At 33.0% G+C, this 115,343-nt stretch carries 132 protein-coding genes (2 of these 132 cut by a window edge); 26 read left to right on the forward strand and 106 right to left on the reverse strand.

Translation table 11 applies throughout. The features are described from left to right. Positions 1 to 939, forward strand: partial view of a YhgE/Pip domain-containing protein gene (locus LQ686_RS00295; protein ID WP_103360734.1) — the 3' portion only. 498 nt of this gene lie to the left of the window's left edge; the window shows 939 of its 1,437 coding nt (coding positions 499-1,437); its start codon lies off the left edge, out of view; it ends in the stop codon at positions 937 to 939. Positions 940 to 1,101: 162 nt separating this feature from the next. Here LQ686_RS00295 and LQ686_RS00300 read toward each other — a convergent pair whose 3' ends face one another. Genes LQ686_RS00300 through LQ686_RS00310 form a run of 3 tightly spaced genes read right to left on the reverse strand, consistent with a single transcriptional unit; the run spans position 1,102 to position 2,788 of the window. Further along, positions 1,102 to 2,106 (reverse strand): zinc-binding alcohol dehydrogenase family protein, encoded by a 1,005-nt coding sequence (locus LQ686_RS00300; RefSeq protein ID WP_107590379.1) that lies wholly within the window; start codon positions 2,104 to 2,106, stop codon positions 1,102 to 1,104. A gap of 18 nt (positions 2,107 to 2,124) precedes the next feature. Next, complete coding sequence (locus LQ686_RS00305) at positions 2,125 to 2,565, reverse strand: GNAT family N-acetyltransferase (RefSeq protein WP_037589001.1); 441 nt, start codon at positions 2,563 to 2,565, stop codon at positions 2,125 to 2,127. Positions 2,566 to 2,584: 19 nt separating this feature from the next. Next, positions 2,585 to 2,788, reverse strand: coding sequence for a DUF1272 domain-containing protein (locus tag LQ686_RS00310; protein WP_037589002.1), 204 nt, complete (start codon positions 2,786 to 2,788; stop codon positions 2,585 to 2,587). Positions 2,789 to 2,875: 87 nt separating this feature from the next. On the opposite strand from LQ686_RS00310, the gene LQ686_RS00315 reads away from it, so the two are divergent. Beyond that, entirely contained in the window at positions 2,876 to 3,019 is a 144-nt protein-coding gene (locus tag LQ686_RS00315) for a hypothetical protein (protein WP_164960952.1), read from the forward strand. A gap of 23 nt (positions 3,020 to 3,042) precedes the next feature. On the opposite strand, the gene LQ686_RS00320 is transcribed toward LQ686_RS00315, so the two are convergent. The 4 genes from LQ686_RS00320 to LQ686_RS00335 form a co-directional block, all read right to left on the reverse strand. Further along, complete coding sequence (locus tag LQ686_RS00320) at positions 3,043 to 3,504, reverse strand: DinB family protein (RefSeq protein ID WP_037589003.1); 462 nt, start codon at positions 3,502 to 3,504, stop codon at positions 3,043 to 3,045. A 17-nt stretch (positions 3,505 to 3,521) separates the two neighbouring features. Continuing rightward, complete coding sequence (locus LQ686_RS00325) at positions 3,522 to 3,893, reverse strand: VOC family protein (RefSeq protein ID WP_239733112.1); 372 nt, start codon at positions 3,891 to 3,893, stop codon at positions 3,522 to 3,524. Positions 3,894 to 3,973: 80 nt separating this feature from the next. Next, complete coding sequence (locus LQ686_RS00330; protein ID WP_119494735.1) at positions 3,974 to 4,183, reverse strand: helix-turn-helix domain-containing protein; 210 nt, start codon at positions 4,181 to 4,183, stop codon at positions 3,974 to 3,976. Between the two features lie 10 nt (positions 4,184 to 4,193). Beyond that, positions 4,194 to 4,673 (reverse strand): ATP synthase subunit B family protein, encoded by a 480-nt coding sequence (locus LQ686_RS00335; RefSeq protein WP_103360701.1) that lies wholly within the window; start codon positions 4,671 to 4,673, stop codon positions 4,194 to 4,196. Positions 4,674 to 4,985: 312 nt separating this feature from the next. Here LQ686_RS00335 and LQ686_RS14255 point away from each other — a divergent pair, with 312 nt between their 5' ends. Continuing rightward, entirely contained in the window at positions 4,986 to 6,710 is a 1,725-nt protein-coding gene (locus LQ686_RS14255; RefSeq protein ID WP_210136024.1) for an ABC transporter ATP-binding protein, read from the forward strand. A 38-nt stretch (positions 6,711 to 6,748) separates the two neighbouring features. Here the strand turns inward: LQ686_RS14255 and LQ686_RS00345 are convergent, their stop codons facing one another. The 36 genes from LQ686_RS00345 to rpsJ all read right to left on the reverse strand — a co-directional run bounded on the left by LQ686_RS00345 (position 6,749) and on the right by rpsJ (position 26,293). Next, positions 6,749 to 7,426 (reverse strand): YjjG family noncanonical pyrimidine nucleotidase, encoded by a 678-nt coding sequence (locus LQ686_RS00345; protein WP_119494617.1) that lies wholly within the window; start codon positions 7,424 to 7,426, stop codon positions 6,749 to 6,751. 113 nt (positions 7,427 to 7,539) lie between these two features. Next, positions 7,540 to 7,932, reverse strand: a complete 393-nt coding sequence (gene rpsI / locus LQ686_RS00350; RefSeq protein ID WP_025906473.1) for a 30S ribosomal protein S9 — start codon at positions 7,930 to 7,932, stop codon at positions 7,540 to 7,542. A 19-nt stretch (positions 7,933 to 7,951) separates the two neighbouring features. After that, positions 7,952 to 8,389, reverse strand: coding sequence for a 50S ribosomal protein L13 (gene rplM / locus LQ686_RS00355; protein ID WP_025906474.1), 438 nt, complete (start codon positions 8,387 to 8,389; stop codon positions 7,952 to 7,954). A gap of 209 nt (positions 8,390 to 8,598) precedes the next feature. Beyond that, positions 8,599 to 9,402 (reverse strand): tRNA pseudouridine(38-40) synthase TruA, encoded by an 804-nt coding sequence (truA, locus tag LQ686_RS00360; RefSeq protein WP_103360704.1) that lies wholly within the window; start codon positions 9,400 to 9,402, stop codon positions 8,599 to 8,601. A gap of 10 nt (positions 9,403 to 9,412) precedes the next feature. Beyond that, a complete protein-coding gene (locus LQ686_RS00365) occupies positions 9,413 to 10,210 on the reverse strand; it encodes an energy-coupling factor transporter transmembrane component T family protein (RefSeq protein WP_025906477.1) in 798 nt (265 codons plus the stop codon). Next, complete coding sequence (locus LQ686_RS00370) at positions 10,203 to 11,066, reverse strand: energy-coupling factor transporter ATPase (RefSeq protein ID WP_119494615.1); 864 nt, start codon at positions 11,064 to 11,066, stop codon at positions 10,203 to 10,205. Before LQ686_RS00370 ends, LQ686_RS00365 begins: the two co-directional genes overlap by 8 nt. After that, entirely contained in the window at positions 11,063 to 11,869 is an 807-nt protein-coding gene (locus LQ686_RS00375) for an energy-coupling factor transporter ATPase (RefSeq protein ID WP_025906480.1), read from the reverse strand. The genes LQ686_RS00370 and LQ686_RS00375 overlap by 4 nt, the downstream gene beginning before the upstream one ends. A 329-nt stretch (positions 11,870 to 12,198) precedes the next feature. After that, positions 12,199 to 12,564: a 50S ribosomal protein L17 gene (rplQ, locus tag LQ686_RS00380; RefSeq protein ID WP_025906481.1), complete on the reverse strand. Its 366-nt coding sequence runs from the start codon at positions 12,562 to 12,564 to the stop codon at positions 12,199 to 12,201. 16 nt (positions 12,565 to 12,580) lie between these two features. Next, a complete protein-coding gene (locus LQ686_RS00385; RefSeq protein WP_025906483.1) occupies positions 12,581 to 13,525 on the reverse strand; it encodes a DNA-directed RNA polymerase subunit alpha in 945 nt (314 codons plus the stop codon). A gap of 82 nt (positions 13,526 to 13,607) precedes the next feature. Then, complete coding sequence (gene rpsK / locus LQ686_RS00390) at positions 13,608 to 13,997, reverse strand: 30S ribosomal protein S11 (RefSeq protein WP_025906484.1); 390 nt, start codon at positions 13,995 to 13,997, stop codon at positions 13,608 to 13,610. A gap of 22 nt (positions 13,998 to 14,019) precedes the next feature. Next, positions 14,020 to 14,385, reverse strand: coding sequence for a 30S ribosomal protein S13 (gene rpsM / locus LQ686_RS00395; protein WP_048541062.1), 366 nt, complete (start codon positions 14,383 to 14,385; stop codon positions 14,020 to 14,022). A 20-nt stretch (positions 14,386 to 14,405) separates the two neighbouring features. After that, positions 14,406 to 14,519, reverse strand: a complete 114-nt coding sequence (gene rpmJ, locus LQ686_RS00400; protein ID WP_003156543.1) for a 50S ribosomal protein L36 — start codon at positions 14,517 to 14,519, stop codon at positions 14,406 to 14,408. Between the two features lie 32 nt (positions 14,520 to 14,551). Beyond that, on the reverse strand, positions 14,552 to 14,770 hold the full coding sequence (infA, locus tag LQ686_RS00405; RefSeq protein ID WP_001118443.1) for a translation initiation factor IF-1: 219 nt from the start codon (positions 14,768 to 14,770) through the stop codon (positions 14,552 to 14,554). 307 nt (positions 14,771 to 15,077) lie between these two features. Beyond that, positions 15,078 to 15,725: an adenylate kinase gene (locus tag LQ686_RS00410; RefSeq protein ID WP_025906780.1), complete on the reverse strand. Its 648-nt coding sequence runs from the start codon at positions 15,723 to 15,725 to the stop codon at positions 15,078 to 15,080. An 18-nt stretch (positions 15,726 to 15,743) separates the two neighbouring features. Further along, entirely contained in the window at positions 15,744 to 17,045 is a 1,302-nt protein-coding gene (gene secY, locus LQ686_RS00415; protein ID WP_103360706.1) for a preprotein translocase subunit SecY, read from the reverse strand. After that, on the reverse strand, positions 17,045 to 17,485 hold the full coding sequence (gene rplO / locus LQ686_RS00420; RefSeq protein ID WP_049320032.1) for a 50S ribosomal protein L15: 441 nt from the start codon (positions 17,483 to 17,485) through the stop codon (positions 17,045 to 17,047). Before rplO ends, secY begins: the two co-directional genes overlap by 1 nt. 30 nt (positions 17,486 to 17,515) lie before the next feature. After that, positions 17,516 to 17,695, reverse strand: a complete 180-nt coding sequence (gene rpmD, locus LQ686_RS00425; RefSeq protein WP_037589015.1) for a 50S ribosomal protein L30 — start codon at positions 17,693 to 17,695, stop codon at positions 17,516 to 17,518. A 16-nt stretch (positions 17,696 to 17,711) separates the two neighbouring features. Further along, positions 17,712 to 18,212: a 30S ribosomal protein S5 gene (gene rpsE, locus LQ686_RS00430; protein ID WP_025906784.1), complete on the reverse strand. Its 501-nt coding sequence runs from the start codon at positions 18,210 to 18,212 to the stop codon at positions 17,712 to 17,714. An 18-nt stretch (positions 18,213 to 18,230) separates the two neighbouring features. Next, positions 18,231 to 18,593 (reverse strand): 50S ribosomal protein L18, encoded by a 363-nt coding sequence (gene rplR, locus LQ686_RS00435; protein WP_037589017.1) that lies wholly within the window; start codon positions 18,591 to 18,593, stop codon positions 18,231 to 18,233. 27 nt (positions 18,594 to 18,620) lie between these two features. After that, the gene (rplF, locus tag LQ686_RS00440; protein WP_025906786.1) at positions 18,621 to 19,157 is read right to left on the reverse strand and encodes a 50S ribosomal protein L6; all 537 of its coding nucleotides are present in this window, start codon (positions 19,155 to 19,157) and stop codon (positions 18,621 to 18,623) included. 29 nt (positions 19,158 to 19,186) lie between these two features. Beyond that, positions 19,187 to 19,585: a 30S ribosomal protein S8 gene (gene rpsH, locus LQ686_RS00445; protein ID WP_025906787.1), complete on the reverse strand. Its 399-nt coding sequence runs from the start codon at positions 19,583 to 19,585 to the stop codon at positions 19,187 to 19,189. A gap of 29 nt (positions 19,586 to 19,614) precedes the next feature. After that, positions 19,615 to 19,800, reverse strand: a complete 186-nt coding sequence (locus LQ686_RS00450) for a type Z 30S ribosomal protein S14 (RefSeq protein ID WP_016998812.1) — start codon at positions 19,798 to 19,800, stop codon at positions 19,615 to 19,617. Positions 19,801 to 19,827: 27 nt separating this feature from the next. Then, complete coding sequence (rplE, locus tag LQ686_RS00455) at positions 19,828 to 20,367, reverse strand: 50S ribosomal protein L5 (protein ID WP_025906788.1); 540 nt, start codon at positions 20,365 to 20,367, stop codon at positions 19,828 to 19,830. A gap of 25 nt (positions 20,368 to 20,392) precedes the next feature. Further along, entirely contained in the window at positions 20,393 to 20,713 is a 321-nt protein-coding gene (gene rplX, locus LQ686_RS00460) for a 50S ribosomal protein L24 (RefSeq protein ID WP_025906789.1), read from the reverse strand. A 43-nt stretch (positions 20,714 to 20,756) separates the two neighbouring features. Continuing rightward, a complete protein-coding gene (rplN, locus tag LQ686_RS00465; protein ID WP_016911102.1) occupies positions 20,757 to 21,125 on the reverse strand; it encodes a 50S ribosomal protein L14 in 369 nt (122 codons plus the stop codon). Positions 21,126 to 21,158: 33 nt separating this feature from the next. Next, on the reverse strand, positions 21,159 to 21,422 hold the full coding sequence (gene rpsQ, locus LQ686_RS00470; RefSeq protein WP_016911101.1) for a 30S ribosomal protein S17: 264 nt from the start codon (positions 21,420 to 21,422) through the stop codon (positions 21,159 to 21,161). Between the two features lie 23 nt (positions 21,423 to 21,445). Beyond that, entirely contained in the window at positions 21,446 to 21,661 is a 216-nt protein-coding gene (gene rpmC / locus LQ686_RS00475) for a 50S ribosomal protein L29 (RefSeq protein WP_016998808.1), read from the reverse strand. Further along, positions 21,651 to 22,085 carry a 50S ribosomal protein L16 gene (gene rplP, locus LQ686_RS00480; RefSeq protein WP_016998807.1) on the reverse strand — a complete coding sequence of 145 codons (435 nt, stop codon included), beginning with the start codon at positions 22,083 to 22,085 and terminating at the stop codon, positions 21,651 to 21,653. Before rplP ends, rpmC begins: the two co-directional genes overlap by 11 nt. A 2-nt stretch (positions 22,086 to 22,087) precedes the next feature. Further along, a complete protein-coding gene (rpsC, locus tag LQ686_RS00485) occupies positions 22,088 to 22,741 on the reverse strand; it encodes a 30S ribosomal protein S3 (RefSeq protein WP_025906790.1) in 654 nt (217 codons plus the stop codon). 28 nt (positions 22,742 to 22,769) lie between these two features. Beyond that, entirely contained in the window at positions 22,770 to 23,126 is a 357-nt protein-coding gene (gene rplV / locus LQ686_RS00490) for a 50S ribosomal protein L22 (RefSeq protein WP_025906791.1), read from the reverse strand. Between the two features lie 25 nt (positions 23,127 to 23,151). Then, a complete protein-coding gene (gene rpsS, locus LQ686_RS00495) occupies positions 23,152 to 23,430 on the reverse strand; it encodes a 30S ribosomal protein S19 (protein ID WP_025906792.1) in 279 nt (92 codons plus the stop codon). A gap of 64 nt (positions 23,431 to 23,494) precedes the next feature. Then, positions 23,495 to 24,328, reverse strand: a complete 834-nt coding sequence (gene rplB, locus LQ686_RS00500; protein ID WP_025906793.1) for a 50S ribosomal protein L2 — start codon at positions 24,326 to 24,328, stop codon at positions 23,495 to 23,497. A gap of 31 nt (positions 24,329 to 24,359) precedes the next feature. Further along, positions 24,360 to 24,638 (reverse strand): 50S ribosomal protein L23, encoded by a 279-nt coding sequence (gene rplW / locus LQ686_RS00505; RefSeq protein WP_025906794.1) that lies wholly within the window; start codon positions 24,636 to 24,638, stop codon positions 24,360 to 24,362. After that, positions 24,638 to 25,261, reverse strand: coding sequence for a 50S ribosomal protein L4 (rplD, locus tag LQ686_RS00510; protein WP_025906795.1), 624 nt, complete (start codon positions 25,259 to 25,261; stop codon positions 24,638 to 24,640). Before rplD ends, rplW begins: the two co-directional genes overlap by 1 nt. 29 nt (positions 25,262 to 25,290) lie before the next feature. Beyond that, positions 25,291 to 25,953, reverse strand: coding sequence for a 50S ribosomal protein L3 (gene rplC, locus LQ686_RS00515; protein ID WP_103360707.1), 663 nt, complete (start codon positions 25,951 to 25,953; stop codon positions 25,291 to 25,293). 31 nt (positions 25,954 to 25,984) lie between these two features. After that, positions 25,985 to 26,293, reverse strand: a complete 309-nt coding sequence (gene rpsJ / locus LQ686_RS00520; RefSeq protein ID WP_016998799.1) for a 30S ribosomal protein S10 — start codon at positions 26,291 to 26,293, stop codon at positions 25,985 to 25,987. Between the two features lie 316 nt (positions 26,294 to 26,609). Between rpsJ and LQ686_RS00525 the strand changes: the two genes are divergently transcribed. Next, a complete protein-coding gene (locus LQ686_RS00525; protein ID WP_025906797.1) occupies positions 26,610 to 26,978 on the forward strand; it encodes a hypothetical protein in 369 nt (122 codons plus the stop codon). Between the two features lie 54 nt (positions 26,979 to 27,032). On the opposite strand, the gene LQ686_RS00530 is transcribed toward LQ686_RS00525, so the two are convergent. Next, positions 27,033 to 28,367: an NCS2 family permease gene (locus tag LQ686_RS00530; protein WP_025906798.1), complete on the reverse strand. Its 1,335-nt coding sequence runs from the start codon at positions 28,365 to 28,367 to the stop codon at positions 27,033 to 27,035. A 228-nt stretch (positions 28,368 to 28,595) separates the two neighbouring features. Beyond that, positions 28,596 to 30,731: a DNA topoisomerase III gene (locus LQ686_RS00535; protein WP_103360708.1), complete on the reverse strand. Its 2,136-nt coding sequence runs from the start codon at positions 30,729 to 30,731 to the stop codon at positions 28,596 to 28,598. Positions 30,732 to 30,873: 142 nt separating this feature from the next. Between LQ686_RS00535 and LQ686_RS00540 the strand changes: the two genes are divergently transcribed. The 3 genes from LQ686_RS00540 (at position 30,874) to LQ686_RS00550 (ending at position 33,581) form a co-directional block, all read left to right on the forward strand. Further along, positions 30,874 to 31,746 (forward strand): GNAT family N-acetyltransferase, encoded by an 873-nt coding sequence (locus LQ686_RS00540; protein ID WP_119475080.1) that lies wholly within the window; start codon positions 30,874 to 30,876, stop codon positions 31,744 to 31,746. A gap of 161 nt (positions 31,747 to 31,907) precedes the next feature. Beyond that, positions 31,908 to 32,765 carry a GRP family sugar transporter gene (locus LQ686_RS00545; RefSeq protein ID WP_025906801.1) on the forward strand — a complete coding sequence of 286 codons (858 nt, stop codon included), beginning with the start codon at positions 31,908 to 31,910 and terminating at the stop codon, positions 32,763 to 32,765. Positions 32,766 to 32,795: 30 nt separating this feature from the next. Continuing rightward, complete coding sequence (locus LQ686_RS00550; protein ID WP_037589022.1) at positions 32,796 to 33,581, forward strand: glucose 1-dehydrogenase; 786 nt, start codon at positions 32,796 to 32,798, stop codon at positions 33,579 to 33,581. Between the two features lie 53 nt (positions 33,582 to 33,634). Here LQ686_RS00550 and LQ686_RS00555 read toward each other — a convergent pair whose 3' ends face one another. Beyond that, positions 33,635 to 34,546 (reverse strand): AEC family transporter, encoded by a 912-nt coding sequence (locus LQ686_RS00555; RefSeq protein WP_239733104.1) that lies wholly within the window; start codon positions 34,544 to 34,546, stop codon positions 33,635 to 33,637. 104 nt (positions 34,547 to 34,650) lie between these two features. Then, complete coding sequence (gene ybaK, locus LQ686_RS00560) at positions 34,651 to 35,133, reverse strand: Cys-tRNA(Pro) deacylase (protein ID WP_182476179.1); 483 nt, start codon at positions 35,131 to 35,133, stop codon at positions 34,651 to 34,653. 45 nt (positions 35,134 to 35,178) lie between these two features. Between ybaK and LQ686_RS00565 the strand changes: the two genes are divergently transcribed. After that, positions 35,179 to 35,346, forward strand: coding sequence for an SE1832 family protein (locus LQ686_RS00565; protein WP_049320027.1), 168 nt, complete (start codon positions 35,179 to 35,181; stop codon positions 35,344 to 35,346). A 15-nt stretch (positions 35,347 to 35,361) separates the two neighbouring features. Further along, a complete protein-coding gene (mspA, locus tag LQ686_RS00570) occupies positions 35,362 to 35,682 on the forward strand; it encodes a membrane stabilizing protein MspA (RefSeq protein WP_025906805.1) in 321 nt (106 codons plus the stop codon). Between the two features lie 69 nt (positions 35,683 to 35,751). On the opposite strand, the gene LQ686_RS00575 is transcribed toward mspA, so the two are convergent. From LQ686_RS00575 to LQ686_RS00595, 5 genes are all read right to left on the reverse strand, one after another. Continuing rightward, positions 35,752 to 36,912, reverse strand: a complete 1,161-nt coding sequence (locus LQ686_RS00575) for an aminotransferase class I/II-fold pyridoxal phosphate-dependent enzyme (protein WP_103360711.1) — start codon at positions 36,910 to 36,912, stop codon at positions 35,752 to 35,754. 268 nt (positions 36,913 to 37,180) lie between these two features. Then, a complete protein-coding gene (locus tag LQ686_RS00580) occupies positions 37,181 to 40,345 on the reverse strand; it encodes an efflux RND transporter permease subunit (RefSeq protein ID WP_107565187.1) in 3,165 nt (1,054 codons plus the stop codon). A gap of 125 nt (positions 40,346 to 40,470) precedes the next feature. Then, positions 40,471 to 41,721 carry a lipid II:glycine glycyltransferase FemX gene (locus LQ686_RS00585; RefSeq protein WP_048541317.1) on the reverse strand — a complete coding sequence of 417 codons (1,251 nt, stop codon included), beginning with the start codon at positions 41,719 to 41,721 and terminating at the stop codon, positions 40,471 to 40,473. Positions 41,722 to 42,087: 366 nt separating this feature from the next. Further along, the gene (locus LQ686_RS00590; protein ID WP_025906809.1) at positions 42,088 to 42,855 is read right to left on the reverse strand and encodes a VOC family protein; all 768 of its coding nucleotides are present in this window, start codon (positions 42,853 to 42,855) and stop codon (positions 42,088 to 42,090) included. A gap of 18 nt (positions 42,856 to 42,873) precedes the next feature. Then, the gene (locus LQ686_RS00595; protein WP_204230685.1) at positions 42,874 to 44,076 is read right to left on the reverse strand and encodes a putative multidrug effflux MFS transporter TcaB; all 1,203 of its coding nucleotides are present in this window, start codon (positions 44,074 to 44,076) and stop codon (positions 42,874 to 42,876) included. A 149-nt stretch (positions 44,077 to 44,225) separates the two neighbouring features. Here LQ686_RS00595 and LQ686_RS00600 point away from each other — a divergent pair, with 149 nt between their 5' ends. Then, the gene (locus LQ686_RS00600; RefSeq protein WP_107617630.1) at positions 44,226 to 45,266 is read left to right on the forward strand and encodes an SDR family oxidoreductase; all 1,041 of its coding nucleotides are present in this window, start codon (positions 44,226 to 44,228) and stop codon (positions 45,264 to 45,266) included. A gap of 298 nt (positions 45,267 to 45,564) precedes the next feature. Here LQ686_RS00600 and moaA read toward each other — a convergent pair whose 3' ends face one another. From moaA to LQ686_RS00630, 6 genes are read right to left on the reverse strand one after another with little or no spacing between them, the layout of a single operon-like run. Next, complete coding sequence (gene moaA / locus LQ686_RS00605) at positions 45,565 to 46,587, reverse strand: GTP 3',8-cyclase MoaA (RefSeq protein ID WP_107596416.1); 1,023 nt, start codon at positions 46,585 to 46,587, stop codon at positions 45,565 to 45,567. Between the two features lie 28 nt (positions 46,588 to 46,615). Beyond that, complete coding sequence (mobA, locus tag LQ686_RS00610) at positions 46,616 to 47,206, reverse strand: molybdenum cofactor guanylyltransferase MobA (protein ID WP_103360717.1); 591 nt, start codon at positions 47,204 to 47,206, stop codon at positions 46,616 to 46,618. Positions 47,207 to 47,213: 7 nt separating this feature from the next. Then, entirely contained in the window at positions 47,214 to 47,447 is a 234-nt protein-coding gene (gene moaD, locus LQ686_RS00615) for a molybdopterin converting factor subunit 1 (RefSeq protein ID WP_025906812.1), read from the reverse strand. After that, a complete protein-coding gene (locus LQ686_RS00620) occupies positions 47,447 to 47,896 on the reverse strand; it encodes a molybdenum cofactor biosynthesis protein MoaE (protein ID WP_025906813.1) in 450 nt (149 codons plus the stop codon). Before LQ686_RS00620 ends, moaD begins: the two co-directional genes overlap by 1 nt. Before the next feature lie 8 nt (positions 47,897 to 47,904). Beyond that, a complete protein-coding gene (mobB, locus tag LQ686_RS00625) occupies positions 47,905 to 48,363 on the reverse strand; it encodes a molybdopterin-guanine dinucleotide biosynthesis protein B (RefSeq protein ID WP_239733105.1) in 459 nt (152 codons plus the stop codon). Beyond that, a complete protein-coding gene (locus LQ686_RS00630; protein WP_103360719.1) occupies positions 48,360 to 49,619 on the reverse strand; it encodes a molybdopterin molybdotransferase MoeA in 1,260 nt (419 codons plus the stop codon). Before LQ686_RS00630 ends, mobB begins: the two co-directional genes overlap by 4 nt. Positions 49,620 to 49,686: 67 nt before the next feature. Here LQ686_RS00630 and moaC point away from each other — a divergent pair, with 67 nt between their 5' ends. After that, a complete protein-coding gene (gene moaC / locus LQ686_RS00635; protein ID WP_103360720.1) occupies positions 49,687 to 50,166 on the forward strand; it encodes a cyclic pyranopterin monophosphate synthase MoaC in 480 nt (159 codons plus the stop codon). Here moaC and LQ686_RS00640 read toward each other — a convergent pair whose 3' ends face one another. From LQ686_RS00640 to LQ686_RS00705, 14 genes are all read right to left on the reverse strand, one after another. Next, entirely contained in the window at positions 50,167 to 50,667 is a 501-nt protein-coding gene (locus LQ686_RS00640; RefSeq protein ID WP_037560270.1) for a MogA/MoaB family molybdenum cofactor biosynthesis protein, read from the reverse strand. Positions 50,668 to 50,678: 11 nt separating this feature from the next. After that, complete coding sequence (locus tag LQ686_RS00645; RefSeq protein ID WP_103360721.1) at positions 50,679 to 51,680, reverse strand: ThiF family adenylyltransferase; 1,002 nt, start codon at positions 51,678 to 51,680, stop codon at positions 50,679 to 50,681. Positions 51,681 to 51,801: 121 nt separating this feature from the next. Beyond that, positions 51,802 to 52,962: a nitrate/nitrite transporter gene (locus LQ686_RS00650; protein WP_103360722.1), complete on the reverse strand. Its 1,161-nt coding sequence runs from the start codon at positions 52,960 to 52,962 to the stop codon at positions 51,802 to 51,804. Between the two features lie 204 nt (positions 52,963 to 53,166). Next, complete coding sequence (nreC, locus tag LQ686_RS00655) at positions 53,167 to 53,820, reverse strand: nitrate respiration regulation response regulator NreC (protein ID WP_025906820.1); 654 nt, start codon at positions 53,818 to 53,820, stop codon at positions 53,167 to 53,169. Positions 53,821 to 53,836: 16 nt separating this feature from the next. Next, a complete protein-coding gene (locus tag LQ686_RS00660; protein ID WP_103360723.1) occupies positions 53,837 to 54,871 on the reverse strand; it encodes a sensor histidine kinase in 1,035 nt (344 codons plus the stop codon). Further along, the gene (gene nreA / locus LQ686_RS00665; protein ID WP_239733106.1) at positions 54,868 to 55,311 is read right to left on the reverse strand and encodes a nitrate respiration regulation accessory nitrate sensor NreA; all 444 of its coding nucleotides are present in this window, start codon (positions 55,309 to 55,311) and stop codon (positions 54,868 to 54,870) included. The genes LQ686_RS00660 and nreA overlap by 4 nt, the downstream gene beginning before the upstream one ends. Before the next feature lie 29 nt (positions 55,312 to 55,340). Then, the gene (gene narI, locus LQ686_RS00670) at positions 55,341 to 56,021 is read right to left on the reverse strand and encodes a respiratory nitrate reductase subunit gamma (RefSeq protein WP_103360725.1); all 681 of its coding nucleotides are present in this window, start codon (positions 56,019 to 56,021) and stop codon (positions 55,341 to 55,343) included. Then, positions 56,014 to 56,589 (reverse strand): nitrate reductase molybdenum cofactor assembly chaperone, encoded by a 576-nt coding sequence (gene narJ, locus LQ686_RS00675; RefSeq protein WP_025906824.1) that lies wholly within the window; start codon positions 56,587 to 56,589, stop codon positions 56,014 to 56,016. Before narJ ends, narI begins: the two co-directional genes overlap by 8 nt. Next, positions 56,582 to 58,138, reverse strand: coding sequence for a nitrate reductase subunit beta (gene narH / locus LQ686_RS00680; protein ID WP_103360726.1), 1,557 nt, complete (start codon positions 58,136 to 58,138; stop codon positions 56,582 to 56,584). Before narH ends, narJ begins: the two co-directional genes overlap by 8 nt. Then, positions 58,128 to 61,799 (reverse strand): nitrate reductase subunit alpha, encoded by a 3,672-nt coding sequence (locus LQ686_RS00685; protein ID WP_103360727.1) that lies wholly within the window; start codon positions 61,797 to 61,799, stop codon positions 58,128 to 58,130. Before LQ686_RS00685 ends, narH begins: the two co-directional genes overlap by 11 nt. A gap of 201 nt (positions 61,800 to 62,000) precedes the next feature. Further along, the gene (locus LQ686_RS00690) at positions 62,001 to 62,600 is read right to left on the reverse strand and encodes an ATP-binding cassette domain-containing protein (protein ID WP_103360728.1); all 600 of its coding nucleotides are present in this window, start codon (positions 62,598 to 62,600) and stop codon (positions 62,001 to 62,003) included. A gap of 6 nt (positions 62,601 to 62,606) precedes the next feature. Beyond that, a complete protein-coding gene (gene modB, locus LQ686_RS00695; protein ID WP_103360729.1) occupies positions 62,607 to 63,275 on the reverse strand; it encodes a molybdate ABC transporter permease subunit in 669 nt (222 codons plus the stop codon). A gap of 11 nt (positions 63,276 to 63,286) precedes the next feature. After that, positions 63,287 to 64,054 (reverse strand): molybdate ABC transporter substrate-binding protein, encoded by a 768-nt coding sequence (gene modA, locus LQ686_RS00700; protein WP_119475078.1) that lies wholly within the window; start codon positions 64,052 to 64,054, stop codon positions 63,287 to 63,289. A gap of 160 nt (positions 64,055 to 64,214) precedes the next feature. After that, complete coding sequence (locus LQ686_RS00705; protein WP_239733107.1) at positions 64,215 to 66,575, reverse strand: FdhF/YdeP family oxidoreductase; 2,361 nt, start codon at positions 66,573 to 66,575, stop codon at positions 64,215 to 64,217. A gap of 134 nt (positions 66,576 to 66,709) precedes the next feature. Between LQ686_RS00705 and fdhD the strand changes: the two genes are divergently transcribed. Beyond that, entirely contained in the window at positions 66,710 to 67,504 is a 795-nt protein-coding gene (gene fdhD / locus LQ686_RS00710; RefSeq protein WP_103360731.1) for a formate dehydrogenase accessory sulfurtransferase FdhD, read from the forward strand. Positions 67,505 to 67,549: 45 nt separating this feature from the next. Here the strand turns inward: fdhD and LQ686_RS00715 are convergent, their stop codons facing one another. The 5 genes from LQ686_RS00715 to LQ686_RS00735 form a co-directional block, all read right to left on the reverse strand. Next, positions 67,550 to 68,296, reverse strand: a complete 747-nt coding sequence (locus LQ686_RS00715) for a GNAT family N-acetyltransferase (protein ID WP_103361116.1) — start codon at positions 68,294 to 68,296, stop codon at positions 67,550 to 67,552. Positions 68,297 to 68,310: 14 nt separating this feature from the next. Beyond that, positions 68,311 to 68,862: a biotin transporter BioY gene (locus LQ686_RS00720; protein WP_119475076.1), complete on the reverse strand. Its 552-nt coding sequence runs from the start codon at positions 68,860 to 68,862 to the stop codon at positions 68,311 to 68,313. A gap of 76 nt (positions 68,863 to 68,938) precedes the next feature. After that, positions 68,939 to 69,793 (reverse strand): ROK family protein, encoded by an 855-nt coding sequence (locus tag LQ686_RS00725; RefSeq protein ID WP_103361114.1) that lies wholly within the window; start codon positions 69,791 to 69,793, stop codon positions 68,939 to 68,941. 9 nt (positions 69,794 to 69,802) lie between these two features. Further along, positions 69,803 to 70,468, reverse strand: a complete 666-nt coding sequence (locus LQ686_RS00730) for a FadR/GntR family transcriptional regulator (protein WP_232339603.1) — start codon at positions 70,466 to 70,468, stop codon at positions 69,803 to 69,805. Next, positions 70,441 to 71,124 (reverse strand): FadR/GntR family transcriptional regulator, encoded by a 684-nt coding sequence (locus LQ686_RS00735; RefSeq protein ID WP_103361113.1) that lies wholly within the window; start codon positions 71,122 to 71,124, stop codon positions 70,441 to 70,443. Before LQ686_RS00735 ends, LQ686_RS00730 begins: the two co-directional genes overlap by 28 nt. A 149-nt stretch (positions 71,125 to 71,273) precedes the next feature. Here LQ686_RS00735 and LQ686_RS00740 point away from each other — a divergent pair, with 149 nt between their 5' ends. Next, complete coding sequence (locus tag LQ686_RS00740; protein WP_107596420.1) at positions 71,274 to 72,143, forward strand: N-acetylneuraminate lyase; 870 nt, start codon at positions 71,274 to 71,276, stop codon at positions 72,141 to 72,143. Positions 72,144 to 72,173: 30 nt separating this feature from the next. Continuing rightward, a complete protein-coding gene (locus LQ686_RS00745; RefSeq protein ID WP_119594071.1) occupies positions 72,174 to 73,682 on the forward strand; it encodes a sodium:solute symporter family protein in 1,509 nt (502 codons plus the stop codon). 70 nt (positions 73,683 to 73,752) lie between these two features. Here the strand turns inward: LQ686_RS00745 and LQ686_RS00750 are convergent, their stop codons facing one another. The 3 genes from LQ686_RS00750 to LQ686_RS00760 form a co-directional block, all read right to left on the reverse strand. After that, on the reverse strand, positions 73,753 to 74,169 hold the full coding sequence (locus LQ686_RS00750) for a type II toxin-antitoxin system HicB family antitoxin (protein ID WP_107565181.1): 417 nt from the start codon (positions 74,167 to 74,169) through the stop codon (positions 73,753 to 73,755). Between the two features lie 177 nt (positions 74,170 to 74,346). After that, positions 74,347 to 75,279 (reverse strand): ABC transporter substrate-binding protein, encoded by a 933-nt coding sequence (locus LQ686_RS00755; RefSeq protein ID WP_103361111.1) that lies wholly within the window; start codon positions 75,277 to 75,279, stop codon positions 74,347 to 74,349. A gap of 191 nt (positions 75,280 to 75,470) precedes the next feature. Next, positions 75,471 to 75,845: a YbaN family protein gene (locus tag LQ686_RS00760; RefSeq protein WP_107565180.1), complete on the reverse strand. Its 375-nt coding sequence runs from the start codon at positions 75,843 to 75,845 to the stop codon at positions 75,471 to 75,473. A gap of 158 nt (positions 75,846 to 76,003) precedes the next feature. Here LQ686_RS00760 and LQ686_RS00765 point away from each other — a divergent pair, with 158 nt between their 5' ends. Next, on the forward strand, positions 76,004 to 76,942 hold the full coding sequence (locus LQ686_RS00765) for an EamA family transporter (protein ID WP_103362012.1): 939 nt from the start codon (positions 76,004 to 76,006) through the stop codon (positions 76,940 to 76,942). Between the two features lie 47 nt (positions 76,943 to 76,989). Here LQ686_RS00765 and LQ686_RS00770 read toward each other — a convergent pair whose 3' ends face one another. The 16 genes from LQ686_RS00770 to LQ686_RS00845 all read right to left on the reverse strand — a co-directional run bounded on the left by LQ686_RS00770 (position 76,990) and on the right by LQ686_RS00845 (position 91,047). Beyond that, the gene (locus LQ686_RS00770; RefSeq protein WP_103362011.1) at positions 76,990 to 78,159 is read right to left on the reverse strand and encodes an acyl-CoA dehydrogenase family protein; all 1,170 of its coding nucleotides are present in this window, start codon (positions 78,157 to 78,159) and stop codon (positions 76,990 to 76,992) included. A 144-nt stretch (positions 78,160 to 78,303) separates the two neighbouring features. Then, positions 78,304 to 79,695: an L-cystine transporter gene (locus LQ686_RS00775; RefSeq protein ID WP_107565179.1), complete on the reverse strand. Its 1,392-nt coding sequence runs from the start codon at positions 79,693 to 79,695 to the stop codon at positions 78,304 to 78,306. 192 nt (positions 79,696 to 79,887) lie between these two features. Then, positions 79,888 to 80,556, reverse strand: coding sequence for an ABC transporter ATP-binding protein (locus LQ686_RS00780; RefSeq protein WP_103362009.1), 669 nt, complete (start codon positions 80,554 to 80,556; stop codon positions 79,888 to 79,890). An 11-nt stretch (positions 80,557 to 80,567) separates the two neighbouring features. Next, positions 80,568 to 81,488, reverse strand: coding sequence for an ABC transporter permease (locus LQ686_RS00785; protein WP_103362008.1), 921 nt, complete (start codon positions 81,486 to 81,488; stop codon positions 80,568 to 80,570). Continuing rightward, positions 81,485 to 82,651, reverse strand: coding sequence for an ABC transporter permease (locus tag LQ686_RS00790; RefSeq protein WP_103362007.1), 1,167 nt, complete (start codon positions 82,649 to 82,651; stop codon positions 81,485 to 81,487). The genes LQ686_RS00785 and LQ686_RS00790 overlap by 4 nt, the downstream gene beginning before the upstream one ends. Before the next feature lie 18 nt (positions 82,652 to 82,669). Further along, positions 82,670 to 84,169 (reverse strand): DUF6583 family protein, encoded by a 1,500-nt coding sequence (locus tag LQ686_RS00795; protein WP_119475075.1) that lies wholly within the window; start codon positions 84,167 to 84,169, stop codon positions 82,670 to 82,672. A 77-nt stretch (positions 84,170 to 84,246) separates the two neighbouring features. Beyond that, positions 84,247 to 84,855, reverse strand: a complete 609-nt coding sequence (locus LQ686_RS00800; protein ID WP_103362005.1) for a C39 family peptidase — start codon at positions 84,853 to 84,855, stop codon at positions 84,247 to 84,249. A 147-nt stretch (positions 84,856 to 85,002) separates the two neighbouring features. Further along, positions 85,003 to 85,227, reverse strand: a complete 225-nt coding sequence (locus tag LQ686_RS00805) for a transcriptional regulator, SarA/Rot family (protein ID WP_311405042.1) — start codon at positions 85,225 to 85,227, stop codon at positions 85,003 to 85,005. Continuing rightward, complete coding sequence (locus tag LQ686_RS00810) at positions 85,220 to 85,357, reverse strand: hypothetical protein (RefSeq protein ID WP_232151781.1); 138 nt, start codon at positions 85,355 to 85,357, stop codon at positions 85,220 to 85,222. Before LQ686_RS00810 ends, LQ686_RS00805 begins: the two co-directional genes overlap by 8 nt. A gap of 419 nt (positions 85,358 to 85,776) precedes the next feature. After that, positions 85,777 to 86,130 carry a DoxX family protein gene (locus tag LQ686_RS00815; protein WP_025906850.1) on the reverse strand — a complete coding sequence of 118 codons (354 nt, stop codon included), beginning with the start codon at positions 86,128 to 86,130 and terminating at the stop codon, positions 85,777 to 85,779. Further along, on the reverse strand, positions 86,130 to 87,182 hold the full coding sequence (locus LQ686_RS00820; RefSeq protein WP_107596667.1) for an LLM class flavin-dependent oxidoreductase: 1,053 nt from the start codon (positions 87,180 to 87,182) through the stop codon (positions 86,130 to 86,132). Before LQ686_RS00820 ends, LQ686_RS00815 begins: the two co-directional genes overlap by 1 nt. Before the next feature lie 128 nt (positions 87,183 to 87,310). Next, positions 87,311 to 87,673 carry a hypothetical protein gene (locus LQ686_RS00825; RefSeq protein ID WP_103362004.1) on the reverse strand — a complete coding sequence of 121 codons (363 nt, stop codon included), beginning with the start codon at positions 87,671 to 87,673 and terminating at the stop codon, positions 87,311 to 87,313. 26 nt (positions 87,674 to 87,699) lie between these two features. Then, positions 87,700 to 88,248, reverse strand: a complete 549-nt coding sequence (locus LQ686_RS00830) for a tubby C-terminal domain-like protein (RefSeq protein WP_239733108.1) — start codon at positions 88,246 to 88,248, stop codon at positions 87,700 to 87,702. A 30-nt stretch (positions 88,249 to 88,278) separates the two neighbouring features. Beyond that, positions 88,279 to 89,025 (reverse strand): transcriptional regulator, SarA/Rot family, encoded by a 747-nt coding sequence (locus tag LQ686_RS00835; protein WP_103362002.1) that lies wholly within the window; start codon positions 89,023 to 89,025, stop codon positions 88,279 to 88,281. A gap of 14 nt (positions 89,026 to 89,039) precedes the next feature. Continuing rightward, positions 89,040 to 89,441: a hypothetical protein gene (locus LQ686_RS00840; protein WP_107590389.1), complete on the reverse strand. Its 402-nt coding sequence runs from the start codon at positions 89,439 to 89,441 to the stop codon at positions 89,040 to 89,042. A 97-nt stretch (positions 89,442 to 89,538) separates the two neighbouring features. Then, positions 89,539 to 91,047: a helix-turn-helix domain-containing protein gene (locus LQ686_RS00845; protein WP_107572889.1), complete on the reverse strand. Its 1,509-nt coding sequence runs from the start codon at positions 91,045 to 91,047 to the stop codon at positions 89,539 to 89,541. Positions 91,048 to 91,536: 489 nt separating this feature from the next. Between LQ686_RS00845 and LQ686_RS00850 the strand changes: the two genes are divergently transcribed. After that, positions 91,537 to 92,316, forward strand: a complete 780-nt coding sequence (locus LQ686_RS00850; RefSeq protein ID WP_025906857.1) for a CHAP domain-containing protein — start codon at positions 91,537 to 91,539, stop codon at positions 92,314 to 92,316. A 45-nt stretch (positions 92,317 to 92,361) separates the two neighbouring features. Here the strand turns inward: LQ686_RS00850 and nhaC are convergent, their stop codons facing one another. Further along, on the reverse strand, positions 92,362 to 93,762 hold the full coding sequence (gene nhaC / locus LQ686_RS00855; RefSeq protein ID WP_103361999.1) for a Na+/H+ antiporter NhaC: 1,401 nt from the start codon (positions 93,760 to 93,762) through the stop codon (positions 92,362 to 92,364). Between the two features lie 379 nt (positions 93,763 to 94,141). On the opposite strand from nhaC, the gene LQ686_RS00860 reads away from it, so the two are divergent. The 3 genes from LQ686_RS00860 (at position 94,142) to LQ686_RS00870 (ending at position 96,768) form a co-directional block, all read left to right on the forward strand. Further along, the gene (locus tag LQ686_RS00860) at positions 94,142 to 94,702 is read left to right on the forward strand and encodes a CHAP domain-containing protein (protein WP_119475367.1); all 561 of its coding nucleotides are present in this window, start codon (positions 94,142 to 94,144) and stop codon (positions 94,700 to 94,702) included. A gap of 145 nt (positions 94,703 to 94,847) precedes the next feature. Further along, complete coding sequence (locus LQ686_RS00865) at positions 94,848 to 95,246, forward strand: DUF4870 domain-containing protein (RefSeq protein WP_103361998.1); 399 nt, start codon at positions 94,848 to 94,850, stop codon at positions 95,244 to 95,246. Positions 95,247 to 95,466: 220 nt separating this feature from the next. Further along, positions 95,467 to 96,768, forward strand: coding sequence for a cation:dicarboxylate symporter family transporter (locus tag LQ686_RS00870; protein WP_239733109.1), 1,302 nt, complete (start codon positions 95,467 to 95,469; stop codon positions 96,766 to 96,768). Positions 96,769 to 96,808: 40 nt separating this feature from the next. Here the strand turns inward: LQ686_RS00870 and gmpC are convergent, their stop codons facing one another. The 3 genes from gmpC to LQ686_RS00885 are packed head-to-tail and all read right to left on the reverse strand — an operon-like array spanning position 96,809 to position 99,357. Next, on the reverse strand, positions 96,809 to 97,651 hold the full coding sequence (gene gmpC / locus LQ686_RS00875; protein ID WP_025906862.1) for a dipeptide ABC transporter glycylmethionine-binding lipoprotein: 843 nt from the start codon (positions 97,649 to 97,651) through the stop codon (positions 96,809 to 96,811). A 27-nt stretch (positions 97,652 to 97,678) separates the two neighbouring features. Continuing rightward, the gene (locus tag LQ686_RS00880) at positions 97,679 to 98,338 is read right to left on the reverse strand and encodes a methionine ABC transporter permease (protein WP_025906863.1); all 660 of its coding nucleotides are present in this window, start codon (positions 98,336 to 98,338) and stop codon (positions 97,679 to 97,681) included. Next, positions 98,338 to 99,357, reverse strand: coding sequence for a methionine ABC transporter ATP-binding protein (locus tag LQ686_RS00885; protein ID WP_239733110.1), 1,020 nt, complete (start codon positions 99,355 to 99,357; stop codon positions 98,338 to 98,340). The genes LQ686_RS00880 and LQ686_RS00885 overlap by 1 nt, the downstream gene beginning before the upstream one ends. 261 nt (positions 99,358 to 99,618) lie before the next feature. Between LQ686_RS00885 and LQ686_RS00890 the strand changes: the two genes are divergently transcribed. Then, on the forward strand, positions 99,619 to 99,930 hold the full coding sequence (locus LQ686_RS00890) for a DUF485 domain-containing protein (protein WP_025906865.1): 312 nt from the start codon (positions 99,619 to 99,621) through the stop codon (positions 99,928 to 99,930). Continuing rightward, positions 99,927 to 101,474, forward strand: coding sequence for a solute symporter family protein (locus tag LQ686_RS00895; RefSeq protein WP_103361997.1), 1,548 nt, complete (start codon positions 99,927 to 99,929; stop codon positions 101,472 to 101,474). Before LQ686_RS00890 ends, LQ686_RS00895 begins: the two co-directional genes overlap by 4 nt. A gap of 206 nt (positions 101,475 to 101,680) precedes the next feature. On the opposite strand, the gene LQ686_RS00900 is transcribed toward LQ686_RS00895, so the two are convergent. The 4 genes from LQ686_RS00900 to fdhF all read right to left on the reverse strand — a co-directional run bounded on the left by LQ686_RS00900 (position 101,681) and on the right by fdhF (position 107,214). Next, a complete protein-coding gene (locus LQ686_RS00900; RefSeq protein WP_025906867.1) occupies positions 101,681 to 102,808 on the reverse strand; it encodes an FAD-dependent monooxygenase in 1,128 nt (375 codons plus the stop codon). Between the two features lie 105 nt (positions 102,809 to 102,913). Next, positions 102,914 to 103,681 carry an N-acetylglucosaminidase gene (locus LQ686_RS00905; RefSeq protein ID WP_103361996.1) on the reverse strand — a complete coding sequence of 256 codons (768 nt, stop codon included), beginning with the start codon at positions 103,679 to 103,681 and terminating at the stop codon, positions 102,914 to 102,916. A gap of 123 nt (positions 103,682 to 103,804) precedes the next feature. Beyond that, positions 103,805 to 104,275, reverse strand: coding sequence for a helical membrane plugin domain-containing protein (locus LQ686_RS00910; RefSeq protein WP_037589089.1), 471 nt, complete (start codon positions 104,273 to 104,275; stop codon positions 103,805 to 103,807). After that, positions 104,275 to 107,214: a formate dehydrogenase subunit alpha gene (gene fdhF, locus LQ686_RS00915; protein ID WP_107634056.1), complete on the reverse strand. Its 2,940-nt coding sequence runs from the start codon at positions 107,212 to 107,214 to the stop codon at positions 104,275 to 104,277. The genes LQ686_RS00910 and fdhF overlap by 1 nt, the downstream gene beginning before the upstream one ends. 220 nt (positions 107,215 to 107,434) lie before the next feature. Between fdhF and LQ686_RS00920 the strand changes: the two genes are divergently transcribed. The 5 genes from LQ686_RS00920 (at position 107,435) to LQ686_RS00940 (ending at position 113,677) form a co-directional block, all read left to right on the forward strand. Further along, complete coding sequence (locus tag LQ686_RS00920) at positions 107,435 to 108,880, forward strand: carbon starvation CstA family protein (RefSeq protein WP_025906871.1); 1,446 nt, start codon at positions 107,435 to 107,437, stop codon at positions 108,878 to 108,880. Between the two features lie 285 nt (positions 108,881 to 109,165). Further along, positions 109,166 to 110,464, forward strand: a complete 1,299-nt coding sequence (locus LQ686_RS00925; protein ID WP_107634424.1) for a D-serine ammonia-lyase — start codon at positions 109,166 to 109,168, stop codon at positions 110,462 to 110,464. Continuing rightward, a complete protein-coding gene (locus LQ686_RS00930; RefSeq protein ID WP_025906873.1) occupies positions 110,461 to 111,393 on the forward strand; it encodes a DMT family transporter in 933 nt (310 codons plus the stop codon). Before LQ686_RS00925 ends, LQ686_RS00930 begins: the two co-directional genes overlap by 4 nt. A 24-nt stretch (positions 111,394 to 111,417) precedes the next feature. Then, complete coding sequence (locus LQ686_RS00935) at positions 111,418 to 111,879, forward strand: NUDIX domain-containing protein (protein ID WP_103361992.1); 462 nt, start codon at positions 111,418 to 111,420, stop codon at positions 111,877 to 111,879. 325 nt (positions 111,880 to 112,204) lie between these two features. After that, positions 112,205 to 113,677, forward strand: a complete 1,473-nt coding sequence (locus tag LQ686_RS00940) for a catalase (RefSeq protein ID WP_025906875.1) — start codon at positions 112,205 to 112,207, stop codon at positions 113,675 to 113,677. Positions 113,678 to 113,920: 243 nt separating this feature from the next. On the opposite strand, the gene LQ686_RS00945 is transcribed toward LQ686_RS00940, so the two are convergent. Both LQ686_RS00945 and LQ686_RS00950 read right to left on the reverse strand, forming a co-directional pair. Further along, on the reverse strand, positions 113,921 to 115,117 hold the full coding sequence (locus LQ686_RS00945; RefSeq protein WP_025906876.1) for an MFS transporter: 1,197 nt from the start codon (positions 115,115 to 115,117) through the stop codon (positions 113,921 to 113,923). Beyond that, positions 115,117 to 115,343: the 3' portion of a MarR family winged helix-turn-helix transcriptional regulator gene (locus tag LQ686_RS00950; RefSeq protein WP_025906877.1), read on the reverse strand. It continues 205 nt past the right edge of the window; 227 of the gene's 432 nt are visible here — the last part of the coding sequence; the start codon falls outside the window, past its right edge — the gene reads right to left on this strand; its stop codon occupies positions 115,117 to 115,119. Before LQ686_RS00950 ends, LQ686_RS00945 begins: the two co-directional genes overlap by 1 nt.

Below are 115,343 nucleotides of genomic sequence, written 5' to 3' on the forward strand. Positions count from 1 at the left end.
AAAGGTATGAATAAATTAACTGATGGTTATAAAGATACTTCTAAAGCCCTTGGACAAATGTCAGATGCAGAATCTCAACTCATTGACGGTAATAAACAAGTTGAATCTGGATTAGAACAACTTGCTCCAATGGCTGGCGCAGAAGGACAACAACTTTTACAAGGCAGTATGAAAGTATCTCAAGGTTTAAGTGATTTACAAGCTAATAACGATAAATTAAAAGCAAATATTGATAAAGCTATTAAACAATCAGATGATAAATACTTTGAAGACAAAAATGTTAAAGCAATCAATAATCCAGTCGTATCAAACGAAGATGATTTAACAGAAGTTAATAACTATGGTCAAAGCTTTGCACCATATATCCTATCATTAAGTTTATATGTAGGTGCAGTTGCATTCTCAGCAGTTTACCCTATCGATAAACGAATTGGTGATTCTACAGGATTCAAATGGTGGTTAAGTAAGTTTGCAATATTCATGATGCAAGCTTTAGGATCAGCATTAGCATTAGCGGTACTATGTTTATACGGATTTGAAATTGATATCGCTAATCCAGGACACTTCACTTTAACACTTATCTTATGGAGTATTGCAGCATATATGATTGTGACATTCCTAACAGTTGTATTAGGTAATATCGGTAAATTCTTAGCGATTATACTATTAATCTTACAATTAGGATCAAGTGAAGGTACATTCCCAATAGAATTATCAGGTAAGTTCTTCCAAGACTTACACCCATTCTCTCCAATGAGTTATGTTATTAAAGCACTAAGAGAGAACATCTTTAACTTCACAAGTGACGTAACTTATGGACAATCAATGCTTATAATAGGACTTATCGCAATTGTATTCGCAGCACTAACATTACTTGTATATGTAATACGTTCTAAATATCCACACTTAAGACGTATCGCAAACGAAAACGACTATTAAGATGTAGAAAAGCACAACCTCTCGTGAGGTTGTGCTTTTTTTGTAGTTTATTTTAAATAGTGACGGCACCTTAGTTACAGTTCCGTCGACTTTTGTATTTAACACACCCGTTATAAACAAGTTTTGCCAGAAGTGTTCGTTACGTCATTTCTATTAGTATTGTTAATATTCTATAACTATTTTACCAATACTTTTTCCTTCTTCTATTAAACGATGTGCTTCTGTAATTGTTTCTACACTTAATCCTTTTAGTGTCTTATTTACTGTCGTTTTAATCGTACCTCTATCTAATAAATATGTTAACTTTCTCAAATATTCATGATGTGCGATCATGTCGTCTATTTCATATTTTGGTCTAGTAAACATAAACTCAAATGAGAATGTCACACTTTTATCTTTTAATAAATTTAAATCTACTTTATCCATAAAATTAACAAGTGCCACGATTTTACCTCTTGGCTTAATCATTTCTGCCATGACATTAAAGTATGCATCGCTACTATGTGTATTAAAGATATAATCTACTTGATTAATTTTATGTGCTCTTAATTCATCTGGTAAGTGGTGTTTATGATTGAGTACGATGTCAGCACCCATTTTCTCTGACCATCTTCTTGTTTCTTTACGAGATGCTGTCGTGATTACTGTTAGCCCCAAATGTTTCGCAATTTGAGTTGCGACAGAACCTACACCGCCTGCACCATTAATAATTAGTAACTTCTTATCTTTATTATCTTCAGGGTTAGATGAAATATTTAGTCCTTCTAATAATGCTTCAAATGACGTCAAAGCTGTTAAAGGTAAAGCTGCTGATTCAACGTAAGATAAGTGTTCTGGTTTAATGCCCACAAGTCGTTCATCAACTAATTGATACTCTGCATTCGACCCTTGTTTCGTATTTGTGCCAGAATAATATACTTCATCACCTACGTGGAATAATTCTACTTCTTCTCCAACCGCTTCTACAACACCTACTGCATCATACCCTAATATTTTAAATTCTCCATCAGATGTATTTCTTGATTTCGTATCTATAGGATTTATACTCGCTGCTTTCACATTCACTAAAATATTTCTTCCTTTAGCTTCTGGAACTGGTATATCTCTTTCTTCAAATTCATTTGATACTTTCAAATCAAAACTGTTACTAAACCCAATTGCTTTCATCTAAAAGTCACCTCTTGTTTATAAATGTTTATGATAATAGTTATGTTCATCATCGATTTGCATGCCTAATTTTTGATATAAACGATTACCAGCTATATTTGATTTTTCGGTTTCTAAATATATTGTCTCATATCCATTTTCTTTCCCATAAGTAAATGCTTGGTTCATTAATTGCTCACCAATTCGCTGACCTCTCGCATCTGCTGTTAAAAATAAATCATTAATAATAAGTAGGTTTGACATTTTCATTGATGACAACATCTTGTATAGTTGTACAAATCCTATCACTTGCTCATTCGCTTCAGCTATAAATATAACAGCATCTTCACGAGAAACATTTCTGTATATAAATTCATACGTCGCCTTTATATCTGATTGTTGACCAAAATGGACACGATAGTCATCAAATACAGCAACAACTTTCTCTATCTCATTGAGTTGTAATCTTCGAATATTCAATCCATCACCTCATTTATCCTTAACGGTCTCCCATTACAGTTTTAGTATCAGCTTTTGCTTTCGGACGAACGACAAGTTCCCCATTACATTCTGGACAAACATAATATAAATTTTCCGCGCATTCTCTGCAGTATGTTGTTTCTTGAACACATATAAAAGCATTACTTTTCTTATGAAATTCATATCCGCATTTTTCGCAATTTGGTTTCATCTCTAAAGCCATTTCTATCACTCCATAAAAATATGTTAGTATATACATAATTATCATATCACTTTTAAGTACATAAAATGAATTTTAAGGTGTGATTATATGGAAAAAGAATTCGTAGGTAAATGTGCCAAATGCCAAACAGATATTTATTGTAATAGTGGTTTTATAGAAGCTGTCGTGCAAGAAGACAAAACATTATTATGCTTTGACTGTTCTAATGAAAAAGAGAGAAAAGAAACATAATCGTTTCTTTTCTCTCAATATTTTTATACGCCTTGATCTAATTTATCTAACATTGATTTCATCAACTTAATTTGACCAGTATGATAATTCGTATGCAATATGCCAAATGAAATTGTTTCTGCAAAAGTATCCATATTCGCTATCGGTGCTTTTCTAGATTTGTCCATTTGTTCATCAAGTGCATTTAATATTCTTTCTAGTTGTTGATTTAATATACCTTTTAATTCTTGGAAAGTTGGTTCTACACCTGTAAAATCTTGTGGTGAAGTACCTGGTGAGAATGATTTACCTAACTTTTCACCGAGGATATTACCTTCTTCACTTGTACCAAAGACAAATGATTCATTTGCCACAATTACGTGACCAAGTTGCCATTTAATATTGTTTTTCGCTAACTCCAGTTGAAAATCCGCTTGTTTCTCATCTATATCTTTGACAACATCAGATAACATACTATAAGAAATTCGGAACTGCGTTTCTATCATTTCAATTCCCTCCGTTTTTACTCAGTAATTGCAAAATAATTACCTTGCTTATCATGAAAATTAAATACTCTACCCTCAGGCATTTCTATAATATCATGACCAGTTAATCCTTGTTCTTTTAACGACTTATATAATTCATCAAAATTCGTAGCTTTAAACATTAAAGAAGGTGTTTCTAAACTTACTTCAGGACTGTACTTTTCAATAAAAGCTTTATCAAATAATACAAATGACGTTTCAGTATCTTCACTAGGTGCAATTTCTACAGACTTGAAACCTTCAGGCAACTCGTCTTCAGACTTCACAACAAAGTTCATTACATCTTTCCAAAATTCAACAGCCTTTTCTTGATCATCAACATATAACATGACTTGATGTAACTTTTCAATCATATATATCACCTTCATTCATTTATTACATTTAGAATACGCTATATACGATTCAAGTGCAAAAATAACAAAGTTTAATTTCACTCTGCATCCTTTTCATAAACCATGATGTCACCAGGCTGACAATCCAAGTATTCACATATTGCTTCAAGTGTACTAAATCTAACAGCTTTAGCTTTTCCAGTCTTTAAAATAGATAAATTTGCAATCGTAATATCCACCTCTTGAGCAAGTACAGTCAGAGAAACATGTCTCTCTTTTAATATTTCATCCAATTTAATTTTTATCATCTTGTCACCCTTAAACAGTCAAATCATGTTCTTCTTTCATTGATTCAGATTCATTATAAATCGTAAGGAAGTTTATCATCATTGAAGCAATATTCAACAATAATACCGTAGTAAACGGCGCAGTATCTAATAACTCTTTGTATGTTACATCCACTCCAATATAACTTTTCATAGAATTTAACGTACCATATATCATTATTATGATTGAAGAATAGAATATTTTATTGTAATTCCCAGAATTAAAGAAGTCCTTTTTCTTTATATTTTTTACAAATCTTAGAACAAATATAAAGAAAACTACTGTTAACAACGATTGAATAGTAAAGCATATTAAGTAATAAAATACGCCATCCTTTAAATCAAATGCTGTACTTACAGGAACTTTGATAAAGAACTTTACAAGAATAACACCTAGTATCAAAATATTAAGGATCATTGTAATTAATGTTATCGTGTAACCACGTTTTTCAGTTTTACTAATATTACTCATCGGAACCTCTCTCTTTTTATCGTTTTTCAATAAAAGTTTAACATCTTTTTTATCGTTTATCAATAAAAATTATAGTTTTTCAATAAAACGAGTTATATCAAGTACTTCTCATCCACGTTGTGTTTTATTCGTTTTTAACTTATACTCTCAGTAACAGTCTTTACTGTAATTTTACACTAGAGAGGGAGATTACCATGAGAAAAAATAATAATCGTATCCTTTTAACTACTGCCACTGAGGTCGTTTACCTTTAAGTGAAATGTATTAAGTTTATTGGTAAACGACACCAATAAAACTTAAGGAGCTATTATTGTGAAATTTAAAAAATTCATATCATACTACAGACCTTATAAACGAATTTTCGGTTTAACTTTAATTTGTTCATTACTTGTTACGGTTATAACGCTTGTAATACCATTGATTATTCGTTATATCACAGAGAATTTAATTCAACATTTCTCTGTAGCGCATGTTAAAGAAATTTACTTACTAGGTGCTGCTATGGTATTGCTCATATTGATTCAATTTTTGTGTCATATTTTTATAGATTATTATGGTCATGTTATGGGTGCAAAGATGGAGAAAGATATGAGCGAAGAGTTATATGAACATATTCAAAGCCAACCTCATCACTTTTTCGACCGAAATAGTACGGGTGGTTTGATGTCGAGATTAACGGGTGATCTTGAGAACTTATCAGAGTTATATCATCACGGTCCTGAAGATATCTTAATGTACATTATTCGTTTTATAGGTGCTGTCGTCATTCTCTTGTATATCAATGTAGAATTAACAATTGTGATGATGCTATTTATTCCTATTATGATTGTGGTTTATTGGTATTACATCAAAAAGCTCTCTTCTATCTATGAACAAGATAAAGCTACCAATGCTGAAATTCATGGATTTTTAGAAAATACGATATCAGGAATTAAAGTTACAAAATCATTTACGAATGAATCATTTGAAAGTAATCAGTATAAATCACTTAATAAAAAAGCAATTGAAATTAAAAAGAAAGTTCATAAATATGAAGCTCTATATAATGAGATTATAGGGTCAATTATTCAAGCAATGCCTGTCATCATCATTGTGCTCGGTGCATTACTAATTATGAAAAAAGAAATTTCTATCGGGGATTTGTTAGCATTTGTACTTTATGTAGGTAATATCGCAACACCTATTGAAGTACTTGTTAAGCTGTCTGTTCAATATAATGAAGGTATTTCAGGTTTTAACCGCTTCTTTAAATTAATGCAACTTAAACCGGATATAACATCAGAGAATACTCACCAACAACAAACACGACATTCAATCGGTGCTATTCAATTTGACCATGTTTACTTTCAATATGACCAAGAATATATTATCCATAATTTAAATTTAACAATCGAACCTGGTGCATATATTGCGATAGTTGGCCCATCAGGTTCAGGTAAATCAACAATCGCCAATCTGCTACCAAGATTTTACGATGTTACATCAGGATCCATAAAGATTAATCATCAAGATATTAGAACGATGCCTCTTGAAGAACTCAGACAAAAAATAGGTATCGTTCAACAAGATGTCTATATATTCTCTAGTACAGTTTATGAGAATATTAAATATGGTAATCCTGAAGCTTCAATGGATGAAATTATTCATGCATCTAAATTAGCCAATGCACATGAATTTATTCAACAACTGCCAAATGGTTATCACACACAAATTGGTGAAAAAGGTGCTAAACTTTCTGGCGGTCAAAAGCAAAGACTTAGTATCGCAAGAATGTTTCTAAAAAATCCAGAAGTCGTCATCTTAGATGAAGCCACAAGTGCTTTAGATAATTTAAGTGAGAAAGTCGTTCAACAATCATTAGAACAACTGACACTCAATCGGACTACTATCGTAATCGCCCATCGATTATCAACAATTCGAAATGCAGATAACATATACGTCCTAACAAAAGAAGGCATTATAGAATCTGGTAATCACGACACACTAATAGACAAACAAGGATACTATTATAGAATGTATATAAACGAAGGGAACTAAATATAAGCATTATAAAAGCTGAGACATCACGTCTCAGCTTATTTCAATATATCCTTTAACGCTTCTAAATGATTTATAACATATGTCGCAATATCGCCATTACTAAGATTTTGATGGTCAAAGTAACATGAATCAATACCATATTCATGCGCACCAGCAATATCAGATGTTAACGTATCTCCTATCATTAAATAATGTGACACATCATCGTCTTTAATAACATTTAAACAATGATCAAAAAATTGTTTATGAGGCTTTTCAAATCCAATTTTCTCTGAAATAAAATGATCATCAAAATAATCAAAAATACCTGCGTCATTCATGCGTTTCATCTGAGTATTATAAACACCATTAGAAGCACTATAAAGATGATAACCCGCTTCTTTCAAATAACTTAATATATCTTTCCCACCATCAACCAGCTCATGATTATCATTCAATGTCTTTCTATAAATAGCCTCTTTAGCACGCGCATCAACATTTAAATCAAATAGCTCAAAAAACTCTTTAAAGCGAGTCGTTAACACTTCATCCTTAGAAACCTTGCCCTGCTCAAGCTCTAACCATAAACGCTTGTTAATATCCTGATACTGTTTAAAATTCAATTCATTAAACACAATACCCTCAGATTCAAAAACCGCCATAATCCCTTCCCTTTCACCAGCATTAAAATCTAATAACGTATTGTCCAAATCAAATAAAATATGTTTATACATCGAAAAAACCCCTTTTAGTCTATAAGGTTATGGAATATATTATACCATTACATAAAAAAACACTCCTCGAAGTTGTTCGAGAAGTGTTGAAACCTTGATATATTTGAAATATATTAACGTTTTGAGAATTGTGGTGAACGACGAGCACCTTTAAGACCAGGTTTCTTACGTTCTTTCATACGTGGGTCACGTGTAAGTAATCCAGCGCGTTTTAATGATCCACGGTATTCTGGATCTGCTTCTAACAATGCACGTGCAATTCCGTGACGGATAGCTTGTGCTTGTCCAGTGAAACCTCCACCTTGAACGTTTACTAAAACATCGTAGTTACCTTTTGTTTCAGTTACATCAAATGGTTGGTTTAAATCTAAAATTAATGATTCAAATGGTAAGTAGTCACGTACGTCACGTTTGTTAATTGTTACGTTACCTTCACCAGGTACTAAACGTACACGTGCTACTGAATGTTTACGACGACCTGTGCCTTTATATTCAACTTGTGCCAATGTAGTATCCTCCTCTTAATTAACCACGTAACTCGTAGTTTTCAGGTTGTTGTGCAGCATGTGGATGCTCTGCACCAGCATATACGAATAATTTTTTACCTTGTTTTTCACCAAGTTTGCTCTTAGGTAACATACCTTTGATAGATGTTTCTAATAAACGAACTGGGTTTTTCTCTTTTAATTCACCAGCAGATACTGATTTTAATCCACCTGGGTGATTTGAGTGACGGTAGTAAATTTTATCTTGTTCTTTATTACCTGATAAGTAGATTTTTTCAGCGTTAATGATGATAACGTTATCTCCTGTATCAACGTGTGGTGTGTAAGTTACTTTATGTTTACCGCGTAAGATTGATGCGATTTCTGATGATAAACGACCTAACGTTTGTCCTTCAGCATCAACAACGTACCATTTGCGATCGATGTTTGCTTCATTAGCCATAAATGTTTGACGCATTATAGTGTCCTCCTAAATTTTAAAAAAGTTCTGGGTTAAGATGTATATATTAACCTGTACCAAAGCTTCATACATACATCTTATTTCCTTAGTCTGATTCCTGCTTCTATATCTTAAAACACAATAAGATTCCGGGGCTTATCGTGGTGGTGATATAAAACAATACCGTTGTCTATAATATAATTTATTTGTCTTTTTGTCAATTGGTTTTAAACATTTTCTGAAGACTTTTTATTATATATTTTGATATCATTTCCGAACTCATTAATAAGTTCTGCTTTATCTAAGTAAATTTTTTCTAAATATAGCCCATGTGCTGGTGCTGTATGTGGTACTTTGTTTCGATCTTTTTCTTCTAGAAGCTGATGAATATCATCACCGCTTCTCTTCCCTTCACCGACGAGTATTAAATAAGCAACCATTACTCTTACCATATTGTAAAGAAAGCCTGATCCTGTGACGATAAATTCAAATCCGTCATCAGTTTTAACGACTTCACTTTGATAAATTGTACGTTCTTTATTTTGTACTTCAGTCTTTTGTGAACAGAAACTTGTAAAGTCATGTGTACCTATAAAATGTTGTGCAGCTTGATTCATCAAATCAATATCAACAGGTTTCTTTTGTTGTACTTTTGTGTCGTGTTCAAATACATGTCTTTCTGGATCGATATAAACTTTATAACGATATTTCTTACCTACACAATCATACCTACAGTGAAAGTCTTCATCAATTTGTTCTACACTTTGTACATGTATATCTTTAGGCAATGCTGAATTAAAAGCATATTCCCATTTATCAGGTTTAATATTTAATGGTGTATCAAAATGGAAATACTGCTCAATAGCATGCACGCCTTTATCGGTTCTGCTTGAAGGATGTATTCTTACAAATGTTTGATGCATTCTTTTTAGAATTCTCTCAAATTCATATTGCACAGTTCGTTCATGATGTTGAATTTGAAATCCCATAAACTGTCCACCGTGATATGAAATTTTCACTAACAATCTCAAAGTCTGCACCTCAATTCCTTAATAAATATAATGCTATCGCAACAACAATAATTGTTGCGAGTCCAATACTATCTCTTAGTTTCCATTTTAATTTACGATAGGTTGTTCGTTGATTTGAAGCATTATAACCTCTAGCTTCCATAGCCACTGCTAAGTCATCTGCTCGTTTAAAAGCCGATATGAACATTGGTATGAGTAGTGGAATAATAGCTTTTAACCTGTTAAATATACTACCTGCTGTTACGTCAGATCCTCTCGATGTTTGTGCTTTTATGATTCTATCTAATTCATCCATTAATGTTGGGATAAATCTAAGGGATATGGACATCATCATTGCAAGTTCATGTACTGGGAACTTAACCTTTTTTAATGGTCTCAACATTGATTCTATTGCATCTGTTAAGCTTATCGGACTTGTTGTTAACGTCATGATTGTTGAAATCATCACTAAAAGCGCAAGTCTTAAAACAATAAATGCACCTTGTACAACACCATTTTGTTCAATTGTGAATAGCTTTAAATCAATAATGACTGGTCCGCCTTTCGTCACAATTAAATGCATGATGAACGTAAAAATAAACAGCAGCATAACAGGTGTTAGTCCTTTAATTAAGAACCAAAATCTTATTTGTGCTAAATACATAATGATTAACACGGTTAACACCATAAAGCCATAAGATGCCCATGAATTACAAAAGAATATTAATATCATAAATATAAATACATACAGCATTTTCATGCGTGAATCTAATCGATGAATAATTGTATTACCAGGTATGTATCGCCCGATTATTAACTTATCAGTCATGAGGCTTCACCTGCTTTTCATACATATCTTTAAACATCTCTTCACTTGTCGCGATTTGATCAAACTTCATATTATATTTAGCTTCAACTGCTTGTTGAAGTTTAATAATATTAGGTGGTTCAAGATGCGTTTGATTCAGAAGTTCTTTATTTGTAAAAATATTAACTGGCTTATCTTCTGCAACGATTTCTCCAGCTTTAATGACTTTAACTTCATCCGCATATTTAAGTACGATATCCATTTGGTGTGAAATTAATATAACCGTAATACCGAGATTTTCATGAATGTCATTGAAGAGTTCCATCATATCATGTTGTCCTTTCGGATCTAAGCCCACTGTAGGCTCATCAAGGACAAGTATTTCAGGTTCCATAGCTATTACACCAGCAATGGCTATTCGTCGTTTCTGACCACCTGAGAGCTCAAATGGCGATTTCTTTAATATGCTACGATCCATGTTTAACAAATCCATAAGAGATTCTGCTTTTTGAATAGCTGCTTCTTTATCCATACCGTAATTGAGCGGTCCAAAAATAATATCTTTTTCAACTGTATCTTCAAATAATTGATGTTCTGCAAATTGAAAGACGATACCTACTTTTTTACGTACAGGCGCTAATTTCTTTGATTTCGTCTTCTTCGTAATATTCGTATCACCGATTGTTAATTGTCCCTCTGTCGGCTTTAATATAGCATTTAAGTGCTGAATTAATGTTGATTTACCAGAACCTGTTTGGCCAACAATGGCATAAAATTTAGATTCTGTGAATGTCGTCGAAACTTGATTTAAAGCTCTATATTGATAAGGTGTCTTTATACTGTAGTCATAAGTAACGTGATCAAACGTTATTTTCATATTCGATTCACCAACTGTTCGAATGTTGTATATTCATAATTATGATTGAGCAAGTAGTTCATTCTCATAGCAAAAGGTAAGTCTAAGCCAATTTCAGTTAAATAGGCACCTTGCTTAAATATTTCTTCAGGTATGTCTTGTTTATAAACTTCACCTTTATTCATCACAATAATCTCATCAGCATTAACAGCTTCTTCTAAATCATGTGTAATAGAGATAACTGTTAAGTGGTGTTCACTTTGAATAGATTTAATTAAGTTCATAATACTCTCTTTACCTTCAGGATCAAGCATAGCTGTCGCTTCATCTAAAATCATAATGTCTGGTGACATAGCTAATATGCCTGCAATCGCGACACGTTGTTTCTGTCCACCTGAAAGATGACTTGGTTCGAATGTTTTCATGTCTGACATGCCAACTTCCGTTAATACCTCATCAACTATTTCATGCATTACATGATAGTCTATACTTTGATTTTCCATACCGAATGCTACATCATACTCCACTGTTGAACCAATAAATTGATTATCAGGATTTTGAAATACAATACCTACATGTCTTCTCACTTCATCAATTGTATCGTTCGACAGTAAGATGCCATCAACAACGATTTCACCTTCATAATTTTGATTAATACCCATCATTAATTTAGCAATTGTAGACTTTCCAGAACCATTATGCCCGACAATGGATGTCCACTTGCCTTTTTGTATATTAAACGAAACATCGCGAAGTGCAGCTGGTTCATTTTCATCATATTTAAATGTAACGTTCGAGAACCTAATCAAATTTTCCTGCACCATAACATTCATCCTTCAACAAGTTAATTACTATATATTTTACAGTATACATACGAAATTGTAAGCATTAATTACTTTAAACATATTACCTATTATAAAATAAAATGCAATAAAAAAAATCCGTAAAAACGGATTTAAAATAAAAAAGCGCGCACTCCACCATAGACGAGTTCACGCGATAAGTCATTCAAATGTGGTGGAGTACTCTGAGCTAGACAATATCTATGTGTGGTAAACATTATCATTGCACTCATTTGCTTTGTGTGTGTTAAATAAATTGTATTTATATAGAAATGATTGAAGTGACTTTCGTCACTCCAATAAAGAATAGATTATACTAATTCAATAATTACTGATTCAGCACCGTCACCGCGACGTGGACCAACTTTCATGATACGAGTATATCCACCTTGACGCTCTTCATAGCGTGGCGCAACATCATTGAATAATTTTTGTAATGCAGTAATTGTTTTGTCATCTTCTAAGATTTTAACGTCACGAATCGTTTGAGCAGCTCTACGACGTGAAGCTAGATCACCTTTTTTACCTAAAGTAATTAAGTTATCAACAACTTTACGAACTTCTTTAGCACGAGCTTCTGTAGTCTCGATACGTTCAGAAACGATAAGTTGAGTAGCTAAGTCACGTAACATTGCTTTACGTTGATCAGAAGTACGACCTAATTTTCTGTAACCCATGAATTAACCTCCTTTATTAGTCTTCTTTTCTTAAACCAAGACCAAGATCTTCTAATTTATATTTAACTTCTTCAAGAGACTTACGACCTAAGTTTCGAACTTTCATCATATCTGCCTCAGATTTGTCTGCTAATTCTTGTACAGAATTAATTCCTGCACGTTTTAGACAGTTATAAGAACGTACTGATAAGTCTAATTCTTCGATAGACATTTCAAGTACTTTTTCTTTTTGATCTTCTTCTTTTTCAATCATGATTTCAGCATTTTGTGCTTCATCAGTTAAGTTAACAAAAATGTTTAAGTGTTCAGTCATGATTTTAGCACCTAAAGAAACAGCTTCTTGAGGAGATAATGAACCATCTGTCCAGACATCGATTGTTAATTTATCATAATCACTACTTTGCCCTACACGTGTATTTTCAACTGTATAGTTCACACGATTTACTGGAGAATAAAGTGAGTCGATTGGAATGACACCAATTGGCAAATCACTTGTGTTATTTTGTTCAGCTAAAGCATATCCGCGACCTTTATTAGCAATTAAGCGCATCTTAAGGTGTCCACCTTTAGAAACTGTTGCAATTTTTAAATCTGGATTTAAAATTTCAACATCACTGTCATGCATGATATCTTTCGCAGTAACTTCACCTTCATCTTTAATATCGATTTCAAGTGTTTTGTCTTCTTCAGAGTAGATTTTTATAGCTAATTTCTTGATGTTCATAATGATAGTAGTAACATCCTCAACTACATTTTCAACTGCTGAGAATTCGTGAAGTACACCTTCAATTTCGATATTTTTAACTGCCGCACCTGGTAATGAAGATAATAGGATACGACGTAAGGAGTTGCCTAGTGTTGTACCATAACCACGTTCTAGCGGTTCAACAACGAACTTACCGAATGTAGAATCATCACTAACTTCTATTGTTTCAATTCTAGGTTTTTCGATTTCAATCATTTAAATATATCCTCCTTATAAACGTCGATTAAACTTTATTAATTTCTATCCAGTGACTCTTGAACATTAGAACTAACAAAAATTATACACGACGACGTTTTGGTGGACGACATCCGTTATGTGGAACTGGTGTTACGTCTTTAATTGCTGTGATTTCTAATCCAGCTGATTGTAACGCACGGATCGCTGATTCACGACCTGGGCCAGGACCTTTAACTGTTACTTCTACAGTTTTCAAACCGTGTTCCATAGCAGCTTTTGAAGCTGTTTCTGAAGCCATTTGAGCTGCAAAAGGTGTTGATTTTTTAGAACCTTTAAATCCTAACGCACCTGCTGAAGACCATGATAATGCATTACCGAAATCATCAGTGATCGTTACGATTGTATTGTTGAATGTTGAACGGATGTGAGCTACACCACTTTCAATATTCTTTTTAACTCTACGTTTACGAGAAACTTGTTTACGTGCCATTTATATGTGCCTCCTTTACTTATTATTTTTTCTTGTTCGCTACTGTTTTAACTGGTCCTTTACGCGTACGCGCATTATTCTTAGTGTTTTGACCACGAACTGGTAAACCACGACGGTGGCGAATTCCACGGTATGAAGCGATTTCCATTAAACGTTTAATGTTTAAGTTTCTTTCACGACGAAGGTCACCTTCAACTTTGTAACCATCTACAACTTCACGGATACGACCTAATTCGTCATCAGTTAAATCGCGAACACGTGTGTCTTCAGATACGTTTGCTTCTTTAAGAATTTTTTGTGCTGTTGTTTTTCCGATACCATATACGTAAGTTAACGAGATTACTACGCGTTTCTCACGTGGTACGTCAATACCTGCAATACGAGCCATTTATTTACACCTCTCTTTTATTAGCCTTGTTTTTGTTTGTGTTTTGGATTTTCACAAATCACCATTACTTTACCTTTACGACGAATAACTTTACATTTTTCGCAAATTGGTTTTACTGATGGTCTTACTTTCATCTTTGTATACCTCCTTGTATTTGGAGTGACGATTATTTATAACGATAAGTGATTCTTCCGCGTGTTAGGTCATACGGAGACATTTCAACTGTTACTTTGTCGCCAGGTAGAATTCTAATATAGTTCATACGGATTTTACCACTAACGTGTGCTAAAATTTCATGTCCATTTTCTAATTCTACTTTAAACATAGCGTTTGGTAAAGTATCTAATACTGTACCTTCTAATTCGATTACATCTTGTTTAGCCATGATCATTTCCCCCTTTTTCTATTCATTCTCGTGAAATACAAACGTATTTCATGTTTTAAAACCTGGTCCAAAATTAGAGACATACTTTAGGTGATTAAATCACATAGAATAAGCACAGGTTTATAAAATTGGGATGATTTAATACTTAAGATTTGCATTCGACAACACTTCAAATACTTATCGCTTCTTGTAATCACTCCGATTGTATTCCAAAAACCTAAATACTATCTTGATTCTTAAAATTGAACGCATTCACGCGTTCAAGAATCACCTAAAGCTAGGCGAATTCGGGGTGAAAGCGTCATTACTATAATGATTCAAGAATTTGAATAACATCTTCAGTAACATTATCAATTTGTCTAGAACCATCGATGTTTTTAAGGACACCTTGATTTTCATAGAAATCTAAAAGTGGTTTAGTTTGTTTAACATTAACACTTAAACGATTTGCTACTGTTTCAGGGTTATCATCTTCACGTTGATATAATTTACCACCATCAAGATCACAAACACCTTCAACTTTTGGCGGATTAAATACTAAATGATAAGTTGTTCCACATACTTCACAAATTCTTCTACCAGTTAAACGATTCATAAGTTCTTCTTCCGCAACTTCGATGTTGATAACAGCATCTACTTTACGATCTAAGTCACTTAAAATTTCATTTAATGCATCAGCTTGTTCAACTGTACGAGGAAAACCATCTAGTAAAAATCCTTTTTTCGCATCTTCTTCAGCTAGTCTTTCTCTAACGATACCTATAGTCACTTCATCTGGTACAAGTTCCCCGCGATCCATATAAGATTTAGCCTCTTTACCAAGGTCAGTCTCTTCTTTGATCGCTTTACGGAACATATCACCAGTTGAGATATGAGGAATAGGGTATTTCTTAACAATTTCACTCGCTTGAGTACCTTTACCTGCTCCAGGTAAACCCATTAAAATGATGTTCATAAAAACCCTCCTACTTGCTTATCGTCTTCTAAAGCCTCTATATTCACGTTGATTGAGTTGAGCTTCTAAAGTTTTCATTGTTTCAATTGCAACACCGATAACGATTAGTAAGCTAGTACCACCAACTTGTATTGCTTGAGGTAAATTCATTAACTTAATTGCTAAAATTGGAATAATAGAAATTACAGCTAAGAAAATTGATCCCACAAACGTTAAACGATAAAGCACTTTAGTGATGTATTTTTTAGTTTGATCTCCAGGTCTAATACCTGGTACATAACTACCTTGTTTTTGTAAGTTCTCTGCCATTTTTTCAGGATTAACCTGAACAAATGCATAAAAGTATGCGAAAGCTATAATTAAAATAACGTATACGATCATACCAATATTATGAGATGGATCTGCGTAATTAGTAACTGTTTGCGCCCATTCTTGATCTGGGAAGAACAATGTTAATGTCTTCGGAAGCATGAAGAATGCCATCGCAAAGATTACAGGAATTACACCAGCTGCATTAACTTTTAAAGGTAAATATGTTGCGTTTGCAGATAATGAACCACCTGCACCTTGAGTTTGACGTTTAGCATATTGAATAGGAATTTTACGAATTGCTTGAAGTACATAAACTGCACCAACAGTAAGTAAAATCATACCTACGAATAAACCAATCGCTTTTAACCAAGCCATAGTAGTATCATCTGCACCAACAAAACTTTGTTGGTAGAACTGAATCAATGAGTTTGGCATAGAAGATAAAATACCAGCGAAGATAATAATAGAAATACCATTACCAACACCAAATTGTGTTATCTGCTCACCTAACCACATTAAGAAAGCTGTTCCTGCAGTTAAAACAAGTGCTATTAACACATAATTTAAGACTGAAGTATTTTCAATTAAATTACCACCGAGCATATTATTAAATGAATACGACATACCTAAGCCTTGAACAAAGGCTAATACAATTGTGAAGTAACGTGTAAATTGATTAATCTTTTTACGACCAACTTCGCCTTGTTTAGACCACTCTGTAAACTTAGGTACAACATCCATTTGTAATAATTGCATTACGATTGAAGCAGTAATGTAAGGCATAATACCCATCGCTAAAATTGAGAAGTTCTGCAAGGCACCTCCACCGAATGTGTTAAACAAATCGGTAATACCTTGCGAACCTTTATTTTGATTAAAAGCATCTGGATTAACACCAGGAGCTGGAATGTAAGTTCCAACTTTAAATATAACGAGCATTGCTAGTGTGAATAATATCTTGTTACGAATATCTTTAGTCTTCAAAAAACTAATGATCGTTTCAAACATTAGATCACCTCATGCGTTCCGCCCTTACCTTCGATTGCTTCAATTGCTGAAGCTGAGAATTTATGAGCTTTTATTGTTAATTTCTTTTCTAATGAACCGTTTCCTAAAACTTTAACGCCAGATTTTTCAGATTTAACAACACCTGATTCTACTAATAACGCTGGTGTAACTTCAGTTCCATCTTCGAAACGATTTAATTGATCAAGATTAACAATTGCATATTCTTTACGGTTGATGTTAGTGAATCCACGTTTTGGTAAACGACGGAATAATGGTAATTGACCACCTTCGAAACCTAAACGAACACCGCCACCTGAACGTGCTTTTTGACCTTTAGTACCACGGCCACTTGTTTTACCGTTACCTGTAGCCATACCACGACCAACACGGTTACGTTCTTTACGAGCACCTTTAACTGGTTTCAATTCATGTAATTTCATTTTGGCACCTCCTTAATACTTTAGATGAATTTATTTTTCAGTAACTTTTACTAAGTGACTTACTTTGTTGATTTGCCCACGAATCGCAGGATTATCTTCAACTACTACAGTTGAGTTTGTTTTTTTAAGTCCTAGCGCTTGAACTGTCTTACGTTGAGTTTCAGGACGACCAATAACGCTACGAGTGAGGGTAATTTCTAATTTAGCCATAGTGTTTGTTCCCTCCTTAATTTAATAATTCTTCTACTGATTTACCGCGTAGACTAGCTACTTCTTCGGCATTTTTAAGTTCTTTAAGTCCTTCAATTGTAGCACGAACCATGTTGATTGGTGTGTTAGAACCTAATGATTTACTTAAGATATCAGTGATACCAGCAAGTTCTAATACGGCACGAACTGGTCCACCTGCAATAACACCTGTACCAGGTGCTGCTGGTTTAATTAAAACACGACCTGCACCAAAACGTCCAATAACTTGGTGAGGAGTTGTTCCTTCAACACGTGGAACTGTTACTAAGTCTTTCTTAGCATCTTCTACTGCTTTTTTAATTGCTTCAGGTACCTCTTGAGCTTTACCAGTACCGAAACCTACGCGACCATTTTTATCTCCAACAACTACTAAAGCTGTAAAACGGAAACGACGACCACCTTTAACTACTTTAGCTACACGGTTAATCGTAACTACGCGCTCTTCAAATTCTTTAACTTCTTGTTCTTTACGACGCATGAGTGTCCCTCCTTTAAATTAAAATTGAAGTCCGTTTTCACGAGCTGCATCAGCTAATGCTTTGATACGTCCGTGGTATAAATATCCTCCACGATCAAATACTACAGCGTCAACGCCTTTTTCAGCGGCACGTTTTGCAACGATTTCGCCTACTTTAGCAGCTGCTTCTACATTACCTGATTGCTCTAGGTTAAATTCTTTATCTACAGTTGATGCTTGAGCGATTGTTACACCGTTTAAGTCATCAATTACTTGAGCATAAATATGTTTGTTTGAACGATATACGTTTAAACGTGGCTTTTCGCTTGTTCCAGCTAATTTAGCACGTACGCGAGCATGTCTTTTCAAACGAACTTTATTTTTGTCGATTTTAGCGATCATGTTAGTGCTCCTTTCTTATCTTAATGATTACTTACCAGTTTTACCTTCTTTACGACGAACATATTCGCCTTCGTAACGAATACCTTTACCTTTGTAAGGTTCTGGTGGACGGATTGAACGGATATAAGATGCAATTGCACCAACACGTTCTTTTGAAATACCTTCTACTTTAACTTTAGTGTTTTTCTCTACTGATAATGTGATTCCATCTTCAGCAACGATTTCTACAGGGTGAGAATAACCAACGTTTAAGATGATATTTTTACCTTGCATTTGGGCACGGTAACCAACACCAATAAGTTCTAAGTTTTTCTCGAAACCTTTAGATACACCTTCAATCATGTTAGCGATTAACGCACGAGTTGTACCATGGATTGTTTTATGTTCTTTAGAGTCAGATGGACGTACAACTTCTAAGCTGTTGTCCTCTTGTTTATATGTCATTTCTTCATTAAAAGTACTAGTTAATTCACCTTTAGATCCTTTAACTGTTACTGTGTTACCTTCGATAGTAACTGTAACGTCTGAAGGGATTTCAATAATTTTCTTACCTACACGGCTCATTATGTGGGCACCTCCTTATAATTTTATAATTACCAGATATAAGCTAATACTTCTCCACCGATTCCACGTTGTCTAGCATCTTTATCAGTTAAAACACCTTCAGATGTAGAAACAAGTGCAATACCTAAACCGTTAAGAACTTTTGGAAGTTCGTCAGCTTTAGCATAAACACGTAAACCTGGTTTAGAAATACGTTTTAATCCTGTGATAACGCGCTCGTTGTTTTGACCATATTTAAGGAACATACGGATAACACCTTGCTTATCATCTTCGATATATTCTACGCTTTTTACGAATCCTTCTTTTTTAAGGATTTCAGCGATTTCTTTTTTAATGTTTGATGCAGGTAACTCTAATTTTTCGTGACGTACCATGTTTGCGTTACGCACGCGAGTTAACATATCTGCAATTGGATCTGACATTGTCATTTGTGTTTCCTCCTTTCATTCTTTTGAGTTTACCAGCTAGCTTTACGTACGCCAGGGATTTGGCCTTTGTATGCTAGTTCACGGAAACAAATACGGCAAAGTTTGAATTTACGATATACTGAGTGTGGACGTCCACAACGTTCACAACGAGTGTATTCACGAACTCCGAATTTTTGTTTACGTTGTTGTTTAGCGATCATTGATTTTTTAGCCACTTAATTAGCCTCCTTTATAATTAGAGATTACTTTTGAAATGGCATACCGAATTGTGTTAACAATTCACGAGCTTCCTCGTCAGTGTTAGCAGTTGTAACGATAACGATATCCATTCCTCGTACTTTACTTACTTTATCATAGTCGATTTCAGGGAAAATTAATTGTTCCTTAACACCTAAAGTGTAATTTCCACGACCGTCGAATGCTTTTTTAGAGATACCACGGAAGTCACGTACACGTGGTAATGAAACTGAGATTAATTTATCAAAGAATTCATACATTCTTTCTCCACGTAATGTAACTTTTGCACCGATTGGCATACCTTCACGAAGACGGAAAGTCGCAATAGATTTTTTAGCTTTAGTTACTAATGGTTTTTGACCAGTGATTGCTTGAAGTTCTTCAACTGCAGAGTCTAAAACTTTAGAGTTTTGAACTGCATCACCGATACCCATATTTACAACTATTTTTTCGATTTTTGGTACTTCCATAACTGAACTATAGTTAAATTTCTTAACTAACTCAGCAGAAATTTCATTATTAAACTTTTCTTTTAAACGTGTCAAAGTGGATCCTCCTTTCACTTAATAATTATTCTTTTGATGATTTGATTTCTTCGCCAGATTTTTTAGCGATACGAACTTTTTTACCATCTACTACTTTGAATCCAACACGAGTTGGCTCATTTGTCTTAGGATCAAGTAATTGAACGTTTGATACGTGGATAGTACCTTCTGTTTCTAAGATACCACCTTCTGGATTGAACTGAGTTGGTTTTTGGTGTTTTTTAATGATGTTAACACCTTCTACAACTACGCGTTCTTTCTTAGGTAATGCTTCTAAAACTTTACCAGTTTTACCTTTATCTTTACCTGAGATAACGATTACGTTGTCACCTTTACGTACGTGCATGTGTAGGCACCTCCTTAGGAATTTTGTTTTTTATCATTATAGATTAAAGTACCTCTGGCGCTAGAGAAACGATCTTCATGAAGTTACCTTCACGTAATTCACGCGCTACAGGACCGAATATACGTGTACCACGTGGACCTTTGTCATCACGGATGATTACACATGCATTTTCGTCAAATTTGATGTAAGAGCCATCTTCACGACGTACACCTGATTTAGTACGTACAACAACAGCTTTAACAACTTCACCTTTTTTAACAACGCCACCTGGTGTAGCATTTTTAACAGTAACGACGATTACATCACCAATGTTAGCTGTCTTACGACCAGATCCGCCTAAAACTTTAATTGTTAATACTTCACGAGCACCAGAGTTGTCTGCTACTTTTAAACGTGTTTCTTGTTGGATCATCTTTGTTTGACCTCCCTTATCTTTATACTTCTATTAAATAATTACTGATTCTTCAACGATTTCAACTAGACGGAAACGTTTAGTTGATGATAAAGGACGTGTTTCTGCAATCTTAACGATATCGCCCATTTTTGCTGAATTGTTTTCATCATGCGTTTTATATTTTTTTGAATATTTTACGCGTTTACCATATAATTTATGAGTTTTGTATGTTTCAACAACTACTGTAATAGTTTTATCCATTTTATCTGAAACTACTTTACCAACGTAAACTTTGCGGTCATTTCTTTCACTCACAGTAATGAACCTCCTCTACTTGATTATTTATTATCTGCTGCTTTCTCTTCTTCGATTTCTCTTTCGCGAACGATTGTTTTTAGACGTGCAATCGTCTTTTTAACTTTTCGAATGTTAGCAGTCTCTTCAAGTTGACCAGTTGCTAACTGAAAGCGTAAGTTGAATAATTGCTCTTTAGCTTCTTTGATTTCTTTTTCAATTTCAGTAGTGGTTAAATTTCTGATATCCTTAGCTTTCATTTGTGTCACCACCCAATTCTTCACGTTTTACAAACTTAGATTTAACTGGAAGTTTGTGTGCTGCAAGACGTAATGCTTCACGTGCAACTTCTTCTTGAACACCTGCAACTTCGAACAAGATACGTCCTGGTTTAACTACTGCTACCCATCCTTCAACTGCACCTTTACCTGAACCCATACGTACTTCTAAAGGTTTTTTAGTATATGGTGTATGTGGGAATATTTTGATCCATACTTTTCCGCCACGTTTCATGTAACGTGTCATTGCGATACGAGCTGATTCGATTTGACGAGAAGTAATCCAAGCTGCTGTTTGAGCTTGTAAACCGTACTCACCAAATGTTACTTCATTTCCGCCTTTTGAACGACCAGTTGTTTTTGGACGATGTTGACGACGGAATTTAACACGCTTTGGTAATAACATTATTATTTTCCTCCTTCACTAGACTTCTTTGTAGGAAGAACTTCTCCACGGTAGATCCATACTTTAACACCTAATTTACCGTAAGTAGTGTCGGCTTCTTCATGTGCGAAATCAATGTCTGCACGTAATGTATGAAGTGGAACAGTTCCTTCTGAATATTGTTCTGCACGAGCGATATCTGCGCCACCTAAACGACCAGATACTTGAGTTTTGATACCTTTAGCTCCCAATTTCATTGCACGTTGGATAGCTTGTTTTTGAGCACGACGGAAAGATACACGGTTTTCTAATTGACGAGCAATGTTATTTGCTACCAATGTTGCATCTAAATCAACTTTTTTGATTTCGATAACGTTGATGTGTACTTTTTTGTTAGTCAATGCGTTTAATTTGTTACGTAATTTTTCAATTTCTGAACCGCCTTTACCAATAACCATACCTGGTTTACCAGTGTGGATAGCGATATTGATACGGTTTGCTGCACGTTCAATTTCAACACTTGAAACTGAAGCTTCTTTTAATGCTTCTGCGATATATTTACGAACTTTTAAGTCTTCATGTAAAAGTGTTGCGAAGTCTTTACCTGCATACCACTTTGCTTCCCAGTCACGAATTACACCGACACGAAGTCCGATTGGATTAATTTTTTGACCCACTATATTCCCTCCTTAATGATTTAGTTAATTATGCTTCTTTAACTTCTTTAGCTTCTTTTTCGCCAACTACGATTGTAATGTGGCTAGTACGTTTGTTAATCGCACTTGCACGACCTTGTGCACGTGGACGGAAACGTTTCAATGTAGGTCCTTCATTAGCGTAAGCTTCTTTTACTACTAATGTGTCAGGATTTAAATCATAGTTATGTTCTGCATTTGCTAATGCTGACATTAATAATTTTTCAACAACAGGTGATGTTGCTTTGTTTGTTAATTTTAAGATGGCAATTGCTTCTGCCACTTCTTTACCTCTAATAAGATCTAAAACTAATCTCACTTTACGAGGTGCGATTCTTATTGTTCTAGCAACCGCTTTTGCTTCCATTGTGACTTCCTCCTCTTTTTAGAAATTAGCGTTTAGTCTTTTTGTCGTCTGCAGCATGACCTTTATAAGTACGTGTAGGTGCAAACTCTCCTAATTTATGTCCAACCATATCTTCAGTAATGAAAACTGGCACATGTTTACGACCATCATATACTGCTATTGTATGTCCGATGAAGTTAGGAAATACTGTTGAACGACGAGACCATGTTTTAATAACTGATTTTTTTTCACCTTCGTTTTGAGCTTCAACTTTTTTCATTAAATGATCATCAACGAAAGGTCCTTTTTTAAGACTACGAGCCATTATGGCGCCTCCCTTCTTATTTAATGCGCGCGGCATCTAAGCCGCACACGTAAATAAGGTATTATTATTTTTTCTTACGACCACGAACGATAAATTTAGATGAACGTTGGTTTTGTTTACGAGTTTTCTTACCAAGTGTTGGTTTGCCCCATGGAGACATTGGTGATTTAAGACCGATTGGTGTACGACCTTCACCACCACCGTGAGGGTGATCGTTAGGGTTCATTACAGAACCACGAACTGTAGGACGTTTACCCATCCATCTAGAACGACCAGCTTTACCAATTGTGATTAATTCGTGTTGTTCGTTACCAACTTGACCGATTGTTGCACGACAAGTAGATAAGATCATACGAACTTCACCTGATTTAAGACGAACTAGTACGTATTTACCTTCTTTACCAAGTACTTGAGCACTTGTACCAGCTGAACGGACTAATTGTCCACCTTTACCTGGTTTTAATTCGATGTTGTGAATTGTAGTACCAACTGGGATATCAGTTAATGCTAATGCATTACCTACTTTGATATCTGCATCTGGACCATTGAATACTTCTTGTCCTACTTTTAATCCTTTAGGAGCAATGATATATCTTTTTTCACCATCTGCGTATACTAATAATGCGATATTAGCTGAACGGTTTGGATCATACTCGATAGTTGCTACTTTAGCAGGAATTCCATCTTTGTTACGTTTGAAATCAATTACACGGTATTGACGTTTATGACCGCCACCTCTGTGACGAACTGTCAATTTACCTTGGTTGTTACGTCCCGCTTTTCTCGGAAGCGGTTGTAATAAAGACTTTTCAGGAGTCGTTGATGTAATTTCAGCGAAGTCTGAAGATGTCATATTACGACGACCATTTGTAATTGGCTTATACTTTTTAAGAGCCATTGTCGTTTTACCTCCTTAATGGTAATTGTTTTTAGTTAAATAGGTCTATTGAAGAACCTTCTTTTAGAGTTACGATTGCTTTACGACGTTTGTTAGTGAAACCATTGTAACGACCAACACGTTTAGCTTTTGCTTTAACGTTCATGATATTTACTGTATCAACTTTCACGTCGAAAATTTCTTCGATTGCGATTTTTACTTGTGTTTTGTTTGCACGTGTATCTACATCAAATGTGTATTTATCTAAAGCCATATCTGATGAAGATTTTTCTGTGATTACGGGGCGCTTAATAACATCTCTTGCTTCCATTATGCGAGCACCTCCTCTACTTTATCCACTGCTGCTTTAGTTATTACGACTTTACTAGAATCTAAGATATCTAATACGTTTAAGCTTTGAGCGTCGATAACTTTAACACCTGGAATGTTACGAGCTGATAATTCAACGTTGCTGTCTACAGTATCAACGATGAATAAAACTTTCTTAGAAAGTTCTAAGTTGCTCATTACATTTTTGAATTCTTTTGTTTTAGGCGCATCAAAGTTGAATGCTTCTAAAACTGTTAATTCGTTACCACTTACTTTTGAAGATAATGCAGAACGTAATGCTAAACGACGCATTTTCTTAGGCATTTTGTAAGAATAACTTCTTGGTGTAGGACCGAATACGATACCACCACCACGCCATTGTGGCGCACGGATTGTACCTTGACGAGCACGACCTGTACCTTTTTGTTTCCAAGGTTTACGTCCACCACCACGAACTGCTGAACGATTTTTAACTGCGTGAGTACCTTGGCGTAATGAAGCACGTTGTAAGTTGACTGCTTCGAATAATACGTGTTGGTTTGGTTCGATACCAAATACACTATCATTTAATTCGATAGAACCTGATTTTGATCCATCTACTTTTAATACATCAATATTAGCCATAATGTTGTTTCCTCCTTTCACCTAAATAATTATTTATTACCTTTTTTAATTGAAGTTGTAAGTTTTACTAAACCTTTTTTAGGACCTGGCACGTTACCTTTAACTAAAATTACGTTATTTTCTGCATCAACTTTAACTACTTCTAAGTTTTGCATAGTAACTGTGTTTCCGCCCATACGGCCTGGTAATTCTTTGCCTTTAAATACTTTAGAAGCATCTGAAGCCATACCCATTGAACCAGAGCCTCTGTGGTAATGAGAACCGTGACTCATTGGTCCACGAGAGAAACCGTGGCGTTTAATAGAGCCTTGGAAACCTTTACCTTTTGAAACGCCTGTTGCATCAATAATGTCTCCTGCTTGGAAAGTATCTACAGTGACTTCTTGACCTACCTCGTAAGCTGAAACATCAATGTTTCTGAATTCACGAGTGAAGCGCTTAGGTGCTGTACCTGCTTTTTTAGCATGGCCTTCAGCAGCTTTAGTAGCATATTTGTTAGATTTACGATCTTTTTTATATGCTTGTTTGTCTTCAAAACCGATTTGAACAGCGTTGTAGCCATCTACTTCTTCAGTTTTAGTTTGTAATACTACGTTTTGACTAGCTTCTACTACAGTAACTGGTATTAATTCACCGTTTTCTGCGAATACTTGAGTCATTCCAATTTTTCTTCCTAAGATTCCTTTGGTCATCGAAAGTCGCACCTCCTGTTATTTTAATGAATTATAATTTGATTTCGATGTCTACACCTGATGGTAAGTTTAAGCCCATAAGAGCATCAACTGTTTTTGGTGTAGGGTTAAGAATGTCGATTAAACGTTTATGCGTACGTTGTTCGAATTGTTCACGTGAGTCTTTGTACTTATGAACGGCACGGATTACAGTATAAACTGATTTCTCAGTTGGTAATGGAATCGGACCAGACACTTGAGCTCCTGAACGTTTAGCTGTTTCAACAATTTTCTCTGCTGATTGATCGATCATGCGGTGATCATACGCTTTTAAACGGATACGAATTTTTTGTTTTGCCATAATTTTCCCTCCTTGTTCGTCTACTTTATAGTGATAGACTTCTCCACGAAAACTCTCTTACACACCGCCATGGCAAAGCGGCCGGGTGTGTCAGTAACCTCTCGCTTCATCGCTTCTTAAAGTCCAACATTAGATATGATACATGATTTATTTCTATTAATCAATAGATAACCATATATTTTTTCTAATTTCATCTAACACATACCCAAGTATTATAACGGATTATGTGCTCTTTTTCAATAGGTAAAATTTAAATAGATAATTTGTAATCAAAATGTTATAATATAACAAGCAATTTTAACTAGGTGGTGAAATCATGAAAAGAGGAATTAAATCAGTTTTGCTAGTTCTTTCTATTATATTAGTTGTATCTGAGTTATTATTAGCCATTCCTTTTCTAGGTGGAGGAATCGTTCTTTCAACTGGTTATAATGCTTTGGTACTTAATGGAACGTTATACTTTATTACGACACTTATCCTATTAATAGATAACCAGAATTCTGTTAAAGTAATATTCGTTATTCCATTAATCGGACTAATCGCTAGCTTTGTTGCAATCATTCCTATCATTGGCTGGTTATTACATATCGTAATGGTCGTTTTAATGATCATCTTCTTATTTACGATTATAATTGCGCCAGTATATATCCCATCTAAATATTACAAGACTACTTATAAAAGTTAATATATAAATAGAAAACCACGAGACTTCATTAAATGAAATCTCGTGGCTTTTTTATTATGCATGTACAAATACAAAGTAAGCGACAAAGACGAAGAATAAACCGTACATAATTGGGTGAATTTCTTTATGTCTTTTTGCTACGATCATTGTGATTGGATAGAATATAAATCCGCACGCAATACCTGTTGCAATTGAATATGTTAAAGGCATCATAATCATTGTTAAGAAAGCTGGTACTGCTATCTCAAATTTTTGCCAATCAATTTTACCTAAGTTACTAACCATCAATACACCTACTATAACAAGCGCTGGTGCTGTAACCGCACTTGTAACAACTGCCATTAATGGTGAGAATAATAATGCTGCTAAGAAACAAATACCTGTTACAACACTTGCGAATCCTGTACGTGCACCAACTGCAACACCTGCACTAGATTCTATATAACTTGTTGTAGTTGAAGTACCAAATATTGCACCTACAATTGTTGCTAATGAATCAGAGAATAATGCTTTACCTGCTCTCGGTAATTTATTATCTTTCATTAAACCAGCTTGGTTTGCAACTGCAACTAACGTTCCTGCAGTATCAAAGAAATCTATAAATAAGAAAGTTAAAACGACAATTAAGAATTGTACATTAAATATAGTAGATAAATCACCAAACGCTTCGAATGCTGCACCAAATGTTGGTGATACACTTGGTACTTTGCCTACTATACTATCTGGCATTGCAATTAATCCTGTAATTAATCCCGCAATAGCTGTTAAGACCATTCCGATGAAAATTGCTCCTGGTAATTTTTTAGCCATTAATATAATAGTAATGATAATACCAAATACTGCTAATAGTACTTCTGGATTATGCATTGTTCCAAGTGTAACTAAAGTTGAATCTTCTTTTTTAACAATACCTGCACCTTGTAAACCTACAAAGGTAATAAACAATCCTATACCGGCAGATACAGCCATCTTTAATTCAAATGGTATTGCATTGATAATAACCTCTCGTAAACCACTCATCGTTAATATCGCAAATATAACACCTGAGAATAGTACGCCCGTTAAACCAGTTTGCCATGGAATACCCATTGTAAGCACAACTGTAAACGCGAAAAATGCATTTAATCCCATACCTGGTGCTAAAGCTATCGGGTATTTCGCAATGATACCCATAAATAAACAACCAACTAGTGCTGCTAATGCTGTAGCAACAAACACAGAACCTTGGTCCATTCTCATTGAATCAGGTACATTTTCAACACTTGCCAAACTTAACATTGATGGGTTAACTGCTAATATGTATGCCATAGATAAGAATGTTGTTAAACCACCAAGAATTTCTCTTTTATAATTTGTTCCCAATTCATCAAACTTAAAGTAACGTTTCATCATAAGACTCCTTTATTAATTTCAACACTGTACATTGTATTACTGGGAACATCAAAAATCAATACTTTTTACGAACATTTATATAATTAAATTTATTTATGTTCGTGTTATAGTTCGGTTTTTACGCTTTATAATCCGTGACAGTACGCTTCTAGCCAACTCTATTGCTGCTAAAAGATTAAAAAAACTGAGACATCACACGATGTCCCAGTCTCTATACTTATTAAGTTAGAACTTCAATCCTTTTAAAGCATCTTTAAATGGATTGTTTTCTACTTCTTCAGTTTGCATATATTTCTTCATTTCTTTTTTGCCTATTTTGCCTGATTTTCTATTTTTAAGTCTTTCGTCCATATGCTCTTGTGTTTCTGTATGGCCACACACACATCTATAAGTTGCTTTTTTACCTGTTCCATACAGTGTAAGTTTCTTCTTACAGTTTGGACATCTGGCATTTGTTTGTCTTTGTTGATTCTTCTTAGTCTTACATGTTGGATCTTGACACACGAGCATTTGACCATTTTTCGTTTTAACTTTAAGCATAAATTTACCACAAGTCGGACACTCAGTCGTTGTGATATTATCATGCTTGAATTTATCATCACTTTCTTTAATATCCGCAATGATTTCTCTCGTGAAGTTTCTCATTTCATTCATGAATTTATTTTTAGAATAATTTCCTTTTTCGATTTGAGTTAACTTCATTTCCCAATCTGCTGTTAATTCTGGTGATGTCAGTTGTTCAGGTGCTAAGTTTAATAATTGTTTACCTTTAGGCGTAATCTTAATTTTACCTTGCACCGCTTCTATTACATTAGAACTATATAACTTCTCGATGATATCCGCTCTTGTCGCAACTGTTCCGATACCACCTGTTTCATTTAAAGTTTGAGCCATTTTCTTATCTTTAAGTTTAAAGAAATGATGTGGTGATTCCATCGCTTTAAGTAAAGTTCCTTCATTGAAATACGCAGGCGGTTCTGTATCTTTACTAACGACATTCACTTTTTGTATGTTCACATGCTGCTGTTCTTCAAAAGGCAAAGCTTTCACATGCGTCTTTTCTTCATATAGTTCTTTAAAGCCTAATTCAACTGCTACTTCTTGTGTCAGTTTAAAAGTTTCCCCTTCACATGTTAATGTCACAGTTGTTTCTTCATATTGATATGGTGGTAATAATACTTCTAAAAATCTTTCAGCCACTAGCATATAAATTTTCTGTTCTCTAGGAGATAACTGATCAAAGTTAGGTCTCACTTCTGTTGGTACAATCGCATGGTGGTCTGAAACTTTCTTATTATCAACAAAATGTTTACCCGCTCTAATTGGTTTTTTAAGCAATGGTACAGCATGTGATTTAAGTGGTGTAGCACTTAATGATGATACGCGTTCTTTCAGAGAAGAAACCATATCATCTGTTAAGTAGTTAGAATCTGTTCTAGGATAAGTCAGTACTTTATGTTGTTCGTACAATGCTTGCATTGTATTCAACGTTTCTTTCGCACTCATTTTATAACGTTGATAAGCTGTTTGTTGCAAACTTGTAAGATCGTATAACTTTTGAGGATACTTTGTTTTTTTCTTCTTCGTGATATTTTGGATAATACCCTTTTTATTTTGAACTTTTTGTTTAACTTGCTCTATTAAATCAGCATCAAATGTTTTATCTCCACTCTTACTCAACCATTTAAATTTATAACCTTCTACTTCAATATTCATCTGATAATACTTTTCAGGTTTAAATGATTGAATTTCTTGTTGTCTCATTTGTACAAGATTTAAAGTTGGTGTTTGTACACGACCACATGATAATTGCGCGTCATATTTCGTTGTTAAAGCTCTAGTCGCATTTATACCAACAATCCAATCCGCTTCACTTCTACATAATGCGGCTTGATATAAATTGTTGTATGCTTCACCAGGTTTTAAATTTTGAAAGCCTGCTTTAATTGCTTTTTCAGTAACTGAACTGATCCATAATCGCTTAATTTGCTTTTTAACTTTTGCTTTTTCAATAATTAATCTTGCAACAAGTTCACCTTCCCTACCAGCATCTGTCGCAATAATAATTGAATTCACATCGTCTCGCTTCATCAAATGTTGAACCGTGTTAAATTGGCTTCTTGTTTTCTTAATTACAACATGTTTCATATAGTCAGGAATAATTGGTAAGACATTTAAATTCCATTCTTTAAATTTCTTGTCGTACTCTTCAGGCGTAGCATTCGTTACAAGATGTCCTAATGCCCAAGTAACGATATAATTTTTATTTTCAAAGTAACCTTTCTTCTGATCATGAATACCTAATGCTTTAGCGATATCACGACCTACTGAAGGTTTTTCTGCAAGAACTAATGCTTTCATTTCTTTTCACCCATTCTTTTTTACATTCGTACTATTATAACATGAATAAAAAGTGTTCTAAAGGCATGAAAAACTTTTATAAATTTTCGATTAATCGTATAATGGAATAAAATAATCGTTGAATATTAAAGGAGTGACTATCATGCAAATACTGCCTCTTAAAGAAATCGATCCGATAGCTTCTTATTTACACGAAAAAAACAGGCAAGAAACTAATTACGTGACACATATACCTCAGTCAATAGAAGAGATTAAGAATGACTTAAGCCATAAATTTGATGAAACCACCTTCTACTATATAGAAGATCATGACACCATTACCGGGATATTAGGATTTGAGCGTATAGATGACGAGACTTCAAATGTATGGGGGCCAATCGTTAATGATACAAATGAGGAAACGTTAAACGCTTTAAAAGAAATATGGGAAACACTTTTAAACGATCATCCAAACATTAAATATTGCCACATTTCGCTACATAAAGATCACATTTTAAATAATAGTAAACTGAAAAGACTACATGCGGGATATGTAGAAACACAATATACATTAGAAATTCAACAACCACCTTTACCAATTGATAAGCAACACCAAATGACGCCATACAGCAAACCTTATTACTATGCCTTTAATAAATTGCATTCCAATAGTTTCAAACATAGTGATATAAGTGCTGATGATATTATAGATTCATTAGATGATAATCATGCACTTTATTTATATATAGCTGAAGGCCTTGTTAAAGGCTATATCTATCTATCCATAGACATACCTGAGAAGTTAGCAACTATTCCTAATTTAGCCTCTCACCATGATTACAGAAAACAAGGCATCGCGTTTCAAATGATTCATTTCGCGACGACAGAAGCGTTTAATCATCAAGATGTCGAAACAGTTCGTATTTATGTAGTTAGTAAAAAGCATGAACAAATACAATTATTATATGAAAAAGTCGGTTTCCACATCGTCAATGAAACACATCATTTTAAATATGTGAGACCATACGATGTTTAACTTTTAAACTAAGTCCCATGAATGTTTATTGAGCATTCATGGGACTTTTTTAACAGTAAAATTACATTGTGAGCTATATGTTTTACAATAAAAAAGTTTCGGGCGTATAATACTTGGGTAGTTTAAATAATACAAATAAATAGAGAAAGCGAGTCTTGTGTATGGAATACCTTATAGCGCTATTACCAGCATTGTTCTGGGGAAGCGTCGTATTAATCAATGTTAAAGTTGGTGGAGGTCCTTATAACCAAATCTTAGGTACAACAATCGGGGCTTTCATCATCGGTTTATGTCTATTCTTCTTTGGTGATGTGCACTTTACATTCACTACAATTATTATCGGTATGATTTCAGGTGCTTTCTGGGCACTTGGACAAGGATTTCAACTTAGAAGTGTAGACTTAATTGGCGTTTCAATAACGATGCCTATATCTACAGGCTTACAATTACTTGGAACAACATTATTCAGTGCTGCATTTTTAGGAGAATGGTCAACAGGTACGCAAGTTGCACTTGGCCTATCAGGTTTAGTGTTACTGATTATCGGTGTAATATTTACATCTGTTCAGAAAAAAGGTTCTGGAAACAGTGGAAATACTAAAAAGCTTGGTAAAGCTATTCCAATATTACTCATCTCTACTGTCGGTTATGTCGTATACGTTGTAATCGGCCAAGTATTCGGTGTTGAAGGTTGGGATGCACTATTTCCACAATCTATAGGTATGGTAATTGGGGGTATCATTTTATCATTCAAACATAAACCTACTGTTAAACATACGTCACTCAACTTATTGCCAGGGATTGTATGGGCATTAGGTAATATGTTCCTATTCATTTCACAACCAAAAGTTGGTGTCGGAACGAGCTTTTCATTCTCACAAATGTTAGTAATCGTTTCTACTTTAGGTGGTATTTACCTATTAGGCGAACAAAAAACAAAACGTCAAATGACATTTATTTGGATAGGTATCGTGTTAATCATTATTGCAGCATTCATTATTGGTGCAGCTAAAGGGTAAACTCAATATATAAAAATAGGAGTGTTTAATATGTATGAAGATTTAAAAGATAAAGTTGTGATTGTCACTGGTGGTAACAGTGGTATTGGTAAAGCAACTGCTGAACGATTTGGTAAAGAAGGATCAAAAGTTGTTATTGGATATTTAGATCACGTTGAAGAAGCTGAAAAAATCGTTCAATCTATTAAAGATTCTGGTGCTGATGCGGTTGCAATTAAAGCAGACGTTTCAGTCGAGGCAGATATCAAGAACTTGATTCAACAAACACACGAAACATTTGGTCGTATAGATGTGTTAATCAATAATGCTGGTTTCGAAAAACCAATTCCATCTCATGAAATGAGTTTAGAAGAATGGTCTAAAGTTATCGATATCAACTTAACAGGTGCTTTTATTGGTAGTAGAGAAGTTATCAATTACTATTTAGAGCATGATATTAAAGGTCAAATCATCAATACTGCAAGTGTGCATGATGTTATTCCTTGGCCAAACTACGTCAATTACGCAGCAAGTAAAGGCGGCTTAAAATTGATGATGGAAACTTTATCTATGGAATACGGTAAAAATGGTATAAGAATTAATAATGTTTCTCCAGGGGCTATTGTTACAGAACATACTCGCGAAAAATTCTCTGACCCTGCAACACGCGAAGAAACATTAGAAATGATTCCACTACATGAAATTGGTGAAGCGGATCAAGTTGCAAATATTAATGCATTCCTAGCTTCAGAACAAGCAAGTTACATTCACGGTACAACAATATATGTTGATGGCGGAATGACAAACTACCCTGCTTTCATGGGCGGTAAAGGTTAATATATAACAAAAAGCGTTTGGATGCGAAATCCAAACGCTTTTTTTGTGTTTAATTAAACAAAGAAAAATTGATATACATATAAAATGACGATTGATATGACAATACTTAAATTAGTAGCCATGCCGACTATAGGTAAGGTCTTATATTTAAATGTAATGGCATAAGACAGTACTGAAACACCTATAGGTAATAACCAACCAATAAGTAACGTCGTTTTGATCATTGGGTCATCAACAGGTAAGAAGAAATGAACAAGTAATCCCATTAATAAACCAAAGCCATAATGAAATGCTAAGTATTTAACAACAATCGGTAAGTATGCTTTTTCGATTTTAAAATTCAAGAATAAACCTAATAAGATCATGGATAATGGCATATTCGCATTTGCAATAATTTCAAAGAAATCTATCGCTTTGTCAGGTACTTTAATGCTCATTATATTTAAGATAAACATAATCATATATGTCATAAGTGGAACGGTCTTTAATAAATTTAAACCCATTCGTTTAAAGTCAAATTGATCGCCACCATCGTTGAAGTAACTACCAACAAAATATGTTACACCGAACATAATGATAGCTGTACCAATGTCTAACATACCAAAGTATAATAAACCATTTTTTGGCCAAATTTGTGCGACTAATGGATATGCAAACAGTCCAATATTAACTGAAGCGGCCATCATGCCCACAGTACCTCTTATTTGATTATTATATTTTTTCTTGAATAACCATATGATTAGTAGCTTTGCTATAATGCCATATAATAGCATTAATATAGGAAGCCATCCTAAAGATAAACCTAAATCAGATCCATTTAAATTTACAATCACTAATGAAGGCAAAGTAACATTTAGTACAAGTGTTGCAAGTACATTACCATCAGAAGCTTTAAAGAATTTAAGCTTCTTTAGAACGTATCCTAAAGCAATTAATAAAATAATCATTATAAATTTTTCTGTCACTTTATCACTTCTCTCATTAAACTCACATTTATCTATATTAACAACAGTTTAACTTCTATGCACACTTTTTGTTTGAAATATTAATAAATTATACTAAAATTAGTTTAGTTATATTTAATAATATCATCAAATCTTACATCAATGACTTTGGCTAAATCTGCTGGATCAAGTTCAATCTGATAGCCACGTTTACCTGCACTTACGATAAACGTAGATAATGATTCTGCATTGATATCAATTACGGTTTGATATGTTTTTTTCATACCAATTGGAGAACAACCACCTCTTACATACCCTGTAACTTTGGTGAGTTGATCAAGTGGTAAGAGTTCTAATTTTTTCTGACCAACAGCTTTACTAGCTTTTTTCATATCAAGATGTTGAACGACTGGAATAACAAAGATGAAATATTCGCGATTCCCATTTGTTAATACAAGCGTCTTATACACTTGATGTTCTGGTTTCTGAATTAATTGCGCAACTTCATGACCATCTAAATGATCTTTTCCTATTTTAAATTCATGAGTATGATAAAATATATTATATTGATCTAAGATGCGCATCGCATTGGTTTTAACTTTTTTCAATTTATCACCTACTTCAAAGCTATTTTATAAAAAGGAGTGTTTAAAATGGATTTAAACCAACAACTTTCTGAACTTAAATATGATTACATACGTATACAAAATGACCTAGAAAAGAGAGAATCTACTGGTCAAGCAACCGACTTACTTGAAAAACAACTTGTCAAAATCGAAGAAGAAATCAGTAAAGTTCGCGCTCAACTTGATCAAGATTAACGAAAGGAAATGACTATGTTAATTCTCATACTTTTATTATTTACCATTATTTATCTTATTATTAGTTACTTAAGTATATACCAACTACATACGATGCTTACGCAAGCTTTAAGATTTATAATGGGACTTATGCTTATTGTCTTTTTAGGCAGTATTGTATTTAGCTTTGCAATGCAAACTTGGTGGATATTAGCTGTATTGGTTTGTCTCGTTATCAATGTTGAAATCACAGCATTTAAATATCGTATTAAAGACCAAAAAGCGATTCAACTACTCAATTATATGTCGATCTTTATATTGATCATATTTGTGATTTTATTATTTATAGTGTTTTAATACCCTAAAGCATATCGACAAAATCTCATTTATGTGAAAAAGCTGAGAATATTTATTTCTCAGCTTTTTTTATTTGTATAAGTGAGCTAGACCTTGCAACCTCTTAGCACCTTCCAATAGTTCGTCATCACTTAACGCTAATGAGATTCTGACATAATTTTGACCATTATCGCCAAATGGTATACCTGGTGCGACTAATATAGAAACCTCTTGTAATAAGTATTCTACAAATGCTTCTCCATCATAATCTGGAGGTGTTTGTAACCAAAGGAATATACCACCTTTCATTGGCTCAAATGGTATACCTACTTCTCTTAATGACGCTTCAAATTGATCTCTTCTCGTCTTAAATATTTCATTTTGTTTAATAAGAAAATCATCACATTCATTTAAAGCGACTGTACTCGCATCTTGTAATGCACCAAACATACCAGCATGTGTGTGCGTTTGGTATTTCTTTAAAGCAGCAATCATTTCTTTGTTACCGACTGCAAAGCCTACTCTGTAACCAGACATGTTATACCCTTTTGATAAGGAAAATATCTCTACAGCTGTTTCTTTAGCCCCTTCCGATTGAAGAATACTCGGATTCTTCTGATCAAATCCGAAAGCACTATATGCAAAGTCATGTATAATATTTGTTTGTGTATCTTTAAATTTAGCAATCGTTTCATCAAAAAACTCAGTATTTGCAACAGAGCCTGTTGGATTATTTGGATAAGTTAAATAAATTAATTTTGTCTTATCTAAGATTTCAGGTTCTATTTCATCCCACTGTGGTAAGTATTGATGTTCAGGCGTTAATTCTAAAGAATATGGTTTAGCACGAGCGAGTAGAACACCTGCTAAATAATCTGTATAGCCTGGATTCGGTAATAACACAAAGTCATTAGGCTCTACGACACAAATCGGTAAACCGACTAAACCATTTTTTGTACCATATAAAATACATACTTCCTCTTCTTTATCTAAATCCACATCATATTGCCTCTTATAAAAATCTACAATCGCTTGTTTAAACGTGTCTTTACCATGAAAAGCACCATATTTCTGATTTTCTGGATTTTGTACAGCTTTTATAAATTCATCTACGATAACTTTTGGCGTTTCACCATCTGGGACACCAACCGCCATATTAATTAACGGTAACGGACCATGTTCAACCTTACGACCCATTGTCTTTCCAAAGTAACTGTCTGGTATTTCTGATAATAGTTTTGATATTGGCACAATAACGACTCCTCGAAATAAAATTCTTCAGACTATTTTTTGTATATGAATATATTCTATCAAAGTATGAAACACGAACAAGTATTTTCTTATTAAATTACTAAGAAATAAATCATAATAGGTATATGGAATGGTTACTCAGGTTGCTTTTATTAGGATAGGCCTCCTTAGTTACAATTCTCTCGACTTTTGTTACTAACGGCGCCAATATATATTTACTACATACAAAAACCCCTCCTTGTCTCATAGACATGGAGGGGTTAATCATCTATTCTATACGTTCTTTCGGTCTTTTAAATATTGCTCGCTTAAATTTCATAATGATTTCATATGAAATTGGCACAACTAATAGTGTTAATAATGTTGAAGAAATCAATCCACCTATTACTGTAATTGCTAATGCTTTTGAAATAAGAACAGAACTTCCGCCACCAAATAATAGTGGTACTAATGCCCCGATTGTCGCAATAGCTGTCATTAAGATAGGTCTTAAACGCGTGCCTGCTGCTTCTATTAATGCTTCTCTTGTAGTCATGCCCGCTTCTTCCATATTAATCACTCTATCTATTAATACAATCGCATTCGTTACAACAATACCAATCAACATTAACATACCAATCATACTTGGTACGGATATTGTCTCTTGTGTAATTAACAGTCCTGCGATTACACCAATAATAGATACTGGTAATGAGAATAATATTGCAAATGGTGCTAATCCACCTTTGAATGTTAATACGATTACTAAATATACGATTAGAATCGCAGCGCCCATCGCAAGCAACAGCTGTTCTATTGCTTCGTTGATATCATCGTTTGTACCGCCAACATTTAATTCAACATCTGTTGGTGTATCAATTTTAGAAACTTTTTGATTAACATCTGTTGTCACTTTAGCAACATCGTCTGCCGTGATTTTCGCATCTACAGAAACAGAAATTTTGTCATTTTCTCTTGTGATTGTATCTGGTGAAGTTGTTTTCTTCAATGTCGCAATATCACTTAGTTTCACATCTTTACCTAATGGAGATGTAATCTTAGTATCTTCTAATTTCTTCTCTGACCAATCAGTTTCTTCTTTTTTAGTCAGTTTAACATCGATAGATTTACCATCATCATTCAATTTAGTAACGACTTTTTCTTGTGTAGTTTGATTAAGCGTCATAGCAATTTGACCTGCAGAAAGTCCTAATTTGCTCGCTTTGTTTTGATCAACTTTCACATCGTATTGCTCATAAGATTTAGAAAGGTTCGAACTTACGTTTTCTACACCTTTAACTTTCTTCATTTCTTTCTCTACATCTTTAACTGTACCTTCTATAGCTTCAGTTGATGGACCTGATACTTTTACAGATACTTCGTTCGCTGTACCGCCAGTAGAGAAATCTTGTTGTTTCCATTCACCTTTATGGTTGAATTTACCGATATGATCCATGACTTCTTTACCGACATTATCCCAGTTAGGCGTATCTTTATCGTATTTAACCATTAAAGCCATGTCATTTTTGGCAGAAGGATTAAATGGATTTTCTCCACCTACACTATATTGAACAAATTCTACGTTTTTATCTTTTGATAAATATTTCTCAGCTTGTTCACCGTTTTTAACAACTTGATCTTCTTTTTCTCCTGGTGAAGGTTTATAAGTTAGTGCTAACATTTTATCTTCACCTGTATCGATAAACGATTTACCGATATAAGGTGTAAATACAAGTGCAATACTTGCGATAACAAGCACAATACTTAATACAATAACGAGCCATTTATGATTCAAATTCCATTTTAAAATACCTTTGTATTTATCCGCTAACCAATGTCCTCTTTCTTTCTTATCTTTCTTAATTCCATTTCTAAAGAAAATGTGTGAAAGTACTGGCACGATTGTTAATGCTATGAGTAGTGAAGCTAATAAACTAAATGCTACTGCTAAAGCAAATGGTCTAAACATTTCTCCAATTTGTCCAGTTACAAAAGCTAACGGTAAGAATACGACAATTGTAACGATTGTTGAAGACATGATTGGAATAAACATTTCTTTCGTCGCACTTGTTATCAGTTTACTACCTTTCAGTTCTTCACCTTTATCCGACATGCGTCGATAAATATTCTCTATAACAACAATGGAGTCATCAATAACACGTCCAATTGCAACTGTTAATGCCCCTAAAGTTAAGATATTTAATGAAACATCCATCGCTTTTAGACCGATGAGTGCCATTAATAATGACATTGGAATAGAAACCATCGCGATAATAGTTGATTTAATATCTCTTAAGAAGAACATAATGATAATAACTGCAACGATAGAACCGATTAAAGCTTTCTCAACCATTGTCGATACTGAGTCTTTAATTGTTGATGCTGTTTCCATCAATTGTACAGATTCTATGTTCTTATGATCTTTCTTATAAGCTTCAAGTTCTTTGTCTACATTATCAACGACATCTACTAAATTGGCATCTGTAGATTTCGTTACTTGAAGAGCTAAAGCATCTTTACCATTTGTTTTAGAAATTGAATCTCGTTTCTTCTCTTGTTTAACATCTGCGATATCAGATAATTTTACAGATGGGATACTTTGAGATGCGCTACTATCACTTGATTCAGAACCCTCTTGACCTTGTTGAGCTTGCTGGCCTTGTTGTGATTGACTTGCTGCACTTTGCTCTCCACCACTTGAAGCACCACCTGTCATAGGTATTTCTAAATCTTTCAGCGCTTTAATTGAAGTGAACCTTCCATCTACGACGATTGATTTCAAATCATCACCAAATGTATATAAACCTAAAGGTGATTCTTTCGTAGCACCGTCGATATATTGAAGCACTTCATCTTCACTCATACCACGTTTCGTTAATTCATTTTGGTCAAATTCTAAATTAACTTCTTCTAAAGTTTGACCAGACAATGATACATTTTGAACGCCGTCTACTTTTTCAAGTTTAGGTATTAAATCTGATTGCATTTGCTTTGTGACTTTTTCAAGATCATCATCTTTATCAGAAATTGAATAACTCACAACTGGGAATGAGTACATAGACATTCTACTCATATCCGGATCTTGAACACCATCAGGTAAATCTAACGCTTCTAGTTTCTTTCTTAATTCAGTCTCAGCTTCATCCATGTCTGTCTGATATGTATATTCTAATGTAATTGCTGAAGCATTTTCTAAAGACTGACTTGTTACATTTTGTACACCTTCTAGATTTTGAACTTCTTTTTCAACTGGTTCTGTTACATTGTCTAGTACACTTTCAGGTGTTGCACCTGGATATGGCGTCGTAATTGTTATAACAGGTGTTGTAATATCCGGTAATAACTCTAGTTTCATTTTAAACGCTGAATATATGCCGCCAAGCAAAATAATAATTGTCATAAGCAAAATAGCAAATTTATTATTCAGCGAGAACTTGATCATTTTTTGAACCACTCAACTTCCCCCTAATTTATGATTTGTAAATAATTGTATAATAATTTAACGCTGAAACATACCTTATACATAAAGAAAGCACTAAAATTTTAATAATTTAAAGTTTTAGTGCCTTAATCTTATGTCTAGTTTCTCTTGATTTTCTTTTCGATTTTTCTTTTATAAGTGACTACTGCTGGCTTAACTTTCTCGATTGCAGTGTAAAGTGGTTTATTTAACACATAATCAAATTCACCGATTTTCTCACTTAAATAAGTACCCCAAACTCTCTTGAATGCCCATAATCCATAATGTTCATGGTCTTGGTCTGGATTATTGTCTGTACCACCGAAGTCAAACTTAGTAGCGCCTTTTTCTTTAGCAAAGCGCATCATTTCAATAATCATGCGATGATTCGGTAAAAACTCACGATATTCATTTGATGACGCACCATATAAATAATATGATTTCTTACCTGAGAAGATTAAGATACCGCCAGATAAATACACGCCATCTGGTTTTTTACTTTTTAATTCTTCCATTTCTTGAATACGTTTTTCAAAGTTACCTAATTTTTCATCAGCATCATTTAACTGATTAACGACTTTCTTAGTTTGTCTTCTATTTGCTAATTTTTCTTTCTCTTCAAGTAGTGCATCACGTTCTTTAAATAAGTCTTTTAAGACTGTATCAGGCACAACTTTAACTAAGAATAATTCACAGTCGCCATCTGGATGTAAATGATCATAAATATTCTCAAAGTATGAAACATCTCTTGTTAAGAAATTATCTCTCTCACCAGTTTCTTCCATGATTTTCGCAAAGATTTTTAAGTCGTCACGGTTACCAATAACTAATTCAGTACCTCTTTTTAAAGAGTTTCTAACACGTGAACGGTTTCGTTTATCAAAGCTTTGCATTAAGTCTTCTTCAGGTTGATCGATTTTAGTGATCATCGTCATTCTAGGTTGAATATATTTCTTACTTAATCCATCTTCAAAACCTTTATGTTCAAATCCTAATGAAGTTAAATATTCAAGAACACCTTCAGATTGATCCACTTCTATATCTGGGTCAATTTTAATGGCATAACTTTTCTCATTACGTGCGATTTCTTTAGATAATTCAAAAAGTACTTTAACAGATGTTTCGTCTTTATAATCAACAACAAAACCTCTAGATATGTAACATAATGTATATGGTAGCTTTGGCACTTTCTTAAATAAAAGTTGTGCTACACCTGTTATCTTTTCACCATCGCCCACTGCTATACGACGAGAATACCAACCTGTAAGCTTTTTGGATTCTGCCCACTTTGTAAGTTGCAACATATCACCATTTGGATGTTGCTTTACAAATTCATCATGTTGCTCATGAGTGATATTCATTTTCTTTATCGTCATTTATAAATCTCCTTTTTATCAATTCGTCTTTTAATTATACAATGAAACGTACTATAATTTCACGCAAAAGACCAATATTTGTTATACTTGTCATATAAAACATACAGTTAGGATTGAAATATATGAGACAACTTGTTCTAACGCTTTTTATTATTATAAATATCATACTGATTGCGGTCAGTCTAAATTTTGATAGCACGATTAATTATTTAAGCTATCGTATCATAACTGTTGCCTTCACCTTGCTACTAAGCATCGTCTTTATTCTTGAGAACGCTCGTAAATCTATATTATTTATAGCCATTATAAGCACCTTAATTGCACTCGTGCATTTAGGCATTATTATTCAAAGCGTCTATCTCAGTGTTTATGCAAATTAGCTTTGAATTCGTAACACGCGCCTTTAAATAAAATGCGCGTGTCTTTTTTTATATTTGTTGATGAGAGTGATAATGTCGTGTATTTCTCTTCAACATCCTCTGTAAGTTTAATGACAACATCATCTTCTATAAAGCTTAACTTAATATAATTTTCGCTTTTCTCAATCTCTTTCAATCCATACCATGATTGCCAATTTTGACTTGATTCATGAATATTCTTCACTTGAATCGTCACTTCATCGATTGATAAATCATCATGAAAATTAGCTTTTAAAGATGCTGCTCTTTGTTCATCACTTTCTCCCCACTGAATGATGAATGGTAAATTTAAATCTTGCTTATCATCTAAATATAGTAATTGCCATTTTATCATTGTGCCGTCCGGTTTTGTTCTCGACATTTCAATTGGTCCTACTATATCTAAATCAAATTGCTCTAGATGAGTCTTAACGTTATCGATATTTTGTGTTCTGAGGCAGATCCTTTTAAATCCTTCTTGTACATGCGTATCTTTAAATGTATTCGCAAAGCTTAATCTACCTTCTTCTGTTTGAGCATATGAACGTGCTAAAGCTGCATCAAAGACATCAATCCACTCTATATAATGTAAATCTATATAACTTAATTGATTGTAGGTTCCTAATTGCGTATGTTTACCACCTTGGATGGATTGTATATATTGATGTGGAAATTCAATTGATTCTATACCATCTACGTAATGAATAATATGATCAAATTTTAAATTCATGTACATACCCTCCTACTTTTAAGCTGCTCTTTTAAACACTTTACTATTAATGAAGAATAAAATAATCAACAATATTGAAACGATAATGATCGTCAGGACATATGGATATACTTCATGTTCTCCTTTTATACCCACTAATGGTGAAACGATACCACCGAATAGAAATTGAGATAATCCTAATAAACTTGCCGCACTTCCTGCGCCGCCTTTATTGTTAACCATCGCAATAGAAAAACCTGTCGTACCAATTGCAGATACTGGACTAACGAGTATAAAGAATCCAATCATTAATATCCAAATTGATAAACCATTCATTAATGTGATTGAAACGATAATTACACCTATAATTTGAATCATGCCGAATAAACGCATAAGTACATGTTCGTCATAATAGTCGACTAATTTATTAATAATTTGACCGGACAATATTAATCCAAGTCCATTAAAAGCAAACATACAACTAAAAGCTAATGGTGAAATATGATAGACAGATTGCGTTATGAATGATGAAGCGGATATGTAACTAAATAGCAACGCGTATGTACAACCTTGTATAAATAAAGGCATTAAAAATTTTGGACTTTTGAGTAAATTTTTAAAGTCTATTAGTACTTCACTGATTCTACCTGATGAACGTTCTTCTACTGGTAATGATTCTGTTAATTTTACTGAAGATAAGCTAAACATAATAAAGCCGAATATCGTTAATAAAATAAAGACTACTTTCCAAGTTGAGAACGATAATATAATACCACCCAATACAGGTGCTAAAATAGGTGCTACACCATTAACAAGCATTAATATCGCTAAGAATTTCGTTAAAGCTTTACCTTTATATAAATCACTGGAAATTGCCCGGGAAATAACTGCCCCTGCCCCACCAGTAAAACCTTGTACAAATCGTAATGCCATCATGACGTATATATTAGGTGCAAATACACATAGTATTGAAGCAACTGTATAAACAATTAATGCAACCATGAGTGGTCGTTTACGCCCTATAAAGTCAGATAGTGGCCCGACAAATACTTGTCCAACTGCTAAACCAACCATAAAGAGTGTGAGCGTCAATTGTGTATTTGACGTTGTAGTATCAAAATCACGACTAATTTCTGGTAATGCTGGTAAATACATATCTATTGAAAATGGTCCAAATGCGGTTAATAAACCGAGAATCACGATTAAAAATAATGAAGGCTTTGCCATCTTTTGTTCGTTCATGAAATACGCTCCTTTTATATCTATTACCTAATATTATTGCTTAACAATTTTCAAATAGCAATGTTATATGTGAACACTTATTAAAATACTTTACTTTCAGATAGTCATCCTTCAAAATATAGTCAGAAACTTAGAATCGGAGTGGAAACATGAACATTTTTTTAACAGGTGCTACGGGATTTGTAGGTGCAGAGTTAATACAATCACTTGCAAAAGATGCACAAAAGCAATTTTATGTATTATACAGGAGTGAGCAGAAGAAAGATCAATTGCTCAATAAATTAAATCCATCGTATCATTCAAGAATTCACTTTATTAATGGTGACATTACAGAAACATTATGTGGTGTATCTGAAAGTGATATTGAAACGATACCTCAAATAGATAAATTTTATCATTTAGCTGCACTCGTCAAATTTAATTTCGAACTTGCAGATGATCTTTATCAAATCAATTATATCGGTACACAACATGCTTTGGACTTAGCAGAACAAATACAATCAAAGCATTTTTTATATGTCTCAACAGCCTATACGGTTGGTGAACAAGAACGCGGTAACGAAGTACTTCATTCAATCGATTCACCTACAAATAATCCTTATGAAGCGACTAAAATTAAAGCTGAACATATCGTGATGCAAAGAAAAACAATGGCAACATCAATCATACGTCCAGCAATTATAATAGGCGATTCCGTAACAGGAGAAGCAGATTCAAACTTTACGCTGTATGGCTTTATGAAAGCATTAAAAGTCTTCAAAAGACGTGTAGAAAAAAAGAAAGATCATTCAATATATAGACTATTTGGAGATGCAAGTCATACGTCAAATTTCGTACCCGTTGATTATGTTGTACAAGTACTCACAGTGGCATGTGATTATGCAGAAAATCATAAGATTTATCATGCAATCAATCAGAACCCACCATCAAATCACTTTATATTTGAAACAATCAAGAAACACTTAAACTTCCATCAATTAGAAGTTGCACCAATGAGTGAGATAAACACAATAACAGATGAAGAAAGAGTGCTGAATAGTTTTATCGATGTATTTGCACCTTACTTCTCTAAATCTATCAAATTTAATGATGAGAATACGGGAGAAATGCTCAAAAAAGCAAACGAACAAACACTCGTACTTTCAAAAGAAACGTTAGATATGATTATCGGAAAATATTTTATGAAATAATAAGCAAGCTAGGACAATGAGATTGTCCTAGCTTGTTTTTAGATATATTAGAATGTGCTAACTTCCATTATTTCGAATTGTGGTAGTTAGAATGCTGTAACTTCCATTATTCCGAATTCTGGTAATTAGAACGCTGTAACTTCCATTATTCTGAATTCTGGTAATTAGAATGCTGTAACTTCCATTATTCTGAATTGTGGTAATTAGATATGCGCTCACTTAGAGACATTTCTCGGAATTCTGTCACTAACGACGCCTCTTACGGACATTTCTCAGAATTCTGTCCCTAATTTCTAATTTAACCACCTATATAGTTCATATTAATTTTATTTTTCTTTCGTCTTGCTACTGTAGCTGCTGTTCGTTCATCTGAGTATCTGTCATCTCTTATATTCCATAAATACTTTAATGTGCTTAATAATTCTTCGTCTGTCTTACCGCTTCTTAGCTCTGATTTTATATCATATCCATTCTTTTCAGCGAATAAGCAACCATAAAATTTACCGTCAGATGAAATTCTTGTTCGTGTACATGATGAACAAAATGATGCTGATACACTCGTGATCAAACCAAATTGTGCGCCGTTATCTTTATGGCGATAGTATGTTGCAACTTCTCCAAAATAATTGGCGTCCACTGGTTCTACATCATAGGCAGAAGAAATGATTTTTAACATTTCTTTCTTAGTGACGACTTTATCAAAATTCCACCCGTTATCATTACCTACATCCATAAATTCTATAAATCTTACGATAATGTTTTTCTCTTTAAAATGCTCAACAAGTGGTAATATTTCTTGGTCGTTCACCCCTTTTTGGATCACGACATTCACTTTAACTTTTAAACCTATGCTTACTGCATAATCTATTTGATCGAGTATTTGAGAAGCGGATATTTGACGATTATTAATCGATTTAAATAATTCATCATCCATTGCATCTATACTTACATTCACTCTTCGTAGTCCTGCATTGTATAAATTTAATCCATGTTTTTTTAACAACATACCATTTGTCGTTAGTCCGATGTCTTCTATACCTTCTATTTTGTTCAAAGCTTCTACAAGCTCATATAGATTTCGTCTTAGAAGCGGTTCTCCGCCTGTAATTCTAATTTTCTTTACACCAAGTGAGCTGTATAACTTAGATAATCTCGTAATTTCTTCAAAACTCAATAATTCTTCTTTAGGTAAGAAGACGTAATCATCTCCAAAAATTTCTTTTGGCATACAGTAATCACAACGAAAATTACATCGGTCGGTAACGGATATTCTTAAATCTCTAATTGGTCTTCCTAATTTATCTTTGATAGGTTGATGCATCGTAACGCCCCCTCTACCTATACAATCGTTAAGACTCGGCTTTTTCTAAATCTTCAATGTAATTTATATTTTGGTACCAATTAGTTGAATCTTTCACATTTGATACATCTAACCATTGTGAAGGTTTCTTTTCATATATATCTTTCATTCTAAAAGCTTCATGGCCTAACGCTTCTTTAATGTCCGCTTCAACACGATGACTATAAAATGCTAACGTCGGCATTTTTTTACCATTTGCTTCGTATCCAGCAATGTCTAGCTGTTCTTCCATTACACGCGAAATAAAAAATTGATATAAATGACTAATCGCTTTTTCGGTAATTTTAGGTGTATCGCATGCAATCACAAAATAACATTCCGAATCATGTTTTTGCATAACGCTATAAATCCCACCTAAAGGACCATTATTTTTGTACTTTGATAAATCTACGACAACATCATGGTGATTGAATGAATCTTTCAATTCTTCACTCGTACTAATCACAACTTTTTCAAATAAATTCGTTTGATTTAAAGTTTGAATGATTTTTTCATAAAATACTTCTCCATTAATTGTCGCTAACGCTTTTGGTGAACCGAATCTACTGGACTTACCGCCAGCTAGAACTATTGCTATCATTTTCTCTTTACCCTCCACTAACTGGTGGAATCAATGCAACAACATCTTGGTCTGTTATAACACTTGATTCTTGCACAAATTCCTCATTTACAGCAACTTGAAAAGTTTCATCCTTTAACTCTGGATGCTTCTCAACTAAATATTGCTTAAAGTTTAACACAGAGTAGTCTTGGTTAAGAGTTATTTGCTCTTCATTTATGTTTATTATTTCTTTTAAATGAGCAAAATACAATACTTTCATTATTCACCCTCCATTTGAATAGAAGAATGGTATTGTTTTTGACTGCCTTGCCATTCTTCCCCATCTTCCCATATTTCTTTTTTCCAGATTGGTACGATTTCTTTAATCCTTTCAATCGCATATTCATTCGCTTTATAAGCATCTTGTCTATGCGGTGAAGATACACTGATAACAACAGCTATATCTGAAATTTGTAATTCACCAATTCTATGTGCAATTGCAACTATTGTACCTGGCCATTTTTCTTTAATTTCATCACCTATTTGAGCTAATTTCTTCTCCGCCATTGGGATGTATGCCTCATAAGCTAAGTACTCGGTTTTAATGCCTTTTGTCCATTCTCTAACATGTCCTGTAAAGACAACAACTGCTCCTTGTTTTTCATTGAGTGTCCAGTTTCTGTATTGCTCAGGATTTATTGGATCATTGACGATTTCAAATTGTTTCACTTCTACACCTACTTTTTCAACCAATTTTCAAACCAAACTATAAAGTCTTTCTTTTCTTCAAGTTTAAACGCATCAAACTGATATACAATATTGTGTAATGTTTGTGCTAAATCTTCAGATTGCTCCGTCAAAAGTACTTTTGGAAAATGATCATGCTTAAATCCTTCAATTAATAGCACATCAGGCTCAACAGACAAATCTTCATCTATTATTTGCTGTAGTGACTTCTCTTCATACGTTACTCTCTCTATTAATTGTTTACCCAACACGATACTTTCTTTAGCACCGCTGTTTATAAATGTTAAACTGTCTACCTCTTTATGATTTAAAGAAATTTCGTCTGCACCGTGCCCATGGTGTTTAATTGTAGATACTGTTAATTGCTGAATGCGGCATTCTTTAATTAATTCATTTATTAATGTTGTTTTACCACTATTTTTATAACCAACTATTTGTAAAATTTTCATAGTGTTAATTTACTTTCATATGACTGATGGTCTGTTAATAGAACTTTTACATCGTCACCTTTTTGATAGCCTCTAGTTCCACTAGGTAAAATAATCATACCATTACTTTTAGCAATCGCGACTACCGCATTTGATTTATTAAATCCTGACGGTTCAGCATAAACACCTTGTGAAGTGAATGATAATTTACCTCTAATAAATCTCGTAAATGGGTTGGCTTTTTTAAAGTCTTCATTCAACTTCGCATCTATAATGACTGGGTAAATAGCATCTGCAGACATCATTTTTTGAATGGTTGGCTTAGTAAACAAATGAAATCCTGAGTAACAAGCTGATGGATTCCCTGATAAACCAAACAACATCTTCTCATCTTTGTAAGCAACCGTTGTTACGCTACCTGGTCTCATTTGCACTTTATTAAAGAGCACTGTTGCACCAATTGCATCATACACTTTCGGTAAATAGTCAAAGTCTCCAACTGATACCCCACCTGTTGTAATCACGATATCATCTTGTGACATTGCTTTTTCAACAATATCAATGCACCCTTGTAAGTTATCTTCTTGAATGTTATATGTAGTAGCTTCGATATCAACTTCTTTACATAAAGATTCAATCATTGGACCATTTGAATTTCTAATCTTACCTGGTTCTAATGGATCATTTGGTCCTACTAACTCGCTACCTGTTGCGATGACGGCAACGGTTGGCTTTTTGGATACTTTTACAGTTTGGTAACCAAATGTTGCCAACACTGCAATAACACCACTATTTATACGCTGTCCTTTATGTAAGACGTATTCATTTTCTTTACATTCTTCGCCTTGAAACGCAACATTTTCACCTTCCGTAAATGGTTTACGAATAGTAAATCCTGTTTCTGTTTCCACCGTTTGTTCAAACATTACAACTGCATCTGCACCTTCTGGTATAGGGGCGCCAGTCATAATACGTACCGCTTCTCCACTATTTAAACTCACGCTTGAAGCTGTTCCAGCACCGATATGATCTACAACTTTAAATGATATTCTATTCTCTCCTGTTGCCCCTTTAGAATCAGCACTTTTAATTGCGAACCCATCGTAAGGTGACTTATCAAATCGAGGAATATCGTAAGTTGCTTGAATATCTTCAGCAAGTATATAGTTTAGACTTTCATTTATTGATACTGTTTCTGTCTCTAATTGCTTTACTACTTTGATAACACGTTCAATTGCTTCTTTTACTGGTATAGGTGTTCTCATTTCAACTGCCAATTGTCTACACTCCCTATCAATTTATTTAAACTTACATGTTATAATATCTTTAGAAAGGATGATGATTTTGTCTGAATTTACACATTTTAACGAGCAAGGCCATGCAAAAATGGTCGATGTCTCAGATAAAGAAACAAGCACACGTATCGCAATTGCAAACTCAAGTATTAAAGTAAATCAAACAATCTATGATCAAATAAAAAATGCAACAAATAAAAAAGGCGATGTACTTGGTACAGCACAAATTGCTGGCATTATGGCTGCTAAGAATACAAGCCAATTGATACCTATGTGTCACCCACTTCAATTAACAGGCATCGATATTTCTTATGAATGGGATAAAGATGAACCATACACAATAAATATTTCAGCAACCGTTAAGACGAAAGGTCAAACAGGTGTAGAAATGGAAGCTTTAACTGCTGCAAGTGTTACAGCTTTAACAATATATGATATGTGTAAAGCCGTTGATAAAGGTATGATTATAGGTGAAACATATTTATCTTATAAGACTGGTGGCAAAAACGGCGACTTCAAACGCCAATAGTTATTTATTAAGCTCATGTACTAAATGATTCAATTCTTTAGTTATGAGCTTTTCCATTGCTAATTTAACTGCACCTGTAGAACCCGGTATTGAAATAATAACTTGATGCCCGACTGTACCTGCAATGGCTCTAGAAAGTATGGCTCTCGTACCTACATCTTCTGTATAACTTAAATATCTAAATATCTCACCAAATCCTTCTATTTCTTTATCTAGTAAAGGTTTAATCGCCTCAATCGTCACATCTCTTTGACTAATACCTGTACCGCCAGTTGTAATAATGGCGTCTACATCTTTACTTAACCACTCATTTACTTGTGTTTGAATTTCAGTGACATCATCTTTAACAATTTGATAATGCCCCTCTTTAATTTCAACATTGAGATCTTTCAAATATTGTTGAACAAGTTGTCCACCTTTATCTGTTTCTTTCGTTCTCGTATCACTTACGGTTAATACTGACACATTTATAAGACGATCTATTCTATTAACTACACTCATCGATTTAACTCCTATCCAAACATATTCTCAACAAACTGTCTGCCTTCTTCTACAGAATCCAAATCATGAATTAATAATCTACCATTATTAAATGCTACGACACGATGGTCATCGTATAAATACTGAATCATATACGCATTAGAACGGTGCAATAATCCATTTTGAGCAACAAACTTTTCAATTGCTGGTCGATTAAGTTTCTCGTTTATATATTGAACAGTATGACGGCCACATAATTCAGTTAGTTGTTTGTCTGAATTTGATAATTTTGAATAAGTTGGTTCTGCTCCACAAGTCTCACAATCGTCTCGTTTCATTTGTTCAAATCCAAATGATTGATGTTCACCGAACCAAACGTCACCGTACGTAATTCTAGGTGTAAATGAATAACCAGCTAATATTTTAAGTGCATCTGCAACTTGTAAACTTGCTGCAATTGTTACTGCAGGATTTATCACGCCTACTGTGTCACAAGTTCTGTTAATCACTGGCAATTGTGGTAATACACAGTTGAAGCAAGGTGTTTCTTTAGGCACAAAAGTCGCTTGAACATAAGTAGATTCTAAGCATGCGCCATATATCCACGGAATATTCATCTTGTACGCAAAATCATTAATAATTTGTCTTGTATTAAAATTATCTGTCGCATCAATAATAATGTTTGAGTAACGCGCAACTTCGTATAATAACTTTGCATCACATTGCGCAATATAAGATTTTATTGTAATGTCTTCACGAATTTTCTTTAAATGTCTTTCTGCTGCTACAACTTTAGGCAACATTTCTTTAATATCATTCTCTATAAATAATGTTTGTCTTTGTAAGTTTGACGATTCAACATAATCTCGATCAATAATATTGAGTCTCTTTATACCCGATCTAGTCAACTGTTCAGCAACATGAGTACCAAGTGCACCCATGCCTACAATAGTGACACTCGCTTGTTCAATTCTTTCTTGACCTTGTTCTCCAATTTTATCGAATAAAATTTGACGAGAATAACGTTCGTTCATTTATATCAACCTTTCACGAATCTCTTTAACTCTATTATAGAGTTAAACGCTTTTATCCTCAATTAATTATAAGGCTGAAGCAACACATTGCCTCAGCCTTTTTAATTTTAAAGACAAACAACTAAACATGCTTTCTTTCTATTTTAGTCATATGCATCATTGTAATGAGTGCAAGCACACCAAATATAGCAAGCATAAAGAATGCTAAATGATTTGAACCAGTTAAACTCGTTACTAACGTTATAATTAATGGTGGGAAGAATCCGCCGAGACCACCCATCATAGATACGATTCCGTTTACAACACCTGCTTCTTTTGTGAAGTATGTTGGTACAAGTTTAAATACAAGTCCATTACCAATACCTGCACAAACACTTATCGTTAAACAGCCAATTGTAAACAAGATGAGATGATGTGATATTGAAAGGACGATTGCGCCCATTATTAAACCGATAAAGAATATTTTCAATACGTTTAAAGCATTAAATTTATCTCCTAACATACCACCAATAGGTCTTAGTAATGTTGCAATCGCAATAAAGATACCTGTTCTAATACCAGCATCTACTTTATCAATTTCAAAATGACTCACTAAAAAGTTCGGCAAGAACAAACCAAATGCAACAAATGCACCAAACGTAATAAAATACCAGAAACTAAAATAGTAAAGTTTATAGTTATTGATGACTTGTTTAGTTTGTGAAATCATTGGAATTTTCACTTTAGGTTCTTCTTTATCTCCAAAGATAAACATTAATACTGCGAAGATAAGTAATACGATTAAATAAAGTTGTACAGTATGTTGCCATCCGATAATACCTGCTATTGGAGGCGCTAAAAATGATGATACAGCTGTCCCTAAATTACCCATTCCATAAATACCATTCGCAAAACCATGCTTTTCTTTTGGAAAATATTTAGGAATAGAAGTAACACCTACTGAAAAGATTGCACCACCGAGACCTATAAAGAATCCTGCAACCATCAATCCTGTAGTTGAATGTGCTTGGCTTAAATAAAATACTGGAAACAATAAAATAATAAAACTCACTAAAAATACAAGTCTAGAACCTAATAAGTTCGTATAGTAGCCAATTGGTATTCTTAAAATCGATCCTAAAATAACGGGTATTGCTAAAATAATAGCTTTCTGACCTTCTTCTACACTTATATCTTGTGTAATATAAGGCATTAAAGGTGCGAGTATACTCCAAACCATGAATCCTGCCATTAAACTAAAGGTTTGGAGCGGTAGTTGAACTTTTCCTAAGTTGTTTCTCATGTTTTTCACCCTTCGAAATTAATCTTTATGTATAATCTTTCCAATATTATTGTAGGTTATTTGTGAAAAAGCGCACATAAGGATATCCCCTTATTGAAACACGGAAAATCCCTATATTCATTTATAAATTCAATCCGATAAAAAACATAAAAAGACCTGATAAACTGAGGCTTTTGGGCCACAATTTATCAGGTCAATTTTGTTTTAGAAGTCTAATAATTTTTTCTTCATAGCATATTCAACTAATTCTGGACGCGATTTTAAACCAAGTTTATCCATAATTCGCGCTTTATGTGCTTCAATCGTTTTGACAGAAACGAATAATTTCTCCGCAATTTCTTTATTACCATAGCCCTTTGCGATTAAAGGTAAGATTTCTAGTTCTCTTTGAGACAATATTTTAAAAGGATCAGAAGTACTTTGCTCATTGTTATCTTGATGATTAAAGAGTTCATTCACTAGTGAACTTGTAACTTTAGAATCAATATACATATCGCCTCTATATATCGTTCTTACAGCATGTATCAATTCTTCATCTGGTGCATTTTTTAAAATATATCCTTTAGCACCACTTCTTAATACATGAAATAAATATTCTTCATCATCAAACATTGTTAATATTAATATTTTAGTTTGCTTAAAGTCTTCTGCTATTTTACCAGTTGCGATTAATCCTGATTCACCAGGTGGCATACTTAAATCCATGATCAATACATCTGGTGAATGTTTTGCAACCATTTGATATGCTTCTATACCATCTGCAGCTGTCGCAACAACTTCCATGTCTTCTTGATAATTCAAAATCATTGAAAAGCCTGTTCTCACCACTGCATGATCATCTGCTATTACGATTTTCATATATACCACCCACCATTTATGCTATTGGTACATTCAATTTAATATTTGTACCTTTTTTAAGTTTACTTTCGATATTGATTTTACCGCCAACAATTTCAGCACGTTCCTTCATACCATATATACCAAGTCCTGAACCTTTTGGCTGACTGCCTAATACAAAGCCATTTCCTTGGTCAGCAATTTCAACTTCTATTTCATTGCCATCACAAGACATATGTACATCAACACTATCCACATTAGCATACTTCAATGCATTAAACACCGCTTCTTGTACAATTCTATATACGACCGTTTCTATCTCCGTATTAAAACGTTTAATAGATGAATCATAATGATAGTGAACATGGAAGCCGAAATTTTTCTCAAGCTGTTTAAAATATGACTTAAAAGCTGCGTCTAATCCAAGGTCATCTAATGATGAAGGTCTTAGTTCTAAAGATAAGTTTCTAATATCATCGATTAATCGAGACATTAACGTTTCAATATGTTGAGACTGCTGCTTCAATTCGTCAATATCATTCTGATATTTCAATAATCTAAGTTCAACACTGACATTAAGCAATTCTTGAACAACACCGTCGTGTAACTCTCTAGAAATTCTTTTACGCTCGTTTTCTTGTGCGGATATTGTTTTTTGGATCATCGTTTGTTGATGTAATTTCTGTTGTCTTTCAATTTGTGGCGATACATTTTGTAATGTATACACTTTAACATCGTCTTCTTGACTAATCGTTTGATAAGTCGCTGTAAAAGGTTCAACAGTCCCGCTATTCGTCTGCATAAACACTTGAAAGCTTGTGTTGCCAATTTTTGAAGACTCTAAAAAGCAGTCTCTACATGATTGTATTGCATATTCATTTGAATAACCTTCACATCTACTACAAATGGCATGTGTCAATGATGATTGATTGTCTTCTGAGATTACTCTTCGGGCAGCTTCATTCATATTAATTACCTGTCCTTTACTATTTAAAAACACAATCATTTCGCTCGTTTTTTCATAGTATTGTTTTAGTATATCCATTAATATTGAAGCATCTTCTGAACTCATGCATTCATCATATCCTTTCCATAAAATGGTCCAAAGCGATTAAAATCATTCATATCTATTTCAGGAAATAATTTATCATCTCGCTGTCCTAATAAGAGCACGCCATAAACTCTATACTTTTTCCATAATGGAATCGCAAGTAATGATGTTAATTGTTCACTTTGAACAATTGGATAGTTAAAGAGTTGATCATGATATGGGCTTTCTTTTAAGTCACGAATTTCAATAGGTTTCCCACTTTTAATAACAATTCCTGCTATCCCTCTACTGCTTCTTAAAACGATGTTTTGATATCTATGATTTAAATTTCCAGATACATATTGCCACTTTATATGAAAGTGAGCAGCGTCTTCAGAAGTCATAGCTAATCCGACAAAATCAACACCATAAGTACTACGAATAAGATCCAACTGTTCCTGAAAATTAAAATCATTAGACATTTTAAACACCTCGACTTTTTATTTATAGTTTAATTCGTTTTATGTTTTCTGTAAATAATGTAACTTCTACTAAAGTAATTAAGTGGCACACTCCAAACATGTACTAATCTCGTAAATGGCCATAAACTTGTGATTAAAAATCCTAAAATAATATGCGTCTTAAATGTTAAAGGTACGTCATTCATTAAAGCAACATCTGGTTTAAAGATTAATAAGCCTCTAAACCAAACAGAAATTGTTTGTCTATAATCAAAGTCTGGTGTTGTCGCGTTCGTCCATAATGTTGAAATACAACCCATCAATACGATCACTAACAATAATATATTTACTATAATGTCCGATGCTGAACTTAACCTTCTTACATTTTGTTTCGTGATTCTTCTAGCTGTTAACAGAACCATACCAACTAATGTCACAATACCGAAAATACTTCCAATATAAACTGCACCGATATGATATAAATGGTCATTAACGCCGACACTACTCAACCATTCTGCAGGTACACCTAAACCAACTATATGTCCGAATATAACTGGAATAATACCTAAGTGAAATAAAATACTTCCCCACATCAATTGTTTCTTCTCAATAAACTCACTAGACTTTGCTGTCCATGAAAATTGATCATATTTAAATCTGAATAAATGACCGATAATAAAAATAGCGATACATAAATAAGGATAGATAACCCATATAAATTGATTAATCACCGTTGATCACCTTCTCTTGCTCTACTACACATGATTTTAACGTTTCTCTAATTGCTTTAATCAGATGAAAATACGGACTGTTTTGTTTACCTAAAGCTTGAAGCAATCCATATGTCCCATCTTCAATGACCATCACAACAAGCGTTAAGCTTTCTTGTGCACGACTGTCACCTCTCCACTCTGCAGCATATAAGAATTCAAGCATAAGCGGTAAAAAATCTGACAGTTCATTTTGAGGCATTTCTAGCCCGAACATTTCATAAAGTACTTTTAATCTTGCAAGCATTTGTCCTCGTTCTTTTTGTTCTGTTAGCTTGTTGTATGTCATATATAACGTCGTCTTTTTTTCAAAATCAAACGTTCTTGTATACACTTCTTGAATATCATCTAATGAAATATCATGCATATTTTCCCAATATTGCTTAATGTCACGATAAGCCGGATGATTCGTATCGAAAGCTTTATCAAATGCTTTAGGATGAAAGTCTAGCTTTTCTGGATAAGTTAACTGGTTACTAAAGAAACCAAAGCTTTCTTTAAGTTCATATAATGCATCTAAATTAATCACGGAAAATCCCTCCATAGAAGTTCTCATTGTATATTTCTTGTCCGGATTTTTGCTCTGATAATCCTTGAACACCACAACCATCACAATTTGAGCCAAACATTTCGCCACCATATCCTTGGCTACCTTGTGCTCTGTAAGTATCCATGTAACCTTCTTTATGAGATGTCGGAACAACAAAACGATCTTCATGTTTAGCAATCGCGAGTAATCTATACATCGATTTCGTTTGTCTTTCCGTGAGTCCTACGCGCTCAAGTCTTGAAATATCAAAGTCTTTACCACTTGATTTAGCTCTCATATAACTACGCATCATCGCCATTTTTTGGAATGCTTCTTTAACCGTCTTCGTATCACCTGCTGTTAGCATATTCGCTAAATATTGAACAGGTAATCTCATTTCTTCAATTGCTGGGAAAATCATATCTGGATTTCTAATAGAATCTTTACCTTCAAAGTAATTCATAATCGGACTTAATGGTGGACAATACCATACCATTGGCAATGTTCGATATTCAGGGTGTAAAGGAAATGCTAATTTATATTCTATTGCCAGTTTATATACTGGTGAATTTTGTGCCGCTTCAATCCAATCATGTGAAATACCATCTTTTTCAGCTTGTTGAATAATATCTTCATCAAATGGATCTAAAAATAGATCAAGTTGTTTTTGATATAAGTCTTTTTCGTTTTCTGCAGAAGCTGCTTCTTGAACTTTGTCAGCATCATAAAGTAATACACCTAAATATCTCATACGACCTGTACATGTTTCAGAACATACTGTTGGTAAACCAGCTTCAACTCTAGGGAAACAGAATGTACATTTCTCTGCTTTGTTCGTTTTCCAGTTGAAATATACTTTCTTATAAGGACAACCTGTCATACAGTATCTCCAACCACGACATGCATCTTGGTCGACAAGTACAATACCATCTTCATCTCTTTTATACATTGCACCAGATGGACATGATGCAACACAGCTTGGGTTTAAGCAATGTTCACACAGTCTTGGTAAATACATCATAAATGTTTGGTCGAAGTTAAATTTAATTTCTTCTTCGATTTTTTGAATGTTTGGATCAGTAGGTCCTGTAACATGAGCACCCGCTAAATCATCTTCCCAGTTCGGTCCCCATTTAATATCTAATTTTCTACCTGAAATAACAGATTCTGCTTTTGCTACTGGAGAATGGTTACCTTCTTTAGCTGTTGTTAAATGTTTATAATTATATGTCCACGGTTCATAATAATCTTTCATTTCTGGCATATCAGGATTATAGAAAATTTTACCTAATGCAATTTTAGATAGTTTACTACCTGACTTTAATTCTAATTTTCCTTTTTTGTTGAGTACCCAACCACCTTTATAAGTTTCTTGGTCTTCCCAACGTTTCGGATAACCGATACCAGGTTTTGTTTCAACATTATTAAACCATATATATTCAGCGCCTGGTCTATTTGTCCATGTACTTTTACATGTGACACTACATGTATGGCATCCTATACATTTATCTAAATTCATAACCATAGCTACTTGCGCTTTAATCTTCAAGCCAATCTACCTCCTTCATTTTTCTTATTGCAACATATACATCTCTTTGGTTTCCAATTGGCCCATAGTAATTAAAGCCATAACTTATTTGTGCATAACCGCCTACTAATTGTGTAGGCTTCAAGTGGATACGTGTAGGTGCGTTATGTGAACCACCACGAGTATCTGTAATTTCTGATCCAGGTGTCTCAATATGTTTATCTTGTGCGTGATACATAAACATCGTACCTCTAGGCATTCTATGTGATACAACTGCTCTTGCTGTAACGACACCATTTCTGTTATATACTTCTAACCAATCATTATCTTTAATGTCGTTCGCCATTGCGTCTTCTTTCGCAATCCAAACAGTTGGACCACCTCTAAATAACGTCAACATATGCAAATTATCTTGGTATGTTGAATGAATATTCCACTTACCATGTGGCGTTAAATATCTTAATACTAATGTATCTACGCCGCCTTTTATGTTTTTATCTTTCGTACCAAATACCATTGGCGGCAATGTTGGTTTATAGATAGGTAAGTTCTCACCAAACTGTAAGAATACTTCATGATCAATATAATAACTTTGTCTACCTGTTAACGTTCTAAAAGGTACAAGACGTTCGATATTTGTCGTAAATGGCGAATATCTTCTGCCTAATTTATTCGAACCAGGGAATACTGCTGTCGGTATAACTTCTCTCGGTTGTGCTGTTATATTTTGGAACGTTATTTTTTCTGATGCACGTTCAGCAGAAATATCTTTCAATGTCATCCCCGTTTGTTCTTCTAAGTCATCGTATGATTTTTGTGAGACTTTACCATTTGAAGCTGATGAAACATTCAATATGACATCTGCTACTTTACGTGCTGTATCCATTCTAGGGAGACCATTTTTAACAGTGTCATCTTCCCACGTATCTAACATAATCTTCAATTCATCGTATTGCTCTTTAACTGAGAAACTTACCCCATGAGCACCGACTTTACCTTTTTCTAATAATGGTCCAACTGATACATATTTATCGTATATAGCTGTATAATCCCTTTCTACAACTGCGAAACCAGGCATTGTTTTACCAGGTATTGCTTCAATTTCACCTTTAGACCAATCTTTAACAATTCCGTAAGGTGTTGAAATTTCTTGTTTAGAATCATGTGCTAAAGGCGTTGTCACAACATCTTTAAATGTCCCTTTCATATGTGTCTTCGCTAAATCCGAAACAGATTTTGCTAACGTTTTATAAATATCCCAGTCTGATTTTGATTCCCATAATGGGTCAACTGCAGGGTTAAATGGATGTATGAATGGATGCATATCAGTAGAAGAAATATCATGTTTTTCATACCACGTTGCTGCTGGTAATACGACATCTGCATACAACGGTGTTGCTGTCATTCTAAAATCTAACGCAACTAATAAATCTAGTTTACCGGTTGTTTCTTCTCGCCATACAATCTCTTCTGGTTTATCTGTTTCATTAGGGTTTGCTAATAGACCTGATTTAGTTCCTAATAAATGTTTCATAAAGTACTCTTGTCCTTTTGCTGAACTAGAGATTAAATTTGAACGCCATACGAACAATGTTTTTGGATGATTTTTCTTTGCATCTGGATCTTCTATAGCAAATTTAGTCTTTTTAGATTTTACAGATTCAATTGCCCTTTTAAGAATCGCTTCATTTGAGTCATCCCCTGCATCTTTTGCTTCTTCACCAAACAATAAGCTATTACAATCAAATTGCGGATATGATGGTAGCCATCCTAATCGAGCAGCTAATACGTTATAATCAGCTGGATGTTGATGTTTTAATTCATTAGATAATGGTGACTGTAATTTATCAACACCAGACTCTTCATATTTCCACTGATCCGTTGCAAAGTAGAACCAACTTGTAGCATTTTGAAGTCGAGGTGGTCCTTGCCAATCCTTCGCAAAAGCAATCGTTGACCAACCTTCTATCGGACGACATTTTTCTTGACCAACGTAATGCGCCCATCCGCCACCATTTACACCTTGGCATCCGCATAATATAACAAGGTTTAATATAGAGCGGTAAATTGTATCAGAGTTAAACCAGTGATTGATACCTGCCCCCATAATAATCATTGAGCGACCATTTGTATCAACTGCATTTTGAGCAAATTCTCTTGCCACTTGCGTCACAATAGAAGATTTAACACCTGTTACTTTTTCTTGCCATTTAGGCGAATACATTGAATTTTCATCTTCATAACTTGATGCTTCAAGTGGATGATTTAATCTTCTTACGCCATATTGACTTGTCATTAAGTCATATATTGTCACGATATAAATTGTTTCTCCGTCTTTATTTTCGATTTCTTTAACGATAATAGGTCTTTCAAAAATACCATTTCCATCATTATCAAAATACGGAAATTGAATTGTTATCACTTTTGATTCATGGTCTTTAAAAGATAGAGCTGGATCTATTTCTTTCCCATCTTCACCAACTAAATTTAAATTCCATTTAACGCCTTCTTCATATCTTTGTCCCATTGTTCCATTAGGTATGACAAGTTGTTTACTATTTTGATCGAATACAACAGGCTTCCACTCTGCACGTTCTGTCTCCATACCTAAATCACTAGATCTTAAGAAACGACCTGCTTTATAGCCTTCTCCATGTTTATCAAGTTGTATGATAAAAGGCATATCCGTGTATTGTTTTGCATAGTTGATAAACATCTCTTCTTGCTTATCTTCATAATATTCTTGAAGAATGACATGTGTCATAGCTTGTGCTAATGCTGCATCAGTACCAGGATTTGGTGCTAACCAGTTATCAGCAAATTTCACATTTTCAGCATAGTCTGGTGCGACAGAAACAACTTTAGTACCTTTGTATCTAACTTCTGTCATAAAATGCGCATCTGGTGTACGTGTTAAAGGTACATTTGATCCCCACATAATAATATAACCGGCGTTATACCAATCACTTGATTCAGGAACATCCGTTTGTTCACCCCAAATTTGTGGTGAAGCCGGTGGTAAGTCAGCATACCAATCATAAAAACTAAGCATTTCCCCACCTAATAACGATATAAAACGCGCACCTGAAGCATAGCTAATCATGGACATAGCCGGTATAGGTGTAAATCCAGCAATTCTATCTGGACCATATTTTTTCACAGTATATATAATTTGTGCTGCGATGAGTTGTGTCACATCTCTCCAATTTACGCGAACGTGTCCACCTTTACCGCGCGCACTTTTATAAATTTCAGCTTTCTGCTCATCTTCAACAATAGATGCCCAAGCGACAACAGGATCTCCAAATTCGCTTAATGCAGCTTTCCAAAGTTTCCATAACTTACCTCTAACATAAGGGAATTTCACACGTAATGGACTATATTCATACCATGAAAATGAAGCACCACGCGGACATCCTCTAGGTTCAAACTCAGGCATATCAGGTCCACAAGAAGGATAATCAATTTGTTGATTTTCCCATGTAATCACACCATTTTTCACGAATACTTTCCATGAACAAGAACCTGTACAGTTCACACCATGAGTCGTTCTGACAACTTTATCGTGACTCCATCTTTCTCTGTACATTTTCTCCCATTCTCTACTTTTTTCTTCTAATATAGACCAATTTCCATTAAATTTTTCGGTTGGCTTAAAGAATTTCAAACCTAACTTAGACATAGTTAGAACCTCCTATTATTTGCCCTTAATTATCTATATCAATTGTAATTTTTTTCACAATGTTTATGTATTAGGGGATTACCTATACAACATGACGAATTCCCTACATTCTTTTATTTGCACAAAAAAGCCTCAAACAAAGTGTTTATCTTTGTTTGAGGCTTCAGACATATTATTTATTTTTCACCTTACAATGAACTGTTAACTAATTTCGATAACTTCATCTGCTAAAATTTGAACTTCTTTTTTAGAATGAGAGACAAGTATGATCGGTATTTGCCAAGTCTTGAAAATGGACTTTACTAATGCCATACCTTCGTCTTTTGTTTCATCATCTAAACTTGAAAATGGTTCATCTAAAAGTAATAAGTTAGGTTTAACACTTAATACTCTACATAATGCAACTCTTTGTGACTCTCCACCAGATAACGTAGATGGATATTGATTTAAACAATTTTCTATACGTAAATGTTTAATCAATTGCTCTGTCTCTTTATTAGGCTCAATCATGTAATGAATATTTTCATGAACTGTCTTATGCGGAAAAAGTTGATAATCTTGAAACAGATAGCCAATATTTCTATCTTGCACTTTAATCACATGCTTTTGATCACTGAGCACTTTTTGATTAATTTCTATTCTGCAAGTTTCCGCTTCAATAAGACCTGCAATAATGTTTAATAATGTGGATTTACCTATACCTGATCGCCCAACGATGGCATAAATTTTCGGAGTGTCAGCTTGGATATTTAATGATATCATTCTGTCTTTAATTAACTTTTTAATTGATATATCAATCATCCATATCTACTCCCATTTATGATTCTTTTGATTTAATATATTAAGCGAGCTTATCACACAAATTGCAAATGCGATGAGTACAATAACCCATAACCACGCTTTGTGTTCCTCACCTGCTTGCACTAAGAAATAAATTTCTAATGGCAATGTGTTCGTTAAACCAGGAATATAGCCAGCAATCATGAGCGTTGCACCAAATTCTCCTAATCCTCTAGCAAAACTCATTACAACACCAGAGAAAATGGAACGTTTAGATAACGGTAAAATAATAGTTCTAAAAATTTTACCTTCACTAGCGCCCATCGTTCTTGCTGAGTTAAGCATCTTTGGATTAATAGATTGAAATCCATTCATTACATGTTGATACATAAGCGGTAAACTTACAATAATCGCTGCTATTACTGCACCTACCCACGTAAAAATCACATTGATATGCAATACATCCGATAAAAATTGACCGAAAAACTTATTCTTACCAAAGACAATAAGGAGTATAAAACCCATAACTGTCGGTGGTAATACAATCGGTATCATAATAATGCTCTCAACTACAGGTCTTAATTTGCCTTTATAATTGAGCATCAGCTTTGCCAGAATAATACCTAGGATACAAACAATGATAGTACTGATAGTTGTTACTTTAATTGATATCCATAGTGGTGTTATGTCTGGCATAGCTTTATCTCCTATCCTTCAAAGTGATATTCTTTAAGAATTTCTTTAGCTTCTTTTGATTTTAAGAATTCAAACCATTCTTTAGCTTCTTTCTTGTCAGTAACAAGACCAGCTCTATAAGTAATTGGATGATCTAAAGGTGCATCCGCTAATTTAACGACGTTATCGACTTTTTTATCTTTACCTTTATACATATCTGTTGCGTATACAAATCCTGCTTCTGCATTTTCTTTTTGAACATAGTTTAATACTTGTTTAACATCTTTTGCGAAAACAAATGTACTTGTCATGCCGTTATATAGATTTTCTTTTTTCAAATATTCTACAGCGTAACGACCTGCTGGTACACTTTTTTCTTCACCAATTGCGACTTTGTTAGGCGAACTAACATCTTTAATATTTTTGATGCTAGAGTTTTCGTATTTAATGATAATTAATTTATTTTTAGCGTAATCATAAACTTCTTTAACTTTTTTACTATCTTGTAATTTATCAACATCAGAAGTGTTTGCAGACATTAATACGTCTACATCTGCACCAGCTTCTACTTGTTTACGTAAACTACCTGAACCACCGTAATTGAATTTAATATTCGTATTCGGATGCTTCTTCTTAAATTCTTTTTCTAGTGCTTTAGAAACATCTGTCAAACTCGCTGCTGCTGATACTGTTAACGTCTTACTTTCAGTTTCTTTTTTAGCTTTATCTTGGTTAGATTCTGTGCTACAACCAGCTAATACAAGTAACAAAGCAAAGACTAATGTTAAAAATCTTTTCATGACTTCTTTCCTTCCTTTTTAGATATGTACAAACTTAATTTACACCTTTATTTATACTATTGTAAGGCTCAAGTACATTTTTCACAAATTATTCTTAAAGTATAGTGAAATATGTAATGATAGGGAATATCCTTATTTAGTTGAGGATACTCCCTATCTATTATTGCATCGGTATTTCTTCTAAATCTTTAATTGGTTTTTCATAATAGTCTCTATCTTTTTTAGCGTTAAATCTGTCCGCTTTTTCTACTTTGACTGTTATGTTGTAATCAGGAATCTTAGCGTACTTCTCGTATCTACCTCTAGGTAATAAATAGTTGCCTTCAGGGAAATAGACTTCAATGTTTCCTTTTAAAATATCTACATATTTAGCGACACCTTGGAATACGCCGAAACCATTATGCAATACAACACCTTCACCTTCAGGAATGCTTAATCTATCAGCATCTTCTTTGTTCATTAATACATCATATCTTCCACCATGGTTAAAGGATTCATAATCGCCATATACCATTGAGTTAAATTGTTTACCTCTTCTTGTCGTCAACATGAAATCATCAGGTTGTCTGTTTAAGTCTGGAATGTCTACACTGATTAAATGACCTTTACCATCTTCAGTTGGACAAATACCATCTTCACATAGCCAAGCACCACCCCACTGGAAGACATCTCCTTGATTTCTTAAATGTTGGATACCATCATAATCCGGATTTGCTTTAGCAATCTCTTCTCTTATAGACTGACCATCTTTAAAGTCAATTAAATGTGCTTGTTCAGGTTTAACACGCTTAGCTAAATCAATATATATTTGCCACTCTGATCTTGCTTCTTTTATTCTATTTTGATTTCCTTCAATTACTGGTGAATAGTAAACCATGCGTTCTGTCGAAGTAGACGTGCCACCACCATCTTGCTCATATCGTGTCTTCGCAGGTAAAACAATAACCGTTTCTTTCGCATCAACTAAAGTAGACGTATTCAAAATAATATCTTGATGTACTCTAAGTTCTAGATTTTCTAAAGCTTTTTGTATAAATGTTGGGTCAGGCATTGTTTCTAAGAAATTCCCACCGGACATGTAATAGCATTTAATTTTACGCTCATGATCATCTGGTAACATAATATTTTCTAACGTTACACCAACCGTATCACCTTGCCAATCCGCAATATCAAATCCCCATAACTTCTCAATACGCTTTTTATTTTCTCCATCAAAAGCACCGCCTGGTAATACAAATGGATCACAGCCCATTTCTCCAGTACCTTGCACACTAGAATGTCCTCTAAACGGCATTAGACCACTATGCTTTCTACCTAAGAAACCTCTTAATAATGCTAAATTACATACTTGAGAAATATTATCCGTCGCAAACTCATGCATCGTTAGTCCTAGCGCCCAGGCAAATACAGCATTTTGGGCATTGGCAAGTTCTAGTGCTAATTTGTAAATTTGATCTTTAGAAATACCACTTGATTGTTCAATCTCTTCCCAAGACTGCTTCTCGACTGTTTCTTTAAGTTCTTCATAGTTTGTAACATGTTCCTCAACAAACTTATGGTTAATTGCAGAACCGTATGCTTGTTCTTCCATTTCAAACCAGTGTTTCATAATACCGTGCATAAATGCAATGTCACCACCGATATTAACTTGGTAGAATTCGTCTGCAACATTCGTACCAAATAATGCTGATTCTGCCACAGATGGAATCCAATATTTATCCATTGCCGGTTCTTTATATGGATTGATAACGATGATTTTTGTTCCTTTTTTCTTTGCTTCAAGCATATATTTAGTTGAAACAGGCGAAGCATTAGAAGCTACACTTCCCCAAAAAAGCAACACATTCGTACCTATCCAGTCTTGGTAATTCGCCGTTGAAGCACCAACACCTACTGAACGTTTCATCGCTGTTTTACTAGATGAATGACATATTCTAGAAGCATTATCGATATTGTTAGCACCTAAATATCTCGCGACTTTACTTGCAACATAGTATGATTCATTCGTAATCCCTCTTGAAGTTAAATAAAATGCATAATTTCTCGGATTCAATGATTTCATTTTTTGTGCTATTGTTTGCATCGCTTCTTCCCATGAAATACGTATAAACTTACGATCACCTTTTCGTCTCATCATTGGATAAGGAATACGACCTAATTGCCTTAATTCTGTGCTATTATATTTTCTCAATTCATCTATATCTTGATGTAAAATTTCTGGTTTTATTTCTGGCATTGTATTGAGTCTTAAAACATTAAATCGTGTTGTACACATGTGAGGACCGGTTAAAGTTTGATCGCTTAATCCAGATACACCTAATGCACACCCATCACAGACACCTTTAGTGATAATATTTTTAGCGTAATTTAAATTATCTTTATTATCCCAAACAATTTTCATTGTATCTCTTATATGTTTAGGCTTTACCTTACCTAGTCCAAAAGGTATTGGACTTACCCAAAATTCTGGTGCTGGCTTTAAATCTTTCTTCATAGGACCTTGATGTTTAGTCTTACCCATATTTACCCCTCCATGATTTCACTTACATTTATTATATGAAATCACAATATATTTTGAAAGTGCTTTCACTTTATTATTGGTAGTTTACAAAGTAAAATAAAACTATTAAACAATTATTTAAATGGGGAATCATTATGAAGCAAAATATGACTTACAATCTGCCAATATTAAAATACAAAAATGATCAATTTATTGAGACAACGGATAGCTACGTAACAGAATTTCCTATTACGATTATTATAAACGGAGAAGAGTTTGCAACAATCGTTTGTTCACCTAAAGATTTAGAAGAACTCGTGCTCGGCTTTATTGCATCTGAAGGTGTTATTAAGAAGAAACCTGAAATTAAATCTATTTCAATAGACGATTCTAAAGGTTTTGCACATGTAGAACTCACTAAAGAGATTGATGTCAATTTCAAAAAGAATACACAACGCATGATTTCTTCGTGTTGTGGTAAAAGTAGAGCTTTCTATTTTAATAACGATGCCGTAACAGCTAAAGTGTCACAATCTAGAATAAACATTACACCTCAACAAATCATAACTATGATGGATAAACTACATGAAGAAAGTAAAATTTTCAAAGAAACAGGCGGTTTGCATAATGCTGCCATAAGTGATGGAGATGGCTTCTATTTACATCGATCCGATATAGGTAGACATAACGCACTAGACAAATTATATGGCTATTGTATAGAACATGACATTACAATCAGAAATAAAGCACTCATCTTCAGTGGAAGAATTTCCTCGGAAATATTAATCAAAGCATCTAAAATTGGTGTCGGCATCATCTTGTCTAAATCAGCACCAACTAACTTAGCAATCGGATTAGCACATGATTTAAATATAACGGCAGTTGGCTTTATAAGAGATGGCAGCTTTAATGTATATAGCCACGCTTATAGAATACAAAACCAATCATAATAATAAATAAACAGGTTGAGACAGCATTGCTGTCTCAACCTGTTTTTATTTGTATTCTTTTAACGTTTCAAATTGAAATCCACTGTAAATATAACCTTGTCTTTTATACATATCTTTAGCTGTATCTTCACCGTCTGCTACAAGTATTATCGGTTTATCTTTAGCGATTTCTGCTACAAAGGCTTGCATTTTCGTTCCTATACCTAACCTTCTATATATTTTTCGAACACCAAAGCTATCTAATTCTACATATTTCTCATTCATCCATATAAGCAACATACCTGCAGGCTTACCTTTATAATAAGATAATACTTGAATCGGATTATCACTATGTAATTGTTTTTTATTTAATTCAACTTTAAGGTCTGCATAATCTTTGCCATATGCTTCATCTTGTTCATATGATACGTTCAAGAAATCAACAATATTATCCTCATTCGTTAGAACAACTTCAATGTCTTGATTGGCTTCACTTTCAAAGTTCTTCTCAGCATTGATATATAATTCTAACCAACCTGTTTCATAACCTTGAAATTTTAAATATTCTCTTAATTCAATATCGATTGTTTCATTTTCAGGAAAGACAAATTTAAGAAAAGGCTGATTATTTTTTTCATGGATTTCTTTCAACATTGCTTCATCTGCTTTAAACGTATCTATGTCTGGCATTTCTTTATACACAATTTTGTTAGAATCATACTGAATACGTTTATCCAATGTTTGATAATGTATAAACCTATTTGTTTCAGTCAAAACCTTTCCATCTGTTTCTATATCTTTAAATGAAACCATCGTTATTCACCTCGTTAAGTATTTCTTAATCGTTTTATTTCGGGTACGTTCTTCAAGCTAAATAATAACATAGTTGCTAATATTGCTTTAACAATATCACCTGGTAAAAACGTTGCTGCTAATATGTATCTTTTAGCGATTGAAATATTCATAAACTCACCCATCACAAATCCGCCAATTAAATTAAGGAATAGAACCCCAATGACAATATTAATTGTTAACGCATATGTAAACGAGAGATCTTTCCACTTTCTATCTATAAAGAATCCAATTAAAAATGCAACAACTGGGTAGCCGAATAAATAACCAGCAGATGGACCAAAGAATACACCTAATCCGCCTCTACCACCTGATAATAATGGCAATCCTGTTGCAACAAGTAATAAGAAGATAATTACACTTAATGTACCTCTTTTATATCCTAATAAACATCCCGCTAATATGATACCAATATTTTGTAGAACGATTGGCACCGGCATAAACGGTAATGGAATTGGTGGTATAAATGCTAATACAGAAATAAAAGAAGTAAACATTGCTATAATAACGATATCTTTAGTTTTCAAATTTTTCACTCCTAATATAAGATAACGATATTATACCACATTGTTAACCAATGTAAATTGTAGGTTAACAATTATTTTATAAACATGAAATAGCACCATATAGAGCTGAATCATTTCCCTTTGAAGTGACTTCAATTTTGGCATGACCATAATCAGTTGGTAAATAATCATCGATAAATGGTTCAATCAATGATAGGAGTCTTTCTTCTTGTTTAGAAATACCTCCGCCAATAAGTATTATTTCTGGATCAAACATAATTTGAACCTGCGCAATACCTTCTGCAACATGATTAGCCCATTGATTAAGGATGTCTTGAGCTTTTTCATCATTTTGATACGCCAAATCAAATAATTTCTCAACTTGCATATCTTCTTTATAATTGGCACTAATTAGTCTTTTTAAAGCTGTCGTAGATCCTCTATCTTCATATGTTGTATTCGTTTCTTTGTCATAAAGTAAATAGCCTATTTCACATGCTCTATACTTTTTACCTTCTAATAATTGATTTTCATAATATGCGCCACCAATACCCGTACCAATCGTCATTAAAAATATCGATTGAACTTCTCTATCAAACGTTAACAATTCCCCAAGTAACGCGCATGATACATCATTATTAACCGCTACTTTACCAGCAATATGTGCTAATGATTGCTTAAAATTTGTACCATTATAATATGGTATGGTAGGGCCAGCATATGTAATTTCACCTTTATGTGAATCAACGACACCTGCTGTAGAAATACCAACTTCAGGTTTATTTAAGTTAAATTCTTTTGTATATGATTCAACGATGCCTTTAACCGCTTCAACAATACCACCATCTTTATTATGTGGTGTTTCAATTTTTTGATAACTATGTATTGTGTGGTGGTCATCAATTGCGCCAGCTTTAATAAATGTGCCACCTATATCAATTGCAATTTTCATAATATCCTCCTAAATAGACAAATGTGTGGTCATAAGTTCTTTAGCTAATTGCACATCTTTGTTGGCAATTGCTTCGATAATTTTCTTATGCATTTCATTCGTTTGAATATAATTAATTTCTTTCCCCTCTTCTTCAATATGATAGAAGTAAGACTGAATAACAGAGCTTAATTGTTCAAATAATACATTTCCTGTAGTACTTAATAACGTTTGATGAAATGCTTTATCATTCTCATAATGATTGATAACATCTTCATTTACAATTGCTTTTAAATCACTGATATCCTTATCCAATTTAACGATTTCTTCAATAGCTGCACATTCAAAAATAATTCTCAATGACAGTAAATCATTTTTCGAACCATTTGCGACTTGAAAACTAAATAGAAATCCTTCAACTAAACTAGAGATATCCGGTGCTTTGATTACCGTTCCTCTTCCTTGAACCGTTTCGATCACACCTGTATGTTCGAGATAACTCAAAGCTTCTCTTACAACTGAACGACTCACGCCATACATTTCAGTAAAAGCACGTTCTGTCGGTAAGCGATCCCCTTCTGTCATGCCTTTATCCAAAATATATTGTTTAATTTCTTGTAATACTTGCGACTTCAAACTTTGGACTTCAATCTTATCTAATTTACCCATCATTTTTGCTCCAATTCTTCTATCCACTCAACGACTCTAGACAGATGTTTATTAATAATGTCATGTGCTAAAGTTAAATTTTGTTTCTCAATTGCTTCTATTAAATCAGCATGTTCTTTGTAAGATTTTTCTATATCTTCTTTATCAACAATTTGATTAAACTGGTTCTTATCAAAATACTCTTTAATAACTTTACTCATCGTGATTAATGTTTGATTTTCAGTAAAGATAATAATCGTTTCATGAAAGGCTGAATCATAGTGCGCGAATTTTTGAGATTTGTTGAAAGACTCATAATAAATATCATTCAAATCTCTTAGTTTTTTTGCATCAATCACGATTTTATTTTCTATTAAAAGACGTATCGCACCAAGTTCTAATATTTTACGCACTTCCAGTAATTCTTTAATTTTAAAACCATGCACTTTCATATGTGACTCAAAAAGCATTGATAAATGTTTATTCTTCTCTGTAATAAACATGCCACTTCCTGATTTAACTTGAATGAGACCACTTTGCTGCAAGCGACTAATCGCTTCTCTCACAACAGTGCGACTCACCCCCAATTGTTCCACAAGCATTTTCTCTGAAGGTAGTTTATCTCCATTATCAAATTGATGTTCTGCTATATATTCTTTTAATTTTTCAACAGCCACATCAACGAGTGATGTTCGTTTCATCATTTTACCTACCTCCTCTTAATTATTTATTTTATCATAAGTGATGTATCAAATAATAAAACGATTGACAGAAGAATATGTATTCGCTTACAATGTGATTATAAATTGGTCTGACAATATTATCAATTAATAAATATAAAGGAGTTTTTTAAATGAAAGGATTATATTCTGCATTACTCGTACCATTTGATGAGGAAGGCAATATTTTAGAATCAGGTTTAAGACAAATCATTCGCCAAAATATCGATAAACAACAAGTAGATGGTTTATATGTAAATGGTAGTTCTGGTGAAAATTTCTTAATGAATACTGAACAGAAGAAGAAAGTCTTTGAAATTGTTAAAGACGAAGTAGGATCAGACGCTAAATTAATCGCACAAGTTGGTGCATTAGATTTAAACGAATCAATTGAATTAGGTAAATTTGCTACAGAATTAGGTTATGACGCGTTATCAGCTGTAACACCATTTTATTACCCATTCAAATTCGAAGAGATTAAGTATTACTACAATGCCATCATTGAAGCTACTGGAAATGAAATGATCATTTATTCAATTCCAGCATTAACTGGTGTTAACTTATCTATACAACAATTTGAAGAACTTTTCGAAAATGAAAAAATCATCGGTATTAAATATACTGCTGCTGACTTCTACTTATTAGAAAGAATTAGAAAAGCATTCCCAGACAAATTAATACTTTCTGGCTTTGATGAAATGCTTATTCAAGCTGCTGTGTCAGGTGTAGATGGTGCGATTGGTTCAACTTATAACATCAATGGACAACGCGCTAGACAAATCTTTAATTTAGCTAAAGAAGGCAATATTGAACAAGCATATGAAATTCAACATGAAACAAACGATATTATTGAGCAAGTATTAGCTTTAGGTATTTACCCTACTTTGAAAGCTGTACTAAATGAAAATGGTATTGAGGGTGGTACAACTAAACGACCACTCGCGCCATTAGATGAAGCATCACTCCAAAAAGTTAAAGAACTTGTTTCTAAATACAATTTATAATTATTTGATGTACAAAGGGGATGTCATATTATGAATGAAGTAGGATTTGGTACAGGAAACTGGATTGCATTAATTTTATATTTAATTGCAACGTTATTAGTAGGTGTATATTTTACAAAAAGAGCTGGTCAAGATACAGACGCGTTCTTCAAAGCAAAAGGTAGAGTCCCTGCATGGGCGGTTGGATTCTCAATCTATGCGACAACTTTAAGTGCGATTACTTATATGGGAACACCAGAAAGAGCATTTAATACAGACTGGTCTTATGCAGCAGGAAATATCGCCATTATCGCGATTATTCCATTACTGATTTATTTCTATATTCCATTCTTCAGAAAGCTTGATGTAACAACTGCTTATGAATATTTGGAAGAACGATTTGGTATCACAATGCGTGTTATTGGATCTCTAGCATTTACATTATTCCATATTGGTCGTGTCGCGATTGTTATTTATTTACCAACATTAGCAATCACTTCCGTTTCAGATATTAACCCATATTTAATCGCAGCATTAGTTGGATTATTATGTGTTATCTATACGTTTATGGGCGGTATAGAAGGGGTTATTTGGAGCGACGTTATTCAAGGTATTATCTTATTAGGTGGTGCTGTTGCCGTTATCTTCTTAGGTGCTTTCCAAATTGATGGGAACTTCGGTACAGTGTTAAATGAAGCTGTACAAGATAAAAAGTTTTTCTCAATGGATAACTGGAAATTCGGTACTGCTGCCGCTGCAATTCCAATTATATTTATTGGTTCTATCTTTAATAACTTACATCAATACACTGCCAGCCAAGATATCGTTCAACGTTATCAAACAACTGGTTCAATATCATCAACAAACAAATCATTATGGACTAACGGTTTATTAGCATTTATTACAATCCCTATCTTCTACGGAATGGGAACTGTGTTGTATTCCTTCTATAATAATGTTACATCTTTACCAGAAGGATTTAATACTTCAGCTATCGTACCTTATTTCATACTGACACAAATTCCACCATTTGTTGGCGGATTATTAATCGCTGCTATATTTGCAGCAGCACAATCAACAATTTCTTCAAGCTTGAACTCAATTTCAGCATGTGTGGTTGTCGATTTAAAACAAAGATTTTCTAAAACAAATAACACGAAAAATGATGTATTATTAGCAAGAATCATCATTATTCTTGCAGGTGTCTTCAGTACGTTGGCATCATTATACTTAATTAATCAAAAAACAAACGAAACATGGGATTTATTCTTACTTGTAACAGGACTATTCGGTGTACCAATTGCCGGCGTGTTTGCAGTAGGTATATTTACTAAAAAAGCCAATACTTATGGTGTTATCATCGGACTAATCGTCGCAGCAATCGTTTCTTACTTTGTAGGAAAAACAGATATCACACCATTTACAGTATCCGTTATCGGTTTCTTTATCGCATTTATTGTAGGTTACTTAGCAAGCTTACCATTCGCGAAACACAACAAGAATATCGTAGGCTTAACCATTCATACAATTAACGATCAATACGTGAAAGAAACAAAATAATGAACTATATAAAAAGCAGGGACATCGGCGTCCCTGCTTTTTATTTTTGTTGCATAATGTATAATCTTTGTTAATCTTCTTTATGAACTTCCCCTAATTCTAATTCCTTTCTAAGTGCACGTTGTAAAGTCTGACTAAAGTTAATTTTCTTTTTTTTGCCTAACTCTACCATATATTTTGGGAGAGTTACCATTTTATTGACCGTCTTATTCTCTTCACGTAACCTCACAATATTTGTGTCTACTTTAACTAGCTGAAGTTGTTGCTGACTTTTTAAATTTCTTGCAAGATCATGATAGTTAGTAGGATTAGGAATATAATCATGGTCATCCTCCATTACTAATAAATGACCTCCTAGAGCATCAGAAGCCATATCAATAGCATCCTCTATATTTTCACCAAAAGTATTAGCACCAGGCAAATCAGGAAATGAAACATTGTAAAATTTATCTTCTTTTTCTATTAAGGCATAAAAATGGTATTTCATATCATCCACTCCTATTATATTACTTCTATTGTTATCTCATTTTTACTTATATTACATCACCACTAAAACATATGTTTAAACATATGTAAATTTTTAAGACAATAAAAAAGCAGAGACTTACGTCCCTGCTTTTTATATTCTGATAATGAGAATCGGTGTTATAGCATTTGCTATTGATTATTCAGCTTTTTTAAGAATTTCATCTTTTAAGTATTTACGTTGCATTTCTAATGAATATGGATCGTTATACCAGAATGTTTGTGCATCAATTTCGATGACTTTGTCATTTTTAACTGCTGGAATTGATTTCCATGATTCAGTTTTAGTGAATTCTGGTTTTGCTTGTCCTTTTGTTACTGGTAAGAATAAGTAATCTCCTGAATATTTTTCAATTTCTTCTTGAGAGATTTTTTTCCAACCGTCTTTTTTAACATCTTTTTCAATGCTTTCTGGCATTGCTAAACCGAATGCTTGGTATAATACTTCTGTTCCTCTACCCCAGTTTTCACCGTAAGTATAGATGTCTTTTTGGAATGCTTCAATAACTGATACTGTAGTATCTTCGCCGATTTTATCTCTAATTTCTTTCCCGTCTTTAGAAGTTTCTTTCTTCCATTTTTCTACCCATTTTTTTGCTTTATCTTCTTTACCAACTAATTTACCTAATTCTACTTGCATGTCTAAGTAATTGTGTTTTGCATAGTCGTAAGGAATTGTTGGAGCGATTTTCTCATATTTCTTTAAGTTTTTATCTGCGTTATATGTAATGATTAAGTCTGGTTTTAATTTAGCTACTTGTTCAACGTTGTCTTCACTAACTTTTTCAATACCTTTAATTCTATCTTTAAGTATTGGTGTTTGATCTGTAGAAGCTGGTACACCCACAGGTTTAACACCTAAGTGTAATAAGCCACCAACGTAAGATGGTGCTAATACAACAATACGTTTAGGGTTTTTCGGGATATCTATTTTTTTACCGTCGTCTAATTTATAACTTACTGTATCTTTACTTGATTTTGTTTTACTGTTGCTCTCTTTCTCATCAGATTTATTGACACAAGCAGCAACAACTAATGCTAAAGCCATAATAAGCACTAAAAGTTTCTTCATAATTATCCTCCCAATTGATAATGACTCTCATTTTCATCTTTGTCTATTATATAACCCTTCAATGTATATAGCAATAGAATTTTTAAATTTATATAACTTTTTTATTCTATTTTACAATAATAATGATGTATGCAAATACAACAAAAAAATACCGATAAAAGACGTTACGTCATTTTATCGATATTTTAATATTATGATTTATTTTTACTTGGTAAAGTTTTAACAAAAGTGAATAATACAACAGTTTGGAAGAATAACATGATGCAAAGACCAATGCGAATATAGAAATGATCAACCATCCAAATTGAAAAGCCTACTACGATATATACACTTATAAGCATTTCGAATTTTTTCTTTAAAGTGTACCCTCTATATTTTTGAAAATCTTCTACATATTCTTTATAAACTTTTGTGCTTACTAACCAACTATGGAATTTATCTGAACTTTTAGCAAAACAAAATACTGCTAATAAAATAAAGGGTGTTGTAGGTAATAACGGCAATACAGCGCCAGCAAATCCTAATATAGTAGCAAGTATACCAACTGATATTAATACAAATTTCATGCGGAAACCTCACTTTTAACTCATTATGTTCATTATAAGAACGCATATTATAAAATTGCAAGTAAAACATTTCAACTTATTGTTTAATAATTTATCAAATGCTAAAATTAATTAATTAATTAATTAATTAACATCTTTTAGAATCGAGGGGCTTATAAGTGCAAAACAAACAACTAAAAGGTACTTTATTAGTGATGCTTGGCGCTACTTTTTGGGGATTAGGTGGAACGGTTACTGAAAAGTTATTTACAGAATATCATTTACCCGTTTCATTATTTGTAGCAGAAAGATTAATATTAAGTGGATTTTTTCTTTTGCTCATTGCAAAATTAATTCAGAAACATCCTTTAACAAATATATTTAGAGTCAAACATTCATTATTTCAATTGATCATCTATGCTTTATTCGGCATGTTAGGTGTGCAATACACTTTTATGGCGACCATTGATAAAGGTAATGTTGCCATCGCTACTTTGTTACAATTTTTAGCACCAGTCGTCATATTACTTTATTTACTGATCACTAGAAAAAGTAAATTTAGAATAACAGATATCATCATTATTGTGTGTTCACTATTTGGAACGAACTTATTACTAACAAATGGTGATTATGCCACATTATCAGTCCCCCCAAATGCTATCGTATGGGGATTATTAACAGCTTGTGCAGCTGCTTTTTATACTGTATATGCTGTTAAATTATTTTTAAATTGGCCATCTCTTGTTGTTATCGGTTGGTCAATGTTTATCGGCGGTATTGCACTTTCAATTATCAACTTAGACTTCTCATTTCCTTGGCATTTATTAGATGTTCAAGGTGTGATTTATTTCATCTTTGTGATCACTTTCGGAACGATGTTTGCTTTTTGGATGTATTTAGAAAGCGTGAAATATATTAGCCCTCAAACAACTGCATTATTTGGTGTGCTTGAACCCGTAACAGCAGTTATATCTTCAGTTCTATGGTTAAAAGTACCATTTGGATTGTGGCAACTTATCGGCATGATTGTCATCTTGGTTGTCGTATTATATATGTCAGTAGGCATGAAACCAAGACGTAAAAAACGTAAAAAAGTCATACAAACAGATCAATTATAATAAAAAAATTGGGTTGAGACATGATGTTATGTCCCATCCCAATCTTTTTATTGATGTTTACTTCTTTCTTCTCTAGCTTTTTTAGCTAATTTTGTAATGGTTACATCATCCATCGGTGGATTGTGTAAGCCAGCTCTTATATCTCTATAATAGCGTTGTAACGGTCTTTCCATTTGTAGACTTTTCGCACCTACAATTCTCATTGCTATATCAATAATTTTAATAGAGTGATTAACAACAACATGTTTAGCTGCACCTAATTCAACATCTATAACTGCATCTGTTATAGAAGGATTTAAATATTTATTGATTACACTATATATATAATGTCTTGCAGTCGTTAATTCTAATTCCATCTGACCAATGTTTTGTTGAACAGCTGGAATATCAGCAATCACGCCATCGATACTTCCTGGACTATATTCATTCGCAAAATCAACAGCATAATCTCGTGCTGCTTGCCCAATACCTAAGTATACTGCTGGAATATGTAAATTCCATGGATTGATATTATTGCCTCTTGGACCATTCACAACTTCTACTAAGTATTTCTCATGAACTTTAACATCATCTAACACTAAATCATGACTTTCAGTAGCACGCATACCTACCATATTCCAGTTCTCTGCTATTGATAAACCTTCAGATTCTCTTGGTATTAAAAAGAAACCGAGTGCTTCTTTTTCAGGTACATATGCACCAACAAGAAAATGCGTTAACCTTTGACTCATTGTTGTAAATGTCTTAACACCATTTATAATGTAATGGTCTCCATCACGATCAGCATGTGTACTTGGACGTGCGCCTCGAGTTGGGCTGCCAGTTTCCGCTTCACTTACAGCTCTATTAACAATCGCACCATTTAATACTTCTTCAGCAAATTCATCTAATAAATCTTGCGTCCATAATTTTTCTTGATAAATTTGACCAACTACACCCATATGCCAACCAATGGCTAATGCCGTCGCACCATCAATTCTACCTAGTGTTTCTTGGAATAAAATGATATCTTCTGGTGTCGCATCTTCACCACCATATGATTTAGGAAGTACAATTTTCGTATAGCCTTCATCTATTAACCAATTAATATTTTCATATGGAAATTCTGAATTTAAGTCATTTTTTTCAGCGTGTTTTTGTAATGACGCTTTATGATTTTCTATTTTATTAACCCATTTTTGTTGGAATTCATTCTTAATAAATAAATCTCTACTCATCGTGTCCACACTCCTTAATATCACTTTATCATTGTATTTATTTGCTTTCAATATATATCCGAGCATACCAATAAGTTTTTATAAAAAACAGGCAATACTGAAATTCACGATTGGTATCAGTATGTGCCTGTATAAAATTAATAATTAATATGACTCTCCAAGTTCATTGAAGTCTTGGTCATTGTATTTTTCTTCATCCAATTGTCCTGTAATTTTAGCAGTAGCTGTACCTGCTAACATTGAATCATTAACATTCAATGCTGTTCTACCCATATCGATTAATGGTTCAACTGAAATTAATACCCCTGCTAAAGCAATAGGTAAATTCAATGTTGAAAGTACGAGTATAGCGGCAAATGTCGCACCGCCACCTACACCTGCTACACCAAATGAACTGATGACTACAACGCCGATTACAGATAAGATAAACGGTAAATCAATATCAATACCTGCACTTGGTGCAATCATCATAGCTAACATCGCTGGATATATGCCCGCACAGCCATTTTGTCCGATTGATAAACCAAATGAACCTGCAAAGTTAGCAATACCTTCTGGAACACCTAGTCTAGTTGTTTGTGTTTGAACATTTAAAGGTAACGTTCCTGCACTTGATCTAGACGTAAACGCGAATAGTAACGTTTCACTAGCTTTTTTAACATAAGTAGCTGGGTTTAAACCAACAACAGATACTAAGATTAAATGGATGATGAACATTGTAATTAATGCTGCATAAGATGCGACAACAAACTTACCTAATGTCCAAACTGCTTCAAAGTTACTTGTCATCACCGTTTTAGTCATAATCGCTAAAATCCCGTAAGGTGTTAATCTTAATACAAAAGTAACAATTCCCATAACTAAGGCATAAATTGCATCAATACCTCTTTTGATTAAGTTACCTTTTTCTGGTTCTTTTCTCATCACACGTAAGAAACTAAATCCAACAAATCCGGCAAATATAACAATCGCAATTGTTGAAGTACCTCTAGCACCTGTGAAATCTAAGAAAGGATTTGCAGGTAACAATTCAAGAATTTGTGATGGTAAATTATTAGCCGCCATATCTTTAGAAGTTTGTTCTATTTCTTGACCACGACTATTTTCCACACTACCTAAATCTATTTGTGATGCATCTAAATTGAATAGCATCGCATAAATAATACCAACTAAAGCTGCAACAGCAACCGTTCCTAATAAGAATGTAAATATCCAAGCACCAGCTTTAGCAAAGTTTTGACCAATTGTTATTTTAGTAAATGCTGAAACAATTGATATAAAGATAAGTGGCATAACGATCATTTGTAATAGTTTTACATAACCAGTACCTACAATATCAAACCATGAAGCTGTCGACTCTGTTACTTTAGAATCTACACCGTAAATAAGATGTAAAGCTAAACCAAACACAATCCCTATTCCTAAACCAATAAGAACACGTTTAGAGAACTTTACATGTTTCTTATTTAAATAACCTAATAAACCAATAAATAATAAGAAAACAATAATATTAATGACTACCCAAAGTGTTTCCATTAAAGGACCTCCCAAAAACATTTAATTCCGATACATTAAATAAGAATACACTTTAAAAATATGTTTTGCAATACGTTTTTCTTATTCTAAAATTTCAGATAAATATAATCGAAAAAACATACTAAGATCATTGTTACAATAATCTTAGTATGTTTTAAATTATGATGATTTTTTGAATTACGGTTGGCTTCTTCACAATACAAGACTGTCTTCAAATGTCCAAGATTTATCGGTTAAGATATTTCTATAGAATGGATCTTTACCGATTAACTTAATTTCATCTGCTAAGCTTTCGACTTCATCTAAATGGTGAGTTGTTAATATAATGAGTCTTGTTGTTTTTAAATGGTTTAACAATTTATGAATATCAAATCTGGATTTCAAATCAATGCCTACTGTTGGTTCATCTAAAATTAATATACTTGGATTTCCGAGCAGTCCGATTAATAAATTAACTTTACGTTTTGTACCACCAGAAAGAGAAGAGATTTTTGCTTTTCTTTCATATAAATTTAACTGATTACAATAATCTTCTATTAGTTCTGAAGATATAGGTTGTTTATTTAATGCTTTAAAAAATTCTATATTTTCATTTACTGTCATATGTTCAAATAATGCAATGTCTTGAGGTATATAACCTATGATTTCTTTGATTTTTTTATTGTTTAACTTTTTTCCAAAATAACGGATATCCCCGCTATCTGGATTTTCTAATGCTGTAATCATTCTTAGTAATGTCGACTTACCTGCACCATTTTCCCCTAATAATACAGTAAGTGTTTTATCTTTAAATGTTGTATTAAAGTCATGGAAAATTTTTTTATCTTTATACTTCTTTGATAAATGCTCTATTGTAATCATGTATACACCTCCTAAACTTGAAAAAACAAATAAAGACAACTTATTGCGATAGACCATATGATAGACATAAATAATTTATGACTAAGCGTATTTATTTTAAATAAGAATATGCTTAAGACACTTTCATATATAATCAATGTCATCAATAAGACTAAATAAAATACGATGCTTAATGACCATGATAATAGTAAGCTCGTGATAACTACAATCGCGAATAATAATATGACATGACTCAATATATAATACGTATATAATTTTAATTTGGTTCCACTAAACATCATGAGTCGCTCTAGTGCAGCATTTTGTTTCAGTCGTTGATGCAATACAATTTGACTACAACTTACAATTAATAGTAATGCAACATATACTGCTGCACCAATCGAAACATCTGAATGTTTTTGAACTGCATGGTGTTCCATTTTAGAGTGAGGTGTATTTTTAATATACGCTTTTTTAATTTTTTGCATCGATACATCTTGTTTAGATTTCTTTAAATGATCTTCAATAATGACGGGTATTTGTTGTTTGTATAAAGCTTTACTCGTCACTTCTAAAGCAATTTCTCCAATGAAATCATCTTTGTAATATAACGGAATGCTATCACGCAAACGATTTTCTTTTAACCGTTCACTAAAATCATCAGGTATTTGTAAGCTTACGATTGCTTGCTTTTTTTGAATGACATCATCAATATATGCCTCATTCTTTGATAAATGTATAACTTCTAAATATTTTGTTTGCTCTAAAGTGTGCACTAGCTCTTTTGAAGATTGAGATTCATCCAAATCTTGAACAGCTATTGGCATTTTAAATAATTGATTGCTAGATGCTTGAACACCTACAATGATCAATATTGTTATTAACAGCAATGCCACTAAAGTTACATATTGTTTCCATTGCTTTTTAACAACTAAATGAAAGATTGATTTCATCGGCGATACCTCCAATACAAAGCAGAGATCACTAATACAAACATTATACCTAAATGCCAATAATACATTGGATGCGTGTCAATGATGTAATTATTTAAAAGTAATTCTACTAGTTGATTAAAAACAATTGAAAACGGTAATGCCTCAATCATTCCTGCACTCAAACTTTTCAAATAAATGATTGGAATCACAGTACCAGATAACAATAATATTACTAACGTTAATAAAACTTTGAACAAATAATTTAATATATTTCTAAACGCAATATCAATAAAGAGAAAAACTAAAAATATCATGACTAAATAATAAGCAATATCTAAGCTAATTTGCCAAATATTATACATTTCGAATTCTGGTTTAAGAAAATGTATGATGACCCATAAACCAAGTATGCTCCAAAGCGTTGTATAGAAAAGACTAAACACACCTCTTACAATTGTTAACTTTTCATAAGAGAAATGATACATACTTAATCGTTCTTTTAATGCATCTTTTTGATTCATTTTTAAAATGCTAAAAATTGAAAAGAAAAAGAAAAAGATAGATACAAAATAAGTTGAAATTGTGTAATAGCCGAACGTATCAAATACTTTGATAGGCTCATCATTAAAGGATCCGCTTCTATTTAACCCAGTAAATAACATATCCGTCATCATCGTTAACAATTCATTTTCGGATGCACTAGGATAAAGAGATGTATATGACATAGCCCCCCCCATCGACAACATTAAACGGCTATAGACCGAATCTGTTAGCTGTAAAATAATAATACTTTCAACTGATTGTTTATCATATGTATTCACAACTATTGGTAACTCACCATTTTTATAAAATGCTTTTGTCATGCCATCTTTAAAGACAAAGTAGCCATCTATTTTCTTTTTTGATAATAGTTGTCGTGCTTTCTCTTCATTATAATGTTTAATAGACAAATCATTTCCGAGTGATTGCCCATCGCCTATCGCATTTAAAATTAACTTTGTTTCTTTAGATTGGTCTTTATCTACGATTCCAATCGTAAACGCCTGATCTTTTTCGTTTACTTGGTTAACCCCAATCATAACGGCCAACACAGCTAAAAATAATAATAAAATATATGCAATCAAATACCACTTTTTAATTAAAAAAGAGTGGTATATGTTGAACAATTTTATTGTCGACATATAACCACTCCTCTCTAATTATTGAATATCTTTTGCAAGATCTTCTCCTAAATCTTGTAGCTTATCTTCTATTTCTTTTGTTAAATCATCAACTTCTGAATCTGATAATGTATTAAAGTCAATCGCGCCATCTTTCTTGAATTTAATGTCTTTTTTCAGTTCAGTTTTACCATCCATAATTAATTTAATATTTTCACCATTCACATCGAAATCAACATTTAATTTTTGTTTTTGTTGATTGTTTTTAGTGTCTGTTGTTAAATTATGGTCGTAATTTAAATCGAAGCTTTGACCGCTAGATGGTGCAATCGTCACTTTACCTTTATCTGTACGTTTGTCTCCATCAACTTTAGATTTATTATCTAATTTTAATGTTGTTGTAGAGTATGAATTTTCATTGATTTCTAAATCATACTTATCGCTAATTTCATCTTTACCAGTTGATTTACCTTTAAGTGTAAGTCCACCGTCTTCACCTGGTGCTGATACTTTATAATCTACTTGAACGCCATCATCGATCACATTTGTACCTTGTATTCTAACTTTTTCATTATCTTTATTTGTAATTGTTAAGTCACGTTTCAAGATTTCTTTACCGTCTACGTAAATGATAGATTTCACTTTAGGATAATTCTTTACATCTTCATCTTTAGCTTTTTTCAATAAATCTTTAATTTCTTTATCGTACTCTTTTACATTACCTTGTTTTTCTACAATGTTTTTAATATCTTCATCTTTTTTAGCTTCTTCAAGAATTGCTACAACGATTTTCTTAGTATCTTTTTCACTTAAGTTCATTGTTACTTTTTTCAATTCTTTTTCATCATCAAAAATCTTAACTTTTTCTTTGTCTTTTTCAAAGTTATCATCATCTAATTGATCAACAAATAAGTCACTATATCTTTTTGAGATTTTGTCGATTTGATCTTGAGAGATTTGAGAGCTTGATAAGATCGTATTTAAATTTAAAGAATCATTTGTGATTTCTTGTCCATCTGTTGAATCTAATGATTCACCAGTAGCTTTTTCGATTCCTTTTTTAATTTCATTATTTTTTACTTTATATATGTCTTTAAATAATGGTGTTTCTAAATATTGATTATTTTTGTCTGCACTCCATTGGAAGTTACCAATCTTGTTGTCTGCAATTGTAGGTTCAATACCTAATTTAGAGTTTTTCGCTTTAGGATCATGCCCAACATTAAAGACAATATTCGTTGAGTCGATAACTGACTTTGGTATGCCTAATTGAGAAACTAATGAATCTGATACTTCTGCTCCAAATTTGAATGATGTTTTATAAGATTCATCTTTCATTTTATCTTGGAATTCAGTTTCGTTTTCAAATCTGTCGTTAAAGTATTCTTTCCAAGATTTTGCTGATTCTTGTTCACTTAATAAATATGTATTCTTTGGCGTATTTGTTAGAAAATAATATGTTGCTGCGCCACCAATTCCTACTATTGCAAGAAAGGCTACTACAATTCCTATAATTAGTAACTTTAATTTAGTAGACATTTAAACACCTCTTTTTAAAATTTATAACCATATCATAACAAATGTTACAACATTATGACATAATATTTTAAAAATAATTATATTTTTTTGTAAATACACATTTTTCCTGGCGTATTATAACTCATATTCATTTTATTTTTTTTCATTTTGATAATTTGATATTTGGATGGCCATAATGCTGGTATATATGCATACCCCAATATTTGCTTCCATAAAGGATCTATATAATAGTAATACTCATCATCATATCCAATTAATAAAGTTACATGGATATTAGTAACATAGGATTTACCTTTATCACCGATTTTAAAAATTTTGCGAATCGGTTTAGCTCCTAATGTCGTATGATATATTACAACCGGATGACTTTTATCAATTATCTTCTCTAGATCTTCAAGTTCAGTACCCGTACCATCAATAATTTCTGAATCATATCTATTTAGAAATTCTGCAAGTACATTCGGAAAAATAGTTTGATGATGGCCAAATTTGATTAGAAAATGATTGCCTACATATCCCTTTTCTGGGTTATCTGAATGTGTTGGCCACTTTCTCATAATAGTCGTTGCATTAATATCTTTATTATAGTAATTAAGCAGCATCGAACTTGCCGTACCTTCACACCCCATAACCATTGGTATAGGAAATAATTGACTTTTCGGTTTAACATTTAAAATTATGCCCATAAAGGTTCTCCTTTTACGATATCTTCTTAAATAAATACATTTGTTTATACATATAATATATCATTTAACATTTCACTACATAGTATAAGAAAGCGGGACAGAGCATCTTTTACTAAAAAGATTTCTTTATCCCGCTTCTCGATATTATTATAGTATTTCAGCTTCAATTTCCATTAATAATTTTTTTATCTTTTTATGTTGAATTTTAGATACTTGAATAGCGACAGTTCTCTCATCCTGATCATTTCTTTTCTTAGAAATAAGCCCTTTTTCTTTTAAGTTTTGTACGGCTTTTGAAATATAGTACGGCTTAAATTTAGATTGTTTAATGATATCTTTAACGTTGTAACAATCTTTCTCGCCTCTATATATAAACTAAAATATATATTTCTTCGAACGAGAGTGCAAATTGACTTTTGATATTTGCGACATAATCTTTAGACTTCTTAGTTGTAACAACTAATTCAACGATATTTCTGATTGGTACCGATACTGATTCCATTGCAAATCAACTCCTCAAAATAATTTAATAAATTGTTGAATTGGTATATTGTGCAATCTTTAGTATCTATAGCATTTTCCCTTTCAACACAATGATTTAATAATATTTATTATTTTATAATGACTTTTAAAAACATTTAATAAATTTTCAAATATTGACTTTTCAACATTTTTGTTTTTCATATAAACCCTTTTATATCAATCTCTACAGCGTTCAATTTACAAAAAAAATCACCCATGTACATAGTTTGTATTTAAGAATTTTTAAAAGTTTATTACTTTTTAAATATAAAGAATTCCTGTCATAAATTGAATAATATATAATATTAAAGATTATGATTTTTCTTTTGTATTTGCATCATTTTGAAATAAACAAAAAAATCTGGCACATCAAAATGTACCAGATTTAAAGATTGTATATTATTTTTTCTTACCTAATGTATCAACGAAACTTAATGCAGATAAACCTAAAAGTGTTAAAGCATGTTTAGCACCTTTAAAGCCATGTCCAGCTTCATAGTGTTTATATGCTGCAACTGTCATAACAGAACCTACAAGTACTGAACCTAATCTTGATAAAGATTTGTTGCAAGCACTTAAGAATAAGAAGATTGAACCTACTAGTTCAAGTCCACCAGCTAATTTCATAGCATTTCTTGAAAGGCCGAATCCTTCTTCGAATTGTTGAGCCATACCGTCGTCATCTTTCACTTTTGGTTGACTTGAATCAAAAATTTGTTTACCTACATATACATTTAATAAATATCTTAACATTACTTAATTTCCTCCTTATTTTTCATATATTCATCTACAATCGGTTTAACTTGTTCACCTAATAGTTGAATAGATTTTAATACTTTTTCATGCGGCATAGAGCCTACTGGTAAATGTAACATAAATCGATTAATACCTAAATCTTCATGCAGTTTAATAATTTTAGCTGCAACTGTTTCAGGACTTCCAACAAACAATGCACCATGAACAATTTCTTGTTCGAATTTTCCCATTGAATATGGTGGCCATCCACGTTCTCGGCCTAATTGATTTATAACATATGCACTTGATGGATAATATTCTTCCATAGCTTTTTCATCAGTTTCAGCAATGTAACCCCATGAGTGTGTCGCTACAGGTAATTTAGATGTATCAAAACCATTTGATTCAGCAACAGCTTTGTACATTGCCACATTACGTTTAAAACGACTTGGCGCCCCTCCTATAATAGCATAAGTGATAGGTAATCCCAATTTTCCTGCTCTCATAGAAGATTCTGGATTTCCTCCAGTTGCTAACCAAATAGGCAATTTATCTTGAACTGCTCTTGGAAATACTTTTAAATGATCAATTGCCGCTCTTGTTTGTCCTTGCCAAGTTACGGTTTCATTTTCATTAATTTGCATTAATAAATCTAATTTTTCTTTATATAGTAAATCGTAATCTTTTAAGTCGTATCCGAAGAGTGGAAATGACTCAATAAATGAACCTCTACCTGCCATAATTTCTGCTCTACCATTACTAATCGCATCTAATGTAGCGAATCTTTGATAGACCCTAACAGGATCGTCAGATGATAATACTGTTACAGCTGATGACAATCTAATATTTTTAGTTTGACTAGCCGCAGCTGCTAACACTGTAACTGGATCTGATACTGCATAATCTTCTCTATGATGCTCCCCTAATCCATAAACATCTAATCCTACTTGATCAGCTAGCTTAATTTCTTCAACAATTTGATTAATTCTTTCGTGTGCAGGGAAAGGTTTGTCCACACCATTAATTGGAGAGATTTCAGCAAATGATGATAATCCTAATTCAAATTTCATGCTCTCACCTCGATATAATTATTATACTAGATATAATTATAGTACTAATTCTCCATTTGTCAATAATATTAATCAAAATAAAAAATAGCACATAAACTTCTGCAGAAGTTTATGTGCTATTTTTCTTTTTAATGATTATGTTCTAAATTGCATAACTTGATAATAGACTGTTTTAAAGGCATCTCTTGTTCATAAATCCTTAACTGATCGATTGTTTCTGGATTTAAATAAATACACTTTTTAGGTTCTCCATTTTGAAATGCAACAATTGCTTCACCATCATCACTACCTTCAAACATTCTATCGACGTCTGAAAAATATTGACTTAAAATATAAATTAATGCATCACTATATCTTTCACGGTCTTGTTTATATAATTCAACTTGATCATCTTGTATATAATACGCATCAACAATGGTCATGCCTTTCACTTCAGATATTTCATGCGTGATATTTTGACTCAGTTGTTCTTTCTTAAAAAATTTAAACAACGTAAACGATCCCCTTCATTTATCAATTAATTAGATTTACTTCTTTGATATTCCTGATACTCAAAAAATACTTGGAATAGCATGATTAACATTGCAGGATGATATTTTGAATTAACAATATCAATATTATGATTGGATGCAATTTTAAATCTTTCAGACTTAGTCTCCATGACTAAATTATTTGCTTCATCTGTGACTTTTACAGATCTAGATATAAACCCTGATTCAAACAATAAAGTATCGTTTTTCTCACCATTAAATATTATTCTCGGTTTAAATCCAATTTTTGTTTCGAATGTACCTATTTTAGTATCGTTCTTAAATACTTCCCAAACAGTTTTAAAAGGTGTCTTTAACTTTCCTTCTATCGATCTTTCTTGTAACACTTTAAAAGTGCCACCTTCAAATTCAATCATAAAATTATGTTTCTTTCTCCCTAATAACGCAAATGTTTCTTGTCTAGTGGATGTATAATATAAGCTTAGATTAAATGCAGGATTATTGTGTTCATCATAGACTTCTATTGGTTTTGTTGATGCACCGAAAAAGTTTTCTTTGAAATGATAATGTGACATATTAACCTCCTGAATGAGCTGTTATTATGCTCATTCTACCATAGCTAAATTTTGTTCACCATCTTTAACATTTTGTAATTTCAGTACATTTTCTATCATTAATTTAATTAACTTTTCTTTATCCTTCTTAATGGAAACTAATGCAATTCTTTCATCAGTTTTAGACCTTTCTTTATCAAGATAGTTTAATTTTACAAGTACTTTTATGGATTTATTGATTTTTACTAAATCCCATCCAAACTGATCTTTAATATCTTCTAGTGTTCGACACCCGTTATGAGACATCTCTATAAATAATAAAATCATAAATTGATCGATATTCATTTTATATTGATGATTGATATTAAAATGTATATCACTCATCACACGATTAATTTCTATCGCATAATCAACGAAATAGTCCGTATTTAAATCTGTAGAAATCTCATTTAAATTATGCTGAAAATCTATTTCTATTTGATTAATTAATTGAGATATTTTCGTTTTGTGACGAGTTTCTACTATTATAATAATTTTTCTCTCATCTTGCTTTAATCGTTCTTTTTTATAATAATTCAAATCATGTAAATAGGATATGACATGTGTTAACATCGTTTGATTAATACGAAGTACTTCTTTAAAATCTAAAGCTGTATATTTTCTTCTCTTTTGATTATCATTAATAAATTTCAAAATCTTTAAATGATAAATATTTAATGCGCAATTTTTCTTTAGTATTTTCTTCACTTGAAAATTCAAATAATTTAATTTCAATAATTCGTTCTTATATTCAGTCATAGCTCAATACCACCTTATTTTATTTTTTGTTTTATATAGATATGCTTAATGACATCAGCTGAAGAATCATAATCTATTACTAATTTTCTTGATTCTTTATCAAAATTTATTGTATTTATCTTATTACCAGTTTCCTCATTAAATTGCTGATTAATTGGCTTATTACGTTTAATACGAATATCGTGAATTCTATACTCAATATCCTCAATGTTCAATCCAGTAATATTTAGTTTTTGATGCAGCTTATTAAATAGTTTATTATTTGGAAAGATTAATAGCTGATATTCATTTAAATAATGCGTAACTAGAATATTGTCATTAAAAAACACGATATTTCCTCTTAATCTTTTTAAAGTTAATATTAATTCAAATAACTGATACTGACTTTCTTTATTTAATTGTAATTCTTTGATCATAAGGTGACTGCTCTGTGAAGGTATCATACTATCAATCCAAGTATCATCTATAATAATTGAAATTCTTTGCTTATACTCTAAACACCATTTAAATGTTTCAATAAGTGATTCGATTAGGGATTGTCGGTTGATATAAGATATTTAACGAAGAATTATTCTTTAATATAGTAGTTATTTCTCTGTCGGAGACTAATTCATGGTAAACTTTGCATGCAATTTGGTTATTTCCATCTATTATATGTGTCATTTGATTAGCTAAGTATTTATCGTAATCATTCAAAATTAATGTTACTTTTGAATCTTTCAATGTTTCATTTATCATTTTATAAACGTGATTATATTGGTAATATGTCATATTTAAATAGAAATGAAACTGCCTCTGTCCATAATAGTACGTGCAATCAATTAAATAATTTAATAGTCGCTTAAATCTATCTGCAAACACTTCTAAATTTTCATTTCTAGATAAATTTATTTCAAATGAAATCTCAAATTGGTGTTCTAATGAGAAAGAAAACATTTGATGCATCAATCTATTACTTTCAAAATTTGATTCGTTTAAAAGTTCATTAATTAAGTGATGCGAAAACATTAAACCGTATTGCCCAATTTCTTTTCTCATCGTTAATAACTTTGATTGCTGAAAATTATTAGTTAATGTTTCGATATTTCTGATATATATTAGTAAATTAGATGTTGGGAGCTTTGATGTTAATTGATCATCTAAATGAATATCTAAACTAATATAATCTGCAACATTATTTGTTAAATCTTTCAGTCGATGAGATATCTTATTTAAATTTTCAATAAGGTTTGTCCGTTTATTATTAAATGGGTAATACTGATCATTCGTGAGTTGCTTTCGATATTTTGCTGGTGTTATATGATACTTATCTCTAAAACTCGTTATAAAATTTGATTCATACGCAAATCCATTATCCCCTGCAATTTGTGTAATAGATTTTTTTGAATAGATTAAGTCAAATATCGCATATGATAAACGAATACTTTTTCTAAGTTCTCTAAATTTCATATCTGTTATTTCTTCTAGATTTTCTGAAAACCATCTCACTGATAAAATACAATTCGTCGCAACTTCAGCAATATATAATTTCTCTTTATAATGGTCATGCATATAATTGATAGCTTTATGTATATCGTTGTTTAAATAATAATCATGATCTTCATCTACAATTCTATATAATCGTAATGTCATCATAAATTGCTTGATTGTATTAAACACATTTGTATCCATGTCATTTTTATATTTAATGTAATTGGCGAGCACCTTATTCATAAAATACTTAAGAACACTGTTATCAAGTTTATCTACATCAATATAGTACTTTTTCTCAAATTGAAAGAAATAATCAAGTTCACATCTGGATAAATACAAAGTGGCTATAACGGTATCTTCATTAGAATAAATACGATAATGTTCCAAATCATTAATGATTACAATATCATTTGCTTGATATATTTTTCTTTTTCCATTGATATAAATCTTACTACTTCCTTCTATTATAAATAGTAGTAATAAACCCATATTAAAATCAGATTGAATATTTAAAGGTTGGTAAATTTTTAAATTACTATCATATAACATGTCAAACACCTCAATTCCTTATGAAACATCTTTATTTACTATTCATGATAATTATAATTCAACAAATATTACTAAAAATACTTTATTCTTGACTTTTTATTATGAAGTTTTGTACTTATTTTAATCCTTTAGATGCAATATTCTTTTGTTTATTTGATATAATTTTTCGTATTATTATCCAAAGTCAATTATTTTATTATGTCTTAAATATTACAAACGTGTAACAAAGAATCGAGTTCAATACTTAAAAGTGCTTAAAAACGTTGATATTATAACGTTCTTTATTCAGTGTAAAATGTTCGGAATTATTACATGAAATCTTTAGATATTTAAATTAAATTACAAAGTTTTAACATTCAACACAAACTAAATAATTTCTGATAAAGTAGGTTTTGTTGATTAACAGCGAAGAAAAAAACTTATTAGAAAAAAAACATAAAACATATACGAAAAAATTATTTTTAAATTATCTAGGAGGATTTATTTATTATGAAGAAAATCGCAACAGCAGCAATCGCAACAGCAGGAATCGCAACATTTATGGCACATGACGCAGATGCAGCAGAAAATACACAAGGATATAATCCAAACGATCCATATTCTTATTCTTACAATTACACAATTGACCAACAAGGTAACTACCACTACACTTGGGAAGGTAACTGGAATCCATCTTCTCATTACGGTTACGAAGCTCAACAACAAGTAGCAACTAACACTGCTTCTTCAAATAACGAAGCAGCTTCAAATACAAATTATTCACAACCAGCATTCAATGCTGCGCCAAATGGTGGTGGTTTAGGAGATTCTCATAACACATCTTCAAACCAAAACAATGTTCGTGTAACAACTACACAAGCACCATCAACTAGCAACCATACAGCAACTACATCAAACTCAAGTTCAAATGTAAGCACTACAACTACATCAACTTCTCGCCCATCAACTGGTGGAGGAGCTAACTTATACACTGCAGGACAATGTACTTACTATGCATTCAGCAAACGTCCTGACTTAGGTAGCACTTGGGGAAATGCTAATAACTGGGCTAACGCAGCAGCACAATCTGGTTACACAGTAAATAACAACCCATCTGCAGGTTCAGTATTACAAACTACAGCTGGTGGATACGGTCACGTAGCTTACGTTGATAAAGTAAACTCTGACGGTTCTATCCAAGTTTCTGAAATGAACTACCAAGGTGTAGGTGTTGTTTCAACTCGTACTATCTCAGCTTCAGCAGCTGGTTCTTACAACTACATTCACTAAGATGAATATAAATAAAAAAGAGCAATCATTGCGATTGCTCTTTTTTTATGCATTTGTTTTTACTTTTTTAATACCGATACCTGTTATACCATAAAATGCTGCAAAGAACACACATAAATAACATGGTACAGTCCACCAGAAGAATTCTCCTAACGAAACACCCAATAAATCACGATAGTATATACCTGAAGTACCCCAAGGGATAAATGGCAACACCATTGTTCCACAATCTTCTAGCGTTCTTGATAAGTTCACACGATCTAAATTACGTTCATTATACATGTCCATTAACAATACACCTATCATAATAATCACGACAGATGCAACACCAGCTGCAAATACAAGAATTAAACTTCCAGCTATCGTAACTAATATCAAATGTGAATCTTTAGAAACTTTACTAGATATTGTCGTTAAAATAACTTTTAAACTACCGGATGCTTCTACAATACCCGCAAATGCATAACCACAGAAAATCGTTACAACAATTTCAGTCATACTCATAATGCCACCACGTTTTAACAGTTCTATCATTGAACTTGATGCATCATTTTCAGATAAGCCTGTCATATTGATATTAAAACCTTGCATCGTTACATTAAATGCATCTACAATTTCAAATCCATTATTAAACACACCTACAAACATTGCGACTAAACTAGATAATAACATCATCGGTACAGTAGGTTTTCCTATACTAATACCTAAGACGATAACAATGACTGGTACCCATACCCAAAAGTTTAAATTAAAAGCTGTATCAATATTACTCAGCAATTCATTTATTCTTTTGCTTTCTACATTTTTAGCATCAAATTGTAAGCCTGCTATAAACCATACAATAAGCCCAATAATTGATGCAGGTATTGTCGTCCACATCATATGTTGGATATGCTTAAAGATATTTACTTTTGTTACTAATGCAGCTAAATTTGTCGTATCAGAAAGTGGTGACATTTTATCTCCAAACACACCACCTGCTATTACAACACCTGCAACCATACCTATCGGAATATTCATTTCATTGGCAATCGCCATTAACGCTATGCCAGCAGTCCCAACTGATCCCCATGCAGTACCTGTAGCGACAGATGTAACGGCTGTTATGACAAATGCAGTTACTAAAAAGTATGTCGGATTGATCGTTTCTAAACCATAATAAATTAAAGCAGGTACAGTGCCTGAATACATCCACGTACCTATTAAAATACCGACTGCAAATATTATGTATATGGCTGGCATTGCAGTTGCTAACCTCTTTGTAATACCATCTTGTAAGTCTTCCCAAGTTAAGCCTACTCTAATGGCTATAAAGCTCGCATAAACCGCTGCAATAATTAATAAAGGTTGAATTGGATAATGTAGAATCCCAAAACCAATCAATACGACTAGCCCCATAAATAAAATCGTAGAAATTGCTTCAAATAAAGTTGGTAATCTCTTCATATAATGCCCCCTTCAATATACTTAGAAAACTAACCATATTATTTTATATATGAAAAAAGTAGTCGCAAATAATTTGCTAACTACTCTTTTTCAATGTTTTAATCCTTAACATAAATATTACAAGAAAATGACATTAATTTTCTAAAAATTCACCGTAAAACCTTATATTATCGGTATATTTTCTATATTACTGTTTGTCATAATTGGTCATAAATATTACTAAAATATTGTATCTGATTATGATTAAGTAACAACTGTATGAAAACACACACAAACATAAAAACTTCTGTTAAAGTATTATTTGTCGTCGGAAAACGACACAAACAAAACTAAAATTTAAATTTAAAACATATACGAAATTTACGGAGGATTATTTATAATGAAAAAATTAACAGCATTCGCAGTATTATCTACGGGATTAGCAACAACAATAATTGGAAATGGTGAAGCTTCAGCAGATACTTTGGATAACGCTCAAGCTCCAGTTCAAAACCAAACTCAAACTCAAAACTTTAACTATACTAATAACTATAGCCAAAATTACAACACTTCAAACATGAGTCAATCATTTACTTCTTCAGTAACACAAACAGCAACTCAAACTACAAGTTCATCAGCTAACTTATACACTGCTGGACAATGTACTTATTATGTATTTGATAAAAGACAAGCAGCTGGAGAACCAATTAGCTCAACTTGGGGAAATGCTAACCAATGGGCAGCTAATGCAGCAGCAGATGGTTACACTGTAAATAACACACCTAAAAAAGGTTCAATCTTACAATCAACAGCTGGTGCTTACGGTCACGTAGCATACGTTGAAAATGTAAACTCTGACGGTAGCGTTGAAGTTTCAGAAATGAACTACCAAGGTGAAGGTGTTGTATCAACTCGTACAATCTCAGCTTCAGAAGCTGGTTCTTACAACTACATTCACTAAGATTAATTGAATATCATTTAAAAAGGAGACTGGACATATCATTGTCTAGATCTCCTTTTTTGTTTATAAAATAATTAATTTATATTATTGATTGGCGGCATCGGTAAAAAAATGTATACTTGAATTAAGTTAGGAGGGATTATACATGAGTGAAAACGAACAAAATCCATTTCAACAAACTACAACACATTCGACATATGAAGATGTATCACAACACTTAGATACAACTGATGATGATAGATTATTCGGTATGCTTATATACTTAACAAGTTTCTTTGCTTCATTCTTTGCGCCACTTATCATTTGGTTAATTAAAAGAGAGAACTCTCCATTCGTTGATAGAATTGGTAAAGATTATTTGAATTTCTTTATTTCATATACGATTTGGGGAATCGTTGGTACCCTATTATGTTTAGTATTAGTAGGCTTTATTATATTACCAATATTAGCTATTTTAGCTTTTATCTTTACGGTTATCGGTGCTATCAAAGCATACAATGGAGAAACTTATTTACCACCATTATCAATTCGTATGATCAAATAACACTTTCAATTTTTGAAAGTGTTATTTTCCTTTTTTATAGTAAAACTGATTAAATACTAAAATTAAATTTCGTGATAGAATGACGTATACTCTTATAATCTTAAGAGTGACGTATTTTATGAATCCCCTTTTTAAACGTTATTTGTGCAGTTCCATTTTTATGGAAAGGCATAATTTTTTTTGTACTTTATCACTACAGTGCTTTAAAGGAGGAGTTTTTTTGGATCAAAAAATTAAAAAACCGAGAAGAAGATATATAAGCTTACCGACACAAATATTAATCGCTTTAGTATTAGGTATTGTAGTAGGATACTTTTTACACGGACAAGACCATTTAATTAAATTCATTCGACCTATTGGAGATATCTTTTTAAACCTTATTAAAATGATTGTTATTCCAATTGTATTCTGTTCATTAGCATTATCAATTTCAAACGTTGGTGATATGCATACAGTTGGTAGATATGGTTGGAAAACGATTTTATACTTTGAAATCATCACGACAATTGCAATTGGGTTGGGCATTATATTCGGAAACTTATTCAAACCTGGATTAGGTATAGACGCAAACAAATTACCTAAAGGTGATATTTCTAAATATGAACAAACTGCTGATGCTGCAGAAAAATCTACTTATGGTAATCACATGATAGATACAATAGTTGGCATCATACCTACAAATATATTTGAAGCTTTAACAGCTGGAGAATTACTACCTATTATATTCTTTGCAGTATTCTTCGGATTAGCAATCGCTGCTGTTGGTGAAAAAGGTCAACCAGTTAAAGATGTATTAAGCGGAACATTAGAAGCTGTATTCTGGATGATACATAGAATATTAAGATTAGCGCCATACGGTGTATTTGCTTTTATCTGTGTAACGATTATGACATTTGGATTATCTGCTTTAATTCCATTAGTTAAGTTATTAGCTGTTGTTGTAGGTGCAATGGTATTCTTTATTATTGTTGTATTAGGGATTGTCGCAAAAATTTGTGGTATCAGCGTATTCTCTATTATTCGCATATTAAAAGACGACTTATTGTTAGCGTTCTCAACTTCAAGTTCAGAAACGGTTCTACCATCAGTAATGGAAAAAATGGAAAAGTTCGGTGCACCAAAAGATGTTGTTTCATTTGTTGTACCAACAGGATATACATTTAACCTTGATGGATCAGCTTTATATCAATCAATCGCAGCATTATTTGTTGCTCAGATGTATGGTGTTCATTTAACGCTTGTTGAACAGTTAATATTAATGTTTACATTAATGATTACATCTAAAGGTATGGCAGCTGTACCTGGTACTTCTATAGTTGTTCTTATTACAACATTAGGGTCTATGGGATTAAATCCAGAAGGACTTGCATTAATTATCGGTATAGACAGACTATTAGATATGACTAGAACATGTGTCAATGTTGTAGGTAACGCGTTATCAACAATTGTTATCTCTAAATGGGAAAACAAATATGACCATGAAAAAGGTCAAGAATATTTAAAAACATTAAAAAAAGCATAAAAAAAAGATTCGGCTAAGGGGAGCCGAATCTTTTTTTAATTTATTTAAGTGAATCCACAATTTCTTTAATTTCATCTTGTTTTAAATCAACAACAATTTCTCCATCTTTCGTATCTTCTTTTAAAGCATCTTTAGCTTCTTCTGAATGATATAATTTCGCAATTTTCTTGTATGTTTTATTATCTTTGTCTTTCGTATTTGCTGCGATAAAGTTGATATAAGGTTTAGCTGCATTAGCATCTGGATCTTCTAAGAAAATAGGATCTTTTTTAGGATCTAATCCAGCTTTTGAAGCTACACCATTATTGATAACAGCAATATCCACTTCATCTAATGCTCTCGCTGTTTGTTGTGCATCTACTGCTTTAATGTTTAAATTCTTTTTATTTTCAACTATGTCTTTAGGTCCACCACTTAAACCGAAGTTCTTATCTAATTTAATGTAACCTGCTTTTTCTAATAATTTTAACGCTCTTGCTTGGTTTGAAACATCATTTGGAATTACAACTTTAGCACCATTTTTTAAATCTTTAACATCTTTCAATTCTTTAGAGTATATGCCTAATGGCGCAAGCACTGTCGTTCTAATAGGAGTAATATCTGTACCTTTATTTGCTTTCTTAAATTGATCTAAAAATGCGAAATGTTGGAAGGCATTTAAATCAATATCTCCGTCTGATAAAGCTTTATTTGGAACATTGTAGTCTGAAAACTGTTTGATTTCAACTTCAATACCATCTTTTTTAGCTAATTCTTTAACTTTGTCCCAAACTGCTGTGTCATTTGATGCGATACCAATTGTGACTTTCTTATCGTCTTTCTTATCTCCACATGCTGCGAGTAATAATACTAATGCTACTAATAATGTTAAGACTTTCTTCATTTAAATTGCTCCTTTATATTAAAATATTTAACTTCTGCGTACTAATCTAGATAAGACATTACCTAGAGATTGAATAACTTGTACCATAATAACAAGTATAATAACGGTGATAACGATGACGATTGTATCAAATCTTTGATAGCCGTATGCAAGTGCTAAGTCACCTATTCCGCCTCCACCAACTGCCCCGGCCATTGCAGTAGCACCAATTAAACCAATAATTGAAGTCGTTAATGCTAAGATTAATGATCCTAGTGCTTCTGGTAATAAGAAATATCTAATAATTTGAATGGGTGAAGCACCCATTGAATGTGCAGCTTCAATAACACCAGAATTAACTTCTAATAATGAGTTTTCAACTAATCTTGCTATGTAAGGTGCAACATAAACAGTCAGTGGTACAATTGCTGCAGATGTACCTATAGAAGTACCTACAATTAATTTCGTAAAAGGTACGATCGCAATTAATAATATAATGAAAGGTAAAGATCTGAATATATTAATAATTGGATTGAGTAAATAATAAATGATGACATTTTCCCATATACCGTTTTTTCTAGTAATCACTAACAAAATGCCTAATGGAATACCAATTAATGCACCTAATACAAGTGACACAGTTACCATGTATAAAGTTTGATATATAGAATCTAACAATAGTGAAGAATCTAATGATGATCCGAACATTATGCACCAACCTCCTCAAATTCTATATTTAATGAATCTAAATGGGCAAAGCTTCTTCTAATTGCACTGTCGTCACCTTTCAAACGTAACGTTAAGTACCCTACTGGTGTGCCTTGAATATCTGACATTGAAGCAAACAAGATATTAATTTGAACTTGATATTTTGTAATTAAGTCATTGATGATGGATTGTGTCACTTTCTCTCCATCTATATATAATTTAATGTCTGTTGCATGATGATCAGTTGGTATTAATTTTCTTAAATTATCTGATATATCTGTTGTAATAACTGTAGATACAAAATTCTTGGCTGTTGCTGTTTTAGGATGGCTGAAGACATCTAATACCGGTCCAATTTCGATTACTCTACCATTTTCCATCACTGCGACTTTGTTACAAATCTTCTGTATCACACTCATTTCATGTGTAATCAGTAGAATTGTGACTCCAAATTCTTCATTGACATTTTTTAATAATTTCAATATAGAATCTGTCGTTGCCGGGTCAAGTGCACTTGTTGCTTCGTCACATAATAATATTTTAGGATCTGTCACGAGTGCTCGTGCAATAGCCACTCTTTGCTTTTGTTCTCCAGATAGTTCATTAGGATATTGCTTTCCTTTATCCTCTAGACCAACAAACTTTAATAGTTCATCAACTTTGGCTTTAATTTTTTCTTTACTTGTACCTTGCAAAATAAGCGGCATCGCAACATTATTAAATACTGTCTTAGAATTTAATAGATTGAAATGTTGAAATATCATACCGATATTCTTCTTAACACTTTGTAATTCTTTCTTTGAATATTGATTGATGTCATGGCCATTAACAATGACCTCTCCCGTTGTTTTCTCTTCCAAAGCATTAACAAGTCTTATTAACGTACTTTTTCCTGCACCACTATATCCAATTACGCCAAAAATATCTTGTTCTTCGACTTTAAAACTGACATCTTTTAAAGCTTGGATTTTAGAATTCTTTTGCTGGAAAATTTTATTTACATTTTTAAATTCAATCATCTTATTTATCCCTTCCGAATTCTTATTAATATGATAAGAATTATATGGGTGTTTCCATTTATCGTCAATACTTATAATCAAATTTTTCTAAATATTCATTTATCTGGATTGTATTTTTTCTCTTTAATGATTGATTAACATTTTCTTAATGAATTTTTATTAATGTAAGCGCTATCAATAAATTATTGACAATTTTGTGAACAACAAATAAAATGAGAATTAAGATGTATTTTTACATCTATAAATAAGGGGGTTATGAGTATGGCAGAGCATGATTTCAAGCGTTTAGCAGCAGATCCAAAGTTTAAAGAACTTCTGAAAAAAAGAAATAATTTTATATTTCCTATCTCTATATTCTTTATTTTGGCAACACTCCTATTCCCAGTGTTGACTGGTTATACAAACATCTTGAATAATATTGCATTTTGGAATATCTCATGGGCATGGATTTACGCTTTATTATTATTCATTATGGTTTGGACACTTGTCACTTTGTACATGCGAAAAGCAAAATCTTTTGATAAAGATGCTGAGGAACTATTAAAAGCATATAGAGAGGAGCAAAACTTATGAATGTAATCGTCGTCGTTATGTTTTTAATATTTGTCGGGATCACATTGTTTATTACATATTTTGCATCTAAAAGAACACAATCAGCAAATGACTTCTACACTGCTGGTGGTGGCTTAACAGGTTGGCAAAATGGTTTGGCAATTGCAGGTGATTATTTATCAGCCGCTTCATTTTTAGGTATAGCAGGTGCCATCGCATTATGGGGGTTTGATGGTTTCTTCTATAGTATTGGTTATTTAACAGCTTATCTTATTGTGTTATACATCGTAGCTGAGCCGTTAAGAAACCTTGGTAAATATACTTTAGCAGATATGATTGCAGCACGATTTGAATTAAAAAAAGTAAGAGCTATGGCTGCAGTTTCTTCTATTACAATAGTTATATTCTATATGCTTGCACAACTCGTTGGTGCAGGTGCACTTATTCAATTACTATTTGGTATACCTTATACGCTCGCTGTTATTCTAGTTGGTATAATGATGACTATTTACGTATTATTTGGTGGTATGACAGCAACAAGCTGGGTACAAATGGTTAAAGCTGTATTACTTATGATTGGTACTGTAATTATTTCATTTTTAGTGTTATTACATTTTGACTTCAATCTTTCTACGATGTTTGGTGAAATGCATAACATTAAGTCATCTGATTTCAAAGGTGAATTTATTAATCCAGGTTCACAAGGTAAACCACCGTTAGATAACATCTCATTAATTATTGCGTTACTGTTTGGTACAGCTGGGTTACCACACATATTGATGCGATTCTTTACAGTTAAAGATGCTAAAACAGCAAGATCTTCTGTAATGTGGGCAACATGGATTATCGGTATCTTCTACATTTTAACAATCTTCCTTGGATTTGGTGCAGCAGCATTATTAACACGTGAAGAAATTATTGCAGCTAACCCTGCAGGTAATATGGCAGCTCCATTATTAGCAGCAAAATTAGGTGGAGATTTCTTAATGTCATTCGTTTCTGCCGTAGCATTTGCGACGATTTTAGCAGTAGTAGCAGGTTTAGTATTAACAGGCGCGTCTGCATTCGCACATGATATTTACGGGCAAGTTATTAAAAAAGGTAAAATAAGCGAACGTGAACAGATGAAAGCAGCAAAATTAGCTTCATTAACCGTTTCAGTTGTATCCATTATATTAGCCTTATTTGCTCAAAATTTAAACGTAGCATTCTTAGTATCATTAGCATTTTGTGTCGCAGCAAGTGCTAACTTACCTGTCATTGTATTTACGATATTTTGGAAGAGATTTAACACACACGGTGCCATCACAGGAATCGCTGTCGGCTTAATGGTGTCACTTATACTCGTTATTTTAAGTCCAAATGTCATGAATCCAGCAGGAACAGCATTTATAACAATGTCGCCAATATTCCCATTATCAAACCCTGCAATCATATCAGTACCAGCAGGCTTTATTGGTGCATTTTTAGGAACATTCCTAGGTAAATCAGAATCACATGATAAATTCCAAGAAGTCCAAGTTAAATCTGCAACTGGTATATCAACTTCAGATATAACACATTAAAAATTCGATAGTATTGTGGAAGTATTTAGGGACACAATTCTGAGTAATGTCCGTAACGGGCCGTGTTAGGGACACAATTCCAAATAATGTCCTTAATTAGACGATCCTAACTTCCATTTCTCAGAATTCTGGTAATTAGAACAACTTACTAACGTATTAAATGTCAAAAACCGCTTAGACTTCCATCGTGTCTAAGCGGTTTTTCCCTATTTTAATTTTGCTTTTTGTAAGAACTTCACTTTTTTGCTAAGTGATTTTGAAGATTTTTGTTTGAGCATTTTATTTCTTATTTTAATTTTTAAAGTACTTGATGATTGTGCTGCTTTACCGATTTTTCTTGATTTTAAGATGACTTTTTTAGTATGTTTCGTTCTTAATTTATCATATCGTTTTAAGGCTGATTCTATATCTCGATCGTTAATTAAATTCACTAATGTTACGGCATCTTCTATTGCTTGTCCTGCACCTTGTCCCATGTTCGGTGTTGTTGCATGTGCTGCGTCTCCCAACAGAACTACTCTATTTGAAACGAAAGATTTCAATGGTACGAGGTCGTACATATCATGATGTAATATGCCTGTTTCTTCTTGTGCATCTAATACAGTTCTTACTTCATTAGGGAATTGATTGAAGTATGCTTGAAGATGTGGTTTCTCAAATGACTTAAATTGCAAATCATTTTCTTTAGCATTCATTGTACAGAACCAGTATAATTCGTTGTCTTTTAAAGGTACAATGCCAAATCTTCCTTTATGTCCCCAATATTCTAAAGTAACATCTTGTTCGATATTTAACTTCTCGTTTACTACACCTCTGAAACAAGTGTATCCAGCATACTTAGGTGCTGATTTCGGATAAAGTTGTGTTCTTACTTTTGAATGTATACCATCTGCTGCAATTACTAAATCAAATTGTTCTTCTAAACCATTTGTAAAATAAAGCCGTACATCGTCAGCTGTTTGCTTAAATGTTTTGACTTCATGATTTAAATAAATATTATCTGTTGGTACATGTGTTTTTAAGATTTCATGTAACACTTTTCTATGAATCGTAATATTTTTATGTTCATCTTGATTCATCATTAATGAATTTAAAAATTCATCTAAATCAGATCTAATTTCTATTTTTCTTAATGGCTGGCCTTCTTGCTCAATTGCATATGCCATTTTATATTGTTTCAATGCTTTAAGGACATTACTTCCAATACCTAAACCGGCACCATCTTGGTCTAAATTTCCACGTTGTTCATATACATAAACTTCATGTCCCGTTTGAGTTAGTAATCCAGCAGTCGTTAACCCACCGATGCCTGCCCCAATTACAGCAATTTTCATTTTGTTCACTACTTTCTTTGAAATAAAAATTTGATTATAAGCTTTATTTTAACATGAATCCTTACATATCTTTACCCCCAGTTCATATTGAACTAGGGGTAACCTTTATTTGTAATAGTCTTTATGGACTTTTGATTTTTTCAAATTATGGTCATCATAATAACCTTCCATAATTTTACCGATACTTGTTGCCCAATTCACATCTGTTGCATATAGGTGTTGACCTGGATTATAAGGGTTCCATCTCATTTTATATAATGTGTCTTGCCCATTGTTAAGATAATCCTTTTTAATAAATTCAGCGCCTCCATTTATAGCTTTTTCTGGAGAAGTCCAACCTTTTTTACGCGCATAACTACTACCTGTTTCTACAGCATCTTGATCAAATGCCCCGATTCCATAAAAATTATAGAATGTTTTACCGTTGGACATTTTGACACCACTAGCCAATTCAGAATTACCGTTGCCAGTTTCGATAAAAGCATGGCTCATCAAGTATATGACATTGACATCATATTTTTCTTGAGCATCTATAAAAGCTTTTTCTTTACCTTTTAATATGCCTTTATCTTTTAAAATTTCTTTAACTTGTTTTTCTGATACATCTACTTTTTTAGATATATCTATGAATTGAAAGTCTGTCTGACTTTTGTCGATATCCATAAATTTATCGATATCTTTTTTATCAGCATACACGAATTTATTGTCCTTTTGTGTAACAGCTGGTGCATCACTTTGCGTTTGAATTTCAAGCGCTTCTTCATAAGTATGCGTTTGATGATTTTTAAAAAAAGGAGACTCAAAAATAAATAATAAAACAATAAAAATAATAATAATTGTGAGCCCTAAAATTAAAGAAAACCTTTCTCTCAAAAAGTTAATAATATTCACACCTCTTCTATTTGTATAAGCATTGTTACTGTTTTAACTTATCTTATATTTTCTTAAATTTCAACGAAATGTTTTCAAAAAATAAGAGCGAGACAGAAATCTGTCTCACTCTTCTCTACTCATACCTTTTAAAAAGTTCAATAATAGCGTTACACTTTGATTAATTTCTGGATCTTTAAGTGCACCTAATAAATCTGTTACAGAAGTCTTCTTATAAGGATTAGCCCTATTTGCTACTTTCATACCGTTATTAATTCTTCTCACGAAAGTCGATGTTTCTTCTATATCTAGCTCTCCTAATAAAAATAGAACTTGTCCAAGATTTCCTAAAATACCTTCATATTGTTCTTTATTTAGTTCATTGACGATATTTTTCGTAATGATTTTACGTTGCACAATGGCTGCGTGAAAAGCATCCAACGCTTCCGCTTCTTCCAGTGCATCGAGTATATCAATCCCTTTTTCAATGGCAATTTTTCGATCTGATAATCGTGATTTAATGTCATTCATATTTTCTTCAATTATATATTCTCTACTTTTATGAATTTTCTTAATCACTTTAACTCTTTCACCCATTATAAATCGCCACCTTTACTAGGGAATGTATAACTTGATTTCGCCCACTTATCTTGTACTCTCACACTAATCTGAGGCTGTCTATTACCAAAACGTGAATTATGTTTAGGTATAGGTGATTGCCCTTTTTTAGTGACAACTTCTAACTTCGCATAATTATCTTTATATGCTGGTGTATTTGTATCTTTATCAACATCACTATCTGTTACAAAGTTAGGTGCACCTTCATTCTGATCATTTAATGGAATATAAATATTATTACCTGCTACTCTGTCTGTTACTTGCACATTCACTTCTACTGTACCTACTTTAGAAGTTATTTTAACTCTCGCACCATTTTCGATACCGTGTTCTTCAGCGAGTTCTTTAGAAATTTCACAGAAGTTTCTAGGTAATTTATATTTTAAACCAGGTACTTGATAAGTCATATTACCTTCATGGAAATGTTCTAACACTCGACCATTGTTAACGTGTAATGACATTTCTTTTGTCTTTTTAGATTCAACATTAAATGACAATGGATAAAGTCTAGCTTTGCCATCAGGGAAATTAAATCTTTCTGTATATAATAATGGTGTATCAGTGCCATCATCATTCATTGGCCATTGTAAACTATCAAATCCTTCTAGACGATCATACGTAATTCCTTTAACTAAAGGCATGAGTGATTGTGCTTCATACCATATTTCACTAGGATGTTGATAATCCCAATCTGCGCCTAGTGACTGTGCAATTAATTGAATGATTTCCCAGTCTGGTTTAGAATCTCCAAGCGTGTCTAATGCTTTATTGATTCTTTGAACACGTCTTTCAGTGTTTGTAAATGTACCATCTTTTTCTAATGAAGGAGATGCTGGTAAGACAACATCTGCAAATTCGGCTGTTTTTGATAAAAATAAATCTTGAACGACTAAGAAATCAATTTTCTCAAATGCTGATCTGACATAATTGATATTAGCGTCTACAACACCTGTATCTTCACCTTTAATATAAAGTGAGTGTAATGTCCCTTCATGTATACTATCTATCATTTGATGGTTGTCCAAACCTCTTTCTGAATCGAGCGAAACTTGCCAAGCTTGTTCAAATTTATGTCTCACTTCATCATCAGAGACATCTTGATATCCTGGGAATGTGTTAGGCATACTGCCCATATCACTACATCCTTGAACATTGTTGTGGCCTCTTAAAGGATAAGCACCTGTGCCAGGTCTCATATAATTCCCTGTTACTAATAATAAGTTAGAAATAGCTGTACTTGTATCACTACCGATACGATGTTGCGTTACACCCATTGCCCAACAGATGGATAGAGATTCAGTTTCTGCAACTTGTTTGGCAATATGTTTAAGTTCTGTTTGACTAATGCCCGTGAGACTTTCTGCATACTCTAACGTAAATGTATTAAGACTTTCATAATAACTATCAAAATCATTAACCCATTTATTGATAAAAGCCTCATCGTGCCAATTTTGGTCGATAATATATTTTGTAACAGCTGATAGCCAAACTAAATCTGTACCAGGATTTGGTTGATAAAATTTATCTGCACGTTCAGCCATCTCATGTTTTCTAATATCAAATACATATAATTTTTGTCCTAATAATTTATGTGCACGTTTAATTCTACTCGCAATAACTGGATGTGCTTCAGCTGTGTTTGTACCGATAGTAATGACCATTTTAGCTTTTTCTAAATCTTCAATTGAACCGGAATCGCCACCGTAACCTACTGTTCTAAACAATCCTTGAGTAGCGGGTGATTGACAATATCTAGAACAATTATCGACATTATGCGTTCCGATAACTTGTCTCGCTAATTTCTGCATTAAATATGATTCTTCATTTGTACATTTAGAAGATGAAATAAACGCTAATGCGTCTTTACCATATTGATTTTTAATTTGAGAAAATCGAGTACTGATCACTCTTAAAGCTTCATCCCATTCAACTTCTTGGAAATAGCCTTCTTTTCTAACTAAAGGTTTCGTTAATCTATCTTCAGAATTCACATAGTCCCATGCAAATTTCCCTTTAACACACGTAGAAATATGATTTGCTGGAGAATCTTCATGCGGTAACACTCTTAATATTTCTCTATCTTTTGTCCAAACATCAAATGAACAACCTACTCCACAGTATGTACATACTGTCTTCGTCTTCTTAATAACATCTTCTCGCATCGCCGCTTCTGAATCAGAAATCGCAAACAGTGGTCCATATCCAGTTTCAGCTTTTTTAGTGAGTTCAATCATCGAACGTAATAAGCCAGGTTCTTGATCAGTCATATACCCTGCGTTACCTAGCATGTTATTTTCCATCAAAGCATTACAAGGACATACTGTTACACATTGTCCACAGTTCACACAGCTTGATTCATCAATCGCACGATCATTGTCCCAAATAACTCTAGGTTGTTTTCTTTCCCAATCAATTGTCAATGTTTCGTTCACTTGTACATCTTGACATACTTCTACACATCTACCACATAGAATACATTGATCCGGATCATATCTGTAAAATGCCCCAAAATCTTTTTCATAACCTTTAGATTGAAATGGATTAGATTGATGTTCTAAACCAAATTCACCCATTGCATTATGAATTTCGCAATTGCCATTATTATAATCACAAACTGTACAATATAATTCATGATGTTCAAGCACTCTGTCCAATGCTTGTTTCTGAGCTGATTTCACGGATTCAAGTTGTGTATTCACAACCATGCCATTCTCAATCATCGTACTACATGCACGTTGAAGTTGCCCATTAACTTCGACGACACATGAGTCACACGTTTCAATTGGTCCTAAAGATTCGTTGTAGCATATAGACGGAACGAAGGTTAACTTTTCAGCTTTAATAAAGTCCAATAGCCTCATGCCCTCTTCTACAAGAAAATCTTTACCATCAATTGTTATAACCTGATGTTCTTGCATATTGATTACCCCCTCTATGAAATTATGCCCAAAAAAGCCAAATATAATCATTTTTAAATGAAAAGGCTTACTTTTGATTATAATTTTGTAATTTTACAATTACAAATAATTGTTATGTTTACTATATCGACAAATTTTCAGAAATTTCAAAAATATTATTGATACAATGTAAAATTTTTGCTAATCTATGAATATTCTTAGTTTGAAAGAAGGTTTTACAATGGTTACATTTATTTCTAGTATTATTATTTTAATTTTGGGGTATATCTTTTACGGTAAATACGTTGAACGCGTATTCGAGATACATCCGGATAAACAAACACCAGCGTATAGTAAACAAGATAATATGGATTTTGTACCTATGCCTGCTTGGAAAGGATGGATGATTCAGCTGCTTAACATAGCTGGATTGGGTCCGATATTTGGTGCAGTAGCTGGTGCTTTATATGGACCTGTAGCATTTATCTGGATTGTTGTAGGGTGTATCGTTGCTGGAGGTGTACATGATTACTTCTCAGGCATGCTAAGTTTGAGACATGGTGGTGCACAGTTCCCTATGCTTGTACAACATTATTTAGGTAAGATTATTAGAGTGTTCACAGATGTTGTGTCTGTCGTCTTGATGGTGCTTGTTGCAGCTGCATTTGTTGCTGGGCCAGCTCAATTATTATCAAGCAAGACACCTATTTCATTCTTCGTAGCATTAGTTATCATTTTTACATACTTTATACTAGCAGCTATTCTTCCTATCAATAAAATCATTGGACGTATTTATCCAATATTCGGTGTTATCTTAATCGTTATGGCCGTTAGTGTAGCCGTTGCTTTAATATTCAGTGGTAAACATATTCCTGAAATTACAATTCATAATATGCATCCTAAAGAACTACCTGTTTGGCCATTACTTATGGTGACAATATCTTGCGGTGCAATTTCAGGTTTCCATTGTACGCAAAGTCCAATCATTTCAAGAACAGTTAAAAATGAATCAGAAGGTAGAAAAGTTTTTTATGGCGCAATGATCTCAGAAGGTATTATTGCATTAATTTGGGCAGCAGCTGGTATGACATTCTTCGGTGGTACTGAAGGATTAGCAGCAAAATTACAATCAATCGGTCCAGCAGGTGTCGTTGACCAAATCTCAATGGAATTATTAGGACCATTCGGTAGCATCCTTGCACTACTTGGTGTCATCATCCTACCTATTACAACTGGTGATACTGCACTTAGAAGTTCAAGAATGATTATAGAAGATTTCATGAGAGATAAAGTAAAAATTAAACCAAAAGTATTAATGATTGCAGCAAGCTTTGCTGTAGGATTACCTGCTTTCTTACTATCAACAATTGATTATTCATTCTTATGGAGATATGTTGGATTCTCAAATCAAATCGTCGCAACCGTTATGTTGTGGGTTAGTGTAAGTTACTTATTAAGATATGGCAAGAAACATTTAGTAGCAGGAATACCAGCATTATTCATGACAGCTGCAATTAGTGTATATGTATTATATGCACCTGAAGGATTATCATTACCATATCAAACATCTGTAATTGGTGGTTCAATCGTATTTCTAATTGTCGCTTCACTATATGTACGTGCAATTATTAAACATGCAGACCCAAGCAGAATCCCAACACCTACAAGAGATTTATATACATCATAAAAATGGAGACTTCCGATATTACATCGGAAGTCTTTTTTATGAGTATGTTGTGTGTTATGTGAAGATAGCGGGGTTCTTAGTTACAATTCTGTAGGATTTTGTAATTAACAGACCCACTACATACATATCAATCTCGAAATACTCATTACTTCTATACTTTCTAAACCTTCTATTATTGTTAAAGATTACAAATAATCATATATTTTTTATTCTCACAATCTATCTATAATATCCAAACAGTTGTACTATTGTATTACATTATATTTTAAAAAGGAGAGATTATTCATGTCTATAGACATAAAATCATTAGAAGATAAGTATCCTATTATTTCTAATATTAAAAATGGAGAAGAAGTATTTTGGAAAAATCCTGACTATTTAGTGACTACTGATTTACCATTTTCAATGGATGATGTATTAGATGCTGAACAACGATTAGCTCGTTTTGCACCGTATATTGAAGAAGTCTTTCCTGAAACGAAACTAAACAATGGAAAAATTGAATCTCAAATTTTCACATTAGATCATTTTAAAAATGCACGATTCAGTCATTTAAAGGGACGTTTATTACTTAAAGGTGACCATGCTTTACCTATTTCTGGTTCTATTAAAGCACGTGGTGGCATTTATGAAGTGCTAAAGTTTGCTGAAGAAACGGCAATGAAAGAAACTGATTTTACGATTAATAGTGATTATCGCCTACTTGCTACTGAACAATATCAATCTATTTTCTCTAAATACAGAATTGCTGTTGGTTCTACTGGTAATTTAGGATTAAGCATCGGTATTATGAGTGCCAAATTAGGTTTCAAAGTAACGGTTCATATGTCTCAAGATGCTAAAGCATGGAAAAAGGACCTTCTCCGTTCTAAAGGAGTCGAAGTCGTAGAGCATGTTCAAGATTACGGTTATGCTGTAAAAGAAGGTCGTAAAGCTGCAGCAGATGATCCTTATTGCCACTTTATTGATGATGAAGCATCTAAAGATTTATTTTTAGGATATGCTGTTAGCGCGTTAAGACTTAAACAACAATTGAAAGACTTAAATATTCATGTAGATAAAGCGCATCCGTTATACGTCTATTTACCATGTGGCGTAGGCGGTGGTCCTGGTGGTGTCGCATTTGGATTAAAACTCATTTATGGTGATCATGTACATCCTATCTTTATCGAACCTACTGAAGCTCCTTGTATGACTTTAGGCATGATTACACAGCTACATGATCAAATTTCCGTTCAAGATATAGGTTTATCAGGAAAAACAATTGCAGATGGTTTAGCAGTCAGTCGTCCTTCGAAATTAGTCGGCAACATTATGACTTCATTATTGTTTGGTTCATGTACAGTAAATGACCATCAACTTTATCTTTATTTAAAAACATTAAAAGATCATGAAAATATCTTTATAGAACCTTCTGCTACTTCAGGTTTCCAAGGTTTAAAATATATTCATGACTTAAATTATGATTCCGAAAATGCCACGCACCTCGTTTGGTCAACAGGCGGTAACATGGTACCAGAAAATGAACAAAAGATTTATTACCAAGAATCTGTAGATATAGAAAAAAGGGGTTATGAAGATTGATTTTATTAATTATTCTAGGCATTTTAGCAGGGTTATGTGTACCACTACAAACATCTATTAATACGAAACTTGGTAGTTACACAAAATCACCTATACTTGCATCATTTTATTCATTCTTGATAGGAACAATTGTGTTAATCATTGTGAATACTATTATGAATCCACAAAAATTAACACCATCATTTATAATGAATCAAGACTTTTCTTACGTTTGGTTTACAGGTGGTTTATTAGGCGTCGTCTTTTTAACAGGAAATTTATTATTACTTCCAAGAATTGGCGCAGCATTAACAGTCGTGATGACAGTTTCTGGTCAAATTATAATGGGACTGATCATCGACCAATTTGGATTATTTGATGCTGACATTCATACAATTAATATCGGAAGAATTTCTGGCGTAATTCTGATGTTACTGGGTATATTATTAATGAATTATAAAAAGAAATCATCACGTGTCATTACAACACAATCTAATCATACAAATTATTGGATGATTCTCGGTATTATGACAGGTTGTCTTCCCCCAATACAAACAGCTATTAATAGTGCACTTAGATATGAAGTAGATTCATTTTATTTTTCAGCACTTATATCATTCGCTGTTGGGACAATCGCATTATTTATGCTTTCACTTATTCTTGTTCGTAGAATTCGTTTTAGCTTCCATCAACCTGAACAAGGTACGATTAAACCGATTTACTTTATTGGTGGTGCATTAGGTGTTGTATTTGTTACGACGAACATATTACTTATGCCTGAACTCGGTGCAGCACTTACATTAATGGTCGTTATATTTGGACAAATGTTAATGGGACTTTTAATTGATCATTTTGGTTTATTTAATACACCAAAATTTAAAATTACAACGAGACGATTAATTGGTGCGATATTAGTCTTTGTCGGCATTGTCATTCTTAAATTATTCTAATTTAATACTAAGGAGGTCGTTGTGATGGATCTTTCACTTAAATCAGGCGATGGTATGTTAAATATTAGAGTTGGCGCAATCATCAAAGATAAGCATGGTTATTGTTTTCACTATGATAAAAAACATGATTATTATGCATTAATTGGTGGGAGAGTTAAATATTTCGAAAGCTCAGATTCTGCTATTAAACGTGAAATCAAAGAAGAACTCAATATAGAATGTGATGATATTTACTTTTTAACAACTGTTCAAAACTTCTTTGAATATGAAAGTACGTCTTATCACGAAATATTATTTATTTACCATGTTACAATTAATGAATCTTTAGAAGACTTGACCATTCCATTCGATCAAAAAATTAAATATGTATCATTAAAAGTCTCAGAAATTCCTGAAATTAAACTTCTACCTCAAAAAGCAAAAGAAATCATATTGAGAAGAGTAGATGTTCAGCCACTATTTATAGACAGGGATTTACCTAAATAATATTTATTTCTATTAAGAACGCGAAAAAGCGCGTTCTTTTTTTATTATTTATAGTTCTTATAATCAATTAATCTGTCCAATTCTCATTTTAAATAAAATTTATTCTATTAACAATTTGTGTACAAACCGTAAAATTTAGTCAAAAAGCCCTATATAATGTTTAGTTTTTACACTTTTAGGTTATTATATCTAAATATATAACAAAGTAGTACCGTAATTCTTTCTGTATTATTTATTCTTTTACTTGTCACTTTGCTTACTTTAAATTATAATTAGTATGAAATTAGAATTATTATAATTAAGAAATCTTGAGGAGGATTATGATATGAGTAATAAATCAAAACTTACAGGACTTTTTGGTGCACCAGTATCAGATCGTGAAAATTCATTAACTGCTGGTAAACGCGGACCACTTGCTATGCAAGATATTTATTTCTTAGAACAAATGGCACATTTCGACAGAGAAGTGATTCCAGAGCGTCGTATGCATGCTAAAGGTTCTGGTGCGTTCGGTACTTTTACTGTTACACATGATATAACACAATATACAAATGCTAAAATATTCTCTGAAATTGGTAAACAAACTGAAATGTTTGCACGTTTCTCTACAGTTGCTGGTGAACGTGGTGCTGCAGAAGCTGAACGTGACATTCGTGGTTTCGCACTTAAATTCTATACTGAAGAAGGTAACTGGGACTTAGTTGGTAACAACACACCTGTATTCTTCTTCCGTGATCCTAAATTATTTGCAAGTTTAAACCATGTTGTTAAACGTGACCCTAAAACAAACATGCATAACCCACAATCAAACTGGGACTTCTGGACATTATTACCTGAAGCTTTACACCAAGTTACAATTTTAATGACAGACAGAGGTATTCCAAAAGGATTCCGTAACATGCACGGTTTCGGTTCACACACTTACTCAATGTACAACGATGCAGGTGAACGTGTATGGGTTAAATTCCACTTCAGAACTCAACAAGGTATCGAAAATTACACAGCAGAAGAAGCTGAACAAGTAATTGCTAAAGACCGCGAATCAAGTCAAAGAGACTTATTCAACGCGATTGAAGAAGGCAATTTCCCTAAATGGAAAATGTACATTCAAGTTATGACTGAAGAACAAGCAAGAAATCATAAAGATAACCCATTCGACTTAACTAAAGTTTGGTTTAAAGACGAATACCCATTAATTCCAGTTGGTGAATTCGAATTAAATCGTAACCCAGAGAACTATTTCCAAGATGTTGAACAAGCTGCATTTGCACCAACAAACATCATCCCTGGTATAGACTTCTCTCCAGATAAAATGTTACAAGGTCGTTTATTCTCTTACGGAGATGCACAACGTTACCGCTTAGGTGTTAACCACTGGCAAATCCCAGTAAACTCACCAAAAGCTGCAACAAATGTTTGCCCATTCTCAAGAGATGGACAAATGAGAGTAGATGGTAACCTTGGTGGCGGCATTAACTACTATCCAAATAGTTATGAAGCTCATCAATCACAACCAGAATACAAAAAACCAGGTTTAGAACTTGAAGGTGAATTATACGAACACGACTTCCGTGAAGATGACGATAATTACTATGAACAACCAGGTAAATTATTCCGTCTACAATCACCAGAACAACAACAACGTATTTTCCAAAATACAGCTAACGAAATGCAAGGCACTACTGACGAAGTAAAACACCGTCACATCCGTAACTGTTACAAAGCAGATCCAGACTATGGTAAAGGTGTAGCAGACGCATTAGGCATTGATATCAACTCAGTTGATTTAGAAGGATAATATATAAATAGCGTATAGGACAACAAATGTCCTATACGCTATTTTTTTTATATAGTGTCTGAGACATCTCAGTGTCTCAGACAACATTATTATGAAGTTTAGTAATTGAGTATCGCTAACTTCCATTATTCTGAATTGTGGTAGTTAGAAGGCTGTAACTTCCATTATTTCGAATTCTGTTAATTAGAGGGTACTCAGTAAGGGACATTTCTCGGAATTCTGTCCCTTCATATCCTCCACTTATTATAATTGACTTACTTTTTTAGCTTTAATCATGTGTAAGAAATAGAATGCGACTAATCCTAATAAAGCTACGATAGACATTGCTAGATATAATCCTGAATATCCAATCGAATGTGTGAAGTTACCTAATACATATGGTCCGAATCCTAATCCGAAGTCTAAACCGATGAAATATGTTGATGTTGCTAATCCCATCGCTTCTACTGGCGATACTTTAACGACTAATGCTTGGAATATAGATTGTAAGTTACCAAATCCTAATCCTATAAATGCACCTGCGATTAATAAGATCGCACCATTGCTTGCAATACTAATTAGGAATAAACCAAGAATTAAACATATAAATGCTGGTATTGTAACGATATTCTCACCGCGTTGGTCCATAATTCTACCTGTAAATGGTCTTGTAATTAAGACTGCTACTGCATATACAACAAAGAAGAAACTTGCTGCATCTACTAAATGATTTTCTTGTGCGAAGAATTGAATAAATGACAATACTGATGAGTATGCAATACTAACAATCACAACTACGATTGCAATTGGTAAGGCATGTACTGAGAAGAAATCAGTAATTTTAAATCCTTTTTTCTCTTCTGTTTTGACACTCGCCATAACAGGTGTTTCAACTTTCATGAATAGTGACATAACAAATGCTACAACAATAAGTATCGTACAAATTGTAAATAGTCCAGACATTGGAATGTGTTGATATAGTAATAAGCCTATAAATGGTCCGATTGCTGTACCGAGTACCATACTTAAACTATACATACTAATACCTTCACTACGACGTTGTGCTGGTGTGATAAATGCTGCGATTGTTCCTGTAGATGTACTTGCTACCCCACTTGCAACACCATTTAGAATACGTACGATTAATAACAATGCGAATGATGATGCCGTCACGAGATATAAACCGTTTGTGATAACTAGTAAAATCCCACCGATGACTAATACTTTCTTACTACCTACTATGTTGATATATTTACCTGTTAAAAATCTACCTACTAATGATCCAACTATGAATAAACCTGATGCTAGACCAGCCATACTGTCTGAAACGCCAAATGTTTCCTTACTATAACCACCTACTGTTACTAATAGTAAGTACATTGATAAAAATATAAAAAAGCTAATAACAAAATTAAATATAAAATCTTTTGTCCAAATCGGTTTCTTAATTTGGTCGTCCATTACTCTGTTTCCTCCTCTATTAAATAAGTTCTCAAATTCTCTAAAATCTCTTGTGCCTTATTAAGTTCTGCTTCATCGACACCAACTGCTTGCAGACATTTTTCTTGAAATACACCAATTCTATGATGAATTTCATCGAATTGATTTTGACCTTGCTCAGTTAATGTAAGGAATTTTTCTCTTTTATCTTCTTTACTATTAACTGCTTGAATCAATTCCCGTTCGA

Source organism: Mammaliicoccus sp. J-M41 (genome assembly GCF_022385935.1).
Classification (GTDB): domain Bacteria; phylum Bacillota; class Bacilli; order Staphylococcales; family Staphylococcaceae; genus Mammaliicoccus; species Mammaliicoccus sciuri_A.

What these genes read in the sequence shown, in the direction of transcription:
- LQ686_RS00590 (WP_025906809.1), bottom strand. Translation starts at nt 42,855, where the DNA reads ATGAATTTAAAATTTGATCATATTATTCATTACGTAGATGGTATAGAA.
- LQ686_RS00310 (WP_037589002.1), bottom strand. Translation starts at nt 2,788, where the DNA reads ATGGCTTTAGAGATGAAACCAAATTGCGAAAAATGCGGATATGAATTT.
- LQ686_RS00880 (WP_025906863.1), bottom strand. Translation starts at nt 98,338, where the DNA reads ATGTTCGGATCATCATTAGATTCTTCACTATTGTTAGATTCTATATAT.
- LQ686_RS00370 (WP_119494615.1), bottom strand. Translation starts at nt 11,066, where the DNA reads ATGAAAATAACGTTTGATCACGTTACTTATGACTACAGTATAAAGACA.
- LQ686_RS00300 (WP_107590379.1), bottom strand. Translation starts at nt 2,106, where the DNA reads ATGAAAGCAATTGGGTTTAGTAACAGTTTTGATTTGAAAGTATCAAAT.
- LQ686_RS00925 (WP_107634424.1), top strand. Translation starts at nt 109,166, where the DNA reads ATGTCTATAGACATAAAATCATTAGAAGATAAGTATCCTATTATTTCT.
- secY (WP_103360706.1), bottom strand. Translation starts at nt 17,045, where the DNA reads ATGTTTGAAACGATCATTAGTTTTTTGAAGACTAAAGATATTCGTAAC.
- LQ686_RS00895 (WP_103361997.1), top strand. Translation starts at nt 99,927, where the DNA reads ATGAATGTAATCGTCGTCGTTATGTTTTTAATATTTGTCGGGATCACA.
- fdhF (WP_107634056.1), bottom strand. Translation starts at nt 107,214, where the DNA reads ATGCAAGAACATCAGGTTATAACAATTGATGGTAAAGATTTTCTTGTA.
- LQ686_RS00315 (WP_164960952.1), top strand. Translation starts at nt 2,876, where the DNA reads ATGGAAAAAGAATTCGTAGGTAAATGTGCCAAATGCCAAACAGATATT.
- LQ686_RS00645 (WP_103360721.1), bottom strand. Translation starts at nt 51,680, where the DNA reads ATGAACGAACGTTATTCTCGTCAAATTTTATTCGATAAAATTGGAGAA.
- rplR (WP_037589017.1), bottom strand. Translation starts at nt 18,593, where the DNA reads ATGATCGCTAAAATCGACAAAAATAAAGTTCGTTTGAAAAGACATGCT.
- LQ686_RS00910 (WP_037589089.1), bottom strand. Translation starts at nt 104,275, where the DNA reads ATGGGTGAAAGAGTTAAAGTGATTAAGAAAATTCATAAAAGTAGAGAA.
- LQ686_RS00775 (WP_107565179.1), bottom strand. Translation starts at nt 79,695, where the DNA reads ATGGAAACACTTTGGGTAGTCATTAATATTATTGTTTTCTTATTATTT.
- rpsH (WP_025906787.1), bottom strand. Translation starts at nt 19,585, where the DNA reads ATGACAATGTCAGATCCAATTGCAGATATGTTAACTCGCGTGCGTAAC.
- LQ686_RS00945 (WP_025906876.1), bottom strand. Translation starts at nt 115,117, where the DNA reads ATGGACGACCAAATTAAGAAACCGATTTGGACAAAAGATTTTATATTT.
- rplF (WP_025906786.1), bottom strand. Translation starts at nt 19,157, where the DNA reads ATGAGCCGTGTAGGTAAGAAAATTATTGAAATCCCTTCAGACGTTACA.
- rplX (WP_025906789.1), bottom strand. Translation starts at nt 20,713, where the DNA reads ATGCACGTACGTAAAGGTGACAACGTAATCGTTATCTCAGGTAAAGAT.
- infA (WP_001118443.1), bottom strand. Translation starts at nt 14,770, where the DNA reads ATGGCTAAACAAGATGTAATCGAATTAGAAGGTACAGTATTAGATACT.
- moaA (WP_107596416.1), bottom strand. Translation starts at nt 46,587, where the DNA reads ATGCATCAACCTATCAAAGATAAATTAGGAAGACCAATTAGAGATTTA.
- LQ686_RS00750 (WP_107565181.1), bottom strand. Translation starts at nt 74,169, where the DNA reads ATGAAATACCATTTTTATGCCTTAATAGAAAAAGAAGATAAATTTTAC.
- LQ686_RS00640 (WP_037560270.1), bottom strand. Translation starts at nt 50,667, where the DNA reads ATGAGTGTAGTTAATAGAATAGATCGTCTTATAAATGTGTCAGTATTA.
- rpmC (WP_016998808.1), bottom strand. Translation starts at nt 21,661, where the DNA reads ATGAAAGCTAAGGATATCAGAAATTTAACCACTACTGAAATTGAAAAA.
- modB (WP_103360729.1), bottom strand. Translation starts at nt 63,275, where the DNA reads ATGCCAGACATAACACCACTATGGATATCAATTAAAGTAACAACTATC.
- LQ686_RS00565 (WP_049320027.1), top strand. Translation starts at nt 35,179, where the DNA reads ATGGATTTAAACCAACAACTTTCTGAACTTAAATATGATTACATACGT.
- rplB (WP_025906793.1), bottom strand. Translation starts at nt 24,328, where the DNA reads ATGGCTCTTAAAAAGTATAAGCCAATTACAAATGGTCGTCGTAATATG.
- LQ686_RS00375 (WP_025906480.1), bottom strand. Translation starts at nt 11,869, where the DNA reads ATGGTGCAGGAAAATTTGATTAGGTTCTCGAACGTTACATTTAAATAT.
- LQ686_RS00770 (WP_103362011.1), bottom strand. Translation starts at nt 78,159, where the DNA reads ATGAGTAGAGATTTATTTATTAAGAATGAATTCCAACAAAAATGGGTT.
- LQ686_RS00740 (WP_107596420.1), top strand. Translation starts at nt 71,274, where the DNA reads ATGAAAGGATTATATTCTGCATTACTCGTACCATTTGATGAGGAAGGC.
- LQ686_RS00735 (WP_103361113.1), bottom strand. Translation starts at nt 71,124, where the DNA reads ATGATGAAACGAACATCACTCGTTGATGTGGCTGTTGAAAAATTAAAA.
- rplM (WP_025906474.1), bottom strand. Translation starts at nt 8,389, where the DNA reads ATGCGTCAAACATTTATGGCTAATGAAGCAAACATCGATCGCAAATGG.
- LQ686_RS00335 (WP_103360701.1), bottom strand. Translation starts at nt 4,673, where the DNA reads ATGAGTAATATTAGTAAAACTGAAAAACGTGGTTACACGATAACATTA.
- LQ686_RS00760 (WP_107565180.1), bottom strand. Translation starts at nt 75,845, where the DNA reads ATGAAATTTGTATTAATATCAGTTGGTATACTTGCTACTATATTAGGA.
- nreA (WP_239733106.1), bottom strand. Translation starts at nt 55,311, where the DNA reads ATGTCTAATGATTTTAATTTTCAGGAACAGTTGGATCTTATTCGTAGT.
- LQ686_RS00705 (WP_239733107.1), bottom strand. Translation starts at nt 66,575, where the DNA reads ATGGGTAAGACTAAACATCAAGGTCCTATGAAGAAAGATTTAAAGCCA.
- LQ686_RS00725 (WP_103361114.1), bottom strand. Translation starts at nt 69,793, where the DNA reads ATGAAAATTGCAATTGATATAGGTGGCACATTTATTAAAGCTGGCGCA.
- LQ686_RS00830 (WP_239733108.1), bottom strand. Translation starts at nt 88,248, where the DNA reads ATGTCACATTATCATTTCAAAGAAAACTTTTTCGGTGCATCAACAAAA.
- LQ686_RS00690 (WP_103360728.1), bottom strand. Translation starts at nt 62,600, where the DNA reads ATGATTGATATATCAATTAAAAAGTTAATTAAAGACAGAATGATATCA.
- LQ686_RS00535 (WP_103360708.1), bottom strand. Translation starts at nt 30,731, where the DNA reads ATGAAAGCATTAGTTCTTGCAGAAAAACCTTCAGTAGGTCGTGATATC.
- rpsJ (WP_016998799.1), bottom strand. Translation starts at nt 26,293, where the DNA reads ATGGCAAAACAAAAAATTCGTATCCGTTTAAAAGCGTATGATCACCGC.
- LQ686_RS00755 (WP_103361111.1), bottom strand. Translation starts at nt 75,279, where the DNA reads ATGAAGAAACTTTTAGTGCTTATTATGGCTTTAGCATTAGTTGTTGCT.
- LQ686_RS00850 (WP_025906857.1), top strand. Translation starts at nt 91,537, where the DNA reads ATGAAGAAAATCGCAACAGCAGCAATCGCAACAGCAGGAATCGCAACA.
- rplN (WP_016911102.1), bottom strand. Translation starts at nt 21,125, where the DNA reads ATGATCCAACAAGAAACACGTTTAAAAGTAGCAGACAACTCTGGTGCT.
- LQ686_RS00820 (WP_107596667.1), bottom strand. Translation starts at nt 87,182, where the DNA reads ATGAAATTTGAATTAGGATTATCATCATTTGCTGAAATCTCTCCAATT.
- fdhD (WP_103360731.1), top strand. Translation starts at nt 66,710, where the DNA reads ATGAAGCAAAATATGACTTACAATCTGCCAATATTAAAATACAAAAAT.
- LQ686_RS00650 (WP_103360722.1), bottom strand. Translation starts at nt 52,962, where the DNA reads ATGAGAAACAACTTAGGAAAAGTTCAACTACCGCTCCAAACCTTTAGT.
- LQ686_RS00660 (WP_103360723.1), bottom strand. Translation starts at nt 54,871, where the DNA reads ATGAGTTCAGAAGATGCTTCAATATTAATGGATATACTAAAACAATAC.
- LQ686_RS00540 (WP_119475080.1), top strand. Translation starts at nt 30,874, where the DNA reads ATGCAAATACTGCCTCTTAAAGAAATCGATCCGATAGCTTCTTATTTA.
- LQ686_RS00840 (WP_107590389.1), bottom strand. Translation starts at nt 89,441, where the DNA reads ATGATCAAAGAATTACAATTAAATAAAGAAAGTCAGTATCAGTTATTT.
- moaD (WP_025906812.1), bottom strand. Translation starts at nt 47,447, where the DNA reads ATGAAAGTATTGTATTTTGCTCATTTAAAAGAAATAATAAACATAAAT.
- LQ686_RS00320 (WP_037589003.1), bottom strand. Translation starts at nt 3,504, where the DNA reads ATGATAGAAACGCAGTTCCGAATTTCTTATAGTATGTTATCTGATGTT.
- LQ686_RS00935 (WP_103361992.1), top strand. Translation starts at nt 111,418, where the DNA reads ATGGATCTTTCACTTAAATCAGGCGATGGTATGTTAAATATTAGAGTT.
- LQ686_RS00780 (WP_103362009.1), bottom strand. Translation starts at nt 80,556, where the DNA reads ATGATTACAATAGAGCATTTATCAAAGAAGTATAAAGATAAAAAAATT.
- LQ686_RS00785 (WP_103362008.1), bottom strand. Translation starts at nt 81,488, where the DNA reads ATGAAATCAATCTTTCATTTAGTTGTTAAAAAGCAATGGAAACAATAT.
- LQ686_RS00545 (WP_025906801.1), top strand. Translation starts at nt 31,908, where the DNA reads ATGGAATACCTTATAGCGCTATTACCAGCATTGTTCTGGGGAAGCGTC.
- LQ686_RS00365 (WP_025906477.1), bottom strand. Translation starts at nt 10,210, where the DNA reads ATGACTGATAAGTTAATAATCGGGCGATACATACCTGGTAATACAATT.
- LQ686_RS00530 (WP_025906798.1), bottom strand. Translation starts at nt 28,367, where the DNA reads ATGAAACGTTACTTTAAGTTTGATGAATTGGGAACAAATTATAAAAGA.
- rpmJ (WP_003156543.1), bottom strand. Translation starts at nt 14,519, where the DNA reads ATGAAAGTAAGACCATCAGTAAAACCAATTTGCGAAAAATGTAAAGTT.
- rplD (WP_025906795.1), bottom strand. Translation starts at nt 25,261, where the DNA reads ATGGCTAATATTGATGTATTAAAAGTAGATGGATCAAAATCAGGTTCT.
- LQ686_RS00845 (WP_107572889.1), bottom strand. Translation starts at nt 91,047, where the DNA reads ATGTTATATGATAGTAATTTAAAAATTTACCAACCTTTAAATATTCAA.
- rpsE (WP_025906784.1), bottom strand. Translation starts at nt 18,212, where the DNA reads ATGCGTCGTAAAGAACAAGAAGTTAAAGAATTTGAAGAGCGCGTAGTT.
- rpsS (WP_025906792.1), bottom strand. Translation starts at nt 23,430, where the DNA reads ATGGCTCGTAGTCTTAAAAAAGGACCTTTCGTTGATGATCATTTAATG.
- modA (WP_119475078.1), bottom strand. Translation starts at nt 64,054, where the DNA reads ATGAAAAGATTTTTAACATTAGTCTTTGCTTTGTTACTTGTATTAGCT.
- LQ686_RS00410 (WP_025906780.1), bottom strand. Translation starts at nt 15,725, where the DNA reads ATGAACATCATTTTAATGGGTTTACCTGGAGCAGGTAAAGGTACTCAA.
- LQ686_RS00835 (WP_103362002.1), bottom strand. Translation starts at nt 89,025, where the DNA reads ATGACTGAATATAAGAACGAATTATTGAAATTAAATTATTTGAATTTT.
- LQ686_RS00525 (WP_025906797.1), top strand. Translation starts at nt 26,610, where the DNA reads ATGAAAAGAGGAATTAAATCAGTTTTGCTAGTTCTTTCTATTATATTA.
- LQ686_RS00745 (WP_119594071.1), top strand. Translation starts at nt 72,174, where the DNA reads ATGAATGAAGTAGGATTTGGTACAGGAAACTGGATTGCATTAATTTTA.
- gmpC (WP_025906862.1), bottom strand. Translation starts at nt 97,651, where the DNA reads ATGAAGAAAGTCTTAACATTATTAGTAGCATTAGTATTATTACTCGCA.
- mobA (WP_103360717.1), bottom strand. Translation starts at nt 47,206, where the DNA reads ATGATAGCAATAGTTCTAGCTGGCGGTAAGTCCAGTAGATTCGGTTCA.
- LQ686_RS00715 (WP_103361116.1), bottom strand. Translation starts at nt 68,296, where the DNA reads ATGGTTTCATTTAAAGATATAGAAACAGATGGAAAGGTTTTGACTGAA.
- rplO (WP_049320032.1), bottom strand. Translation starts at nt 17,485, where the DNA reads ATGAAATTACATGAATTGAAACCAGTTAAAGGTGCTCGTAAAGAACGT.
- LQ686_RS00595 (WP_204230685.1), bottom strand. Translation starts at nt 44,076, where the DNA reads ATGAACGAACAAAAGATGGCAAAGCCTTCATTATTTTTAATCGTGATT.
- LQ686_RS00795 (WP_119475075.1), bottom strand. Translation starts at nt 84,169, where the DNA reads ATGTCTACTAAATTAAAGTTACTAATTATAGGAATTGTAGTAGCCTTT.
- LQ686_RS00900 (WP_025906867.1), bottom strand. Translation starts at nt 102,808, where the DNA reads ATGAAAATTGCTGTAATTGGGGCAGGCATCGGTGGGTTAACGACTGCT.
- rplQ (WP_025906481.1), bottom strand. Translation starts at nt 12,564, where the DNA reads ATGGGTTACAGAAAATTAGGTCGTACTTCTGATCAACGTAAAGCAATG.
- LQ686_RS00810 (WP_232151781.1), bottom strand. Translation starts at nt 85,357, where the DNA reads ATGGAATCAGTATCGGTACCAATCAGAAATATCGTTGAATTAGTTGTT.
- nreC (WP_025906820.1), bottom strand. Translation starts at nt 53,820, where the DNA reads ATGAAAATCGTAATAGCAGATGATCATGCAGTGGTGAGAACAGGCTTT.
- LQ686_RS00550 (WP_037589022.1), top strand. Translation starts at nt 32,796, where the DNA reads ATGTATGAAGATTTAAAAGATAAAGTTGTGATTGTCACTGGTGGTAAC.
- rplP (WP_016998807.1), bottom strand. Translation starts at nt 22,085, where the DNA reads ATGTTATTACCAAAGCGTGTTAAATTCCGTCGTCAACATCGTCCAAAA.
- rpmD (WP_037589015.1), bottom strand. Translation starts at nt 17,695, where the DNA reads ATGGCTAAATTAGAAATTACCCTCACTCGTAGCGTTATTGGTCGTCCT.
- rplC (WP_103360707.1), bottom strand. Translation starts at nt 25,953, where the DNA reads ATGACCAAAGGAATCTTAGGAAGAAAAATTGGAATGACTCAAGTATTC.
- LQ686_RS00800 (WP_103362005.1), bottom strand. Translation starts at nt 84,855, where the DNA reads ATGGGCATAATTTTAAATGTTAAACCGAAAAGTCAATTATTTCCTATA.
- LQ686_RS00330 (WP_119494735.1), bottom strand. Translation starts at nt 4,183, where the DNA reads ATGATAAAAATTAAATTGGATGAAATATTAAAAGAGAGACATGTTTCT.
- rpsK (WP_025906484.1), bottom strand. Translation starts at nt 13,997, where the DNA reads ATGGCACGTAAACAAGTTTCTCGTAAACGTAGAGTTAAAAAGAATATT.
- LQ686_RS00885 (WP_239733110.1), bottom strand. Translation starts at nt 99,357, where the DNA reads ATGATTGAATTTAAAAATGTAAATAAAATTTTCCAGCAAAAGAATTCT.
- LQ686_RS00600 (WP_107617630.1), top strand. Translation starts at nt 44,226, where the DNA reads ATGAACATTTTTTTAACAGGTGCTACGGGATTTGTAGGTGCAGAGTTA.
- LQ686_RS00345 (WP_119494617.1), bottom strand. Translation starts at nt 7,426, where the DNA reads ATGTATAAACATATTTTATTTGATTTGGACAATACGTTATTAGATTTT.
- LQ686_RS00385 (WP_025906483.1), bottom strand. Translation starts at nt 13,525, where the DNA reads ATGATTGAAATCGAAAAACCTAGAATTGAAACAATAGAAGTTAGTGAT.
- rplW (WP_025906794.1), bottom strand. Translation starts at nt 24,638, where the DNA reads ATGGAAGCAAGAGATGTTATTAAGCGCCCCGTAATCACAGAAAAATCT.
- rplV (WP_025906791.1), bottom strand. Translation starts at nt 23,126, where the DNA reads ATGGAAGCAAAAGCGGTTGCTAGAACAATAAGAATCGCACCTCGTAAA.
- LQ686_RS00685 (WP_103360727.1), bottom strand. Translation starts at nt 61,799, where the DNA reads ATGTCTAAGTTAGGTTTGAAATTCTTTAAGCCAACCGAAAAATTTAAT.
- LQ686_RS00890 (WP_025906865.1), top strand. Translation starts at nt 99,619, where the DNA reads ATGGCAGAGCATGATTTCAAGCGTTTAGCAGCAGATCCAAAGTTTAAA.
- rpsM (WP_048541062.1), bottom strand. Translation starts at nt 14,385, where the DNA reads ATGGCTCGTATTGCAGGTATTGACGTACCACGTGAGAAACGCGTAGTA.
- LQ686_RS00940 (WP_025906875.1), top strand. Translation starts at nt 112,205, where the DNA reads ATGAGTAATAAATCAAAACTTACAGGACTTTTTGGTGCACCAGTATCA.
- mobB (WP_239733105.1), bottom strand. Translation starts at nt 48,363, where the DNA reads ATGAAAATTTTACAAATAGTTGGTTATAAAAATAGTGGTAAAACAACA.
- nhaC (WP_103361999.1), bottom strand. Translation starts at nt 93,762, where the DNA reads ATGAAGAGATTACCAACTTTATTTGAAGCAATTTCTACGATTTTATTT.
- LQ686_RS00815 (WP_025906850.1), bottom strand. Translation starts at nt 86,130, where the DNA reads ATGTTAAGATATTTATTAAATGTATATGTAGGTAAACAAATTTTTGAT.
- LQ686_RS00860 (WP_119475367.1), top strand. Translation starts at nt 94,142, where the DNA reads ATGAAAAAATTAACAGCATTCGCAGTATTATCTACGGGATTAGCAACA.
- LQ686_RS00920 (WP_025906871.1), top strand. Translation starts at nt 107,435, where the DNA reads ATGGTTACATTTATTTCTAGTATTATTATTTTAATTTTGGGGTATATC.
- mspA (WP_025906805.1), top strand. Translation starts at nt 35,362, where the DNA reads ATGTTAATTCTCATACTTTTATTATTTACCATTATTTATCTTATTATT.
- LQ686_RS00865 (WP_103361998.1), top strand. Translation starts at nt 94,848, where the DNA reads ATGAGTGAAAACGAACAAAATCCATTTCAACAAACTACAACACATTCG.
- LQ686_RS00790 (WP_103362007.1), bottom strand. Translation starts at nt 82,651, where the DNA reads ATGTCGACAATAAAATTGTTCAACATATACCACTCTTTTTTAATTAAA.